The following is a 115,343-nucleotide window of genomic DNA, read 5'->3' as shown; positions in this document are numbered from 1 at the left end:
GCCGGTGAACGCTTCTTAATTTATAGGCCCAAGACCAAATTAAGATTAACTGAAGACCACGTAGTTCAACCTACATGTAATACTGGCGGACAAGTTGCCGTAACAGCAATAGGAGGCTGGGATGATGAAGCCTATTTTAACATACGGAACAAATTAAGACAGAACTGGCACCCTTACGAATATGCCCTTGTACCGGATAGCCAGACCCCTACCGATGCTGATTTTGGACCTGATAACTTCTGGTCAAATGTCGTGCCAACAGGTTATACTGGAGGTCAGAATGTATACAGAGCCTATGTTAGAGATGGCAGTGGATGTGTAGAACCCACTCCGGACGTAATCACATTTACAAAAGATGAAGAACCAGTTATAGACGCTATTGATGTAACGGATAGATGTACATCTACCACTGAGCTTTACAATGTAGTTGCAACATTATCCAATGCTGGAACCAACCCAAATAAACCGAGTCCAGATTATATTTGGGACGGAGAAGTGACATCTACCTCAACAAAAACCTTGGGACCTGGTTATCATACACTAGTAGTGCGTGATGAAAACGGATGTTCAGATACCAGAACTATTCATATTTATCCTCAAATGGTACCCCGTGTTAAAATCACCAAAACAGTTGATTGTGACTCAGGCAATCCAGATAACGGAGAAATAGAAGCTTCTGCATATGGCGGTTCCGGTACGTACAATTTTACGATTTCTCCAATTCCAGGGTCTTATGCCCCGGGTGATGAAACTAATGTCACAGGTATTTTTGACCGTCTTGCATCTGGTGTAGCCTATACGGTTACAGTAACGGATGTTGATCCTGCCGTACCGGTAGCGAATAGATGTGCGCCAAGATCAACTACTCCTATTCAACTAGATACTCCTGTTGCTCCAGATTTTATAATAGGTCTTAGAGAATCTGTAAGTTGTTTTGGATATAATGATGGTAAAGTCTCCATAATACAAAATCCAACAGCAGACAACCTAGATGTTACTTATGAATACAGTATTGACGGAAATCCATATCAAACCAGTAATTTGTTTGAAGATTTGACCCCCGGGTCGCACACAATCAATATTCGTTCATCAAAGAATTGTATACAGACCTTAACTACAACTATTAGTGAACCTACTGAACTACAGTTTGCTACTACGCCGGTTCCAACAGTTTTTACATGTACTTCGGACAATAACCTTGGTCTAGCCACAATAGTTGTGGATATGGGCGGCTCTGGAATACCTCCATATTCATATAGCTTTGATGGAAGTAGCTATACCAGTTCCGACACCTACGAAATACCGTTCTTAACAACGGCACGTACGATTACCATTAACGTTAAAGATAAAAACAACTGTCCGGCTACCGTTGATGTGACGATACCTGCAGCTTCTAAAATTTCGGCTACCATAACAACCACCACAGCAATGAATTGTACGGTTGATGGTATTTATGAAATAAACATACCTGCAAGTTTCACCAATTTTAGTATTGTTGAAAAACCAAGTGCATCTTCGATAGTTAGTATATCGGGAACTACGGTAACCATTCAAAGTGGAAACCCTAACTCTTATTCGTTTTTCATCACGGATAATGATACGGGATGTACTACTGAGGTAACACAGCTGATTGCTCCGTTTGACAACATTGGGGTTATTGCTGCGCACACAGACAATATTACTTGTTCCGGATCCAGTGATGGTGCCTTATCATTTACAGCATCCGGTTTTGGTGCAGGCGGGTTTAATTACGAAGTCTTTAAATCAGATGACACTATTGAGCAAGCTGCAGTAACTTCTTCTAGCAATGCATCAATTCCTATAACCGGTCTTCCCGTAGGTACATATTACATCAAAATTACCGATAGGGACACGAACTGTTCCGAGGATTCTGAACATATAACCATTCAATCTCCTTCAACTCCATTAGACGTAGATTTCAATATTACTCAAGTTTTGACGTGTATTGGCGCTGACGCACAAGTTACGCTGAAACCAACAGGGGGTTGGGGCGACTATGAATTTGAACTGGTAGAAACCATAAGCGGAAACGTTCACCAAGCTTTTGATTCGAACAATGTTATAGATAATTTGCTAGGAATCAGTTACCAAGTTAGAGTAAGGGATTCTGGCGGATGTATCACTTTGGCAAAAGAAATAATCATTCCGCCAATTGATCCAATTGTGATAGACGATGCTGCGGGTATTACCACAACTAATCCTAGCTGCCCAGGTAGTCAAGATGGGGAAATATCTGTAGTTGTATCACGAACAAATGGCCCTACGGACTATAAGTACATTTTAACCAACGCTGCTACGGGAGTAAGTACGTTACCGCAGAGCAACAATACTTTTAGCGGTCTTTTTGCGGGTACTTACGCTATAACCGTTCAAGATAATTTAAATTGTGAAGACACAACCGATGTTCCAATAGTTTTAAGTGATCCATTTGTTATACGGATTGATGCGGAGATTACACAAAAGCCAACGTGTACACCCAATTCTGGTGAGATTACAGTTTCGGCAACAGGTAATAGCGGCGATGTTTTTGAATATCAAATGATTCAGCCTACCACCCACCCAGATGCCGGCACTTGGCAAACTGGTAATATTTATAGCAATTTAGGGCCCGGAACTTATGAGTTCATTGCCAAAAATCAGAATACGTGTGAAACTCCTATTTCTGTAATACGAAGCATTAATGTGGTTGAACCTTTTACCTTAACCATAGATGACTCTAATACAACGATCAACTGTTTTGGAGAACAAGATGCTGTATTAGTAGCTCACGCTGCCGGTGGTCTTGGTGGATATCAGTACCAACTAGAAAAAGATGGGGTGCTCATTGGTAGTTTTCAAGACTCAGGAATCTTTGAAAACCTTGGAGCAGGAACTTACGATGTACGTGCTACAAGCGGTATTGACTGTATTGCTTTTAACGATAGGAAAATAGTGATTAATCAACCAACAGAACTAATTGTACCAGCAACGGTTAACGCAACCGCTGTTGCATGTTATGGAGAAGAGTCCGGTACTGTTACCATTCCTTTTTCTGGTGGTGAAGCCCCTTATTATTTCTATATATCCACAGAACCACAAAAAGCATATTCAGATCCCACTTTTGAAAATCTGGCTGCCGGAGATTACAGCGTAATTGTGCAAGATGGAAACGGTTGTGAAAAAGCGATAACATTTACAGTTAACAGTCCTACAGCTCCTTTAGAAACATCTGTGGTTCGTATAATAGACGAAGTTTGTTCTAGCGATGATAACGGTTTAATAGAAGTTGGTATTACTGGAGGTACCGCTCCATATTATTACTCCTTGGGAACTAATACAGAATCTTATGTTTTACTGACCGGAGGCACCGTATTATTAGATAATCTGGATGGTGGTTTCTATCAAATCAACATCAAAGATTCCAACGATTGTAAAGCAGATTTGATTTATGAGGAAGTAAAAGTTGGAGCTAACCTTACCGCATCCATAGAACTAGTTAATGAATGTAGAGATAGACAGCCTTACTATGAGGCTTCCGTAAAATTTGAAGATGAAACTTTGGACACTTCAGAAATTGTATATGACCTAGATGATGCCAACCCCAATAACCCGGACGTTAACAATGCACAATCAAACCCAACGTTTTCTGATATTTCCGCAGGTGACCATACCATAAGTATTGTGCATTTGGGAACAGGTTGTGTTGAGGTCATGAACTTTACTATTGATGGTCAGGACCCGTTAACCTTAATTCTTAAAGAAGGAGCAATTAACCAAATTTTGGTTGAAGCACAGGGTGGTGATCAAGATTACACCTATTACTTTGAATCCATGCCACAAACTTCTGGATCTTATTATATTGTTCGTGACGGTATGTACACGGTTAGTGTAGTAGACGGTAAAGGCTGTGAAACCGCAATTCAGGTACCGATGGAATTTATAGATATTGAAATCCCGAATTTCTTTACTCCTAATGGTGATGGTAAGAACGATGTATGGATAATTAAAAACAACGAGGCTTTTCCAGACATGTTTGTTTCTATCTACGATCGTTACGGGCGAATGATAAAAAGCTTCGTTGGCAGCGGAGAATGGGACGGTAATTATAATAAAAAAGGCTTACCAGCTGGTGACTACTGGTACATCATTAAACTAAACGGCGTAAATGACGACCGCGAATTCGTGGGTCACTTCTCAATTTACCGTTAGAAATAGTGAAAAATAGATAAAGAAAGCATCCCTTTTTGTTGGGATGCTTTTATTTTTTAAGAAGTTACTTCCACCAAAATTGGGCAATGGTCACTATGTTTTGCCTCGGATAGGATTACCGATCGTTTTAACCTATCCCTAAGAGGTTCTGCCACCATGGCGTAGTCCAAACGCCATCCTTTATTGTTGTTCCGAGCATTGGCGCGGTAACTCCACCATGTATAATTATCTGGCTCCTTATTGAAATGCCTAAAACTATCTATGAAACCGCTTTTCATGAAATCTCCAATCCACTCCCGTTCAACAGGGAGAAATCCAGATACATTTTTATTACGCACCGGATCATGAATATCTATAGCTTCGTGACAGATGTTATAATCACCCAACACAATCAAATTTGGATGTGTTTTTCTAAGTTCATCGGCATATTTTTGAAAATCTGCCATATACATAAGTTTATGGTCCAATCGGGCTAAATTTGTCCCCGAAGGCAGATACATACTCATTATTGAAATATCTCCAAAATCTGCACGAATGTTTCGGCCTTCAAAATCCATATGCTCTATTCCAGTTCCTTTTTGAATAGTATCAGGTTGCGTTTTTGATAAAATTGCTGTACCGCTATATCCTTTCTTTTGGGCGCTGAACCAATAATTATATTTGTATCCCGCTGCTTCAAAAAGAGCCAAATCCAATTGCTCTTCCATTGCTTTAATTTCTTGCAGGCAGACTACGTCAGGACCAACTGCCTGTAACCACTCAATAAAACCCTTGTTAATTGCGGCACGTATACCGTTAACGTTATATGATACTATTTTCACGTCTTTAACTTTTTTACGAAAATAAGCATTGTGAGCCAAGAAGCCCGTTTAGTTTGCTATTTTTACCTCCTTCAAATAAAAGCCCTAAATGAAGTCGATTTTCGTAGTCTTTATATTTATTCTTTTCGTTCAGTTTACAAAAGCGCAAAATCCTGTAACAAAGGATAGCATAACCCAATTAGAAGAAATAGTATTAACGGATACTATTTTAGTAAAACAGGCAACAGGTATCGTACCCTCCTCTATCATTGGAGTAAAAAGCTTTCAAAATTACAGCCCTTCGGATATGGTCTCTGCCTTAAATCAAATTCCCGGAGTATTTGTTCTTTCCGGCGCGTTGAACACTAATAGAATTACCATTAGAGGTATAGGCGCTCGTTCACAATTTGGCACGGATAAACTTCAGCTTTATTATAATGACATTCCTTTAACCAATGGAACAGGAGCTTCAACTATTGAAGCTTATGATCTAGAAAATTTAATTGGAATAGAAGTCATAAAAGGGCCAAAAGGAACAGCATATGGAACTGGTCTAGGAGGTGCAATTATCTTACATTCCGAGGCATTTGCTAAAGAAACAACCCAAATTGAAAATAATTTTACCTTAGGCTCTTACGGACTTTTAAAGAACAGTCTTAGATTCTCCCATTCCGATACTAAACTATCTTTAATGGTCAAATACGGGCATATGGAAACCAATGGTTACCGTGACAACAATAGTTTTGAACGAGACGGGGTCTTAATCAGCACATCATATAAATTAAATTCAAAAAATAAGATTTCATTTTTAATAAACCACATTGATTATTCTGCACAAATACCAAGTTCCTTAAGTGCTTCTGCATTTAACGAAAACCCACAACAAGCAGCTTTCACATGGAATGCCGCACAGGGTTTTGAAGATAACAACTATACTCTGGCAGGATTCTCATATGATCATGAATTTAGTTCCAAACTAAAGAATACCACCAGCATTTTCTACACTTACCTTGATCATTATGAACCAAGACCGTTCAACATTTTAGATGAAATTACCAATGGTTATGGTTTTAGATCGCGTTTTCTAGGAAATTTCAGTTTTCTTCAAAGAAAAGCTGAATATACTTTTGGGGCTGAACTTTATAAAGATGAATACAATTGGGGCACGTTTGAAAACTTATACCGAGACAATAATGGTAACGGTAGTTTAATAGGGCAAAAATTAAGTGACAATAAAGAATTTCGCAGAAAATTTAACGGTTTTGGCTCATTAATGCTACCCTTAACGGATAAACTAAAAGCACAAGTAGGACTCAACATTAACAAAACCCATTATGATTTCAGAGACAGGTACAATACCGGTTCTGAAAATAAAAATGCCAAACGTAATTTTAAGGCCATTATTCTTCCTAGTTTAGATTTGAGTTACAATATTAATGCAGACCAAGCTATTTATGCTAATGTTAGTCGTGGTTTCTCCAATCCAAGTTTAGAAAGGTCCTTAACACCGGAAGGGGTTATAAATCCGGACATTGCTCAGGAAACAGGCATTAATTACGAATTGGGAGGCCAATTCAAATTCTTTGAGAACAAACTGCATTTAGATATCGCAGTCTACCGCATGGATATTAAAAACCTTTTGGTGGATCAACGTATAGGTGAGGACCAATACATTGGGAAAAATGCAGGAAGTACAAAGCACCAAGGTATAGACTCGGAATTAAGTTATAAATTCTCCATATCACCTAAACTACAATTAAGGCCGTTCGTGAATTATACCTTAAGCGACTTTAGTTTTGTTGAATTTATTGACGGCGACAATGACTTTTCAGGAAACCCTTTAACAGGTGTGCCCAAACATAGATTAAATTCTGGTCTTCAAGTGCAGATGAGAAACGGATTTTATTGGAACACTACCCATCAATACGTTGACAAAATATCTTTAACGGATGCCAATACTTTATATAGTGATGCATTTAATCTGTTGAACACCAAAATCGGATATAGAAAACAATTATATACCCGTTTCTCAATAGGGATTGATTTTGGTATCAATAATATTTTTGACACAAAATATGCTCAATCCGTATTGATAAATGCTACGGGATTTGGAGGCAGTGAACCACGTTACTACTACCCGGGAAACGGACGTAATTGGTACGGAGGTATTAAAATAGGCTTGAAAATTTAAGCTTCTTCCATTTTCATTAACCATCCTTTCATATCTACGGCATCATGAATAATCGATTTTAAATTCGATATTTCAACACGTTCTTGCTCCATAGAATCACGATGACGTATAGTTACCGTGTTGTCCTCTACCGTTTGGTGATCCACAGTTATACAAAATGGTGTGCCATTGGCATCTTGTCTTCTGTAACGACGTCCAACCGCATCCTTCTCATCATATATTACATTAAAATCCCATCTAAGGTCTTCAATGATTTTATGAGCAATTTCCGGAAGACCGTCTTTTTTTACCAATGGGAATATGGCAGCTTTGGTAGGTGCCAAAACCGCAGGTAATTTTAATACCGTTCTAGTAGTGCCGTTCTCTAGCTCCTCCTCTTTCAGAGAATTGGAAAAAACAGCTAAGAACATACGATCTAAACCAATCGAAGTCTCTAATACATAAGGCACATAGCTTTCTCTGGTTTCAGGGTCAAAATACTGTAATTTTTTACCTGAAAACTTTTCATGACTTGATAAATCGAAATCAGTTCGTGAGTGTATGCCCTCAAGCTCTTTAAAACCAAAAGGAAAACGGAACTCAATGTCCGAAGCTGCATCTGCATAGTGAGCTAATTTCTCATGGTCATGGAAACGATAGCTATCTTGCCCCATACCCAAAGAAAGATGCCATTTCATACGCTTCTCTTTCCATTTTTCATACCACTCTTGTTGCGTACCGGGTTTGATGAAATATTGCATCTCCATCTGTTCAAACTCACGCATACGAAAGATAAATTGGCGCGCTACAATTTCATTACGGAATGCTTTTCCTGTTTGAGCAATACCAAAAGGAATTTTCATTCTACCCGTTTTCTGAACATTCAGGAAGTTAACGAAAATACCTTGCGCAGTTTCTGGACGTAGGTAAAGATCCATAGCCGTTTCTGTAGTAGCTCCAAGTTTAGTGCCGAACATAAGGTTAAACTGCTTAACCTCCGTCCAATTCTTAGAACCGGACATTGGACAAGCAATATCCAGTTCCTCAATCAGTTTCTTAACATCTGCCAGGTCTTCTTTTTCCAAAGATTTACCTAACCTTTTTAGAATGGTAGTTGCTTGTTCCTGATAATCTACAACCCTTGGATTTGTGGCCAAGAACTGCTCTTTATCAAATTTATCACCAAAGCGTTTGGCTGCCTTGGCTACTTCTTTCTCTATCTTATTTTCAATTTTGGCCACATGATCTTCCACGAGAACATCTGCACGATATCTTTTTTTAGAATCCTTATTGTCAATTAAAGGATCGCTAAAAGCATCAACGTGGCCAGAAGCTTTCCAGGTAGTAGGGTGCATGAAAATTGCGGCATCAATACCCACAATGTTTTCATTGAGTTGTACCATGGCTTTCCACCAGTACTCCCGTATATTTTTTTTGAGTTCAGAACCGTTCTGTGCGTAGTCATAAACTGCACTTAATCCGTCATAAATTTCACTGGACTGGAATACGTAACCATATTCCTTTGCATGGGAAATTACCCTCTTAAAATCATCTTCTTGTTTTGCCATGCGGCAAAAATAGAATATTAGGGCAATGTCAGAAAATTTATTTTAGTTCAAATTCACTTGAAGATAGAAGTTTTTGGTTTTCAAAAACGTTCAACCTGTATACACCCTCTTCTAAAGAGCCTTGGGGCAGGGTAATGAAGTCACAAACATTAGTTTCTTCACCACTAAAAGTAAACTCTACACGTTTACTATAAATATTACCATTTACGGCAATGGTATTCGCATTATCCTCAATAACCCTCATATTAGGGCCTAAGAATTGAAAGTACACTACTTTTTCCGCATTAAGCTCATGACCATCTGCAGCCACGGTAACACAACCACGAAGTTTTTCTATAAGTGATGCCTTGTTGGTTTTAATAGGCTTTCCAGAACGTAATCTGAAACCGCTACCCTCCGTGTTCTGTAATGCTAAATATTTTTTTGACTTGAGTTCTTTGTTCAACTCGCTTATCTTCTTTCTTTGGAGTGCTTCCGCCTCTGCAAGTGAACTACTTTTTCCTCTAAGGACCTCTATCTGTTTTTTGGTTTCCTCATACTTATCGGAAAGAAGCATGTTATTATACCTCAAGAAATTGTTCTTAAGTTTTAAACTATCGTTTTTAGCTTCTAACCTTCGTAGTTCCGTTTTATATTCTCTAAGCTTTTCTACCGTAAAATTTAATCTACCCACGGAATCCAACAGTTGTTGTACTCTGTATTTTGAACTTTCCAGTTCTATTTCATTTACCTCGTTAAGTGCCGAAAGTCTATCTACATCAGTCTTCATTATAGTAAGATCCTTAACAAGGAGATCCTTTTCCTGCTCTAGATATACAATTTGACTTCTAGACTGGGCATAGCTATAATAAAATGCTATTAAGATACCTATGAGTACCGCAACCAAGGCAGTAAGTATAATTTTGTAGTTAAATTTAGTATCTTGAACGTCCATTGGGGCGTGTGGGGCTTTTAAGTAGCTTGCACGAAGGCAAAGGTTTGGTGTTTAAAATGTTAACAAATATACTAAATGATATCAATTCGATCTTAGCACCAAGGGTGTGTTTTGGATGTAATGCTCATTTAAACAGAGGAGAGAAACTCATCTGTACCACTTGCCGAAACGATTTGCCGCTTACCGATTATACTTTTAACGATGAAAACCCCGTTGACCGTATATTTTATGGTAGAATTAACATAAAAAAGGCAAGTTCAATGCTGTATTTTTCGGAAAACGGTATTGTACGTGAGCTTATTCACCACCTGAAATATAAGAATCAAGAACAAATTGGTACATTTTTGGGTGATTGGTATGGACAAATACTTAAAGATAATGGCGAACTTAAAAACGCTATAGATGTCATTATTCCTGTACCTTTACATAAGAAAAAACTTAGAAAAAGAGGATATAACCAAGTTGCTTCTTTTGCCGAAAGATTGGCATTTCACCTTAACGCTGAGTATGTAGATAACATTCTTGTTAAAACTGCAAATACCAAGACCCAAACCAAGAAAGGAAGAATAGGAAGATGGCAGAACATCAAAGACCTGTATATTTTGTCTGATCATAATGCTTTGAGAAATAAAAATGTTCTTCTGGTAGATGATGTTATCACCACAGGTGCTACCATGGAAAATTGTGCCAAAGTATTGTCTCAAGCACCAAATACCAATGTTTATATTGCAAGTATGGCCGTGGTACCATAAGTATGGAATTAAAGAAAATTAGTTGTTACTTTGTGCTATAGTTTAGTCTTATGATTCGCAGGTTTGTAACCTTTTTGTTTTTATTCATGATAGTTGCTGTTTTATGGCAATGTGCACGTAGAGGAAGTCCTAGCGGAGGTCCAAAAGACCTAACCCCACCTACGCTTTTAAAAACAGAACCAGATAGCATGACTACTAATTTTAAGGCTAGTCGCATTCGGCTTTATTTTGATGAGTTCATAAAACTTAAGGACATACAGGAACAACTCATAGTTTCGCCTCCTCTAAAATATCAACCGGACATCAAGCCCCAAGGTGCTGCCAGCAAATATCTTGAACTAAAATTTAAGGATACCCTTAGGGAAAACACAACTTACACTCTAAACTTTGGGCAAAGCGTTCAAGATAATAACGAGGGTAATCCCAGTAGCTTTCTAACTTATGTTTTTAGTACGGGAGATTATATTGATTCCCTAGATTTGACCGGAGCCGTAAAAGACGCCTTCAAGAAAAAAGCCGATGATTTTATTAGTGTAATGTTATATGAAATTGACACGGCTTATACTGATTCCACCATTTTTAAAAGACCGCCCAACTACATAACAAATACCCTAGACAGCGCGGTTATTTTTAAACTTAAAAACTTAAAAGAAGGTCAGTACAAGCTTTTTGCTCTCAAGGATGAATCAAAGAACAATATGTTTGATCAGAATGTAGATAAAATAGCATTCCTTAACGACACTATAAGCCTTCCTACAGACTCTACATACGTTCTTACTCTATTTAAAGAAGTCCCAAATTATAGTATGTCCGTTCCCAGTATGGTTTCTAAAAACAAGATTATTTTTGGTTATTACGGTGATGCCGATGATGTGGAAATAAAACCACTGACCACCATTCCGGACACTGTTAAAACCAAGTTATTGAAAGAAAAAGGCAAGGATACCCTAAATTTTTGGTTTACCCCTTATGAAATGGATTCTATAGTCTTTACGGCAACCAATGAGCGGTTGAAAATCATTGATACTTTCACTGTAAAAAACAGAAAAGTAGAGACCGATTCTATGAGATTGAATCCCAATCAGAACGGCTCACTTAATTTTAGCGACCCATTTTACATTTCTTCCACCACCCCCATCACCACTATAGATTCCACACTGATCTTTATGACCAACCAAGATTCGTTAGCGGTTGATTTTAAGACCAAGTTAGATACTATTGAGAATAAAGTTGATTTTGATTTCAACATTGAACCCAATCAGAGTTATCAATTAGATATACTTCCTGGAGCCATTACAGATTTTTTTGAGCAGGCAAATGATACCATATCATACTATTTATCTACGGGTAGCTATGCAGATTATGGCAACTTAAGATTTAACATTACAGGCGGCGAATACCCTTTAATAGTACAACTAACAGATGAGCAAGGAGAGCTAAAAAGAGAGGTTATAGCCACTGAACCTAAAGTATTTGAATTTAACAATCTTGAACCTTCCAAATACTTAGTGAGAGTAATTTTTGATACAAACGGAAATCAAAAATGGGATACAGGTAACTTTCTAAAAAAGCAACAACCGGAAAAAATTAGTTACTATCCGGATATTATTGAAGTGCGTGCTAACTGGGAAATGGAACAAACTTTTGTTATTCCAAACTAAAAAGGTCCCTGTCGTCCAAAAATTTTAGCTTATCACGAACGTCATCAATATGCTTTTTGGATAATGAAGCAGTTACCACTTCTTCTTCTTTCGTATATATCAAATCTTTGCCCAAAGCATCAAAAACTACAGAATGCCCGGGATATTTATGACCCACTTGGTCCGTGCCAATTCTATTTACCCCAATACAATACGTCATATTTTCTATTGCCCTGGCTTTAAGCAACGTGTCCCAGGCCGTAATTCTTGGCTCTGGCCAATTTGCCACATACAGCAAAACATCATATTCTTCTGTATTTCTTGCCCATACGGGAAATCGTAAATCGTAACAGATCATAGGACAAATCTTAAAGCCCTTATAGTTAACGATAAGTCGTTCTTTACCTGCTTTATACACTTTATCCTCACCTGCAAGCGTAAAAGTATGCCGCTTGTCATAGATAGATGTTTTTCCATTAGGTTCAACAAAAAGTAAACGGTTGGTATGCGCCCCATTTTCATGAAAAACTAGACTTCCAACTATAGCCGCATCTTTCTCTTTGGCTTTTTGCTGCATCCAAACCAGGGTTTGCTCTCCTTCTTCTTTTTCTATATTCTGGGGAGACATGGTAAAACCTGTAGTAAACATCTCCGGAAGTATAATCAAATCAACATTAGGAAGAATCGCTTTTATTTTAACAGCTAATGATTCTCTATTGGCTTGTGGATTTTCCCATACCAAAGATGTTTGTATTAAGGCTACGTTCAAAACTTTATCCATAGTAAAAATCAGTCAAAATATACATCCTTTAAATTATTGACAGCCATGGTGTGCAATTGCTTAAGTTGAGATTCTAAAATACGATCTTTTGAAAGTTCTGGTAAATTATCAATATCAAAAAAAGCAGCATCCTGCATATCAAAACCATGATTGAGTTCCCCTCCTATTAATTTGCAAAGAAAACACAGTTTATAAATGTAAAAAGGCTGGGGCGGATGCGGGTGTGATTGCTTGTCATAGACAGCTAACAGCCGCAAAACCTTAGTATCTAGACCTGTTTCCTCCTCTATCTCCTTTGTAACACAACTAGATGGAGGGAAGCCTACTTCTGCCCATCCGCCAGGAATCGTCCATTTACCGTCAATACTTTCCTTGGCCATTAAAACCTGATTTTTTTCATTTAAAACTAGCCCACGCACATCTACTTTTGGGGTGGGGTAATCAATAACGGGCATATAGAAATCCTTCAAAACAGGCAAAGGCCTATCGGCAACGTCGGAAATCAGCTCTAAGGCAATCTCTTTCAGTTCTTCGTACCGTTCACGATTATACTCATCCTCAGCGTAAACAAGACCAGTTTCCGCCAGTGCTTTTATACGTTTTAATCGTTCTAGCTGCTTCATTCTAATTCATTAATTGACATTATCCAACAATTCTATCAGTTCTTGAACACCCTGATTTTTTGCATGGGCCAATGCGGTATTACCTCTACTATCCTTAACCATTGTATCCGCACCGTTTTCAAGTAATAATTTGGCGATTTCAGGCCGATTGAAAGTTGCTGCATAAATAAGGCACGTTGCGCCCATAGAATTACGTTTATTTACATTGGCTCCCTTCTCTATCAGCATTTTGGCGACCTCAAAAAAGCCTTTAAAACAAACACCCATCAATGCCGTATTTCCGGACTCATCTACAGCATCTATCTCAGCACCTTTATTCAATAACACTTCAGCAGTTCCCACATGTCCGTAGTAGGTTGCCAAAATTAATGGTGTTGACCCCCTTGCATCAATGGTATTGACCAATTTAGGATTATCTTCCAATATTGAAGCCACGGCTTCCGTATGGCCCAAACGTATTTCATCAAAAAACATATCGTTCATAATAGCGTAGTGTCTAAATTACTTAAAGAAGATAAGGTAAAGTAAATACCTCTTTCTTTTTCATTCTATAAATTTAAACAAAAGAGCTACGGTATCTGTAATAGCGCTCTTCTTTTGTACATTAGATTAATTTTAGCTTCCAATATTTAAATTCATCCCTTGTTTTTCCTTTCAAAACAAATAGTTGGCATGAGGTAAAGACTGCTTTTTTAAGGACCTGGTGATTTTTAAAATTAAACACCGCTTGTTTGATGGACTACACATCATTAGGTTTCCAAGTACAAAACTTTTATTTAGTAATAGCTAAGTTTATTCTTCTGACAGATTTTTCGTATATTATTTCCTGGTATTCCATTAAATCATCTCAAATCTTACAATTCATAGTTAAATCCTATTTTTACAAAAAACAACAACACATTGCAAACTCTCTCTATTACCTCATTAATCAAAGATTCCCCAAGTGCAGTTGCTATTTTAGATAAGCAACTATGTTTTTCTGGTTACTCCAAAGTATGGTTAGATGAGTTCTGTCCAGGCTACGAATCCATAAGAGGTAAAAATTACTTTGATGTCCTGCCCGAGACACCCAGCAAATTAAAAGCAATTTTAGAAGAATGCTTAAACAAAGGAAAAGAGAGTCTCTCCAATAGTGAGAAATTCATTTATCCCAATGGTAAAGTACAATGGTTAAAATGGAAAATTAATGCTTGGACCAATGCTGATGAGAAAATAGGAGGTTTAATTGTACTTCTTGAAGATGTGACCGAAAGGAGTAGGCGTGAAGAACTTTATGAAAAAGCAGAGAGAGTAGGCAAAATTGGCGGCTGGGAAGTTGATATGACAACAAACGATGTATTTTGGACGGATATAACGAAAGACATCCATCAAGTTGCCGATGATTATCAACCTAATTTAGAGACAAGTATCAACTTTTACAAAAAGGGTAAAAACAGAGAGAAAATTACTAATCTTGTAACCAATGCAATTACGGAAGGGACACCTTGGGACACTGAATTAATTATCATTTCTGCCAAAGGAAACGAAATCTGGGTACGAGCAAAAGGCGAGGTAGAATTTTTAAATGGCAAGTGTGTACGGTTATATGGAACTTTTCAAGATATAACCGAAAAAAAAATAACGGAACTTAGTTTTAGAAAAGTAAGTGAACGTTTGGCTTTGGCCACCAAAGGTGCTAATGTTGGTATTTGGGAGTATGATTTACTCTCCAAAAAATTGGTATGGGATGACATCATGTACAGCCTTTTTGGAATTGAAAAAAATGTAGATGAAGTAACCTATGAAGATTGGCTACAGAGTGTTCATCCCGAAGACAGAACACGCAGCCACAAAGAGGTTAAAATGGCAATTGCCGGTGTAAAAGATTTTGACACTCAATTTCGTATTGTTTTGCCTAATGGTAAAATAAGGCATATTAAAGCTATTGGGGTAAGGCACGAAAATGCAGATGGACAAACAGTGAAAATGGTAGGAACCAATTACGATATAACGGAGTTGAAAAACACCCAACAGATGCTCCAAAAAAGTGAAGAGTCTTTTCACGGTGCTTTTGAAAACTCGGATACTGGAATGGCTATAGTAAATATTGATGGCTCCGTGGAAAAAGTAAACCAAAGTCTCTGTGTAAGCCTTGGATATTCAGAAGAAGAATTACAATCCATGAATTTTAAGGATGTAACCCATCCGGACGATTATGAAGGGGACGTTCATTTACTTAACGAGGTAATAGGAGGGAAAAGGTCTAGCTATAAATTAGAAAAAAGATACTTTCATAAAGACGGTAGCATTGTGTACGGCATATTAACAGCAACAGCAGTAAAGGATGCAGGCGGCAAACTTCTCCATTTTATTTCTCAAATAACGGATATATCTCCGCAAATAAAGAATGAAAAGAAGCTAACGCGTTTAGTGGACATTACTACGGAACAAAATGATAGCCTTTTAAATTTTGCACATATCGTATCCCACAACTTACGTTCGCATTCTAGCAACCTATCTATGCTTACCAATTTTCTTATGAAGGAAAATAGCGATAAAGAACGAAAAAATCTTTTAGACATGCTCCGTGGCGCTTCCGAAAGTCTTAATGACACCATACTACATTTAAATGAGGTTGTACAAGTAAAAGTTGGTTCTAATGAAAAGATGAAGAACATCAACTTATACGATACTATAAAAAATGTTGAAAAAAACCTAAGTCTAATTATTCAGGAAAAAGATGCGGTTTGTGAGATAAACATCCCAAAAAACCTAATGATTAGAGTTATACCTGCTTATTTGGATAGTATTGTATTAAACCTATTTACAAATAGTCTAAAATATAGTTCTCCAAAAAGAAGACCATTAATTGAAATTACCGCTGAAAAAAGGGAGGATACCATATCAGTTTCATTTAAAGATAATGGCTTAGGCATTGACCTAACCAGAAATAGAGATAAGCTGTTTGGCATGTATAAAACTTTTCACCGCAATAAAGACGCTAAAGGTATTGGTCTTTTCATTACAAAGAATCAGATTGAAGCCATGAATGGAAAGATTGAAGTGGAAAGCACTGTAGATATAGGTAGTACTTTTAAAATATACTTTGGAAAACCATTAACATAATAAAGAATATGATTGTAACTAAAATTAAAAGTGTCTGCATTATAGATGACGATCCAATTTTCATTTATGGTACAAAGCGTATCATGAACGAAGTAGATTTTACAGAAGAAATTGTTGTGTATAATGATGGGCAACAAGCTATAGAAGGGTTAAAGGCAATGACCGCAAAGGGAGAAGAACTTCCTTCTATGATTTTTTTAGATATTAATATGCCCATAATGAACGGATGGGAATTTTTAGACGAATTTGTTCAAATGCCAAATAATAACAGTGAAGAAATTATCATATACATCATAAGTTCTTCTGTTGACCCGCGTGACATTGCCAAAATACAAGAATATGAGATTGTGAATAATTATATCCTGAAACCCATTTCAATAAACGATCTTCATAATATTCTTCAAAATATTAGCAGCTAAGGGTATTTTTTTGCTTTTAAAACCGTTTGGATATAACAAATAACATTTAGTCCTAACCATCCTACCTAAGTATACATGAAGAACTTTAGCAAAACTTGTATTGTAGATGATGATGCAATAGTTGTTTTTAGTATAAAACGTGCCATGCAAGCAATGGAGTTTCCTGTGGAACCTCTTGTTTATGAAAATGGCCTTGATGCAATTGAAAGTTTTCAGCAAATGATTGCCGAAAATATGGAATTACCATCTCTCATATTAATAGATATTAACATGCCTGTTATGGGCGGATGGGACTTTATTTCGGAAATGCGCGGTATTTGGCCTAAAGATATAAAAGAGCCAACCGTTTATATGATGACTTCTTCCATAAGCCCACAGGATATTGAAACCGCAAAAGCATTTAATTTGGAGAACAACTATCTCATTAAACCTATATACGCAGAAAAGCTACAAAGTATTTTAGCTTAAAGAATAGCCACTAGTTTCTATTTCTTGGAGAAAAGTCATCAGGAGCTATTTTTGGTTGCTTAATTGTTCCCGCCTCGCCACTGTCATTAGCGATAAGCCATTCCTCAATTACGTAAACTGCGCTCCCTTTTAGGATTTCTGATTTCCGTAAGGCTCTACCATCCTCAAACTCATGATTTGTAGCAGTTCCATCTTCGCCAACAACTCCAAAAACGTCTATTATAGCTCCAAAAGGGTCTACCAATTGTAAATTATCATCTCCATTTGAATCTGCCGGACTGTTCGTACCTACACCTAAATCCGGAGCAAACCCATAAACAATTTCAAACTCCTCTGCATTTGGCGAAATCACAACAAAATCATCTGCTTCAATAGTTAAGGTAGATAAATCTATTTCTGAGCTAACCACTGTATTTGCGTTGGTATAGCGTTTCAATTTCCATCCTTTTAGACTTAAGTCTTCCATAGATGAGTTATAAAGCTCCACAAATCTTGCCGAAGCATTATTATCAGGGTCTGCCAGTTCAGAAATAAATATATTATCAGAAGTAAACTCATCTACTAATTCAGCACAACGTTCTTTGCTGAAATTGATATCCGCAGTGCTGCGAACGCTGATCATGTAATTATTATTCTCTCTCAATAATACACCTGTTAAATTCCCTCTTCCTTCTGGAAGAAGCTCAGACTGAAAATCTGAATATCCGCTATTTAATAAGGCAATCTCGTTATCATCACAATCTATTAAGATACGTTCTGTCTCCTCCCCTACTTCAGCAAAACTTAGCCCCACCTCTTCCTCTTTAATCTCCACATCGGTAATTGTGACTAAGGTATTGGTCAATTCTTCCTTTATATCATTTATAGTGATTTTCGTAGGCTCAATAGGTGCTTGAGCATCGCAAAATTTGAAAATGTGCTCAGCTACTATAGCCGCGGGCAATCTGCCTACGGAAACATTCCCAAAAGAAGTGAAAGTAGCGCCCAGTTTAAATATGTCCTTACTTTTACCCAGATACAATCCTTTAAGTTTGATTTTTATTTTTGTTCCCACGGGATAAAACAAATGAGAATCGCGAACATCTATTTCTATTTGAAAACCTTCGGTTGGAGCTATAGCTTTATCCTGAAAATATAACACACTAAAAAAGTTTCCATCACTATCCGACGAAATAACGTAACCTTCAATTATCAAATCATCCTGAATTTGAAAAGTATTCCCTTTGTAAAGATTTTTAACCTCTGTATACGTTGTATTGGCTACCAATCCCGAAACACAATTATCCGGTGGCACATCATAACTACGGCTCTTTACACAACTATAGAAACATATGGTCATAAGGACTGTAAATCTCAAAAGCAATCTTCTATAATTAAAGTCTCCCATCATAATCAATGTCTTAAAAACTATAGGCTAAATTCAAAAAATAGGTGCGGCCATAGCCATACCAATACTTGGGTGCAAAAGATGGTGTTCCACTTAGATTATCTTGTTTAAACTGACCATAATTACCATTCCTACTTTGTTCATAGCCGCCAGTTCTATATACCGCATCGAACAGATTATTTACACTTGCAAAAACACTTATGTACTTACCCTTTTTCAACCAAGACTTACCCCCTACTAAATTTAGCAGATAGAAATTGTCCATTGGTTCTTGAGCTAGAGCTTTGTTAATATTTTCATCTGTGGCATCGGCAAAAGGAAGATTTGTCTCCGGATCCAAATAAAAACTTTTTGTTCTTGTGATGGTTGAGATATTTGCATAGTTGTTCGCCAAGTAATTTGTTGTTGCACTTACCCACCAATATTTAGGGTCGCGATACTCCACGCCAATCGCATAGGCTTGCTGTGGACCCTGAGCCAACTTGTAATCTTTGACCTTGGCAACTCCTAAATCAACTGTTCCTTCTAAATTAATAAGCTCTTCTTCCCTTCCTGCCGTATCAAAATTGATTGCCACGTTAGGGTTACTAGCATATACATACTTTCCTATAGCTGCTACAGCGGTTAATTTTACCGTAGATGACAATTGATAATCGAGACCTAATTCCGTGCCCATATGAAGCTTATCCAGACCCGTGAGCACTTCTTGAACAAAGTCCGATCCAATACCGGTATCAACAAAAAAGAAATTTACATCCGTTGTGTTTTGAAAGCGGGTATAGAAACCTGTAAGCCTCCCTGTCAATTTTGGAAGGCGCAAGTAATAATTAAGATCTAAAGGGGTAATTATTTCATTATTTATATCAGGAACGACCGTATTATTTTCCCTAGGGTTAATAAAAACATTTTGAAGAACCGGAGGCCTCTTCGCGAATGAACCGTGAGCGGACAGCCAATGCCTCTCCGTTAGTTTATAGGTGAAACCAGATTTACCGCCAAACGTGTTAAAACCAATAGTTTCACTTTCACCCAGAGAATCATCCGCATAACGCTCATTCTTAAAAAGTCCTTTTCGCTGGTAATTGGTCGTTGCATATTTTCCAGATATAAATGCGCTCCATTTATCTTGATTGTACCTAAATTGAAAAAATGATATAAACTGATGGGCATTCATCCGGTATCGATAATTGAAAATATCATCTTCGGTCTTTTCCACCTTACTATTAGTGTCGTTTAATGTATCTGAGAAAGGATCAATATCCAAATGATAATCCGCTCCTATTAAATCATTGATTCTTGCATAGTTTTCTGAACTCAGGTTTTTATACGTGATGCCAAAATCCATTAAAAGGTTATCCGTCAATATTAGATTCCCTACGGTATTTAAGCTCATTTGAGTATCATTTGCCACATCATCATACAAGATATAAGCTGCCCGCCCTTTTGAGTTGGCAATATAAATCTGACTCCAGTCCATCTGAGGGCTATTTAAAAAACCTTCTCTTGAGGTATTCGCGCTAATAAAGTTGGCTCCCACTGGACTGTTCGTATAAAAACTTGGTAAATATCTATAATATGTTGGGTCTGGATTTGGTGCATTGTAATATCCCAACCTACTTCTAGAATTATTACCAAACTGGTATGCTGCACCCGTGTTTAGATTAAACTTGTCCGAGTTAAAATAGTAATTGAACATCAAAATAGGTTCTGCTATTTTTCGCTCTCTTGAATTTCTAATACTACCTTCTTGATCCCCCCAATAAGGATTGTACTTCTTACCTACTAAATCAAAGACTTCCTCAGTAATCGCAGAGGAACGCCCCCTTCTATTGGATGCCCACAAGGCTGTAAGATTTAGGCTGTTTTTCTCGTTAAATTGATATTCTAAAGCACCGAAAAATGAAAATGCATCATATAACGTTCCATCTATATACCCTTGTTTGGCCCACCTTCTTGATCCCGAAACACTATAAGCCAAACCGTTTTCCTGAACCCCTGATGTATAGGTGGCCATTAACCTACCTGCATAGGTTCTATTGGAGTATGAAGTTGATAAACGCGTTCCCGGGCGTAACCCAGAAGGCCTTGTATCTACATTGGTATTGCCAAGAATACCACCAAAAGTATAGTCTGATGCCTCTAGGCCATTCGTGAATTGCTGATTTCTGGTTACGTCGTTCATTCCTCCCCAATTATTCCATTGCGGTCTACCGTCGTAGAACTTGTTCATTGGTATGCCATTCAAAAGAACCGTACCGTTTTGTGAATCATAACCACGAACACGAAAGAACGCTTGACCAAAATCAAAAGCGGCTCTATTGAGAAATAAATCTCTGGTGGCTCGTAACAAACCGGATGAATTTGAACTAACCTCATCATCCAGCAGCTCCGAATCGCTCAACATAATGATATTATCGGACTGTTCAACTTGAATATCCCGTTCCAAGAAGAGTGTTCCTAAATTAAGACTTGAATTCTCAACAGAAATAGGCAAACGTTTTATAATATAATCAGCAGCCTCTATAGATAAAATATACGCTCCTGAATTTGGTATGTTAATAGTAAACTTCCCATCGTTATCCGTTTGTTCAGAAATTAAAAGACCTTCTACGTTGATTTTAGCTTTTACAATAGGTGTTTTGGATCGAAGAGAAAAAATTTCACCTTCAACAGAATAGCTCGTTTGAGCCCATACGTTTGTTTGCCATAAGAGAAAAAAGATGGCGAAAAAAGAAAATCGCATTAACGGGGGTTTAATGGTCGGTGAACTCAGACAAGATATCGAAAACTTAAAATGACTTGCAAAAAACCCCTACAAAATCCATCGTTTTTTCGTTAATTGACATTTATATCTATCTGATTCTATGAAAATTAGACTTACTATACCTTTTCTATTACTCACATTTCTAGCAAATTCACAGGAAAACAAATCGTATAGAATACGCACAATTGCGTTCTACAATCTTGAGAATTTATTCGATACTGAGAATGATACCCTTATTTTTGATGATGACCGGACACCTGAAGGAAAAGATCATTGGACTAAAGAACGTTACCTTAAAAAGCTTGATAACCTTTCGCGCGTTCTCTCGGAAATTGGGAAAAGCGCAAGTAAGACATCACCAGATATTATTGGTATATGCGAAGTTGAAAACCGCAAGGTTATTGAAGATTTGATCAATCACCCTAACCTAATTACCAAAGATTATGGTATAGTTCATTATGACTCACCGGATGAACGCGGTATAGACGTTGCCCTGCTTTATAAGAAGTCCGTATTTCTACCCACCTCTTCCGCTAGCCGTAGATTGTTACTGATCAATGACGATGATGAAAGAAACTATACAAGAGACCAGCTCATAGTAGGAGGTCTATTAGATGACGAGCAACTATTCTTTATGGTCAACCATTGGCCCTCCCGAAGTGGTGGCGAAGCAAGAAGCAAACCTAATAGGATGGCAGCGGCAAAACTTAGCAGACGTATTATAGATTCTTTACAACAGTTAGATTATAATGCCAAAATTATAAGTATGGGTGATTTTAACGACGACCCCAATAATGACAGTTTCAAAAAAATACTAAAGACTGTTGGGAAACCGAAGGAACTGGAAAAACAAAGTCTTTTTAATCCAATGGAAAAACTCTATAAAATGGGAATAGGTTCTTTAGCGTATAGGGACAAGTGGAACCTATTTGATCAAATCTTCTTCACCGAAAACTTACTACATCCTAAAGAAGGGAATTACAAATTTTGGAAAGCCACAGTGTTCAACAAACCCTATTTAATAGCCAAAAAAGGCCAATATAAAGGATATCCACAAAGGACGTATGCGGGCGGAAGTTATACCGGCGGTTATTCAGACCACTTTCCTGTATATATGTATCTCATAAAACCTATGGCGGAAAAATGAAAAGGACCTATGAACATTGACATGCCAAAAGGTCCCTTTTATAGTTTAAGACCAAAGAACTATTCCAATTCTTTAATTTTAATATTTTTCCACTGTACTTTAATACCTCCACCATCATGAATCTGTAAAATTACAGAGCCCTCACCAACACCCACTATTTTATCGGTTAACGTTACCATTTCGGTACCGTTAAGCCATGAGGTAACATTATCTCCCTCTACACGTATTTTCATAGTGTTCCAGTCACCCATTTTCAGAGCTTTGTCTTTTTCAGGTGCAGGTTTCACCAACCAATGCCGGCCATAAGACTCATATATACCACCCGTATCAAAACCAGGAGGTGCAACTTCTACCTGCCAACCGCTAACCGTAGTTCCTTCTACTGTAGACCTAATGAAAACTCCACTATTGCCATTCGCCAATTGCTTAAAATCTAAGGTTAACTCAAAGTTTTTGAAATGTTTATCGGTCGCTAAATATCCATACTGCTTATCAGGTCCGCTTTCGCAAACCAAAAGACCATCTTCTACGTACCATTGTTCGGTTCCATAGACAGTCCATCCTTCTAGGTTTTCACCATTAAAAAGTGTCTTTTCTTGGGAAAATAGAAATGTCGTAAAACATATACAGGCTACTACTAACAGCTGTTTCATGATTCTTATTTGAGTTCATACATTGCTAAGTTCAGTCCTTAACCCAGCCATTTACTCCATGGTATACGGCTAAGAATCAAAATTAGACCAAGACCATAGAAAATAGCTATGCTCTTGAACTTTTTATTCCCTTCCATAAATTTCTTGTGCCGAGACCAACCAACGGTAATCAAAACGATGGCAATTATATTAATAAAAGGATGCTCTACGGCCAATAATCTTGATGCAGAGTTAAGGCCTCCCATTCCTAATGCCTGAATAGCCTGTAGACCACTTGGAGAAATAAAGTATAATATTAAGCCTACCAATAGCTGAATATGAGCTAGAATTAAGGTAAAGAGGCTTAAACGAAAATCTTTTTCCATCGTAAACATTTTATTACCCGCCAACCCCATAATAGCATTGGCAACCGCAAAAAATAAAAGGGCCAAAACAATATAGGCCAAATAAGAGTGGACAACCTGAATAACTTCATACATAATAGATATATTTTAAGGCTTAAATGTACTGATTTTTGATTACAAAAAAACCCTGCCATCTGGCAGGGTTTTTAAAATTATGAGCTTGTATTCTTATTTAAAGATATAACGAACACCTATCTGTGCTTGCCATCTTGAACTCTGAATACCAGAATCATCTATCTGCTCTATTCTATCAATAGTAGATGGGTTAAATGTAAACTGAGGCGTGGTACCATCAGCTTCCAACCCTTCAAAGTCAATTAAAGATACAGAATCAAAATTTCCTACTGTTTTTAAAACACCCCAATTCTTATTCAAAAGATTGGTGAAATTAAATATATCAAAAGAAAGTTGAAGTGTATGTTTTTTGTTTCCTCCAAAATTCATAGAGATATCCTGCAGTACCTTTAAATCTACGATATGACTCCATGGACCTCGATCTGCATTTCTATCTACATACTCACCTTTTCTAGAGGACAAATATTCATTGTTATTAATATATCCGTTTAAAGCAGACCATTGTTCAGCTACCGGAACGATAACATTATCATCACCATCAACGATATCTACTAAATTAATATCCGTACTATTAGCAGGAACATAAATCAAAGCATTATCACGAGAATCATCATTAAGCAAATAATCTCCATTTGGAGTTCCATAAATATATGAGAACGGACTACCATTAACACCTTCATAAAACACCCCTAATGTTGTTTTAAGATTGTCATTCCACTTAAATTCATAAGATGCATTAGCTGAAATTCTATGACCTTGAGCAAAGTCTGAAGTAGCAACACGCAACCTTGAGTTCTTACCATTCACAGTTTGAATACCTCTCCACTGAGAACTATTTTGTGAAGAAGTACCTTCAAAGATTACATCAGAATCTCCGTAGCTATATGATACTTGACCGGCAAAACCATTTTGGAAAGGCTTTCTTAAAGTGAAAGAGGCGTTATAAGAACTTCCATCACCTGTATTTGAAGCTAAAATAATTCTATCATAAGTACTGTCTATATCTCCACCTGAATAAATAGGTCTACTATCACCTGATCCCGTAAGATTTCCTATAGGGGAAGGAACATTTAAGTTTTCATAATAAATAGCATTAATATTGTCGTTCCAAAGGAAATCTGCAGAAGCTACCAAATTCCAAATCGGTAATTTTTGATCCACTGCTATATTCAATTTCAAAACTTGCGGTAATTTGAAATCCGGAGCAAATAAATCTATATTTCCACCAACTTCCCCAGTTCCCGGTTGTGCTCCTACTGGTTGAGTATTTACATCAGGATTGAAAAGAGGTGTTTCTGTAAACCAAGAACCCTGAAAAGTATATCCGCCGGTAACACCATTGTTATTATATGTTCCGCCAGGCCATACTAATGGTAATCTTGAAGTGAAAATTCCTATCCCACCACGAATCTGTGTACTTCTATCTCCTTTAACATCCCAGTTAAATCCAGCACGTGGAGATAAATAAGATGAAGTAGATACCTTTTTACCTACTTCTGCTCCTTGTAAATTTTTTCCAGCAGCCTCAAGTAACGGTATTGTTCTAGTATTAAAATCTTCATTAACCGAACCATCTTCCCAGAAAGGCGTGTCCAACCTCAAACCAAGTCTAAATTTGAAATTATCGGTAAACTGAATTTCATCTTGAACATAAAAACCCATTTGAAAAACAGAAAACTCGGAAGCACCTGAAGAAGTATCACCAACTCCATCACTAATTAAGGAATAACCTCTTTGGTAAATATTAGGTCGCTCACCTGTCAAAAAGTCATTGAGACTATTATATTCATAATTACCATAATTAGAAGCGAAGAACAAATTCTTGGCCTTAGAGTATTCGTTGTGTGTTCCAACAGTTATTGTGTGTCTACCTGAGTAAATTTCAAAATTATTGGTAAGGGTCAAAATATTTTGATCTAACAAATTAGCTGTTGAGAATCGCTCACCACCAACTGTTATATCACTACCGCTAGCACCATCATTTATATCAATGTAAGGAAAAGGGCTTCCATCTGGATCACGATCATCTTTAACCGATGTATATCCTAAAATAAAACTATTTGAAAACTTATTTCCAAAACGCGAGTTAAGCTCTAACGAAGTGGTATTTGTTGTTGTCTTGAAAAACTCAGAACCATTAATAAAACCTATATCATTATTATCAGATGTCCTAGCTTCAAGATTCTCTCCACCAACATAACTATGTTTTAATGATAGTTTATGGTCATCATTAATGTTCCAATCAATTTTAGCAGTCAATTTATTACTCTCAAGCGTACGTGTGTTATTATCATACGAGCCCGGATCATATCCGTAACTGTTTATAAGAAATTCTCTTAACGTATTTAAGTCGTTCGCAGAAGAATTACCACTGTAATTATTAATATTAAAAGGCTGTGGTGTTTCATCATTTTGTCTTTCGTAATTAACGAAATAGAAAAGCTTGTCCTTTACAATTGGCCCACCAATTCTAACCCCATAGGTCTGAGCTGTAAAGTCATTAAGCTTAGTTCTTTCACCGTCACCAGCAGATTCTACTGGAGTTTTCCCAGCTAAATCCTGACTTCTGTAGAAATAGTATGCCGAACCTTCAACTTCATTTGTACCTGATCTAGTAATCGCACTAATAGCACCACCTGAAAATCCTGAAATCTTCACATCAAATGGAGCAACACTTACTTGAAATGACTCAATTGCGTCTACTGAGAATGGATTTACACCTGTTTGACCTCCGTTAGTTCCAGATCCAGCTAACCCAAATACATCATTGTTCACCGCACCGTCAATATAGATTGCATTGTAACGGTTGTTTTGACCAGCAATTGAAATTGAAAAGCCATCGTCTCCTTCCGATATTTGTGCTTGTGGTGTTAACCTAACGAAATCCGCAATAGATCTTGAAGCTGATGGTACAGTAGCAATATCCCTTTGATTAATTCTAGTTGAAGCACCAGTCTTATCAGAATCAAAAACTCCCGTTGGACTGGCCGTTACAACCACCTCATCCAATTCAGTAGAAGACTCAGCCATTTCAGCACTAATCCTTACGGTTTCACCAAGGTTAAGAAAAACCCCTGTTCGTTCAAAGTTATTGAATCCTACGTACGAAATAGTAACTGTATAAGGACCACCAACTCTCATGTTCGATATTCGGTAGTAGCCATCAAAATCCGTCGTTGCACCATACTTAGTTCCCGAAGGCGTATGAATTGCGATGATATTGGCCCCAAAAAGTGGCTCATCTAGATTGTCTGTTACTTGACCCCCCAGTGAAGATGTTGTAACACCTTGTGAAAAAGCCATTGCCGTCATAAGAAATGCGACATAAGCGAAATAAATCTTTTTCATTTGTTCAGTTTTTACGTTTTCTCAATTTGCTGCAAAAGTGCGGCGTTTTAGGCTTGCGAATGTTAAGTAAAGGTTAAATAACATTTTCGCAAATGTACTATATGAGCGCGTAACTCCTCTTAAAAAACAAGAAATTCCGCCAGAATTATAAAAAACTGAGAAAACCCTATTTTAACCCTTAAAATATCTTAAAAGTTGTAAAGTAGAGCTATCATGATCGGCAATTTCTGAACCTTGTATATCTTTCAAAATGGTACCCGCTAATTGTTTGCCAAGCTCCACGCCCCATTGATCGTAACTAAAGATATTCCAAATTATTCCCTGTACGAAGATTTTGTGCTCGTAAAGTGCAATTAAACTACCTAAACTTTTGGGCGATAACTTATCCATAAGAATCGTATTTGTAGGTTTATTACCTTCAAATATCTTAAACGTCAATAGTTTTTCGATTTCACTTTCAGGCATGTTTTTACTTTCCAGCTCTTCGCGAACTTGTTCGGCAGTCTTACCGTTCATTAAGGCTTCGGTCTGTGCAAAAAAGTTTGCCATTAATTTATTGTGATGATCAACATCACCATGAAGGGAATTCTTAAACCCAATAAAATCTACTGGTATAAGTTTTGTTCCTTGGTGAATTAACTGAAAGAAGGCATGCTGTGAGTTGGTTCCTGGCTCTCCCCATATAATAGTACCGGTTTCATAACCTACACGTTTCCCGTTACGGTCTACGCTTTTGCCGTTACTCTCCATGATACCTTGTTGCAAATAGGCTGAAAATCTACTTAAATACTGTGTATAAGGAATAATAGCTTCAGTCTCTGCTCCATAAAAATTGTTGTACCAAACGCTTAGAAGTGCCAATACTACAGGAAGATTTGCTTTGAATTCCGTGTTTTTGAAATGCTCGTCCATTTCATTGGCACCCATCAATAACTTATCGAAATTTTCAAAACCTACGGCCAATGCTATTGATAAACCAACTGCACTCCATAAAGAAAAACGACCCCCTACCCAGTCCCACATAGGGAACACGTTTTCAGGAGCTATACCAAACTCGGCAATCGCTTCTGTATTAGTAGATACTGCCGCAAAGTGTTTAGCAATATCCTCTTGGGTACCATGTTTTAAAAACCACTTCTTGATAGTGGTGGCATTGCTTAATGTTTCTTGTGTAGTAAAAGTTTTTGAAACAACCACGAAGAGGGTTGTTTCCGGATCAAGTTCTTTTATAACTTCATTTACATGATCCCCATCTACATTACTTACAAAATGAAGCATTAGATGATTTTTATAAAACTTAAGTGCTTCAGTTACCATTGCGGGCCCTAGGTCGGAACCTCCAATACCAATGTTCACAATATCTGTAAAAGATTTACCCGTGTACCCGGTTGCACTTCCTGAAATAATTGTTTCCGTAAATGCTTTTATATGTTCTTTAACCTGATAGACTTCTTCAACTACATTTTCACCGTCTACAATAATAGTATCAGATTTTTTAGCCCGTAATGCGGTATGTAATACGGCACGGCCTTCCGTCTGATTGATATGATTTCCTGCAAATTGCTTTTGGATTGCATCGGACAGGTTTACCTCTTCCGCTAATTTAAGAAGCAACTGTAATGTTTTGTCCGTAATTCTGTTTTTTGAGAAATCTACTAAGAAATCATTCCACTTTAAAGTGAATTTTTCGGCCCTAGTTGCATCAGAAGCAAAAAGGTCTTTTAACTGGTCTTCTTTAGTATCTGCAAAGTGCTGGGCAAGTTCCTTCCAAGCCAAAGTTTCAGTAGGGTTTGTGCTCTGTAATGACATTCTAGGTATTTTATAGTGTTAGTAATTCTCTATGGCTAAAATAAGCCATATTCATACTAAACCAAAACCCTTAGTGTCGTTATTTTTCAGCGGATGCCAGATCTTCTGCTAGAATATCTTCTTCTACTGGACTTTCTGGATATTCCATACAGTCTAACTGATCCTTTATTGGACTGATGTAATTGAAGTAATCTGGTTGTAGCGTCTCATTTAAAGGCTCTGCCAAAGGAAGTTCTTCTTTTAACGGGTCTACCTGCCTTCCGTTTCTCCAAAAACGATAACAGACATGAGGACCACTAGTATTCCCGGTCATCCCTATCCAACCAATTACATCTCCCTGTTTTACATATGCTCCACGCTTTACGTTCTGCTTGCTCATATGCAAGTACTGCGTAGAATAGGTTGCGTTATGCCTAATTTTCACATATTTACCGTTGCCTCCCCTTCTTGTAGACTCCGTTACGGTACCATCTGCAGTTGCCAAAATAGGCGTACCTCTTGGTGCTGCATAATCAGTTCCCATATGAGGCCTTACTTTGTTTCCGTAATAACGTATTCTTCGTTTCAAATTATATCTAGAAGAAATTCTACTGAACTGAACCGGTGCCCTAAGAAACGTTCTTCTTAAATTGTTAGCTTCTTCATCAAAATAATCAACTATATTTTTTAAAGAGTCGTTTTCGTAAGCAAAAGCATAGATGGGTCTCCCGCTATGTTCAAAATAAGCCGCTTCAATAGGGCCAGCTCCTGCGTAGATAGTATCATTAATGTACTTTTCTTTATAAACCACTTTAAATTTATCTCCTTTTTGAAGGCGAAAGAAATCTATGGTCCAAGCATATACTTCAGATAAACTATTGGTAACGGTATAATCTATACCCTGGTCCAAGATTGCTTGAGACAAAGACGTTTCTATGACCCCAGAAGCTTCACGCTCTACATAGGTTACTTCTTTTTTATCTTTGTAAGCTTTGACCGTATCCCGTAAATCCACTACGGTATAGTTAATTGGGTCATTCTCATATATAAAAACTTGAGCTGCCTCTGTAGTATCTTTTGATTTTAAAATAATATAGGGTTTACCCACACGAATTCTGCGAACATCAAAAGTATCTTTGAATTCTTGGGTTATTTTGGCGATTTTTGGGTAATCTACTTTATTCTGAAGCATTAATTCTCCAAAACTGTCACCCCTTTTTACAGTATCTAGCTGTACAGTGAAGTCGTCTAAATTAAACCCGAATTGTTTCATAACGGGTTTATCAGGAACAATGGAAGCTACTTGCTTAACAACCGGTTCTTTCAAAACAGGCTTGTCATCCTTACAGGAGAAAGATATTAAAATAACGAAAAGAAGGCCCCAATATTTGTTCATGCTACTCTGTTTGTTTCTTATCGGGGTTAAAGATATGGTCTACCCATTGCTTACCCCAATCATTTAACTCTTGTTTTGAATAGATCTCAGGGAAAAATATAATTTTCTGAAAACTTGGCGGTAAATACTCCTTCCAATTTGTTCCTCCTGTAGCATCTATCTGTTCCTTGTCCTTTCCTAAATAGCGATGGGCAGAACCCATATGCATCAAAGGCCAATTAACATTAGCGTTCATATCCAAAGTCTTTAACGCTTCTATCAACTCTTTATTATCTTTCTTATCCGCTGGTAATTGCTGATATTTTTGATAAATGGTGTTTTGTTCTACTTGCTTGGCAATCCTGATCAAACGCGGGGTATATCTGTACTCGAATTGTTTTAGGGTCAATGTCTTTTCTCCTGTTGATAAATCCGTAGCACCTCTCTTCCAATATATTCCTTCGTAAAGCTCTTCTATGCTATTTTCTACCGAAAACGATTCTCTTTCTGTATGGTGTACCAAATTCTCCAAAGGAGTTGCATAAATCTCTATCATCCTATATTGCGCGGACTGAAAACCGCTGGCCGGAAGCAATGCCATCCTATACTGGAGAAACTGCTCTCTCTCCATACCTTTTATCATAATACTAAAAGAAGATATCAATGCTTTAAAATAGCTGTTGATGCGCCTTGCTTTTTCTATAAAGAAATCTACATTCTGAGATTTATCATCCACTAACTGTTTTTGCTCATGTAGAATAAGCTTAAAATACAGCTCGGTTATCTGATGGTACATGATAAAAATTTCCTCATCGGGAAAATACGTGCGGGGCACTTGAAGGCTCAAAAGGGTATCTAGATGAATATAATCCCAGTAGGTAAGATAACGTTGGTAAAGAAGCCCATCTAAATAAGAACTTAAATCCTGACCGGAATCTTTATACTTCTCTTCTAATTTTGAAATTTGTGAATCTATTCGCTCTTTATCTCTCATTGGGGTGTTAATCCATTATTATCTTGAACTGGTGCTTTAATCCGTTATACCCATCAAGGTCCGCCTTAATAGCTCCAACAGTTAAATCTGCTTGAATTCGAATAGGTATTCTGTTATCATCTGCTGAAACCCATAATGAAAGGCTTTCTTTTTCCTTGAAAACACGACCCGACTGAACCAAGGGCCTAAATTTAAAACATTCTACCTTACCGAACTTAGTTTTAAGTACTTCTGTACCTAAATATTTAAGTTTGAAGTTAAAAATACCATCATCATCGTATAACATTTTCAATTTTACCGCTTCTCCAACTACTAATTCACTAGGCTCATAGTTATTCCGAAGATAATAGAAAGCAGATATTAAATCTTGAATGCTATCCTGTAAATCAAAATTATACTTTTTATTGTGTTTTTTATCGTTGAGAACCGCTTTATCTTGCTTATGATCAAAGTTTATCTCAATGTCTTTTGTATAACCTCCTTCGTTTATCTTTCGAATAAATCTATAAGGTTTACCATCTTCCTGTCCAAAATAGCTTTCGTATGTATCGTCTACCTTAAAAAACACACTGGCAAAACCAGTGGTCTCACCACGACCAACTACATGATAAACGGGTACATCATCTACCACATCAGACTTTACATGCAGCGTAGCATAACTGGCATTTAGAAAACCATAGTGCATTCTAAACTTTAACCATTCACCGGGATCAAAAGCCGACTTACTATTTTGTGAGTAAGAAGAGAAAATGACAAAAAGAAAAAGTAATGTAAATGCTTTTTTCATAGCTGTAGTATTACGATAAAAATACAAAACACTGTTGTATTAAATTAAGGGCTTACAATTACTTAAACAAAATTTATTCCAAAGTATTGCATGCAGTACCAAACCATATCTTTCTGATATTTTATGACCCAATAACAATAGTGACGTTATTATGAACTTTTATTAAAAAAACGAGCTAAAAAAAAGCCCCAACATTAAATGTCAGGGCTTTTCCTAAATAACCAACCAAACTTTAAATTATGAAAAACCAATACTTAAAGTTGTAAGGGAACCACCCCTTACGAGTACAAATTTAAGGCATACTTTTAATCCTCAAATCGTTTTAACTTACTTTAACTATTACATTAACAGTTCTTTTTACTTACTACTCTAAAATTGGCAATTCATTAAGATATGACGACCTGTTAAGGTTTAGCAGCCATCTCTTTTTTGACAAAATTCAATCTGTTTTTCCGTCATAAACCAATCAAAAATCAAATTACAGGGTACCTCTAGATTCCTGTTCTCTTTCTATAGCTTCAAAAAGTGCCTTAAAATTTCCTTTCCCGAATGATTTTGCTCCCTTTCTTTGAATTATTTCAATAAACATGGTTGGTCTATCCAAAATAGGCTTAGTAAATATTTGAAGTAAATATCCTTCTTCATCCCTGTCAATCAAAATTCCCAACTCACTTAAAGGCGCCAAGTCTTCATCTATTTCACCAACACGATCTAGAACTTCTTCATAATAACTTGAAGGCACTGTTAAAAACTCAATGCCACGATCTCGTAGTGCCGTAACGGTTTCAATAATATTATCCGTTGCTAAAGCCATGTGCTGTACTCCTGCTCCGTTATAAAAATCTATATATTCTTCTATCTGAGATTTCTTTCTACCATCTGCGGGTTCGTTAATAGGAAATTTAATGCGCCCGTTACCATTGCTCATCACCTTACTCATTAGTGCTGTATATTCTGTAGAAATATCCTTATCATCAAAAGATACCAATTGGGCAAAGCCCATAACCTTGGCATAAAACTCGCACCACTTGTTCATTTCGTTCCACCCCACATTACCCACCATATGATCTACGAATTTAAGTCCTACGTCAGCAGGTTTGTAATGTGGATTCCAAGCTCTATAACCCGGCATAAAAACACCTTTGTAATTTTTCCGCTCCACGAAAACATGAACTGTTTCTCCGTAAGTATGGATTCCTGATAATACAACTTCGCCACTATCGTCCTTGACGGTTTTAGGCTCTAAATAGCTTTCCGCCCCTCTTTTTGTTGTTTCAGAATAACTTTTAGATGCATCATCTACCCATAAAGCGATTGCCTTGACACCATCTCCATGAGCATCAATATGTTTATTTATATCACCGCCAGAATTTAAAGGAGAAGTAAGCACCAATCTTATTTTATCTTGTTGAAGTACGTAAGAAACACGGTCTTTTAAACCTGTCTCAAGACCAGCATATGCCAAGGGTTGAAATCCCCAAGCGGACATGTAATAATGGGCGGCCTGCTTGGCATTTCCTACATAAAGTTCTATATAATCCGTTCCTAACAAAGGAAGGAAGTCTTCTGCGTCCGGGTTTTCTTTGGGTAGGTGCAATGAGGTATTGTCTAAAGTTGACATGTGTAAATGTTTTAGTGAAGTAATTAGTATAAAAGTTGAAAAACAATAGAATTTAGCCCACGCTTATACATGAACTATGGTAACATGGTTATTTACCACATAGCTCTAAGGTGAGCGGTAATATCAACTCTTAATCGTAGCATATATCACAAATATCGGAAAAAAACCTCAACCTGAGTTTAAGAAAATTAAAACCAGTAACCTAAACTAAAAAAGAAGTTATTACTCTTACCCTCAGGAGACCATGAATAATGGATCTGCATGGGCCCTAAGAAAGATTCCCATCCGTAGCCTAAGCCATATCCAGAATAATTTGGCAACGTAAACCATTCTCCCGTTCTAAAAAGATCATCATCTACATTTGCATAATTTGCGGTAAACATAATATGGTTTTTGGGCGCAAATTTATAATCTAATCTTCCGTAAGCCTTAACGAATGCATTGCCCGGTAAAGCTAAAAAGTCATACCCAAAGAAAGGTGTGAAATTGTTTATTAGATTGGTTCCATAACCTCCCAAAATAAAATCAAAAGAAGAAACATTTGAAGTACCAAGCTTAAAGCCTCCCTCTGCCTCTACAATTAAAGAAAAGTTTTTTAGGAAGGGAATAGCCGTACCCATTTTTGCCTTTGCAATTGAAAACTCCTTGAAATTGTCATTAAAGTCCGATGAGAAAACATAAAAGTGAAAATCCCCATCAAAATACAACCCTTTGGTAGGAAAATATTTATCGTCGTAGGTATCAAAAGTTAGTTGCCCAAAAGCACTATAAAAGCTACTTTTTTCAAGAAAAGTTCTTTCTCCCGTACTTCCCCCAACTTGATTTGCACCTGTATTTGGATTCTGACCTAAAGTCTTTGTACTATATTTTAAAAACTTATGCTCTATACCGGTTCTAAAAGCGAATTCCTCCCTTAAAACGGTTTGCACATAAACCTGATTGGTAAAATCCGATACATCTATATTAATAGTATTTAGATTAGCCCCTGCCTGAACACCAAAATTACTACGCACCAAATCAAAATTCACATCCTTTTCAAACTCATTAAAGCTTGAGTTAAAACCAAAACTCCAATAGAAGCCCTTATCCACATAATATCTTAGTTTGTATCTAATATTATCACCAATAATAAAATCAAAGGAAGAAACATCATCTCTAGTAATCAGACTTTTTCTTGTATAATTTAGAATGGCCGCGGTATTATAGAGATTATCGTAATGCGCGCCCAACCTTATAAATGATTTACTTTTATTTTCCTTTAAATCAAGAACCATTTCTTGTTCATCACTGTCTTCATTATCTTTTAATTTATAATGAATGGTATGGAAGTTACCAGTTGCCGCCAAGTTACTAATACCTTGCTGAACCCTAGAAAATGTTGTTGGCTTATCCGTATCAAACCTCAGTTTACCTTTTACATAACCTCTACTATAATTCTCACTTTCCAATATCACCAGATGACTTATACTCAATGTATCTGTAGATACAATTCTTTCTTTTACCCTATTCTTCTTGCCTTGCATTGCGGCCACTTCTTTTAAGGCGTCATACTTTTTTCGTGCAGCATCTTCTCCACTTTTGATAATAACATCATCAAGATTGAAATCTATAATGGAATAGTCATCCATATTCGGTTTGATATATATATCTGTCTTTTTAGACTTCTCTTCCATATCAAGCACGGTTCTGTAATTGTTTATTTGCAATAAAATCTCCGTAGCCGTCAATAGGGATTCCCTATCCCTCAATCCGTGTTGTACATCTACTCCGATTATAATATCCGCACCCATTTTCCGGACTTCTTCAATAGGATAATTGTTTACCACTCCACCATCTATTAAAACCTTTCCATTGATCCGCGCAGGTTCAAAAAGTGATGGCAAGGTGCCGCTAGCCATAACAGCTTCCGGTAAATACCCATCTTTTAAAACAACCTCTTCTCCTGTTTCTACATCCGTGGCAATACAAACAAATGGTATAGGAAGGTCATTAAAATCGTTTATGTTTCGTACTGGATACAAGAATTTCACTAACTCATTATATACATTTTGACCCCCTGAGTATGCTGGTGGAACAGATACCTTAAAATTATCAAAAGGAAGGGTGATCGCATATGTTTCGGAATTTTCCTTCTCGTAAAAAGTTTTAGCACTTCTAGGCAGGTTATCTTGTATAAGATTGGTAAAATCCGTCGCTCTAAAAATTGAATCTAGCTGATTCCCCGTATAACCTGCTGCATATAAAGAACCAACAATAGCCCCCATACTTGTACCTCCTATATAATCTACTTGAATACCGGCCTCTTCCAGAACTTTAATAGCTCCTATGTGCGCCATACCTTTTGCCCCTCCTCCACTGAGGACCAGTCCTACCTTAACATTTTCACCCAATGGTTCCTGCGCTGCGGAGAACAGCGTAAACAAAAGCAAACCAATACCGAAAATAGTTTTTTGCATACTATTGTATTCGTCGTGATTCTTAATGAAAAGCTTCATAAATTTTTTTTGCTCTAGACATACCAACTGTTTCTGTTAGGTTTTCCATAGAAGCTTCTTTTATTCGTTTTACCGACTTAAATTTCTTCAACAATTCTTCAGCCGTTTTTTCGCCGATGCCCTCAATACTTTCTAATGTGGAATTTATAGCAGCTTTGCTTCTCTTGTTCCTATGAAAAGTAATACCAAAGCGGTGTGCCTCGTTTCTTAGTTGCTGGACTATTTTTAGGCTTTCGGACTTTTTATCCAAATACAAAGGAATGGGGTCTTCCGGAAAATAAATTTCCTCCAAACGTTTTGCTATGCCTACAATGGCGATTTTTCCTCTTAAACCAAGAATATCCAAACTTTTTAGAGCAGAGGACAATTGCCCTTTTCCACCATCAATGACAATTAATTGCGGTAAGGGTTCTGCCTCTGCAAGCAAACGCTTATAACGCCTAAAAACCACTTCTTCCATAGATGCAAAATCATCGGGCCCTTCTACGGTCTTAATATTATAATGACGATATTCCTTTTTTGAGGGTTTACCATTTCTAAAGACAACGCAAGCTGCTACAGGGTTGCTTCCTTGAATATTACTATTATCAAAACATTCTACATGTCTAGGCTCTTCTGAAAGGCGTAAATCTTTTTTCATCTGTGCCATAATCCGGTTGGTGTGCCTATCCGGATCAATTATCATGATTTGTTTGAATCGTTCTTGTCTATAGAATTTAGCATTTCTCTCGGACAGTTCCAGAATTTTCTTTTTATCGCCCAGCTTAGGAATAGTTACTTTTAAGTGTGCTTCTACGGGCACTTCAAAGGGGAGGTAAAGCTCTCTAGAAAGAGAATTGAACCTTTGTCTAATTTCTATGATAGACAGAGCAAGAAGGTCCGCATCCGTTTCATCAAGCTTCTTTTTAATCTCTAATGTATGAGAACGTGTAATTGAACCATGGGACAATTGCAAAAAGTTAATATATGCATGCGTTTCATCTGAAATTACCGAAAACACATCTACATTATTAATCTTTGGATTTACAATTGTTGAACTTACCTGATAGTTTTCTAAAACCTCTATCTTCTCCTTTACTTGCTGGGCTTCCTCAAACTTCATTTCTGATGCCAAGGTTTTCATCTGAGACCTAAAATAACTTAATGAAGATTTAAAATCTCCTTTGATTATTTTTCTAATATCCTCTATCTGTTCACTATAATCCTCTGCACTCTGGAAATCCTCACAAGGTCCATTACAGTTGCCCAAATGATACTCCAAACAAACTTTGTATTTACCAGCCTCTATCTTTTCTTTTGATAAATCATAATTGCAGGTTCGCAAAGGATAGACACCCTTTATTAAATCTAGCAAAATCCGAACAGTTTTCATACTAGTATAAGGCCCAAAATACTCACTACCATCCTTTATGAGTTTTCTTGTAGGGAAAATTCTGGGAAAACGCTCATTTTTAATACATATCCAAGGGTATGATTTATCATCCTTTAATAACACATTGTACCTAGGTCTGTGCTTCTTGATCAAATTGTTTTCCAGAAGCAAAGCATCAGACTCCGTTGGTACTACAATATGTTTAATGCGTTTTATTTTTTTTACTAAAACACGGGTCTTTCCATACTCATGATTTTTGGTAAAATAAGACGAAACCCGTTTTTTTAAATTTTTAGCCTTCCCTACATAAAGTATTTTATCTTCTGTATCATAAAATTGATACACCCCAGGGCTATGGGGCAAAGTGCTAAGTTGTACTTCAATAGGTACTTGGGGCATTACAAAAACGGTTTATTAAATTAGGTGTAAGGTAAGTGAGCTACCATCATGTTAAATTACTACGTTTTATTAAAAGGGCTAAGCGTTTTGCTCTTTTTTAACGAATACGGGGCATAGGAAACTATTTGTAAGAATAAGCCGTAGGAATTATCTACATCGAATATTTAAGTGATTTTACACCTCAAAACCTTGAAATTTGTTAAAAAAACACTAAAAAATGCATTTCATCGGTAAAAAGATGCCGTTTACAGTGTAACAATCATTTTTTTTATTTAGCTTTAAGTATCAAAATCAATATACCACATGGATAAATACATAATAACCCTCGGATTATATCTCATCTTAATGATATCTTTTAAGATTTATTACACTGTTTCAGCAAAAGAATAGGCTTTTTTAGAGTTTCCCCAATTGTACTGAGGTCATAATCAATGCTTAAAAAAGATTTAAGATCACTATACAAAAATCGCAGACACGCTTTAGACGAGAAATCAATAACGGATTTTAGTCTGAGTATTGCAAACGGACTTTTAAAATTACCGGTATGGTCTTATGACTACTACCACATTTTTTTACCCATTTCAGAAAATAAAGAAGTAGATACTACTTTCATCCTTTCCATCCTTCAAGGAAAAGATAAAAATGTAGTCCTGCCCAAAGTAGCGGACTACAATACCTTACAACATTTTTTACTCACGGATTCTACAAGAATCAGAAAAAACAAATGGAATATTCCCGAACCAATTGATGGAATAGAAGTACCTATTGGCAAAATTGATGTTGTTTTTATGCCACTACTCGGTTTTGACAAAAAGGGAAACCGTGTGGGTTACGGTAAAGGATTCTATGACGCCTTCTTGGGAGAATGCCGCAATGATATAATCAAAATAGGATTATCCATGTTTACGGTAGAAGAAGAACTTATTACGGATACTCACAGCAATGACGTGCCATTGGACTACTGCGTAACACCAAATAAAACGTATTCTTTTTAGAATTTTAAATTGTTTCCTCTGTTATAACTTCCTCATCCTCTATTTTACCAAAGGCTTTCTTATTAAAAACTAGAAGAATCCCAACACCGGTACTTATGGCCATATCCGCTATATTGAATACCGGTTCAAAAAAGCGAAAAGAAGACCCTCCAAAATAAGGCACCCATTCCGGCCAAGTGGTATCTACCATGGGAAAATAAAGCATATCTACTACTTTCCCATAAAACAGACTTCCATAGGGTTCATTAGAAAATGCCGTTGCCAACTGCTGATAGCTATCACTAAACACAACCCCATATAGTACAGAATCTATAATGTTGCCCAAGGCTCCAGCAAAAATTAAACAAACTGCCAGAATAAGCGTTTTAGAGGATTTTTTCCGTATAGTATCATATAACCAATATCCAATACCCGCAACTGCAAACAATCTAAAAACAGTTAAAACCAGCTTTCCCGTAGGTTCGGAAATAGGCAAGAAATCACTCAATTTAGCCCCCCAAGCCGCTCCTGAATTCTCAATAAAGAGAATTTTGAACCAACTAAAAACCTCAACGGAATCACCCAAAATAAAATGGGTTTTTATATAAATTTTACTCAGCTGATCAACTAACAGTACTGCTATGATAATGAGTAATGATTTCTTTAGATTCATAGTACGTATACAACTTGAATGCGCAAAAATAAGTATATTATTCGGTTTTCCTTATCCGTATATTACCCGTTACAGAAGTAAGGGTATACACCGCACTGCCCTTAGGAATCTGTTCTTCGTTAATTTCGCCGTATTTACTAACGGCATTAATATCGGCTTTTAGCGTGTGCACCAAAATCCCACCGCTCTGCGTGTGCACCTTTACATTTTCTTGAACATTAAAAAGTTCGCAATGACCATCGCTTAAAGAAACACTGAGTTCCCTAAAATCACCATCTGCAATCACATTACAACTTGTGCCAAAAACTGTAACATATTTGTGCTTTGGCAAAATAACCCTCAAGGCAATTGAAATTACCTTATGTGCACTTAGTTTATCATTAGGGTTTTTAAAGTTTGGTTGAAAACCACTGCTTATCATAATTGAACTACCTTCTTCTTTTACGGACAGTAAAAGGTCTTTCCTGTACTCTCCATCAATTACCGCTTCAACGGACATTTCTTGGCTTTCAGAAGTTTCCAAAATTAGTTGATAACAGGTATTTACATCTATAATAATAGCTGTAACCGCATCATTAACTAAAGTTTTCTTCACCACCTTCTGTGCTGTCACAAGATTGAAGAAGAGAAAGAATGCAAGAAAGCTTTTCATGTTTTATTTATAAAAAAAACCTACAAGAACTAATTTCTTGTAGGCTCCTATTATTCTAATCGAGTAGAAATTACTTTTGCATGTTTTTTGCCTCAATACTTAAAGTAGCATGTGGAACAAGCTTAAGACGCTCTTTAGCAATTAATTTTCCTGTAACACGGCAAATGCCATAGGTTTTGTTCTCAATACGTAAAAGAGCATTTTTTAAATCTCTGATGAACTTCTCTTGACGTATAGCCAACTGCGTATTTGCCTCTTTGCTCATAGTCTCAGAACCTTCCTCAAATGCTTTGAATGTTGGCGAGGTATCATCCGTACCATTATTCCCATCATTCATATAAGAACTCTTCAACAAGTCTAAATGACTTTTTGCTTTTTCGATTTTATCTTCTATAAGTACCTTAAATTCGGCAAGATCCTTATCCGAATATCTAACTTTTAAATCTTCTGCCATCGTATTAATGTTTTTCAATAAATAATTTAGTGTTCACCTCGTCAAAAGAAATTTCGGCTCCTTTCTCCAATTTTTCCTCTAAAACTAATTCTGCTGTTAAGGTTTCGGTTTTTATATAATCTAAATTATTCGATACCGCTTTTTCAACAAAACCATCTTTTAGAATCTTAACGTCAATTCTATCTGTCACTTCAAATCCAGAATCTTTTCTTATGTTCTGAATTCTATTTACAAGTTCCCTAGCTATACCCTCTTCTCTTAAATCTTCGTTTATGGTTACATCCAAGGCTACTGTAATAGCTCCCGAACTCGCAACCAACCAACCTTCAATATCTTGAGAGGCTATCTCTACGTCTTGCAATTGTAATGTAATAATTTTATCGTCAATATCAAGAGAAATTTCGCCCTCCTGTTCAATTTTTTGGATATCCTCTTGCCCTAGCTGACCAACAGCTTGAGCAATTTTTTTCATATCCTTCCCAAATTTAGGGCCCAAAACCTTGAAATTAGGTTTAATCTGCTTCACTAGAATACCGGAAGCATCATCTAACAATTCTATTTCTTTGACATTAACCTCTGACATGATTAAATCTGCAACTGCTTCTATCTCATGCTTCTGTTTTTCATCTAAAACAGGTATCATCACTTTCTGTAGTGGCTGTCGTACCTTTATTTTTTCTTTCTGACGGATAGAAAGTACCAAAGACGAAATAGTCTGGGCTTTTTCCATCTTACTTTCCAAATCTTTATCTACAATTGCCTCATTATAAACGGGAAATTTCGCCAAATGTACAGATTCAAAAGCCTCTGTATGAGTCGTATTTGTTAAATCTTTATAAAGTCTATCCATAAAGAATGGAGCCACGGGAGCCGATAATTTAGCCACAGCCTCTAGACAAGTATAAAGTGTTTGGTAGGCGGATATTTTATCTTTCTCATAACTTCCTTTCCAGAAACGTCTTCTACACAAGCGCACATACCAGTTACTTAAATTCTCTTGAACATAGTCTGAAATAGCTCGTGTTGCTTTGGTAGGTTCATAATCTGCATACGCTTCGTCTACCGTTTTGATCAAGGAATGAAGCTCGGATAAAATCCACCTGTCAATTTCCGGTCTTTCGTTCAATGGAATCTCTTTTTCCGAATAATCAAATTCATCGATATTGGCGTATAAGCCGAAAAAAGAATACGTATTGTAAAGTGTACCGAAGAACTTTCGTTTTACTTCCACAATACCTTCCGTATCAAACTTTAAGTTATCCCAAGGGTTGGCATTACTGATCATATACCACCTTGTAGCATCTGCTCCATGCTCGTTCATCGTTTCAAAAGGATCAACGGCATTGCCTAAACGTTTAGACATTTTCTTACCGTCCTTATCTAAAACGAGTCCATTGGAAACTACATTTTTATATGCAACAGAATCAAAGACCATAGTTGCAATTGCATGCAAGGTATAGAACCAACCACGTGTTTGATCAACGCCTTCCGCTATGAAATCCGCAGGAAATGTTTTTCCCTCATCTATCAATTCTTTATTTTCAAACGGGTAATGCCATTGAGCGTAAGGCATAGAACCACTATCGAACCAAACATCGATAAGATCACTCTCACGTTTCATTGGTTTTCCCGACGCGGAAACTAAAGTAATTTGATCAACAATATTTTTATGTAGATCTATTTTATCATAGTTCTCATCAGACATATCATCCACAATGAAGTCCGCATAAATATCTTTTTCCAACACTCCAACTTCAACTGCCTTAGCCATTTCTGACTTTAGCTCTGCAACAGAACCAATGATTATTTCTTCTTTACCGTCTTCCGTTCTCCAAATTGGTAATGGAATACCCCAATAACGCGATCTAGAAAGGTTCCAATCATTAGCGTTTGCCAACCAATTACCAAATCTACCTTCACCAGTTGCTTTTGGTTTCCAGTTTATGGTTTGGTTCAATTCAAACATTTTATCCTTTACATCCGTCACTTTAATAAACCAAGAATCTAATGGATAATATAATATCGGTTTATCCGTACGCCAACAGTTAGGGTAACTGTGCACATACTTCTCTACCTTAAAAGCTTTATTCTCTTCTTTTAATTTAATGGCAATTTCAACATCTATAGAACGCTCTGGAGCTTCACCATCATCATAGTATTCATTCTTAACATACTTTCCTCCCAGTTCTTTCAACTCAGGTCTGAACTTTCCTTGCAAATCAACCAAAGGAACTAAATTTGCATTTTCATCCAACACTAACATTGGCGGAATTTCTGGAACTGCCTGCTTGGCAACAAAAGCATCATCTGCACCAAAAGTTGGCGCGGTATGAACAATACCTGTACCATCTTCTGTAGTTACAAAATCACCTGCAATTATTCTAAAAGCGTTTTCTGCATTTTCATAGGGCAGTACATAATCCATTAACTGCTCATACCTAATACCTAATAAATCTTTTCCTTTAAATTCTTTTACAACATAGAAAGGAATTTTTTTATCGCCAGACTTATATTCTAACAACTCTGACTTTCCTGAAACCTCTGTGAACTTACCTGAGAATTGTTTCCCTACCAAATTCTTGGCAAGAACTACATTCATTGGCTCAAAAGTATACTGATTATAAGATTCGACTAAAACATAATCTATTTTAGGACCAACAGTCAACGCCGTATTAGAAGGTAAAGTCCACGGAGTGGTCGTCCAAGCCAAAAAGTAAACGGTGCCTTCATTCTGCAAAAAATCAGGTAATGTTTCTTCTACCGCTTTAAACTGAGCGGTTACCGTAGTATCGGTAACATCTTGATAAGTCCCTGGTTGATTTAGCTCATGAGAACTTAATCCGGTACCAGCTTTTGGGGAATATGGTTGTATGGTATATCCCTTATAAATTAAATCTTTAGAATAAATCTGTTTTAGCAACCACCATACCGTCTCCATGTATTTGGATTTGTATGTGATATATGGATCTTCCATATCTACCCAATACCCAACTTGTTCGGTCATAGAATTCCAAACATCGGTATACCTCATTACCGCTTTTTTACAAGCAGCATTATATTCTTCAACCGAAATTTTAACTCCGATATCCTCTTTGGTTATGCCCAATTTTTTCTCAACACCCAGTTCAATGGGTAAGCCGTGGGTATCCCATCCAGCCTTCCGTTTTACCTGAAAACCTTTCATTGTCTTATACCTAGGAAAAATATCCTTAATGGTACGTGCCATAACGTGATGTATACCTGGCATACCGTTTGCTGACGGAGGACCCTCGTAAAACACATAGCTAGGTTTACCCTCTCTAGAGGTAACACTTTTCTCAAATATTTGGTTTTGTTTCCAGTAATCAAGTATATCCTCGGCTACTTTGGGCAAATCCAATCCTTTATATTCCGCAAACTTCATAATAAGTGGCTCTACTGCATTAATTTAAGGCTGCAAAATTAGGGATTTTTACCCAAATTAAATCGATTTGACAGAATTGAAATACGGGAAGAAAAACAAGATTGTAAGAAAATGTTAAAATATAGCGTCCAAAACAATGTTTCTTACGTATATTTAAAAAAATTAAACAAAACTATTAAACACAAAATCATGAAAAAAGTAATTTTAAGTGCCGTTTTGATGCTTGCTTTAAGTATCTCTTTCGTTTCTTGTAGAGAAGCTGCCGACAAAGCAAAGAGTGCTACCGATGAAGCTGGTGCTGCCATGGAGCAGGCTGGTGAAGATGCTAAGGAAATGGGGTCTGACGCCATGGACAAAGCACAAGAAGCGGGTAACGAAGCTATGGACAAAGCTGCTGAAGCAGGTGAAGACATCAAGGCCGGTGCGGAAGAAGCTGCTGGCGATTTAAAGGCTAAGGCCGAAGCTGCAGGCGACGATATCAAAGCTAAAGCTAATGAAGCTGCTAGTGACATTAAAGAAGGTGCCAATGATGCTGCCAATAAAGCAAAAGACGCTGCTAACAAAGCAGGTGACGATGCCAAAGGTGCTGCAAATGGTGCTCTTGATAAAGCAAAATCTGCTGTTAACTAATTTTAAGTTACATATAGTATAACGAAAAACCCCGGCCTATGGCCAGGGTTTTTTTATTTAAAATTCCTAAGTCACATTAAAACCTATACCCTACACCTAGAACAACATTAATACCCGGAGCAGAAATTCCCGAAGAATAGGAACGATAGCGTTGATCGGTAATATTTTCTAGATTCAAAGAAACCTTGAATGCATTTGTAAGTTCATAATGAGAACGCACATTTAGCGTATACCAAGAAGGTGAATAAGGGTTTCCTTCACTATCTAACGCATAAATATATTCCTTGCTTCGTTCTGAAGTAGCTAAATCATAAAAAGGAATCTCTCCGTTATAGTTCACGAACACATCTGTTTTCATCCTTTGGTTTTTATAAATTACATGTAAATCGCCAAAAGTGGGAGAAACATGCCGTCCTGGAGATTCCGTACCATCTTCTTCCTCTTCTATACCTTCTGTAATAGTCAAATTAGAAACTATAGATAGATTATCCGTAAGAAAAGCTTCGGCCCCAAATTCAAAACCATAAACAAAAGCCTTTGCCGCATTCTGTATGGCCTGTACGTTACTTAATTCGCCATTATAAACAATCTCACTTTCCGCATCAAACAAATAATCCCTTCGCACTAAAGCATCAACCAGATACGTATAAAACGCGGCACTTTTAAAAACCAACTTATCATTAAAGTTCTTGGAGACGCCTAGTTCAATATTATAAGCATATTCAGGTTCCAAATCAGGGTTTGGAACCACTACCGCGCCAGGTTCCGAATCGAATATTTTACCCACATCATCTATATTGGGAGCCCTAAAACCTGTTGAACTATTTAAGGTAATCTGTAAATCAGCTTTTGGAAACCAACTAAAACCCAAACTTCCCGTTAAGGCACCGTTATTAAGATTGGCATCATCAAAAGGAAATGGATAATAGGTTTTATCAAAATCGGCATCTATCCAAACATGACTATATCTAAGTCCTGAAAGTATCGTAAAATTGGGTTTGGCCTTGTACTCTCCGTTTACATAACCCGCTAAGGTTTGCCAAGTAGCCCCGTCTGGGTATCTAGAAGCCGTACCTGATACCAGATTAGTCTCAATATTTTCTTGACTACCCAAAGAACCTACTTTGTTAAAAATATACTCACCTCCGTAATACAAGCGCAGATTGCCTATCTTCTTATTTTCAAAGTCAATATTCGTAGAAATCGCATCTACTTTCTCTTTTGTTGTATACCGAAGTATATCTTGAAAAGACCTGTCATTTCGGCTTTCTTCAAAATGTTGATAAGCAGTTGTTATTTTCAATCCCTCGTAAAAAATACCTTTACCCCTTTTGTTTAACTGCAGATTACTCATAAACCATTTTTGTGGGCCATAGAACCACTCCGCAGAACGAAGTCCGTCTCCTGCTTTGTTTGGCCGTATCAAACGGTCATATCTAGCATAATCGGAAGTTTCAGAATAATGAAGACCCAAATCGTAGTGCCAAGAATTATTTGGTTTGAATGCTATTTTTTGCATCAAATTAAACTGGTTATACCCTGTAGGAGTCTGTTTTTTTGGATTCTCATTCTCTACCAGGAAATCGGTTCCGTTAACCGTTGATACATATTGGTTTCTTAAATAGGAACCAGGTCCATGAGAACCCATGCTCAGGTCATCAAAGCTGTTGTACGAAGCACTGGTCAGAAAGGCCCATTTCTTTTTACCTAAATTAAAATCTAAGTGAAATGTATTTTCTGTATTGACCGTAGCAAAACGATAACTTGCATTTCCGGAAAACAATAAGTTGTTCGTATTTGAAAACTCAGCTTTTTTCGTATAAAAATTCATCACTCCCCCAATAGCATCACTTCCATAAATAACAGAACCGGGGCCAAATATTATCTCCGTACTTTTTATGGAGTACGGATCAATAGATATTACATTCTGTAGATTTCCACCTCTAAATATAGCATTGTTCATACGTACTCCATCTACCGATAACAACAAACGGTTGGTAGCAAAGCCTCTGATCATAGGGCTGCCGCCACCTAGTTGACTTTTTTGAACAAATACCTTACCACTATTCTGCAACAGGTCTGCTGATGTTTGCGGACTTGAAAATTCTATATCCTTAGCACCTATAACTGTTATTTTATTGGGAATATCCTTTTTTTGCTGCTCCCATTTAGAAACAGACATAACCACTTCATCCAACTCTTCTGCTTTCATAACCAAATAAAACCGGCTATCATGCCTAAGAATTGAACCTTTGGTACTTTTCCTTGATTGGTAACTGAGATGACGGAAAGTAATGCGTTCTTCCTTTCCAAAAATCTTTAAATCAACCTTTCCATCAAAATCCGTTAAGGCAGTTTTTGTATGGTCAGAATTATAAATAGCGACATTACCAACGGGTTCACGCGTATCTACATCCAAAACCGTGATTTGTTGGGCAAATCCGACGTGAAAGCACAGAAAAACAAGTAAAAACAGAACTTTGTTCATACTAACTAAATACTTCGTTTAAGATGGCAAGGGATTTTGGCTTTCTAAATCCTTGTAAATGCAACTCGTAGAACAGTACTAATGATTTTAAAAGTTCTTGACGGTTGCTTTTATTCATTTTGATATGATGTATCTCATCAAAATTTATGCCCAAGAAGGTTTTGAAGTAGTCAAGATTTTCTCCACTTAAAATAGGATTCAATGAAAGTGTATGGGTAAACTCACCTTCCAGCAAGTCAAAATAGCCTGCCTGAATCTCATTCGTATCCGGATAAAAACCTAAATACCGGGTTAGGCGCACCAAAAAATAGATATGAAAATTAGAGATATCACTTTGCGCATCAAGCCATTGCAATGAAGCTTCTATGAACTCAAAAAGTGTTTTGTTGGATTCTTCTTCATGAATACTATTTGCTAACATTTCAGCAAGAAACAAGGTCATTGCATTCTTAGAAATATCCGAGTGCAATGTTTGATAAGGATAATTTATTTTTGCCTCTTTTATACTTTCTAAAGCTCCTTTATTCTTGTGATTAGCAACAATTTCAAGCTGAGTTAAAGGCTGGAAATAAGCCGTTTTCAATTTTCCTTTTTTGGAAGCCAAAACACCACGCAGTAAATAAGATTTTGCACCTTCAGATTCCGTAAAGGCCTTTACAATTAAACTTGTATCGCCGTATTTAAGAGATGTAAGAACTATGGCCTTTGTAGTTACCTGCATGTACAAGATTAGGTTTGTAACAAAGATAACTTTAAATAGGAAGTGATTAAAGATTAGCCATTAGAGAATAAAAAAAAGACCTGCAACCTTAGAAGCTACAGGTCTTACCATTATGTAGGTTGATGTTTTTATATTACACCTTGTGCTAACATGGCATCGGCAACTTTAACGAATCCCGCAATATTTGCGCCTTTTACGTAATTGCAATAGCCATCTTCCTCTTTTCCGTACTCAATACAAGAGTCATGAATATCTTCCATAATATCGCGAAGCCTCTCATCTACCTCTTCTCTTGTCCAACTAATACGTAATGAGTTTTGCGACATTTCAAGACCGGAGGTGGCAACACCACCAGCATTGGAAGCCTTACCCGGAGCAAATAAGATCTTTCCTTCATGGAATGCATGAACTGCATCTGTATCACAGGGCATATTTGCGCCCTCTACCACGCACATGCAACCATTGGCCATTAACATTTTTGCGTCGTTGACCAATAATTCGTTTTGGGTAGCACATGGTAATGCAATATCACATTTTACTTCCCAAGGAGTTTTACCCTTATGGTATTCCGAGTTTTTATACTTTTCAGTATATTCAGAAATTCTACCACGCTTATTGTTTTTCAAATCCATAACGAAAGCCAGCTTTTCCGCATCAATACCCTCTGAATCATAAATGTATCCTCCAGAATCAGATAAAGTTACTACCTTACCTCCTAGTTGTAAAACTTTCTCAGCCGCATATTGAGCCACGTTACCCGAACCTGAAATAACAACAGTTTTTCCCTTAAAAGTATCGTTCTTTGTTTTCAGCATACTTTGTGCAAAATATACCGTTCCGTATCCCGTTGCTTCCGGCCGAATTTTAGAACCACCCCAAGAAAGGCCCTTACCAGTTAAAACACCGGTAAATTCATTTCTGATTTTTTTATACATCCCAAATAGAAATCCAATTTCACGAGCACCTACTCCTATGTCTCCCGCAGGTACATCTGTATTAGGGCCAATATGGCGACAAAGCTCTAGCATAAATGCATGACAAAAACGCATGACTTCATCATGCGATTTTCCTTTTGGGTCAAAATCCGACCCTCCTTTTCCTCCACCCATAGGCAGAGTGGTAAGGCTGTTTTTAAAAACCTGTTCAAAGGCCAAGAACTTTAAAATACTGGCATTGACAGATGGATGGAACCGCAAACCACCCTTATATGGACCAATAGCTGAATTCATCTGAATACGGTAGCCTCTATTTACATGAATCTCTCCTTCATCATCTACCCAGGCAACCCTAAAAGAAATAAGCCTTTCCGGCTCAACCATTCGTAGTAAGATATTCTTACCATTATATATTTCATTCTTTGCGATATATGGAATTACCGTCTCAGCAACTTCTTGTACCGCTTGAATGAACTCGGGCTCATGCCCGTTTCTCATTTTGACTTCATCCATGAAGTCCTTAATCTTAATATCCATAACGAGATTTTTGTTGAATTTTGATTATAACGACAAAATTATGTTATTTATATAACTAAAACATCCTTTTTTTAAAAATCCACTAAAATTTTAGTCGATTGCCTGTTTTAAGTCGTTTATAAGATCCTCTACATCTTCAATACCAACACTTAAGCGTATTAGTGCATCTACAACTCCGATTTTCTCCCTTTCTTCCTTTGGAATACTCGCGTGGGTCATACTGGCAGGATGTCCCGCAAGACTTTCTACACCTCCCAAAGATTCGGCCAAGGTAAATATCTGTAACTTCTCTACAAATTTAATGGCATCTTCATAACTGGCACCTTTGGTTACAAAAGAAATCATACCTCCATAACCGCTCATTTGACTTTTGGCGATTTCATGGTTGGGGTGACTTTCAAAACCGGGCCAATACACTTTCTCTATTTTGGTATGACTTGCCAAATAGTTAGCAATAGCGGCTCCATTCTCACAATGACGTTCCATACGTACATGAAGCGTTTTTATACCTCGCAATACCAAAAAACTATCCATAGGACCACAAATAGCCCCACTTGCATTTTGAATAAAGTATAGCTCTTCCGCCAACCCTTTGTCTTTCACAATTAATGCTCCGGCAACCACATCACTATGTCCCCCTAAATATTTTGTTGCAGAATGCATTACAATATCCGCACCTAAATCTAACGGCGTCTGTAAATAGGGCGTAGCAAACGTATTATCTACGGCCATTAGCACCTCATGCTTTTTAGCCAATTGAGCAATTGCCTTTATATCAATAATGTTCATCATTGGGTTCGTAGGAGTCTCTACCCAAATCAATTTTGTTCTGCTGTTGATTGCCGGTTCAATAGCTTGGGCATCCTGCATATCCACGAAAACAAATTTTATCCCGAATTTTTCGAACACTTTTTTAAATAACCTATACGTTCCGCCGTACAAATCGTTTGTAGAAACCACTTCATCACCCGGGTTCAACAATTTAATTACAGCATCCATAGCAGCAATTCCGCTTGCAAAGGCCATACCATGAGTTCCGTTTTCAATACTTGCCAAAGAATCTTCTAGAGCCGTTCTGGTAGGATTGGCACTTCTAGAGTATGCGTAGCCTTTATGACCGCCCGGTGTGGTCTGTGCATAAGTAGATGTTTGATAAATAGGAGGCATTACTGCACCATAAGCAGCATCTGGCTTTTGACCTCCGTGAATGGTCTTACTATTAAATTTTAACGTTTTTTCGCTCATTTTTTATAATTATTCGTATAAATCTATCGTTATCTTTGATATTGGATAATCCAGTATGGTCTGCCTCACCCCAATGAACTACCTATATGAGAACCCAAGTTACCTATATCATTTTGCTTTTAGCCCTTGTAGGATGTCAAAAAGAAAACAAGCTAACATTTGAGACCGTTAGTCTTGACGAGACTCGTTGTTCCGAATGTCCGAACGTGGGGATAAACGTTCCTAAGGCTCTTGAAAATTCTAAGATAGCTACTACTATTAATACTGCTATTGATGAAGAAATCATAGAAACCTTGAACTATGACGATGAATTAGAGGCTACATCCATCAAGGATGCTGTTGAATCCTTTAGCAATGGATATTGGGAGCTCAAAAAGTTGTACCCAGAGGAAGCGATAGGCTGGGAAGCGAATATAGAGGGTAAAGTTACCTATGAAGATGATAATTTTATCACCCTTGAGCTTAACTCCTATATTTTTACGGGAGGTGCGCATGGGTATAGCTCACGACATTTCTTGAACTTTGACAAGAAAAAAGGCAAGGAACTGGAGAATTGGGAAATTTTTAAAGACCGTAAAGATTTTGAAAAGTTTGCTGAACAGAAATTCAGAAACCAAGAAAAAATCCCCTTAGACGGTCCAATCAACAGCACTGGTTTTATGTTTGAGCGCGATTTATTTTACCTTCCCGAAAACATTGGGTTTACCGAGGAAGGCATAAAGTTGCTCTACAACCCTTATGAGGTTGCTTCATATGCAGACGGCCCCATAGTTTTGACACTGCCTTTCACAGATATCAAACCTTATTTGGTAAAGAGTAAATCCTAGTTTATTTCGCCACAATTTTAAGTAAGGCAATAATTGCCCCCATGTGTAAACCTTCGTGATAAGCGGTAAAGGCTACGGCTTCCTCAACCGAGGTTAATGTAACACCGGCACTGGTAGTATATTCCGTATACTCCTGAAAAAGTCCGGCCTCATAGTCCTCTACGAGCCATTCCAAAGTAGAAATAAGAAAATCTGCAATAATCATCATTTCCTCTTTAGTTGCTGTACCGTCCGGTTTGGTTCCTTTACTGAACTTTACAACGAATTCATCCGGAACCCTCATTTGTAAATTGCTGAACTTATACGCCAAAACTTGCGGAGTAACCAACGTATGCGCAATATTCCACCAGATATTATTATTAAAACCCTTGGGAATCTCAAGTAGCTGCTCCTTGGGAGTTTCTTCTAAGATTTTATACAATCGTTTTCTATTCTGTAAAATAACATCAAAAAGTTTTTCCAAAGCGTATTTATTTTAAAGTGGCGCTCAAAAATAGTACAATTGAACTGAATTGGGTTTCTTTGCAAAGTGAATTAATGTTAAGAAATATGAAAAAGATTTACCACCTCAGTACCTGTGATACCTGCAAAAGGATACTTAAAGAACTGCAACCTTTGGATGGGGTAACTCTTCAAGATATTAAAACAGAGGCCATAACGGTTGAACAGCTTGAGCAAATGGAAAAACTTGCTGGCAGCTATGAATCCCTTTTTAGCAAAAGAGCTAGGCTTTATAGAGAAATGGGGCTACATGAAAAACAATCTTCAGAAGCTGAGTTGAAAGATTTGATTCTAAATCATTATACTTTTTTGAAAAGACCGGTTATCATTATAAATGACCAAATATTCGTAGGTAACAGTAAAAAAGTGGTGGAGGCCGCAAAACAGGCTCTACACCATTGAGTAGACGAACACTAGCCATATTAGCAGCAATAGGGGCAACCATAATTTACGCACTTAACCACACTATTGCAAAAGGGGTGATGCCCAACCATGTGCAACCTTTTGGTTTTATTATGCTTCGGGTTATTGGCGCTTCCATACTATTTTGGAGTATTTCTTTTTTTGGACCAAAAGAAAAAATAGAAAGAAAAGACTATCTCAGAATGTTTGTTTGCGCCCTCTTGGGTATGGGTTTTAATATGTTGGTTTTCTTTAAAGGACTATCGCTATCTACTCCTATTAATAGTGCCGTTTTAATAACTACAACGCCAATTATCGTAGTTCTACTTTCCGCAGTCCTGATAAAGGAAAAAATCATACCTAAAAAGATAGTGGGCATTTTAATCGGACTTTTAGGTGCTCTAGGCCTTATATTCTTTGGAAGTGAGACAAGACAAGACGCTCCCAACATTCCACTGGGTAATTTTCTCATTTTTATGAATTCCGTATTTTATGGATCTTACCTTATTGGCGCTAAAACTTTGATTGCAAAGTACCATCCTTTTACCTTTATGAAATGGTTGTTTACCATGGGTATACTTATTTGCTTGCCATTTGGGTATCATGAATTTCTAGCCATAGACTGGTCCAATCTTCCTTTTGAAGCTTTGTGGAAAATTGCATTCGTAGTTTTAGGAACTACATTTTGCACCTACCTGTTCAATATATTTGCCCTCACACAGCTAAAGGCATCCACATTAAGTGCGTTCGTGTACATTCAGCCATTGTTAGGTATTCTTTTTGCAGTAGCCACAGGACAGGATAACCTTACTACGCTTAAAATCATAGCGGGTTGCCTGGTATTTCTAGGAGTTTATTTGGCCAGTAAAAAACCTAAACCAAATCCTTTGGAGCCTTAGCGAACTTTCTAGTATCTGCTTTACTCAACACGCTATAACCTTCAGGTTTTTCAACATCATTAAACTTAGCTAAAAGGTCATCGGTCAAACCAGTTAGTTTCCTGGTTTTTAAATTCATCCAAGCACCCATCATTTCGCAATGCGCAAAATTTCGTCCTTTGTAATCGTAAAAATTATGGTGAAACTTAAAAAACTTTCCATCTTCACTCATACCCATCACTTGCATAGAAACTTTTACAGGTCTGCCGGGAAAAATTTCCTTGAAATAATACATATGCTCGTAAAAAACAACCGGACCCATCTCCTTTTCCATAAGAATGTCGTGGCCAAAACCTATTTCTGCTAAATAGGTTATTCGGGTGTGGCTCATAAAATTAACATAGGCAGAGTTGGCCAAATGACGGTTCGCGTCAACATCGCTCCAACGTATTTCAAAGCTCTTTAGATACATATTTCACGAATTAATTTATTATGCATGCATAATAATATGCAAAAATACCATAGTTTTGATAAACAGAGGAATTCCACATTAAAATTTAAAAGCTATTTTTAATTGTTTCTAAAAACAGATGATATGAGCACTAAGCCTTCCTTTATAAATGAATTGGCATTACCCGCTATTGCAGCCCCAATGTTCTTAATATCAGGCCCCAAATTGGTTACTGAATGTTGTAAAAACGGTATTGTGGGAACTTTTCCGGCACTGAACCAACGCACTAGTGAAGGTTTTGAAGAATGGCTAATTGAAATAAAAACAGAACTGGATAAATTTGAAAAGGAAACAGGCAAGAAACCTGCACCTTTTGGCGTAAATCTTATCGTACACCCAACTAATCCAAGACTTGAAGCAGATATAAAGCTCTGTGTAAAACATAAAGTGCCTATTATAATTACTTCTTTAGGTGCGGTTTCCATGGTAGTAGATGCTATTCATAGTTATGGCGGACTAGTATTTCACGACATTATCAAAAAACGCCATGCAGAAAAAGCTCAGGAAGCTGGTGTGGATGGATTAATCTTAGTTGCTGCAGGCGCAGGTGGCCATGCAGGTACTATTAACCCTATGACTTTAGTTGCCGAAGTAAAGAAGTTTTTCCATAAAACAATTATTCTTTCAGGCTGTATTAGTACGGGTCGTGACATTGCTTCGGCATTACAAATGGGAGCGGATTTAGCGTATATGGGCACGCGCTTCATTAACACAGACGAAAGTAAAGCATCTGACGAATACAAAAAAATGATTATTGATGCAGGGGCAAATGATGTGGTGTATACCGCTTCTATTTCCGGTGTTCATGCCAATTTCTTGGGTGCTAGCTTAAAAGCAGCTGGAATAACCGAGGAAGATCTTAAAAAGGACACAAAGATTGACTTTGGTAAGGAGCTCGATACCGAAGCAAAAGCTTGGAAAACTATCTGGTCTGCCGGACAAGGTTCCGCCATGATCGATAATTCTGTTCCTGTAGCCGAACTTATTTCCGATTTAAAAGCCGAGTTTAAATCGGCTATTGAAAATCAGATAATGGTTCTAGAAAAATATCCGAAGTAAAAACATTCTGTAAAAATGTCGTCACCAGTATTATTTTTCATAAGGTTAATAATGACGACATTTTTTAATTTTTATGCTTGCATACTTGCTTCTGAAGCTCTTAATTCGCCCAAGAACTGATGTACTTGACTAACGGCCATTGAACCTTCTCCTACAGCGGAAGCTACCCTTTTTACAGAACCCTTACGAACATCGCCTACAGCAAAGAATCCCGGTATACTGGTTTCCAAAGACTGCGGTTTTCGTTTCGTGTAAATATTGCACATATGAAGGTCTTCTTTATTAATGCCCGGACCTGTACAAACAAATCCTTTTTCATCTGTTGCCACGACACCTTCTAGCCATTCCGTACATGGTTTTGCACCAATAAAGGTAAACAGATTTGTAATGTTCATTTTGGTTTTCTTACCCTCACTGGTCTCCAAAAGAAGAGATTCCAAATGGTGCTCTCCATACAATTCCGTTACTTGAGAATGTAACTGCACATGTATATTTGGTGCCGCCACAATACGCTGGACCAAGTAATCGCTCATTTTTGAGCCCAAATCTCCTCCCCTAAGCACAACATGCACCTCTTTGGCATAATCGGCAAGAAATAATGCTGCTTGCCCAGCGGAGTTCCCTCCACCAACAACACCAACCAATTCGCTTTTACAAGCCGAAGCATTCATACCCGTAGCCGAATAATAAACTCCACTACCCTCGTATTTCTCAATCGTATCAATAGGTAATTGACGATAATTTGCTCCCGTAGCAGCCATGAGAGACTTTGCCTTAATTACTTTTCCGTTAGTGGCAGAAAGGATAAAATGAGTTCCTGTGTGTTCAATCTTTTCCGCCCTGTGCGGAATAGAGATATTACACCCAAATTTTTGAGCCTGAACATAAGCGCGGTTGGCCAAATCATGTCCGGAAATTCCCGTGGGGAAACCCAAATAATTCTCAATTTTTGAGCTTTTACCTGCCTGCCCGCCTGGCGCACTACTATCTATGGTTACAACGCTTAAGCCTTCGGAAGCCGCATAAACACTAGCCGCCAAACCAGAAGGACCTGCACCTATAACCAATAGATCAAATATCTTATCTTCAAAATCCATTAAAACGCCAGAGAAGCGTGCCACCTCGTCCAATGTTGGTTTCATATGCAACTGACCGCCGTTACATATCATAAGGGGCAAGTCGTTATCAGAGAGGTCAAAGTTGTTAAGCAAATCCTTGGCTTCATTTGTTTGGTCTACATCCAAAAAGTTATACCAGATGTAATTCTTGTCCATGAAATCCCGAATAGCATACGCTTCTTTTGAATTACCGGATCCCACTAGTTTAATACCGCCTACGTATTCATTCAAAATAGTATCTTGACGCTGTAAAAAAGCGTTAAGCAACAAATCGCTTAAATTGCTATACTTGGCAATGGCTTCTTTTAACTTGGTAGGCGTAATTCTTAAAAGCTTAGAACCTGCCTTAGCAACTGCCCTGAATTGAGCTCCACGATCGGAAAGCATTCCACTATCTCCCGAAAATTCACTTTTACCATGAACCACTATTATTTTCTTATCGTTATTTGGGTCCAAGACCGCTATTTCGCCTTCTAGAACAACAAAAAAATCATATTTCAATTCTGCCAACTCAAATATTACGGTATCTTCTGTATACGATTCCACCTTACCATATTCTTTTAATATATTGATATGGCTTTGCGGTAACTCCGGAAATCTAGGATCGTTCATAATTTAGTATCTAGCTATTAGTTCATCAGGATAGCACCAAAGCCATCTCTCTTCTGGTTCTGCACTGCTAATTACGGGGTGGCCGCTAGATTGTGCGTGTTTACTAGCATGTTGATTGGGAGAACTATCACAACATAGGGTTGTTCCACAAGTTTGGCAAGTACGCAAATGAACCCAGCTATCGCCAATTTTTATACATTCCTCACATTCGTAAACCTGATTTTGCTTTACTTCAGTGATGGCGTCTAAATGCCTACATTTTCGTGCTATTTTTGACATGGCTAAATTTACAATAAAGATTAACATGGGTAATCATTCAAATAGCATCATTTTTTGAGAGTGGTTATAGCCTATAATTCAACCTGTTTCGTTCATAAATACTAGTTTCAAATGCCTATACTTCCTTCTGATTACAATCCTAATTTTATATTCAAAAACGGACATCTATCTACCGTATATTCCGGTCTATTTAGACGAATAGAAGGGCTGGAACAACAAAGAGAACGGCTAGAACTTGAGGATGGTGATTTCATGGATTTGGATTGGAGCTATGCAAAAACCAAATCAGAAAAGGTAATTATTTTACTGCATGGCCTTGAGGGAAACGCGCAACGCCCCTACATAACGGGAAGCGCAAAAGCCTTTAACTTGGATGGAGTTGACGCCTGTGCCGTTAATTTTAGAGGATGCAGCGGAGAAACCAATCGCCTTTTTCGCTCCTACCATTCCGGTGCAACTGAAGATTTGGATGCAGTGGTGCAACATATTCTAGAAAAGCAAGAATATTCTGAAATCTATATAAAAGGAGTAAGCTTGGGCGGGAATATGGCTTTAAAATATACTGGTGAAGATCGTATACTACCTCCTGAACTAAAAGCAGTAATAGGCATTTCCGTTCCTTGCAACCTTCATAGTTCACTTAAAGAACTAATGTCCGCCAAAAACTACCTCTATGCAAAGCGATTTAAAAATCACTTGGTAGCAAAACTCTATCCAAAACAAAAAATGTTTCCAGATAACCTATCAACAAATGATATAGACCAGATCAAAACCTTAAAGGATTTTGATGATATCTATACAAGCAGGGCCCACGGCTTCAAAAATGCAATTGATTACTATGAACAGTGTAGCTGCCGTCAATTCTTACCCAAGATTAAAGTACCAACACTTATAGTAAATGCAAAGAACGATTCATTTCTGGGCGAAGAATGTTATCCTTATACCGAAGCCAAGGAAAATTCAAATCTGTATTTTAAAGTTCCCGATTTTGGTGGTCACGTGGGCTTTGTAGCGCCTTCTAACCTATATTACTCAGAAAAAACAGCAATTAAATTTGTGCAAGACATGGTTTAAATTTAGTGAATCGTTATATTAGCGACGCAAATAAAAGCCGCACTAAAGGCTTGAACATTGAAAAAGGCATAAGATGAAAAAATTATTGAGCGTATTAGCACTTGGTGCTTTACTTGCCAGCTGTGGCGAAGAGAAAAAAGAAGAAAAAAAGGGTGGTTTTGAAATGAACAGAACTAAAACCGAAACCAAAGCGGTAGAAGCCAAATCCGAAGGTGTACCCGTAGACATGGATAACCAAGGTGTTGGACCCTACAAAGATATTTCTTTTGACGCGGATATCGATACTGAAATGGCAGCTGCGGGCGAAGCAAAATTCAAGGCCGTTTGTACTGCTTGTCATATGGTAGACAAACGTTTAATTGGCCCAGCCTTAAAAGGTGTTTATGAAAGAAGAAGTCCATCATGGGTTATGAACATGATTGCCAACCCTGACAAAATGCTTAAAGAAGATCCAATTGCAAAAGCGTTACTTAAGGAATATAATAATGCTATTATGCTAAATCAGAATCTTTCTGAGGAAGACACTAGAGCTGTTGCAGAGTACCTGCGCACACTTTAGTAGCATCAATTTTATATCAATATGTCGTTATCCTATTAAAAAATAAGGTGACGGCATATTTTTTTTGAATATATTAGTAGTTCTCATTTCACTTAAACTCTATTATTTTGAAATCAATTTTACGTTTTTCTCTTGTCATCCTTGTTTTTTCGTGTACGAACACGTCTTTTTCTCAAAAGATAAAACCAAAAAAAGTTAAAGAAAATATGCAACGCGTTGCCGATTGGCAAATTAAAAATTTCAAAGAGCTTTATAGCAATCGTAAACAGCCGCATCACCCGTTAGATTGGACAAATGCAGCGCTTTATGTAGGTATGGTAAAATGGGCCGCTATGGCAGACGATGATGCGTATTATGAATGGTTGAAAAACATAGGCGAAGAAAATGAATGGCAACTGTACAAACGAAAATATCATGCAGATGATCATGCCGTAGGGCAGATGTATGTTGAACTTTTCCGAAAATATGGAGATGAAAGAATGATTGCCCCTACCAAGGAACAATTTAATTTTATCATGTATCATCCTTCGTTGAGCTCTTTGGAATGGGAAACACCATATCACCAAGATCGCTGGAACTGGTGTGATGCCCTTTTCATGTCACCTCCTGTATGGGCTAAGTTGTACAAAGAAACAGGGGAGAAAAAGTATCTAGACTTTATGGTCGGTGAATTTAAGGCTTCAACGGATTTTCTTTTTGATAAAGACGAAAATCTTTACTACAGGGATGAACGCTATTTTAGTCAGCTGGACAATGGCACAAAAATCTTTTGGTCTAGAGGAAATGGCTGGGTTTTTGCCGGTCTCACCAATATTATGAACGAACTAGACCCGCAAAGCGAAGGCTACAAATACTTCTTGGATATCTATACCAAAATGGCCGAAAAAATACTCAAAATACAAACTCCAGAAGGACATTGGGCCATGAGCCTTTTAGGACTGGACTTTTACCCAACAACAGAAACGAGCGGTTCATCATTTTATGTTTACGGATTGGCATGGGGTATAAACCATGGTATTTTAGACAAGGCCACTTATGAGCCTGCGGTAAAAAAAGGCTGGAATGCAATGGTAGGACACGTTACCAAAGACGGCATGTTAGGCTATGTACAACCAATTGGTGCCGCACCAGGTAAAGCTTGGCCGGACAAAACCGAAGTATACGGCACAGGGGCTTTTCTAAGCGCTGGTTCTGAGGTTTACAAACTTTACGGTGGAGAATAACAGCATTACAAATGAGTAAAGGCCTTACTCACATCTTTAGCCTAAGCATTCGCTTTATCAACTGCTACTTTGTAAGTAGGGTCTTCTAAGACATTTACATCAATAATATCAACAGCATTTTCTAAAAGGCGAATGCAATCTTTACTTAAGTGACGTAAATGTACTTTTTTACCGGCTTTTGCGTAGCGTTCCGTAATTTTATTCAGTGCTTCTATACCGGACATATCCGCTACACGGCTTTCTTTAAAGTCGATTATAACTTCTTTTGGGTCGTTCTGAATATCAAATTTCTCAGCAAACAAGGTAGTTGAGCCAAAAAATAACGGTCCGTATATTTCATAATGTTTCACGCCATTGTCATCTGTGAATTTTCTTGCTCTAATACGTTTTGCATTTTCCCAAGAGTATGCCAATGCAGAAATCACAACACCTAATAGAACAGCAATAGCAAGGTTGTGCGTAATAGCTGTAATCAACGTTACTAAGACCATAACCACAACATCCGACTTCGGCATTTTTCCAAAAGTCTTGAAGCTAGCCCATTCAAAAGTACCGATGGCAACCATAAACATCAAGCCTACCAAAGCCGCCATAGGCAATTGCTCGATTAGGCTAGAACCGAACATTATGAATACTAAAAGCATTACGGCTGCAGTAATACCGGACAAACGCGCTCTTGCACCCGAAGATGTATTAATTAAACTCTGTCCGATCATAGCACAACCACCCATACCAGATAAGAATCCGGATAGGATATTCGCTGTACCCTGAGCTACACATTCTTTGTTACCACTACCGCGGGTATCCGTAATTTCATCAATAATATTCAATGTCAACAAGCTCTCGATCAGACCAACACCAGCAACAATTGCGGCGTAAGGAAATATAATACTCAATGTTTTAAGCGTCATTGGCAACTGAGGTATGGACAATGGAGGAAAACCACCTTTAATGGTTTCACCTGGCCCCATAGTATCCGCAACTGTTAACGTATCTACACCAAAACCAATAACGATTCCTGAAACAACGATAATAGCGAGCAAAGAAGAAGGTATAGCTTTAGTCAACTTAGGAAAACCCCATATAATCAACATTGTTAAAAGCGTGAGCCCCAACATAATGTACATAGGTGACCCTGTTAATAAATCTTCTGTTCCCTTTTGATAGAAATTAGGAAATTGCGCCATAAAAATAATGATGGCCAACCCATTTACAAATCCGAACATTACGGGATGCGGTACCAAACGAATAAATTTACCTAGCCTAAGCACACCGGCCAATATCTGTAGTACACCCGCAATAATCACGGTCGCAAAGACATAATTCAATATCGTTTCTGGTTCAATACCAGGAAAAGTGCGCTTTAATTCTAAGATAAGTCCAACAAAAATAACTGCAACGGCACCCGTAGCTCCGGATATCATACCAGGGCGACCCCCTAAAATAGAGGTTACCAAACAAAGTATAAACGCAGCGTACAAACCTGTTAAGGGAGAAAAACCCGGAATGAGGGCAAACGCAATAGCTTCAGGAACCAAAGCCAAGGCTACAGTTAGGCCGGAAAGAATCTCGGTCTTATAATCCACCTTTTGCTTAAAATCGAACAAATTAAGATACTTCTTCACGACATTGGGATTTTAAGCGGGCAAAAATAAGTCAAAATACCCTATAAGCCATAGACTTAGAGATTAAATGCATTTCAAAATATACTTAAACAGTTATCTGTAAACCAGAAAGTTACCTATAATCCATTATTTTGAAAATTATAACGCGCAATTAAGAGATAAAAAAAACCGCCCCAAGCATTGCTGCCCAGGGCGATTTCTAACTAAATAACCAACCAAAAAACGTTTATATATCTCTACTTCTTTTCACATTCATAATGGGATTAGAAGTCTTTTTTCTCTTTTTTTCTACTGTGCCCTTTCCGGCTTTTAAGTACTCTTGATATCCTTTTCCCCGAAACTCATATACTGTTTTACTACTTGGGTGATAAAGCTCAATTGTGCTCTCATTAATAACGTACAATTCAAAGTAATCATTGCTCGATGAACGGTACGCCAGTGTTAAAGTTTTAAGCGTTTCATCGGCTGCTGTGTCATACACCGAGTAATCTCCTTCAAAATCCCACTTAAGGTTTACCAGAGGTGTTCCTACTGGGTCAATAGACGACCTAAAGAAGGTAGGTTGAAACTGTAAAAAGTTCTCATTATCAAACTCATTTAACGCTCCCTCAAGACTTGTATAGGTTTTTTCCCAAGCATCATATTCCTGTAAAAAGTAATTTATGTTCTCATAGAACAACATGTCATAATCAAAATTCCCTATATCATATCCTTTTAAATAATATGAAGTATCCGAACGGGCATCATATAATTCTATAGTATTCCCATTTACGGCAAAAACATCTAAAAACCATTGTCCATCTATATCATGATCAATGTCTACAGCACCACGAACCGTATCATAATACCCTATATCTATACCAAAACCGTTTCCGGTCTTACCTATACCTACAATGTTATTGTTAGCATATAATGTGCCTCTATTAAAAGAGATGGTAAATGCCCTTTGGATAAAAGGAACTTCACCGTGTCCCCTAGTTGCGTTTATATCTACATACCAAAGGTCATAGGAGTGCAATACTTGGCTCGTATTATATACTGGCTCATCTATAAATTCATCTTCTACAATAACCTCAGTATAGCACGAGGTCATTAAAGTGGCTATCAAAATGGAAGTTAAAAGTAGTTTTGTCTTCATAATACTGGTGTTGTGATTCTTACAACATAAAACAAGCACCATGCCATTATTCTTAACGTGCTATTAATCAGACCTTAAGGTTTAAATTTATAAATTAACTAATTTTGTACCGAGCGAAACTCCAATACCGATAATCAACCACTTAATAGTAAGTAAGCCATTTATTTTAGCGCTATGAACCAAAAATTTACAGTATTAGGCGGCGGAAGCTGGGCCACGGCCATTGTTAAAATGCTCTGTGTAAACCAAGAAAAAGTAGGTTGGTACATGCGGAACTCAGATGCCGTGGGTTTTATCAACATTCAAAAACACAATCCAAATTATTTAACCTCGGTTACTTTTGATACGAATCAATTAGAGTTAACGGATGATATTAACAAGGCCGTTAGCAATTCCGATATATTAATATTTGCAATTCCATCTGCATTTGTTGGTGGAGAATTGAAGAAAATAAAAACATCGTTAAAGGATAAAATTGTTTTTTCCGCAATAAAAGGTATTGTTCCTGAAACCGGATTGATTGTTGGCGAGCATTTTCATGAGACTTATGGTATTCCTTTTGAGAATATTGGGGTAATTACAGGTCCATGCCATGCAGAAGAAGTTGCACTAGAGCGTTTGTCATACCTTACTATTGCTTGTGCAGATACGGAAAAAGCTGAATATGTTGCAAAAAATTTAAGTAGCGATTATATAAAAACTAAAGTCACTAATGATATTATAGGAACAGAATATGCAGCAATGCTTAAAAACATTTATGCAATTGCTGCAGGTATTGCCCATGGATTGGGTTATGGAGATAATTTCCAAAGCGTGCTGATGAGCAACGCCATCCGTGAGATGAAACGTTACACCAAACGTATTCATAAAATAGATCGCAATATTAATGAATCTGCCTATCTAGGTGATTTATTGGTTACTGGGTATTCTACTTTTAGTCGCAACCGTATGTTTGGTAATATGATAGGGAAAGGGTATACCGTAAAAAGCGCTCAAATGGAAATGCGTATGGTAGCCGAAGGTTATTATGCCGCCAAAAGTGCCTATGAAATAAAATCAAAGTTTAAAAAGAAGGTGAAAGTCCCAATTATTGATGCCGTATATGCTGTACTTTATGAAGATAAAAGTGCTAAAAAAGTATTTAAGGCCCTAACGGATAAGCTGGACTAACCTATGAGTATAGAAAAAATAAAATCGGCCCGTTTCTTTGGATAACGGACCGATTTCTCACTCAACATAATTACTTTAAATATCTTCCCTAACTTACCTATATTCTGTCTAGCGTAAAGTTGGAGTGTTCGTCTAATTCTTTCATTAAAATTTCTCTCCATTGAGAAACCTGTTCATCATCAACGGAAAAAATAGATTTAAATTCTTCTAGGATAGGTTCCATTAACAAACGAACGCTATCAATATCAAAATATAATCTACCTGTTCTTCTAATAAAGAAGTCCATTGGATTTTGAACCATTTCATAATCAATACCAAAATGAAGTTCGGCTTTTGCCATACGAACGTACTTGTCAGTATCCTTTAAAACCGCATAATCATCAAGAATCATTTCGGTTTGCTTACCGTAGTTGGTAACTAAGAACCATGCATCATGTTTGGAGAAACCTTCGGGCTTAATGCGACTATAAACTTCGGAAATATACTTTTCTACATGCTTAAATTTCTTGAAGTCCACATTACCACATAAGAATATCTTTTCCGTAAAACAATCTTTTAGCTCAGTACCATCTTCCTCTTCCATTTTCTTGGCTATACGGTCCACAACCCTTTCTGCCATTTTACGATAACCCGTAAGCTTACCTCCCGCAATACTAATAAGACCCGTATCTGAAGTGAAAATTTCATCTTTTCTAGATAGCTCAGAAGCAGATTTACCTTCTTCATGAATTAATGGACGTAAACCTGCCCAAGAAGAAACAATATCCTCCATTTCTAAATTAATACTAGGAAACATATTGTTTACCGCAGAAATAAGATAGATAGCATCCGCCAAATCTGTACGAACATTATCCTTGTCCTTATTAAAATTGGTATCTGTTGTACCTACATAGGTTATTTTTCCACGCGGAATGGCAAACATCATTCTACCATCTGGAACATCAAAATATACCGATTGTTTTATTGGCAATTTTTCTTTTGGAAATACCAAATGAACCCCTTTGGTTAAATGCAACTGTTTTCCCTTTTTGGAATTGTTAGTGCTTCTTAGCTCATCTACCCATGGGCCAGCTGCACTTATAACATATTTGGACTTAATACTGAATGTAGCACCACTAACACCGTCTTTCACCTTAACCCCAGCCACTTTATCATCTACATAAATAAAATCTTCCACAGAAGCGTAATTCAATGCCTGGGCACCAAACAATAAACTGGATTTGATATTCTCGATTGTTAAACGCGCATCATCTGTACGGTACTCTGCATAGTATCCAGCACCTTTTACTATTTTTTTAGGAAGTAAAGGTTCTAACTTCATAGCCTCTTTCTTCTCTAACATCTTACGTTTGTCCTCTCCGGTAACCTGTGCCAAAATATCATACACCTTTAACCCAATGGATGTTAACCATTTTCCGTACGAACCGTTTTCGATAAGGGGCAACAACATTTTTTCCGGAAGTACTAAGTGCGGCGCCAACTTGTGAACGATTGCCCGCTCTGACCCTACTTCTTTCACCAACCAAAAATCAAATTGCTTTAAGTAACGCAACCCACCATGAATTAGTTTGGTGGATTTACTACTGGTACCAGATGCAAAGTCGCCTTTTTCAACTAAGGCCACTTTCAATCCGCGTGAAGCTGCATCCAAAGCAATTCCACCGCCAGTAATACCACCACCAATCACAACCAAATCGTATGTGTCATTGGTTAAATCCTGTATTGTTTTTGCTCTATCTAAATTTGAGAACCTTATATTTTTCATAGGTCTATATCTTTCTATGTACAGTTTTCACTATTCCTTATTTATCATCCCATCCTTTGGTGCGCTCAACGGCCTGTTTCCATTTTTTATACAGACGTTTGCGTTTTACACGATCAAAGGTAGGCTTAAAGATTCTGTTCATTGGTCTGTTTTGATCAACATCTTCCTGTTTCCAAAGCCCTACTTGAATACCTGCTAAAAATGCAGCTCCCATTGCCGTAGATTCTATTACTTCCGGGCGATGCACCTCTGAATCTAAAATATCTGCCTGAAATTGCATTAGGTGGTTATTGGCACAAGCCCCACCATCTACTCTAAGGTTTGCCAACTGAATCTCAGAATCATCTTCCATGGCTTTTAAAATGTCTTTTGTCTGATATGCCAAAGACTCTAAAGTAGCTTTTGCCAAGTGTGCCTTACCTGTATCTCTCGTGAGTCCGAATACCGCCCCTCTAGCATACATATCCCAATAAGGGGCTCCTAGACCAGCAAAAGCAGGAACCACGTAGACAGGGTTTTCACCCTCTACAGAATCCGCCAAGGCTTCAGTTTCTTTAGCATCTGTAATGAGTTCCAACCCGTCGCGAAGCCATTGTATAGCAGCTCCCGCAATAAAAATACTGCCCTCTAGGGCATAGTTTACTTTTCCGTCTAATCCGTAAGCAATAGTGGTAAGCAATCCGTTTTTCGAAAACTGAGGTGTTTCCCCAGTGTTCATCAACATAAAACAGCCCGTTCCATAAGTATTCTTTGCGGTTCCCTTTTTAAAACAACCTTGACCGAAAAGTGCTGCTTGTTGATCTCCGGCAATTCCTGCAATGGGTATTTTCTTTCCATTAATTTCGCAATCACCAAAATGATGTGCAGATGGTTTTACTTCTGGCAACATCAGTTTAGGTATCCCAAGTGCCTTAAGCATCTTATCATCCCATTTTAAGTTTACGATATCATAAATCATAGTACGAGATGCATTCGTATAATCCGTTACATGATTTGCGCCATTGGTCATATTCCATACCAACCAAGTATCTACAGTTCCCATAAGCAAATCGCCATTTTCAGCTTTTGCACGGGCTCCTTCAACATTATCTAAAATCCATTTTACCTTAGTTCCAGAAAAATAGGAATCAATTACAAGCCCAGTAGTTTGACGAACATGTTCCGTTAATCCGGTCTTCTTTAAATGCTCACAAATATCTGCCGTACGTTTATCCTGCCAAACAATGGCATTGTAAACCGGTTCACCGGTAGTTTTATCCCAAACCATTGTAGTTTCACGTTGGTTGGTAATACCTATTGCTTGAATATCATTAATATCAACTTTTTCTTTTTTCAACAATTCTTCCAAAACGCCCAATTGTGTCTCCAAAATCTCCTTGGGGTCATGTTCTACCCAACCTGATTTTGGAAAAATCTGTTTGAACTCTTTTTGGACCATACCTTGTATCTGGCCATCTTCATTAACGAGCAAAGCCCGAGAACTAGTTGTACCTTGATCTAACGATATTATGTATTTCATAAAATTAGGGTTTAAGGCTTAAACCACACAAAGTAGCATAGTGTAGCACAGCAAATATAAATAAATATACGCAATAATCCACAGAGAAAAGAGTCAATTTTTATTCTATTGATATCATCGCAAATATCTCATTGCCATAGGCATCCAAAACCATGATCTTATGCTTGCCAACCTTGGGAAGAACAGCCATTTCATGAAAATTCTTAGTTTGACCAACAAATTCTTCATCAACATACCAATATACTTCAGTTTCTGGCTTAGAATGTGCTAATTTTAAAATGAGCTCGTTCGTTTTTCCATCAAAACCTTTGGTTAAGGTAATACGCCTTCCGTTTGTAGGGTAAATAAATTCCATTTGCGATTCCATATCGTTACTACAACCTTTAAGAAAAGGAGGGACCACTTTATATGTTGGATGGCTAGAGCGATAATAAAACTCCATTAAAGGAGGCAAGATAAACCAAGGTTCCGAAACGGCCGAAGCCAATTGCGAGCAGGAAGAATTGACCCTAAATTGCCTTGCTTGATCTAAATAAATGGTTTGATGAAATTTACATTCTGAAACGTAGTTCTGTTTATTGGGAATAGAAATAGTCTTTGATGGGCAAATAGCCGTAGCAAGATATCCACTTTGGGCGCACACCTTTATGTCTATAAACTCATCCAATGGTTTTTGAAACCATTTGCTTTGCGGAAGTACATTGAAGATGTCGAATAATAAGGGCGCCGCAGAAGACACTCCTGAAACATTTGGTCTTCCCTCTCCATCTGCATTCCCAACCCATATACCGACCACATGGTCTGCTGTTACTCCAATAGCCCAAGCATCTTTGTTTCCAAAACTGGTTCCTGTTTTCCAGGCAATCTTTTTACTACTATCGAAGAACTGCCAAGATTCATCGCCTTCTGGTCTATTTACCTCCTTCATAGCCTCAAAAGTCAGATAAATGCTTCCCGCATCAAACATGGTTTTCTCTATTGATTTTTCACCAAAATCGACTACACGGTCGGTTTTTAAAATTAAATTCGTGAATTCATTATTAAAATATTCGCTTGAACTTTCATTATAATGATTTAAAGTAGACGCCAAATTAGCATAGGTTTTACAAAGGTCCCACAAGTTGCTTTCCGCGCCTCCCAGAATTAACGTTAACCCATAATGATCTGCAGATTTATTGATTCCCCCCAGCTTAAAAAAATCTAATTGACCTCTGAATTTTTCTAATCCATATTGTTGTAACAAACGAACCGCGGGAATATTCAAAGAACGGGCCAAAGCCTTTTTTGCCTCTACGGCTCCACTGTATTTTTCGTTAAAATTTTCAGGTGTATACCCTGCTATTTGGGTTGGAACATCGGCAACTAACATGTCCGGAAGCAATTCACCGGCATCCAACATAGCGGAATAAAGTAACGGTTTTATAACACTTCCTGTACTTCTGTTTGCTTGTACCATATCCACATCTTTTTGATGCTCTTTTGATGTAGGTGTGTTGCCTACGTATGACAAAACCTTTCTTGTATGAACATCTAGAACCAAAACAGCAGCATTGTGTACTTGATTTTGTTTGAGATTTTGATGATGCTTTTGAACTATAGCATTTACATTTCGCTGTAAATTCTCATCTACAGTAGTTTTGATACGTTTTCCCTTATTCTCTTTTGCCAAATACTGTACTAAATGTGGTGCTGTTCTAGGTAACTGATAAGGTTTCTGCGGAAGATTTTCTAAAAGAGAAAGGTCATACGTTGTTCTGTTTATAAACCCATTTTCAAAAAGCTTTTCTAATAGGCGATTTCGTTTGTTTAGAAGTTTGGTTTGATTTTTTCCTGGATAAATAAGACTTGGCGCATTGGGTAAAACCGCCAACGTAGCGGACTCTGCCCATGAAAGCTGATACGGACGCAATCCAAAATACCGCCATGCGGCAACATCAATACCAACAACGTTACCTCCAAAAGGAGCATGGCTGGCGTATAACCTAAGAATGTCATCTTTGGAGCGGTTGAATTCAAGGCGAGTAGCCAAGATAAGTTCTATGCATTTTTCAAGATAAGATCGTTCTTTTCCCTTTCTAGAGAGCCTAATTACTTGTTGCGTTAGGGTACTACCACCACGCACAGTTCTACCTGCCTCTAAATTAGCTCCTATAGCCTTTGTTATTGCAAAAGGATTAAAACCAGGGTGATTGTAGAAATAAGCATCCTCAAATTGTAGAATACAGGTTTTAAACTTAGCGGGCACACTATCTACTTCTGAAAACCGCCACTGACCATCTTCTGCAATCATAGCACCTAACAAACCGCCCTGTTTACTTTCTACCACAGTAGCCGTAGGAGATTTGAATAGGTTCTTGGGGAGACAGAAGTAATATGCAGCAAGTACAATGATTAGTAAAATCAGCTTTTTTAGATGCTTCTTACCTACAGAACAAATTTTCTTCATATTACAAAATTAGAAGCCAATTCTTCACGTACATTATTTGAAAACATGGTAACTAGACAAGCTATTATTCACTTCTCAAAGCCTGAATATGAGGAAACCCTTCTATATATATTCCTTCTCAAGAAAATAGCCAACAATCGCCTCCTTCATTAAAACAGATTGCTCCCCTGCTTTTAATGCCGGCAACTCTTCTTTGGTTTTATAATGAGGCCAGCCATCTTCATCAAAAAACTCAAACTCATAATAACCATATGGCTCCAATAAACGACAAATAGCAATATGCATTAAGTCTAACTTATCGTTTTTTTTATATTTTCTGTGGTATTGTCCAAGTTCCTGAACCCCTACCAGGTATATTATTGCGTCAAGTTCTAAAGTATCCCCGCTAGCAAATTGCTCGGATAACTTACCCACTAAGACATTCCATCTCTCTTTTAACTCTTCGTCTCTTGCCATTAATATTTTTGCGTTTTTCCGCGGATTGGATATAAGTTGCAAAGGTACAAATCAAAATACTACTTTTGTGGAAAGACATTAACCATGAGTTTCTTAGATATTTTATTAGGATTACTACTATTATACGGACTATGGAAAGGCCTAAAAAACGGACTTTTTGTTGAATTAGCTTCCATTGTTGCCTTAATTGCAGGTATTTATGGAGCTATACATTTCTCCTATTATGCCGGGGACTACCTTTCCGACAATATGGAATGGAACGAACGGTATATTAATATTGCGGCCTTTGTAATCACATTTATAGTTATTGTTCTTGCTGTTCAATTAGCGGGGAGGTTCCTTACCAAAATAGCCAACTTTGCTATGCTAGGACTTTTGAACAAAGTTGCCGGCGGAATTTTTGGTGTGGTGAAAGTAGCGGTCATTCTTGGGGCTCTGCTCATCTTTTTTGAGCGCGTAAATAATTCTGCAGGTGTTGTCAAGGATGAAACCATGCAAAAGTCCGTTCTTTACGGACCTATAAAAGAAATTGGTGCATTTATATTTGACAATGTTCTTAAAGAGGAAATAACTCCTAAAGGTGAAGTAGAAAAAGAAACGCTTCAGGCAAGTATATAATTTCTAAATTATACGATAATAAAAAGTCTCAATCAGTATCTAGAGTTGCTTCTTATTATGAATAGGGAATGGACCTTGCCTTAAAATATAAAAACATACATGCCTAAGCTTGTCATTTATACTATTGCCCTGGGGCCTAAATTCGGTTTCGTTCCGCAGAAAAATATTAGAGACGTAGACTTCTTTGCTTTTACGGACAATCCTAAAAAAGTCTGTAAGCCATGGACACCTATTTTGTTGAAAGAGGATTTTAAGGATAATGAACGTTTAAGGTCTCGTCACCCAAAGTTATTGCCCCATCTTTATTTTAGCGAGTACGATATCAGTATTTATATTGATAGTAATTTTTTGATTATCGGAAATATCAAGGAACTCATAAAAAATTTGAATGGTTTTAAAATGGCTCTCTTTGATCATAATCAAAGTGATGACACAAGAAATTGCGTTTATCAAGAATACAAGGCAATCCTGGAACTAGGCGAACAAAGAGGGGTGTATAAAGATAACCCCAAGGTTATGGAAAAACAGATTCTGTTTTTTAAGGACCAAAATTATCCTCCAAACAATGGTCTCATCTGTGGAGGTGTTCTCATTAGAAGACATAATGACACACAGGTTATAAAGGTTATGGAAGACTGGTGGGAGTTTGTTTCGACCCAAAGTCTCCGTGATCAACTAAGTTTTAATTACGTTGCTTGGAAGAATAAATTTAACTACACGATTATGCCTGGAGATATACGAACCGGGAATCCTAATTTTTATTTTCTAGCATCAAATAGAAAAAACTATTTTTGGAGACTAATTAAGTATCGAATAAAGCGTTTATTAAAATATCAACTTCATCCGTAAAAGTAGCATTTCCTCTAAAACATGCCATTTTATGTAATTTCTAAAATGCATGGACGTTTTAATATTTCACCAAATCAGGTAAAAATGAAAAAACCACTACTTATATTACTTCTTGCCATAGGCTGTACTTTCACTTCTTGTAAACAAGATGACTCAGGAGATAATGGTGATTTACTAGGCACATGGTCCTTAACAGCATATATTGATGATGATGGCGAAGTACTTGCTAACGAATGTCAGAGTATGGACATTTTACGCTTTAAAGACGGGAATGTTTTAGACTATGAATACCATAGTACGGATAGTGCTAGCGGTGATTGTATAGAAGGAACGCATGATTCCGGATCATGGTCTTATTTGTTCAACAGTAAAGTTCAGCTGGACCATGGTACGGAAGAAAAATCAAACATAATGGTAGCAAAATATAAAGTTTCCGGTGATGTTCTTACACTTACCTTTGATGAAGGTAATGGCGAATACCACAAGAAATACAAGAAAGAATAAAAAATAATTCAATTAATTAAGAATAAAAAAGACCCTTGTGAAGGGTCTTTTTTATTGCTTGCATTCTTCCAATTTTACTGAACTACCTCTACCCAATGACCTTTGGTACGTACCATATATTCATTATCGTACATAGCCTCTGCTTGAACACCTGGCAAGTAGTATCGGCCTAAATAAGAGGCATTCAACAGCACCCTGAACGTTTTTGTTTCGTTTTTATCCATGTCAAAATAAAAGTTGCTACGGTCATCACGAATATCTGTATATGTTACTTGGTTGTCCGCAAACTCACCAAAATCAGTAAAACGCGTGTTTACAATTTCCCACCCACTTGGAAAAATCTCTGTTAGCGCTACATTCTTTATTGCTTTAGCAGTAGTATTCGTCAAAGTAACCTCAGCCACAAAGTCCGTACCTTGCGTTATTTGGGCGATATTTAATACCGAGCCGTTTCGACCTTTAAAAACTGTTTTAGCCGCTAAGTTCCGCTGAATTGATTTCTCCTTACCTACAGGTAAAATTCCTTGGTTTACTATTGAGGCAAACAATGTACCGGCTTCAGTATTTTTAAGTTCGATTATATTAGTTCCTCTTTTTATTGAAAGTTCACGAGTTGCTAATGTCTTTGCCGTGCCCACCTCTTCCAAACTTCCATTGACTACCACCGAAGCTTTTATACCCTTACCACCTACTAAATTGGCAAACTTGGCCATTGCAATTAAACTGTATGCCGTGCTCTGTGTGCTCAACCATCTAGACTCAGAAATACGTTCAGCAATTGTTTTTGCCATATCTTGCGCTTTTGCTTTATCTTTTAGCAGCACATATGTCTCCAAGGCCATAGCCCTATTTCTGTCCGAAGAACCATAGGTATAATAATCAAACCCGTTATTTTCAAAATCAAGTTTTGCCGTGCTCAAAATTTCCTTGGCTACATTGGTTTGTCCAATTAATCCGTAACTAGCAGCTAAACGGAATTTAGCCTCGCTGGACAAATTCCCAGTTTCTCGTAACCGGTTCATACTAGATACATCTGCATTTCCCGATAGCGCCAAAGTATACAGACGATACGCTTGTGCCAAATCCGAACTATTTGTACCAGAACGCCATTGTGTTGAATTGTTCTGCTGATACTTCAACCAACTAGATTTAAAACCAATTGGCAGGACATAGCCTTTCTTTTCCGCCTCTAACAAGAAATGGCCGGCATACGAAGTTCCCCAATCATTAGAATAGTTCTGCCCAGGCCAATATGAAAATCCTCCCGTAGCATTTTGATAACCGCCCAGAAGTTTAATAGCTCTCACTACATTTTGCTGAATACTTTTCTTCTTATTGCCATCCAAATCAAAAATATCCGAAAGATACAACTGTGGAAACGCTGCAGATGTGGACTGTTCCAAACATCCGTGAGGATATCTAATAAGATTTTGCATACGCCCATTAAAATTCATTGGAGGCAAAGTAGAAAGTTCTATTTCCGCCAAATTACTTCCTGAAACACCAAAAGTTTCTAGGCTTATGGTTTGTGCAGAATTAGGTTCCAATATAATATTTTGTATCTCCGAGGTAAGCGGATTTGGGTTTACCACATCTATAGGGATTTCAAAAGAAGCCTTTTCCCCATTACCGGAAGCCTCAACAATTACCTTACCTATCCCTTTAAAATCAGCCACCTTCAACTGAAAGTATGCCATTTTCTCATCGGGCTGTGTAAAAGTTAGTGACTGGGTAGCATCACCTGAAATAGTGAAAGATGGATCCGACTTCAATTTTAAAGTTACATTTTTCACCTTCTTTTCCATGGCAAATACCGTTACAGGTAGGGTTACGGTTTCACCAGGTGTAATTTTTCTAGGCAACGAAGCCAGCACCATTAAAGGCTTACGCACGGGAGTTGTTTTTTCGCCCATTCCATAAGCTTCGGTTTGTGAATTACCCGCTATAACCATGGTCCGAACAGACCCAACATACTTAGGAATCTTAATATCATGCGATTTAGTTTCTCCTTCTTTCAAACTGAAAGGACCTAAATGAACTACCATTGGTTCAAACCGATTCGCTTTTTTATTTTTTGCACCTGCTAGTTCGCCATCACCCCCAATAGCAAATACTTGGTTAACCTTACCACCAAAAGCACCGATAACATCATCAAAGACATCCCAGGTTTTTACCCCAAGTGCTTCATGAGCATAGAAAGTGCCCCATGGGTCCGGGGTTTTAAAACGGGTTAAATCTAACAAGCCTTCATCTACAATAGCAATACTATACGTCATTGCCTTTTTGTTCTTCTCACTTACCTTAACCGTAATAGTTTCTTCCGGTTGCAATACTTCGGGCATTGCAATAACAGGTTTCATTTTTGTAGTTGGATTTTCCACAGAAACCGGAATAACACCATACAACCGAATAGGGTTATCATTTAAGGTACTCGCATGTGGCTGCAATAAGGAAACATGAACAAAAACGTTGGGCGCGTATTCCGCATTCATTTCTAGTTGAAACTTGGTCTCGTCCTTGGCCGTATCTACCCAAAGGCTTTTTAAAACCTCCGTACCATTCTCTACCGTAACCAGAGCACGACTTCCTTCTGAACTAGGGAAGGTAACCGTAGCGGTTTCACCAACATTATAGGTTTCTTTGTCTGTAGAAAATACCAACATGGTAGCTGCAGAAGGGTCTGTTTTACGAGATTTCCCAGCCCATCCCGGCCAATCTATGTATATTGTCTTTGCTGTGGCATGACCTCCATTTGGATCTTCTACACGTACCAAATACCTACCCCATTCCGGATACTTTAATTCAAAATTAAAGTTGGCCTTACCACTGGCATTAGTACTAAGTGTTTTTTCAAAAACTTTCTCATGATATTGACCACTACTGTAATTAGATAAATTATCCGCAGAGGTATCCCACCACCATCTCCAACTTATTTTGTGAATGGTTACATTAATGTTTTTAGTGGCCTTAGGATTGCCCTTTTCGTCAACTGTAACTACATCAAATGTATGAGGTGTATCCGTTAAAAGCATCCCTCTATTTTTATCGCCTTTAGGAATAGTCAAACCCACATAAGTGCCATAAGGCGAATATGTTTTAGAGAACACATCTGTACTAAAATCCCCCCCATTTTCATATACTTTGGTTATAAACGCCGCTTTTAGCATACCGGGAGCCATGCTGGTAAACTGAGGATTCATACTGAATTGTGTTTTACCCTCTGCATCTACCTTACCATCAAAAACTACTTGATCTTCTACCGAAAAGCTTCGGGTGGGGTCATCAAAAACATAACCTGGAAATGCACTGAATGCAGTATTCTTTGCATTGAATTTAGCTGTAATATCCGCTTTTAGGTTTTTAGCTATTGCACCGTGCAACCACTTCACTTCCATCTTACCGGTAATGGGTTTTGACGCATTTAGAATATCATCATCAAACTCCGTTTTTATCTTTAATCGATTTGGCTTGATAGTCTCTATTTTAAGTGACTTTGTAAACGTAGCACCCCCAACCGAAACCTTAGCCAACCAATTACCGGTAGGTGCATTTTCATCTGTTTTAAGATTAAACTGATAAAAATTATTGAGCCCGTTAGTTCTTACTTCACGATGAACAACTTTATTATAGGGGTCATACAGCTCTAACTTCACAGGGTGATTTTCCGGTAACCCATGCGCCTTATCATTCAGCATAAAAGAAAGGAAAATGTCATCTCCCGGTCTCCAAACACCTCTTTCGCCAAAAACGAAACCTGTAAGACCTTTTTGAAGCTCTACTCCCGAAACTTTGAACTTACTTACGGAAAGCGCATTACCGTCATTTAGTTTTACATAGGTTTTTTGACCTTTGCTTTCCACTACTGCAAAATACGCCAGCTTTCCATCATCAAACATGGCTAGCCCTTCTACATCTGTCACTACTTCTCCTATAGGCTGTTGTTGGTAGTTATAAAAGGTAACCTTAGCTCTTGCTACAGGTTTGGCATCCAAAATATCGGTTACGGCAACAAAATAGCTTTTATTGACTCCCTTTTTGACCGTCACGCCTATATCTGACGCCAAAATGTTCATTCCTATTTTTTTGTTGTAGTAATACGATTTATCGCAGGGGTTTTCCCTCTCGTTCCAGTTATAGTCGTAGTAGTAATCGTTATAATAATAGTTCTCTACATTGTCCCAAGCACTGTTCTCCTTTTCTTCATCAAAATTATCCTTTTCTTCCAATACAGGATCAAAATTTGAATCCTCACAACCATATGCACTGTCTTCTGGTCCAAAATCCAGTTCAACTCTATAGATAGCACCTACTTCCGGCGTAATTAGCGTTTTGAGATCAAGCGCGTGAGCAACCCATTTTCCACTATTACTAGATAAATTGGCCAAAGTAATTTTCTTGCGGGCAATAGGTCTAGCCACTGCACGTAAATCACCTTGTCCATTAAGGTTGCTATTCTGAAGAAACTGCAGAACGTTATTCTCATAAATTTTGAAAACCGATACTTTCAGGGATGCCAGACTTACCGCTTCAAAATTGATTTTAAGGTTACTGGAAGACGGCAAAATAGTTCCATTAGAAAGCAGTCTTACTTCCGGCTTTAGCCTTTCAAAAGCAATTCTTTCCGTAAACTTTGTTTTTAATTTGTTGCCGTCGGCACTTTGTATACCCTCATAAACCTCTAGCATTACCGTTCCTTCAATATCTTTGGATGGATAAACTTTTAGCGTATTACCGTTAACGGCATATTTAACCGCGTCATCCTGCTCTAAGACAACCAAGCCTTTAAAATTCTGACCTTTTTTAATTGGATCGGAAAAATTTATGGACACTACTGCATTTTTGGCTACATCCACAGTGGCATCTAAAACAGTAAAATTGTTCTTTCCCGGTATTGTTATTGACTCATTGCCCTTACTATCAATACTAAATTGAGCCCCACTCCATGAAACTTCTAGTTTAGAGTCTTCAATAGTTCTTTGAATGCTGTCTATTTTAAAAGAAAACTGAGTTCCTTTTTCTGTTCCTACATCGAACTTAACAGAAACCGACTTTCCGTTATGGGTCGCAGAGACCAATTGCTTTGCCTTTTCTAAAGGAAAAACATCTGCCATGCGTAACTGGCCGGTTATATATTGATATTCTTTTGAATACGACTGTAATGCGTCTGTATAAATATTGAATTGTTGTTCTAAGGTTTTAACATTGAAAGTCAATACTTCCAGACCATCTGGCATATCATTAATTATATCACCCAAATTCAGCTCAAATGTATATTCCGTATTCTGCTGAAAACCATTTAAAGAAACAAATGCAATCGTACGGTCATCCAGGGCTACTACTTTACCATCTATTCTTGGCGATATTTTAAAAAGACCTTTATCCAATTCATCTCCTGCATTCCAAGATTCAATTGGAGTGTTAAAAACCACTTTTACAACACTCTGAGCAGAAATAATTCCATGAGAAACTTGACTTACATACTCATGAAAACGATTTAAATTATCAGCCTGACCGGCAGCCTCTTTCTTTTTAGACGTGCACGCTGACAAAAAAACAAATAATAATAAAAATCGAAAAAGAGAAAAGACCTTCATGGAAAGATTGTTTTAAACAAAAATAGCGGTTAAAAAACAGAACTGGTAACGGTTTTCATTGAATTATGAAAGCTTATAAAACCCCATTTACCGTAGGGATGTAATAGATTGATTTTTGTTTAAAACAGCGAAAAAAGCAGAAATACCAGAGCCAGCGTACGTTTTGACTTACGTAAGATTATTAGAATGGTGTATTTCATCGAAAAGTGAAACTTATAACCTAGAGTAAACAATATATTTTAGATATTCGCCTCACGAGAATATCCCCAATCAATTCTTAGAATACGAGAACACCCCACTCTTCTCTCCTACTTTTTCAAGAATACGCCTACTTACAAATAGAACTTTGTATGAAAATGAGAACACACTATGTTGCACTCGTTTTATTTGTATGCACTTTGGCCTCTTGTAGTAAAGAGTCCGTTGAGGCAGCAGATATTGTCGAAAAGGAAAATGCAGAAACTGTAGAAAAAGAACTTCTTGAAGCCGTTAATGGACACCGGTTATCAATAGGAAGCAATTCTTTAGAATTCAGTTCCGTGGCATATTTACACGCCAATAAGCACACAGACTATATGATTGCAAAAGGGGCATTGAACCATGATAATTTTAGTTCACGCGCATTTAAGATATCTAATGAGGAAGCCGCTGAATTTGTTGCGGAAAACGTTGCAAAAGATTATGCTTCCGCTTCCGAAGCACTTGCTGGATGGCTAAATAGTAGTAGTCATAAAAAAACTATGGAAGGTGAATTCACCCATACTGCAGTTAGTGTAAAAAGAGACAGCAATGGAAAACTGTATTTTACGCAAATATTTTTCCGCTAGTCTAAGATAAAAAACCACTATAAAGACTACATACTAGTTATACAGCATACTTTTTCATAGCTTTGAGATAAAATGACCTCCTTTTGTATATGTATAGAGCATGACAAAAGAGTTTGGTTATAAATGTCAAAATATGTCCATTAAAGCCCCTTTTAATCTTAATCGTTGGATAGAAGAAAACAGACACACCCTTAAACCTCCTGTTGGCAACAAGAATCTTTATAAAGATGCAGGAGATTACATTGTTATGGTAGTTGCGGGTCCAAATGCTCGAAAAGACTATCATTACAACGAAACGGAGGAACTTTTCTATCAGCTAGAAGGGAATATTGAAGTTCATATACAAGAAGACGGGCAAAAGAAAACAATGAAACTTGGCCCGGGAGATATGTACTTGCATCCTGCAAAAATTCCACATTCACCAGTTCGTCACGAAGGTAGTATAGGCTTAGTAATTGAGCGAAAAAGAGCCGACATGAATGTTGACGATGGACTGCTGTGGTTTTGCGACAATTGCAATCACAAACTTTATGAAGCTTACTTTACCCTTAATGATATTGAAATAGATTTTTTAAAACATTTCAAACATTTTTATGGTTCTGAAGATCTTAGAACCTGTGACAATTGCGGCACAGTTATGCCCGTAGACCCCAGATTCGTTAGTGACCAATAAGTATATTTAACTTAAAAATCAAAATCTACCGTTCTTTTGAAATAGTACCAACCTAGCCGGTTATCAAAGATGTCCCCACATTAACCACTTATGACCAAACAGCAAATTCTAAAATATTTAGCTATTCTACTTGTTGGAAGTAGTATCTCTTTATTCATTTTCTTTTCCATCAATACTAGGTACCTTCTAAGAAACAAGGCTGCTATAGACAATGCAGTAAATAAATCTGTCATAAAATTAGAAGATGAGCTCAACAAAATCAATCTTGTTGTGGAATCCATGGCGTTCTTCTACGAGAATAAAAAAATAATTCCTCAACATCTTTTTGAGCGTTTCACGGACCCGTTTTTAAAAGAACTTAATGGCATAAAGGCGCTTGCCTGGGCGCCTAAAATTAAGGATTTTGAAAAAAACAAGTTTGAAAAACATATCAAAATCAAAGAAACGAATACGGAAAACAATCTAATTCCCACTAAAACAAAAGATGTTTATTACCCTGTACAAGTTCTAAATCCTTTAGGTCCTTTAAAAGATGTACTAGGTTACAACCTCTATTCGGATAGTACAAAAAGAGATGTAGTTCTTAGATCTATAAAAACGAATAAACCTGCAATTTCCGGACCTATATCGCTAATAGCCGAAAATAGTACCATTAAAGGAATAGTGGCATTAAAGTCCGTAAGCAGCCAAAATTCTATTGAAAGTAGAGGCGTGGTTGTTGGCGTCTACCGTATGGAAAAGCTTGTTTCAGAAACACTAAAATCCGAAGCGAAAGTTGTGGACATTTGCATTCATGATGAAGTGGGAGACACCCTATTGTTTTCTAATGTTGATGAGAGTAAAATCACTGATAAAAAATTTGAAAAGACTTCTATTCAGAAAACTATTCATGCGGTAGATCGGAAATGGTTAATTCATTTTGTACCAAAGGATGAATACCTATCTTTTCCCCATATTTTTGAATCCTATGTGGTGCTTATTTTAGGATTTGCCACAACCCTGTTATTGGTTTTATTGGCTCGTAGAAGAGATAATCATAATGACCGCCTTGAAGCTCGCGTTCTTTTACGTACTGCTGAATTAGAAGAATCCAACAAACAAAAAGAGAACTTACTACGTGAAATTCATCATCGTGTAAAGAATAATTTGCAGATTACTTCTAGTCTAATAAATATGCAAAAACGAAAATTGGTCAGTAAAGAGGCCATAACCGCACTACAGGATAGCCAAGCTAGAATATCCGCGATTGCACTTACCCATCAGAAAATCTATCAAGATAAAGATTCTAAAGCCGTTAACCTTCACGAGTATTTAAAGGATTTAATGGAGTATCAGAATAAAATATCCCCAACCTTCAGCTATAAAATAAACTGTCCGGAAATTTCTATAGATTTGGATAGGGCCGTACCACTTGCTTTAATAATTTCCGAATTGGTGACCAATGCAGTAAAGCATGCCTACCCAGACACCACCAAGTATAACGAGCTGGTTATAGATGTTGATGTCTTGGACGACGGTATGGCCGCATTCTCCATCAAAGACAATGGTAAAGGACTGCCTAGTGATTTTGCCATAGAAAATGCAGAAGGAATAGGCTTTGACATTATTAAAGCATTATGTAGGCAGATTTCAGCTGAATTAACTTATAACTCTACGGATAACGGAACACATTTTACCGTAACTTTCGATAACAAAATATAGTAAGAGCCCAAATTGCCAAAAGGCAATGAACTTTAAGCTAGACGTCTATGTTACAAAAAATACTGATTGGCCTTATCGCCTTTTTACATCTATATTTCCTTTATTTTGAAATGTTCGCATGGACGACTAAGGGAAGAAAAGTTTTTAAAAAATTCCCAAAAGAGCTCTTTGAGCCTACCAAACCAATGGCAGCTAATCAAGGGCTTTATAATGGTTTTCTTGCTGCAGGGCTTATTTGGTCATTATTTATTACAAATATTAAGTGGCAAGCCAATGTTGCTCTTTTCTTCCTAGGATGTGTTGCGATTGCAGGTATTTATGGTGCACTCTCCGTTGAGAAAAAAATATTGTACGTACAGGCGTTACCAGCTTTAATTACCATTGGGCTAATTTTATTTAGCTGACTATATCTCCATATTTCATAATAGAATCCCTACTCAATTTAATACGCCTGATTAAAGCTATTTTATCTGACCAAGAAAAAGTATCTTTATAAAAAATATAACAATTCATAATTAAAAAGTTATAAAATGTCAAAAGTAGCATCGCAATTTGGTATTGACAAAGCCCTAAAAGATTTAGGTATTCAAGATATTAATAACGGAACCTCTACTGGATCTTTAAATTTTGGTTCTGGTGAGATCATATCATCATACTCCCCTGTAGATGGAGCTTTGATCGCCAAAATAAAGACTACAACCGTAGCTGATTACGAAGAGGTAATGGGTGCGGCTACTAAAGCTTTTACGGCCTGGCGCTCCAAACCAGCCCCTTTACGTGGTGAAATCGTTCGCCAATTTGGAGAAAAACTCAGGGAGAAAAAAGAAGCCTTGGGCAAACTGGTTTCATATGAAATGGGTAAAAGTTACCAAGAAGGTTTAGGAGAGGTCCAAGAAATGATAGACATCTGCGATTTTGCGGTTGGCCTTTCAAGACAACTACACGGCCTTACCATGCATTCCGAAAGACCAGGTCACCGCATGTACGAGCAGTATCATTCCTTAGGAGTGGTTGGTATTATTTCCGCTTTTAATTTTCCAGTGGCCGTATGGGCGTGGAACACCGCTCTAGCGTGGATTTGTGGTGATGTTTGTGTTTGGAAACCATCTGAAAAAACACCTTTATGCGGTGTTGCTTGTCAAAACATTGCTGCAGAAGTATTTAAGGAAAATGATTTACCTGAAGGTATTAGTTGTTTAATAAATGGCGATTATAAAATTGGTGAAATGTTGACCAAAGACAGTAGAATACCTTTAGTATCCGCAACAGGTTCTACCCGAATGGGTAAAAATGTTGCACAGACGGTAGCCGCTAGATTAGGAAAATCTTTACTTGAACTTGGAGGTAACAATGCTATAATAGTCACTCCGGATGCCGATATTAAAATGACCGTTATCGGGGCCGTATTTGGCGCCGTAGGAACTGCCGGACAACGCTGTACTTCTACCCGAAGATTAATTATTCATGAAAGTATCTATGACCAGGTGAAATCAGCCATCGTGGAAGCGTACAAACAACTTAGAATTGGCAATCCTTTGGATGAGAACAACCATGTGGGCCCCTTAATTGATATTGATGCTGTAGCATCTTATAATAATGCATTGACGAAGGTTGTTGATGAGGGTGGAAAAGTCATTGTACAAGGTGGAGTTTTAGAGGGGGAAGGTTACGAAAGCGGTTGTTATGTAAAACCTGCAATAGCAGAAGCCATGGCCCATTTTGAAATTGTACAGCACGAAACTTTTGCACCTGTGCTTTACCTTCTTAAATACTCAGGAACTGTTGAAAATGCTATCGAAGCTCAGAATGGCGTGGCCCAAGGCCTATCTTCCGCGATAATGACCAACAACCTAAGAGAGGCTGAACATTTCTTATCCGTTGCGGGAAGTGATTGCGGTATTGCCAATGTTAATATTGGAACTTCAGGCGCAGAAATAGGTGGCGCTTTTGGCGGTGAAAAAGAAACTGGCGGCGGGCGTGAATCCGGATCAGATGCTTGGAAAGTATATATGCGCAGACAAACGAATACTATAAATTACACAACTGAGCTTCCTTTGGCCCAGGGTATCAAATTTGACCTTTAAAAATTACGTGTTTATTAAATGTGAAAACCCGCCTTTGATCATTTGTCCTTCCCCCGAATAGACAAACAAAAAATTAGCGGGTTTTTAAAACACTAACTCAAATAACTATTAAAGAACGTATTACATTTTTCTGAAATTTTGCTTATCCATTATTGGTATTTCTTCTGATTTGATCTGTCTTTTGAACCTTCCAACTTCCTTGAAGTAATGTTTGCATCCCCAAGACGATAAACATGCAAAAAAAGGTAACCACCTTAATTATTTCCGTTTTCATAACTCGTGTCTTTTTGTACTATCTGTTTTGTTTTATAAATGTATCAATCTTGCGTTAACTCAAAAAACGATATTGTATAATGCCGTGCATTTTGTATATAACTAGTCCGTTTTAATGTATAATCGGCATTACAACTAAATATTCTTTTTAGGCTTACTAGCTAAAGATCAACACAATAGCCACAACTAGTTATCTTCAAAAGATAAAAACTAATCCATTCATTACTAGCACTATACCATTTTTTATACGTAATGACAGAAAAATTCATGTAACAGACTAATTTACTTTAAATCACGTTAGTTATATAAATGTTAAAATTTTTAGTAGTACTTTACTTATTAATTTAGTAGATTTAAGGTTAGTTCTATTTTTTTTAATACATTGTAGTCTAAACACTTAACCCATTAACAATGAAAAACACAACCCTTTACCTACTTGGTATTATCATTACCATCATAGTAGGCACTTACTTTTATTTTTCTTGTTGTAGTTATTGCGGAGCCGTAGCAACACAAAAAGAAGAATCAAAAGAACAAGTTGCTCCGGCGCCGGTAGCACCAAAAATCACCTCTTATCCTTTTGCCTTGGATGATGGCGATTTTGCTTATTCAACAGAAGACAATTTTAATTTCAACACGTCTTCATATGATTATCTGGAACCTGTTTCAGAAAAGGTAAAAGCCGGAATTTCCCCTGGTTTAAAAAATCATTTGTTAAGCAACAAAAACAAGGTTTTTAACATTACCGGGTACTACACTAGTGATGAAAAAAACAATTCAGCCTTTCCTAACCTGGGTCTAGCCCGAGCAAATTCGGTAAAGAACTATTTTGTTTCACAGGAAATTCCATCTTCGCAAATTAATACTAGCGGAAAATTGGTAGAAGACATGGTTTCTGACAACAATATATACCGCGGACCTGTGGGTTATGCTATTGAAGAAGCTTCTGCCGATGCTGAAGACCAATTAAAGGCTCTTTATGATAAAATTACAGCAAACCCTTTAATCCTTTATTTCGACACTGCTGAGGCATCCATAAACCCTTCTGCATCCCAACGTCAGAAAATAGCGGATATTACGCATTATCTTGATAAAGCGGAAAACGCAAAATGTCAAGTAGTAGGTTATACCGATAGTCAAGGTAGCCTTACGACCAATATGCGCCTAGGACAAGAAAGAGCGGATTTTGCAAAAGCATATTTAATGCAAAATGGTATTCCCGCTAATAGAATTGCAACAGACTCTAAGGGTCCCAAAGACCCAATTGCCAGTAATAGTACTGATGAAGGTAGGGCCAAGAACAGAAGAACGGTAATTACAATAAAATAATCAACAAACTAAAATTGAATTAAAATGGAATCAGGAAATATAAATATTTGGTGCTGGCTAATACCCCTTCTTGTGGGTGTAATTTGTGGCATACTAGGTTATCTAATTGGAAAAGGAAATACCAAGGTTATAGACAACTCGGAAGATTTAAAACGTTGCCATGACAAAAACGCAAAACTAAAAGCCGATCTTGAAGCTTGTAATCAAAAATTATTGACCACACCTGAAACACCAAGTGTTTCATCTTCACTAGGAGCAACAGCAGCTGCCGTAGCCGCTCCTATAGCAATGGCTCCAGAGCCTGTTGCAATACCTTTTGATGCTGCAGCGGCCAAAGCCGCGATTGGCAAAACGGTCAAGGAAAACGACTTAAAAGTGGTTGAAGGTATTGGTCCTAAAATAGAAGGTCTCTTTCAGGCCGATGGTATAAAAACATGGAAAGCGCTATCCGAAACACCAGTGGCTAGATGTCAAGAAGTCCTAAAAGGTGGTGGCGACCGCTATAAAATTCATGATCCCGCATCATGGCCAATGCAAGCAAAAATGTGCTACGAAGGCAAATGGGCAGAACTTGCAAAATGGCAAGACGAACATGACCACGGAAAGTTATAATTTCAACTTTTACTATTCTTGTAAACCCTCCCTCAACGGAGGGTTTTTTTATACCGGTACGCCATTCATCGACAAAATTGAACCTCTTGTATTTTTCACAACACGCCTGAACAGATTTACAACAATAATTTAGCAAGTTGGTACAACCACCTTAGTTTTACAGTGTAATTAAGTGATAGTATTGACCCCAAATCGAATCTTGAACTTAACCGAAACAAGTAACGAACCCCAATCCGATACTTGACAATTACAAAAGAATTTACCTACTTAACAAAAAAATCCGGTTCTTTTAGAACCGGATTTTTTTACTTTATATACAACCTGAAAAAGGGTGTTTTAAAATTAATTATATCATGCCATTAGCATCTACCCATTTGAACTTATATTGATCTTCCGGAAATTTCATTCTTTCTGAGATGCGCTCCAATCTAGCAGGAAGTTTAATAAGATAATCACGAGCCTTCTCCGCTTCATCGGAAAGACTTCTTACATTATCCAACTCCCAATATGCGTTAAGTTTTTTAAGGATTTCTACATAATCCTGAGCTGTATAAACCCCTAATCGCTGAGCACAATTGGAAAAGTTCTCAAAAGCAGTTCCTATAGTTCCACCAGACTCTCTTAAAAAATGTGCCGGCATCACAATTTTCTTCTTCATCATATCTGCAAAAGCCAACATCATACCGGATGGATCCTCTCCAAAAATGGTCTTAACGAATTCTCTATATGCTAAATGGTGGCGCATTTCGTCACCAGCAATAATGGTACACATTTTACCCAGTAAGGCATTTCCTTTCTTCTTTGCCATCTGGCCTACCCTTTTATGAGAAATATTGGTAGCCAATTCCTGAAAAGAAGTATATACAAAGTTCTTATAAGGATCCCTGTCAGTTCCAATATCAAAACCATCTGATATTAAATGTTGGGTTGTAATTTCTATTTCACGCATATTTACCCGTCCGGATAAGTATAGATACTTGTTAAGGACATCTCCATGACGATTTTCTTCCGCCGTCCATGCTCTAACCCATTTAGCCCAACCATTGGTCTTGTTTGGTCCATGCTGATCAACTCCCTCAACATCCATAAGCCAAGATTCGTAGGTTGGCAAGGCTTCCTCTGTAATAGTATCTGCCACCATAGTAACCCAAAAGTCATAACCCAATTCCTTAGCCTCTCCCCTAAGTTCTTTTACTGCCTCTAAAAAACCATCATTTTCAGAATCCGGCAAAAAATCAGTAGGCTGCCAAATGTCCTCTGGCTTAATTAGAAAAGACTCCATAAATCCATCCACCTGCGGCTCAATAGCCTGCATTACTTCTAATCTAATGTTCTTTTGGGACATACTCCTGTTTTTTGTAAAGATCGTTAATTATCTAGTGAAAATATAAAAATAAGTGGGTTTTTTCAATTTCTACCCGGTTCATTCGGGTATAATATATGAACTGGATCACTCTGCCAAACTTTCTTTGTTTCAACGTTTAACATAGATAGAGGTCCTTTGAAAGCAGCTCCGGTATCTACGTTCCAAACGTTAGCTGCTAGTTTAGGTTCTGCAATACCCGTTTTTGAAATAGGGGTGTGTCCTATAAAAATCTCTTTATATTGTGTTAATCGCTTAGGATAATAGGCATCGCCCTTTTTAAGATCTGGATTTAATGATCTTGCCAATTCCCAAAGTGTACGGTCCCAATAAAAGGTTTGTTTAAAATATTCGTGATCAACGCCTTTTAAGTTCGTAAATCCGGCGTGAAGAAATAATCTGTCCTCGGCATCTAAATAATAATTCTCTAGACTTTCATAAAAGCTAATATGCTTTTCCTTAGTTTCTTGGCTCGCCTTCTTATACGATGCCAATGTAGCTCCCCCTCCATGTTGTAGCCAAAGAGGATTGTCCTTCCCATCTCGCAACCACTCTAAGCAAAGCTCATCGTGATTACCCCTAATAAATTTACAGTTATGCGTGCCTTGCAATTCAATGAGAAAATTAACCGTTTCTACAGCTTCGCTCCAACCATCTACGTAATCGCCTAAAAAAATCAACCTGTCATCCGGGGTAACATTTCCTCTTTCAAGTACTTGTTTCAACCCATTTAAACCAGAGTGAATATCACCTATTACTAATGTTCTCATTGTGCAAAAATCGCAATTATTGAAATTATAGCAATGATAAAAAGCACCAAAAAGAATATTTTCCAAAAAGAATATGGTCTTGTCCCGCTCAATTCTCCTGTTTGACCATTAATATAGAAATTATATTCCTTGTTATTATAACGATACGAGCTGATGTATACCGGGAGTAGGATATGTTTAAAAGTTTCATCTGCAAGTTTAATATCTGCCTGAGAAATACGTTGGGTATCACCGCCTATATCTTTTCTGATCCAATTATTGGCAATCAGTTTAGCCTTTTGAAAAGACAAATGGTGACCTTCTTTTAATGAAATGGTATATTTTTCGGTTACAAAACCAGATAAATATTTAGAATTATAAGGAACCAACTCTTTCACGTTCCAATAAGCAATTTTAGCCGGAATGTCTCTTCGCTTCTTTTCGGATGCATTGATCAGAATATCATCTACAAAACCGTTTACCGTTCCCGAAGCGGATGACCATCTGGTTTTTCTAACTTGTCTTGTCTGCGTTCCGTTTTTTGTACGCACGCGCTCCGTTTCATAGTAATAGTCACCTCTTTGCCCATGGTAACGAGCATTTAGATTAGCATCAAAAGTCCAATAAGGAAGGTACAGCCCATGCAGACCCTCCGGATCAAGGGCCGCACGTTTTAATTTGTTGGGTGCGAACCAGATCCCAATTACCCACGTTTTAAAAGTAGATTTTGCTTTTTTTTCATCTATCTTAAAAGGAACAAGGGCTCCAGGTAAAATCCATCCCTCCCTTTCCACATCTTCCAGAATTAAGGGTTCACTACAATATATGCAATTCAAGGACTTGTAATTTTCCTCTACATGTTGATTTGCACCACAATTCTTACAACGCAAAACATCAATAGTTTCCGTGTACGCATTCTCTCCCACCACTTTTAAGTAATGTTCAAGTTCTAGCTCCTCAAAACTACTCTTGGTCTGTTCTATAAATTCTTCGTAACCACAATATTCACATTTCAATTGATGTGAACCCGGCTTGAATTTTAACTCGGCACCACAATTGGCACATGCCTTTTTATGTTCCGATTGCTTTGTTTCTTCTTCCATTAATTAGCGTATCTCAATTTCTACACAAAGTGTATTCATCACGAGACAAAAAATTAGACATTAGATTGGTAGTGGAGGTGGAGTGTTCCCCCCTAAAAAGGATTTTAACTCTTCTATCTCTTTTAAGGCAATCCAGTTTTGCATGCCCTGTTTCCATACCAAGGAATCTCTATTTATAGTTCTACTAGCAAAAAGCTCTTTTAGTTTGTCAAAAGAAACCGGTCCGTTTTGCTGACCGTTAGCCGCATAATAATACTGAACCTGAACCGGCATTGGTGGTGGTACCGGTGTAGTGCCTACCTGACTCCCAAAAGGCTGTTGTGTAGCTTGAGGATTCATCATATTCCCCATTTGTTGCGCCAATACAAAGCCCATACCCATGCCCATACCGGCGCCGGCTGTACCCCCTTCGTTCTTTGCAGCAGCTTCCATTGCTTTGGCTGCTTTAAATTGCGAAAGCTTTACCATATCCAACTTATCCAACCTGCTGTATTCAAAAATTTCTTTTTTAAGTTCTTCAGGCATGGATACGTTTTCTATATAAAAACGCTCCAGCTCTATACCTACTCTACCAAATTCGGGTTGCATAACCTCTTGGCAGGTTTCAGAAAGTTCACTTGTATTTGCGGCGTATAGTTCAATAGGCAAATTTGCTTCACCGACCGTGTCCGTGAAACGGGTGACGATTAAGCTTTTAAGATGTTCATTTACCTCGTAATTAGTAAAATTACCATCTGTACCTACAACATCAACCACAAATTTACCAGGATCATTCACTCTGAAGCTATAGGTGCCAAAAGCCCGTATTTCCACCAAACCAAAGCGCTCATCACTCAACATTATTGGATTTTTGGTTCCCCATTTTTCATCTGTAAATAGATGGGTGTTCACAAAATAAACCTCAGCCTTAAAAGGGCTGTCAAAACCATATTTCCAACCTTTCAAGGTAGTAAGAATAGGTAGGTTTTGGGTATTGAGCGTATATGTGCCAGGTTTAAAAACGTCCGCCAATTGACCCTCATTAATAAAAACCGCGGTCTGCCCTTCTCGCACAATCAATTTGGCATTATTTTTTATTTCATTTTGATACCGTTCAAAACGATGAACAATGGTTTCATTGGTATTGTCCAGCCATTCTATAATATCTATAAACTCATGACTGAGCTTCTTTTTTATTTCGTTGAATAAGTCCATGTAGTAGAAATTTTAATTTTTTAATAAGGTAGTGGATTTCTAGAAAACGGGCAAAGGTGGTTGAAAGCAATTTGGATTTTATGGAATAAATAGTATAATTTTGATTTTATATCCATATTCCTTAGAAGCACTCAATTTTGCTTACTTTAGAGCTGATTAATCCATCCAAAAATAATGAAGAGCATATACTGCATAGGAGAATTACTGATAGATTTTGTAGCCATTAAGCAGGGCAACGATCTTTCAAAAGCCAAAGAATTCACTAAAAAAGCAGGTGGAGCACCAGCAAACGTTGCTTGTGCTATTTCTAAATTAGGGGGAAAAGGGCAATTTATTGGCGCTGTTGGAAATGACCCTTTTGGAACCTTTTTATTGGATGTTCTTAAAGAAAATAGAGTAGATATTTCTCTTGCACAAAGGTCAAAAACCTTTACCACAATGGCTTTTGTATCATTAGCTGAAGATGGTGAGCGTGATTTTGTTTTTAGCCGAGGTGCAGACAAAAAACTGAAATACGATTCATCACTAAAAAAACAACTAAAAGGCAACATTGTTCATTTTGGTGCAGCAACGGCATTTTTAGGCGGCGGATTGGAAGAAGCTTACGACCGTTATTTATTTGATACGCTAACCCAACAAGCTTTTATAAGTTTTGACCCAAATTATAGGGAAGACCTCTGGAGAGGAGAAGAAGATTGTTTTATTAAAAAGAGCTTACGATTTGTTGGAAAATCACATTTATGTAAATTCAGTGAAGAAGAGATTCAACTGATTACTGATGAATCGGACATTGAAAAAGCTTGTAATATTATTCATGAAGTAGGCTGTCCTGTAATCTGTGTAACACTAGGCGGAAAAGGGACTTTAGTAAGTACAATAGACCAAAAAACTATTGTAGAAAGCATTAAAGTAACCCCTATTGACACTACTGGTGCCGGAGACGCTTTTATTGGCTGTTTATTGTATCAAATTGCCAACATTGGTGATCCACACTTAATTCTGTCAAATTATGACCAATTAATAGAAATGGTTACTATCGCCAATCGGGCAGGCGCAATGACTACTACAGGTTATGGAGCAATTCCCTCATTACCAGATTATGATACTGTTTTCAATAAGTAAAGAAACCTATTAATTGTACCTTACTTTTCTAATAATGCGTAGGGACTCCTTTATGCCTAAATATATTTCTGGATACTTGTTTTTCAATAAACCTCGGGCCATTTCCATCTGCTCCTTGGCTTCATCAAATCCGTTTAGATAACAAATAAGGTAACTGTCCGGCAGGTATTCCATATCTACCATTTCAGACGGTTTTAGCTCTATTCCTTTCTGTATTTTTTCTAAAAGGGAATTATTGGCGTTCCAGATATGAAAAAGATTTTTTTTACTGTATCTAGGGGGCTCAAAAATTAAATCGCTTTCAATCTTATAGGTGCCATTATCAAAAAAATTGATGACTACTTTTTCCAGTTGAAAATATCGTTGCTTGGAACCTAGCCCCAACTGTACATATTCTATCATCGTAAAAGACTGCTCATCGTAAACAATGCTAATTTCATCCAATGCTGAATAAAAAAGTTTTACCTGCTCATTGATCAACTCAATATCTACTCGAGAGAAAAAGATATTATCCCTAACCTTTTTTTTATTTCCGGCCCAACAGACCACAAATTGTTCCTTAAAAACCTTGTAGTCACTTTTTAAGTTCTTATGTCTGTTATTGATAAAGTCAATTACGCCGTCTAGTGTCAATTCTATATTATTCCGCGCATGTTGTTCAATGGTCGCTACGGCATCTGAATTTATATCTTGGAGCTCCACACCGTAGGCTTTAGGCATGCTAATACTCCCTTCTCTAAAAAAGACCATTCCTCCATAATACTTCCAGATATTCTTGCGGAGAGCACATACTTTTTCATTTGATCGGATAGTGACCAAACCTATTACCTTGCCCTCTCGTAGATTAGGAAAAGGAATATTCTCGTATGAAATTAAAGGAGGGTTATCTAAATAAGCATTGACTAGATTTTGAATTTTACTATCATCAAAAAAATCTACACCAACAATTTTATTGTCCTCGTCCTCTACTCCAATAACTATAAAAGAATTGTTTTTAGGGTTGCTATTGGCCAAAGCACAAACATGCTTTAAAAACTTAGCTTTACCTTCTTTCTCTCCAATGGAGATAAAACGCTTCTTATCATAAAAACTATTTTCGTCATTATGTGCCAGTAAATTTTTAACAAGAAGGCGTTTGTTAATCATAACGACCTATTCAATATGGTGGCAGAAGCTTGTGCGGTGGGCATTACTATTAAATCGGCAATATTTACGTGATATGGCCTAGAGATTATAAAGTGAATGACCTCGGCTATGTCCTGGGCCTTTAAGGGCTCAAAACCATCATACACAGAATCTGCTTTATCATCATCGCCTTTAAAACGCACATTACTAAACTCTGTCTCTACTGCTCCAGGATTGATGCCGCCAACTTTAATTCCGTATGGATTTAAGTCCATTCGCATTCCTTTGGTTAGTGCATCAACTGCATGTTTGCTTGCACAGTATACGTTTCCTTTTGGATAAACTTCTTTACCTGCAGTTGAACCAATATTAATGATATGACCTGACTTTCTTTCTACCATATTGGGAATTATTGCCTTGGAAACATAAAGCAGTCCTTTTACATTAATGTCTAGCATAGCATCCCAATCATCCGTACTGCCTTTATCAATAGGGTCAAGACCGTGGGCATTACCTGCATTGTTAACTAAAACATCTATCTGGTTGAAATTTTTAGGTAATGAACCTATAGCCTTAAAAACAGCATCCTTATCTCTTATATCAAAATTAAGTGTATGAACTTCACATTGTTTGCTCAATTCCGATTGAAGCATGTCTAAGCGATCTTGCCTTCTTCCGCAGAGCACCAACTTAAATCCTTGAACAGCAAGCAATATAGCCGTTGCACGGCCAATACCACTAGTTGCCCCCGTAATCAATATTGTTTTATTCATAGTATCTCTATTTAAGCGACTTCGTGACCTTTAGCCGCTTCCAACAAAATAAACCAATCGGTTTTTTGTATATTAATTTTTGTAGCTTCTATTGCTGCAGACAAACGGGATTTTGTAGCTGTACCTACAACCGGAAAAATTTTAGAAGGATGCTTCATTACCCATGCCAACAACAATTGGTCTTCAGTAGCCTCATATTTTTCTTGCATAGGCTTTACAACTTTCCTTATCCGTTGTGAAATTTCATCATCCGTCCTAAAATAAGACCCAAGCGGGCTATAGGACATTGCCATTCTTTTATTTACAAAACAATCATCTAAAGTAGCATCGTACATTACATCATTATGGGTAAGCGAAAATTCTATTTGATTAGCCTCTACCGGCATTACCGTTTCTACAAGAGCAATTTGGGAAGGTGAAAAGTTCGAAACTCCAAAACTCCTTATTTTTCCCTGTTTTTTTAATTTGGTAATCGCCTCAGCTATATCATCCGGATTCATTAATGGACTTGGCCTATGTAACAAAAGCAGGTCTAAATAGTCTGTTTTTAATTTTTTAAGTGACTGTTCTGCGGACCAAATGATATAATCTGCATTGTAATTATAATGTTTTACATGATTTTTTCGGGCATCGGCATCCATCTGAATACCACATTTAGAAATAAATTGAACGGTTTCACGAGATATTCCACTGTCTAAGTACGCATTTCCAAAATCTTCCTCTGTAGTATAACCCCCATAGATATCAGCGTGGTCAAAGGTGGTCACCCCGATTTCCAAACAATGGTTCATTAATTGTATCATACTAGATTTGGAAAAACCTTTCCCCCAACTTCCCCATGTCATAGTTCCTGCTATAACTTTGGAATAAAAAGTGTTCTTTTGCATAGAGCGGTTAAATTAAAAAGAAATCCCTTAAAAACTTCATAAAAATAGGGCTTCTATGTTTTTTTTAACCAATCGTTAACAGCGAAGCAGCTAATAAATTTTCAATTTGCATGCCTGTTAAATAACAACCGGCCCAAACCAAAATTTGTAACGTTATATGGAAGAAAATACTACGGTAGATATTAATGCGGTGAATGAGAAAATTGCGCATGAAAGTGCATTTATAGACCTATTGATATTGGAAATGAACAAAGTAATCGTTGGCCAAAAACATATGGTTGAAAGATTACTGATCGGTTTACTGGGCAAAGGGCACATTTTATTAGAAGGTGTTCCTGGTCTAGCAAAAACTTTGGCTATTAATACCTTGTCTAAAGCAGTGAAGGGTAGTTTTAGTAGAATTCAGTTTACGCCAGACCTTTTACCGGCAGATGTTACGGGTACATTGATCTATAACATGAAAGAGAACGACTTTTCTATCAAGAAGGGTCCGATTTTTGCCAATTTCGTGCTTGCAGATGAAATTAACCGTGCTCCGGCCAAAGTGCAATCCGCTCTTTTGGAAGCCATGCAGGAAAAACAGGTTACCATTGGCGATGAAACATTTACATTGGACAAACCATTTTTAGTAATGGCTACGCAAAACCCGGTAGAGCAAGAAGGAACTTATCCTTTACCAGAAGCTCAGGTGGATCGTTTTATGCTAAAAACCGTTATTGACTATCCTAAATTAAATGAGGAGCAAATGATTATGCGCCAAAATTTATTGGGGGCTTATGAAACGGTAAACCCGGTAGTAAGTATAGACCAAATACTTAGCGCGCAAAAAGCGGTTCGTGAAGTATATATGGACGAAAAAATAGAGAAATACATTCTTGATATTGTTTTTGCCACTCGTTACCCGGAAAAATATAATCTTGAGGATTTAAAGCCGTTAATTAGTTTTGGTGCTTCTCCAAGGGGTAGTATAAACCTAGGTATCGCGGCAAAATGTTATGCTTTCATTAAAAGAAGAGGCTATGTTGTTCCTGAAGATGTAAGAGCTATAGTTCATGATGTTTTACGTCATAGAATAGGTATTACTTACGAGGCAGAGGCAGAGAATATTACTTCCGAAGAAATCATCAACAAGATTGTTAACGAGATCGAAGTACCTTAAAAGGTAGGCGGTTGGCAGATGCTGTAGGTAGTAATTGACGCTTTGTCACTACCACTCTAACTGCTTGCTGAAAACTGTTTGCTGAGAAATGGATACTAAAGAGCTACTTAAAAAAGTACGAAAGATCGAGATTAAGACACGCCGTCTATCCGATCATATATTTGGCGGGGAATACCACTCTACCTTTAAAGGTCGTGGTATGACCTTTAGTGAAGTACGTCAATACCAATTTGGCGATGATGTCCGTACAATTGATTGGAATGTTACCGCCCGTTACAACGAACCTTACATCAAAGTTTTTGAAGAAGAGCGCGAACTTACCATGATGCTCATGGTAGACGTTAGTGGTTCGGAACTTTTTGGTACTACCAATCAGTTTAAAAAAGATGTAATAACAGAAATATCGGCCACTTTGGCTTTTTCTGCTTTACAGAACAATGATAAAGCCGGTCTTATTCTTTTTTCCGATGAGATTGAGCTCTTTATCCCTCCCAAAAAAGGAAAAAGTCATGTGCTACGTATTATAAGGGAACTGTTGGAATTCAAGCCAAAAAGCAATAAAACAGATGTGGCCGCTGCTCTGAGGTTTCTAAGTAGCGTCATGAAGAAAAAAGCAATTGTTTTTGTTCTTTCGGATTTTATTGATGATAACTACGAGAAGACCATAAAAATTTCCGGAAACAAGCATGACGTTACCGGCATTAGAATTTATGATGAGCGCGAAGAGAACATTCCAAATCTAGGAATGGTACAAATGCAAGATGCGGAAACAGGAAGGGTAAGTCTGGTAAACACCCAGTCTAAAAGTGTACGGAGGTCTTACGGTGCTTACTACCGCGAACGCGTAGATTATTTTAAGGATACTTTTTCTAAATCTGGCTGCGGTGTAATAGATTGCAGGGTAGATGAGAGTTATGTAAAAAAATTATTAGGCTATTTTAAGCGCAGAGGTTAATGCTAAACAAATACTTTATAAACTATTCCAACATTACCGGTGCATTGCTTTTAAAGCAATGTGTTTTACTTTGCGTTTTGTTTGTAGGGTTTTCCGCTTTTTCACAAACCACCGCCAAAGTAACTTCTAAGATTGATACTACTTCCATTAAAATTGGAGAACAGATTCAATTTACGGTAATTGTTGAGGCAGATACTACGGCACAGGTTATTTTTCCTGAAGGACAAACATTTTCTCCTTTGGAAACCGTGGAGGCATATGAAACGGATACTACTCGTCATGACGATCGTATGACTCTTCAAAAAATCTATGCGCTTACACAATTTGATTCTGGATTATATAAAATTCCAGCGCAAAGAATAGATATAAACGGACAAGGGTTTTTAACCGATTCTACCAAAGTAATTAATGTTGCTAACATTGCGGTAGATACCCTAGCACAAAAAATGTACGACATTAAGCCATTAATGGAAGTTGAAAAAAGTCATTCCGGACTTTGGAAAACCCTTTTAATAGCACTTCTTGTTCTTTTGCTTATAGGAGCCCTTGTTTATTGGTTTTTCCTTAGAAAAAAACCACTTACGGAAGAAGAAAAAGTAGCACTTTTACCACCATATGACCGCGCTATATTAGAACTTAAAAATCTTGAAAAGTCTAAATATCTCATTCAAGACGAGTATAAACAATATTATTCCGAACTGACGGATATAGTTCGTTCCTACCTTGAAGAAGACGTAAATGTTTCGGCATTGGAGAGCACCACAGATGAGTTAATAACGAAGTTAGAGTTGTTAAGAGATGCCGGGGAATTGAAAATAGAGGATGATACCCTTCAACAATTTAAGCGTATCCTGCAAACTGCGGATTTAGTGAAATTCGCAAAATCAAAACCAGACACCTCAGTAGCTGAAAATGACCGTCAATCCATTGAACAAATCGTTCACAAGACACATGATGCTCTTCCTAAACCAACTGTTGAGGAACTAATGGAGCAAGAAGAATACAAGGAAGAGCTCGAAAAAAAGAAACAAAAGAAAAAGCTCATCTATGCGGGCATAGCTATTCTTGGGGCTATAGTAATAGCATTTGCTTCGGCCACTGCTTATTATGGTTTTACATACGTAAAGGATACTATTTTAGGTCATCCTTCAAAAGAGCTGTTAGAAGGAGATTGGGTGTCAAGTTCATATGGTCACCCCCCTATAAGTATTGAGACTCCCCAAGTTCTTAAAAGACAAGAGATTAAATTAACCCCGGAGATGAAGTCCAATATAAAGGACCTTCAGATGTTTATGTACCGAAGCGACGAAGGTTTTTTCATGGTCGGCACTACCTCTACGACTTTAGCACAAGAAGTAGAGCCTGAATTCAATAAATCCATTGAAGCTTTTATTGAAAACTTGGAAAAACAAGGGGCAAAGAATATAATCACCAAAAGAGAGGAATTTACCACGGTTACCGGTACAAAGGGCATTAAGGTATTTGGAAGCGGAAAATTCCCTGTGCCAGGGTCTAAAGAACTAGTAAACGGAAAATACAGTATTGTTTTATTTGGAGCTAAAGGTATTCAACAACAGATTATCGTTAATTGGTTGGATGACGATACCTACGCTCAAGAAATAGCAGATAGGATACTGGGCTCAATAGAAGTAAAAACAGAATTATAGATGTTGGACAATATATCATTCGCAAATCCGGAATTTTTTTGGTTGCTATTACTGCTTCCACTGGCCGTGCTTTGGTATTTCTATAAGCGTAAAGAGCAAGTAGCTTCTTTGAAAATCCCAACTATCAAAGGTTTTGCCCATACCAGTATTCTCCCAAAGTTAAAACCTCTATTGTTTTTACTAAGGTTATTGGCTCTTACAGCCATAATTGTAGCGATGGCACGCCCCCAAACCGAAGACATTTCTACAAAAACAAAAACTACAAAGGGTATAGATATTGTAATGGCTATAGATGTTTCGTCCAGTATGTTGGCGCGAGATTTAAAACCTAATCGTTTGGCCGCTTTAAAGGAGGTAGCCGCAGAATTTATTAAAGAGCGACCTAACGACCGCATTGGATTGGTAGCCTATGCAGGAGAAGGGTACACCAAAACACCTATTACCAGTGATAAAGCCATTGTGCTCCGTGCATTGCGCGAAATCACTTATGGACAACTAAACGATGGTACCGCTATTGGTATGGGTCTTGCAACTTCTGTAAATAGATTAAAGGAAAGCAAGGCATCTAGTAAAATTATCATTTTATTGACAGACGGTGTTAATAATTCCGGTTTTATTGAGCCGCAGACCGCGGCAGACCTCGCCATAGAATTTGGTATAAAAACCTACACCATTGGTTTGGGTACGAACGGGAACGCTCTTTCCCCAGTAGCTTATAATAGCGATGGTTCTTTTAGATACGGCATGCGCCAAGTTGAAATTGATGAAGACCTTCTAAAAGATATTGCAAAAGTTACGGGAGGAAAGTATTTTAGAGCCACGAACAATGAAAAGTTAGAGGCCATCTATGATGAAATAAACAAACTTGAAAAAACAGAGATAGAAGAATTTAAGTACTATAAGTATGAGGAAAAGTTTAGACCGTGGGTACTTTTGGCCGGCGGTTTACTTTTATTGGAATGGATTCTGAGAAATACGGTTTTCAGAAGTTTTATTTAAGAATTTTTTAGTGCAGTATTTAATAAACTTGTATTAGCTTCAACCTACGAACAAAGCAGAATGATTCAATTTGACGAAAAAATATATTTTTACTTGCTGGCCGTTATACCGGTCATCATCGTCCTGTTCGCCCTTTCACAAATTTGGAAAAAGCGAACTCAGAAGAAATTTGCCGATTCTCAGTTGCTAAAACGTTTGTCTCCGGACAAGTCCAATTTTAAGTCCGCTTTAAAACTATTGTTCTTTTTATTAGGCCTAACCTTTCTTACATTGGGACTGGTAAATCCCAAAATCGGAACTAAATTAGAAACCGTAAAACGCGAGGGTGTAGATGTAGTTTTTGCAGTAGATGTTTCAAAAAGTATGCTTGCAGAAGATATTGCTCCCAACCGATTGGAAAAAGCCAAGCGTTTGGTATCTGAAATCATAAATCAGCTGGCAAGTGACCGTATCGGTATTATTGCCTATGCAGGACAAGCATTTCCACAACTCCCAATAACAACAGATTACGGTGCCGCAAAAATGTTCTTACAGAGCATGAATACAGATATGCTTACCTCACAAGGTACGGCTATTAATGAAGCGATTAACCTGGCCACTACTTATTACAATGATGAGGAACAGACCAATCGCGTACTATTCATAATATCGGACGGTGAAGACCATTCGGAAGGCAACACTAAAGACGCGGTAGAAAAAGCATTGGACGAAGGAATCCAGATTTTCACCATTGGCGTTGGTAAAACCAAAGGTGCGCCAATTCCTATTAAAAGAAATGGCGTTGTAGAAAGTCTCAAGAAAGATTCTCAGGGAGAAGTGGTCATTACCAAATTGAACGAAGATGTTCTTGTAGAGATTGCGGATGATGGTAATGGCGAGTATATTGATGGCTCCAATACAGAAGCTGCCGTAGAACATATAAAAGAGAAGCTTCTTCAGATGGACAAGAAGGAGTTTGAAGCAAAGCAGTTTGCTGAATTCAAGGACCAGTTTCAATGGTTTCTAGGAATTGGCCTATTATTTTTGTTATTGGATATCTTTGTTCTTGACAAGCGAACAAAATGGTTTAAAAAATTGAACTTATTCAACGAAAAAGAAATAGAATAAATGAGAAATATTGTTTTCATATTGTTTTTTATCGGTTTCGTTTCTTTCGCACAAGAAGAAGAAAAAGAGCGAGAGAAGGCGCTTGATGCATCCAAAAATCTAACTTGGGAAGGCAATAAAGCACTTTCAGAAGATAATTTTATAGATGCCGAAGTAGATTACAGGAAAGCTATTGCGAAAAGTGACGAAAATTCCGCCGCGCCCTATAATTTAGCGAATGCCTATTACAAAAAAGAAACCTACAGCGAAGCTTTTGGAAGGTATAAACAAGCTGGTGAATTGGCTACTGACAAGGCAGATAAACATCTTGCCTATCACAATATGGGCAATGTGTTCATGAAAAGCAAAGAATACCAAAAAGCGGTTGAAGCTTATAAAGAAGCTCTTAGGAATGACCCAACCGATGAGGAAACCCGTTACAATTTAGCCTTGGCGAAAAAAATGCTCGAAAAAGAACAAGAGCAAAACGACCAAAACCAAGATAACAAAGACCAAGAAGACAAGAACGACCAGAAAGACGAAAACGAGGATAAGAAAGACGGAGATAATAAGGAAGAGAACGAGGACCAAAACGAAGACAAGAAAGACGAAGGGGATAAAGGAGACGAGGGCGATAAGAATGAAGAACAGAAAGACGAGAACAAAGAAGGTGAAGGAGATGAAAAGGAAGAGCAAAAAAAACAACCTGATCAAGGAGACCAAGATAAACCTCAGGAACAACCACAACAGCCTCGTCCTAATCAGTTGAGTAAACAGCAAGTACAAAATCTTCTAGAAGCTATGCAGAACGAAGAGAAAAAAGTACAAGAAAAAATAGATGCCCAGAAAGTAAAAGGTGTTAAGGTTAAAAACGAAAAAGATTGGTAAAGACCGTTGTACATAAAAATCTCATTGCATTATTTTCTGTAGTGTTCCTTGTTTTTTCGGTGAATGCGCAAGATGATGCAGGTATAACCTTTGAAATGAAACTCAGCAAAGAGAAACTGGGTATAAATGAAAGGTTACGGGTAGATTTTACAATGAATAAAGATGGTGATAATTTCAATCCACCGGATTTTCAGGGTTTCAGAGTTTTAATGGGACCATCGCAATCCATTAGTTCTTCATGGATCAACGGAGTGCGTAGTTATTCTAAGACATATTCTTACACCTTAGCGCCTACCACAAGAGGCAACATGACCATTAAACAGGCCACTATTGATATTGATGGAAAGACTTACAAGTCCCTTGCCAAGAAAGTAGAGGTTACTGCGGCAGTAGACAAACCAAGCGATCAAATGACAGCAGATGATGTTGCTGACGAAAGTTTACATCTAGTAGCTGAAGTTTCCAAAACAGACCCTTATCTGAATGAAGGTATCAGTGTGGTCTACAAACTTTACGTGAGCCCCTCAATTAGTGTATCCAATTACCAACCATTGGACAATCCTAAATACAACAACTTTTGGAGCCAAGATATTCCCGTATCCCGTCCTGTTGCGGAAAACGGAACCTATAAAGGAAAACCCTATAGGTACGTAATATTAAAACGTGTAGTACTCTATCCCCAAAAATCAGGGAAATTAGAAATAGAACCCCTTTCATTAGATGTGACGGTAGATGTACCGTCCAATAAAAGAGATTTCTTTGGTGGCCGTATTTATTCCCAGACTAATAAAACGGTTTCTGCAGGAAAACGTACCATTAATGTAAAAGCACTTCCGGAGAAAGGAAAACCTGTTAATTTTAGTGGAGCCGTTGGCAAGTTCGATTTTTCGGTCACTACCAGTAAGACAGCCCTGAACGCTTCTGAATCCCTACAAGCTAAGGTTGAAGTAAACGGTAAAGGAAACTTAAAACTTTTTCAATTACCAGAACCTAATTTACCAGCATCCTTGGAGGTGTATGAGCCAGAATTTAATGAAAAGGTACGTACTACCCTATCGGGTTCGCGAGGCTCGGTAAGCAATAGTTATACGATTGTTCCTTCCTATAAGGGTAAATACCCTATACCCAGTATTTCGTTTACTTATTTTGACCCTAGCTCAATAGAGTATAAAACCGTTACATCAGACGAAATAGTAATCAACGTTAAGGAAGGCCCGACAAACAATAGTATTGGCACCGCTGTAGACAACGGAACCGGAAACAAACAAACTGTAGCCGTGGGTAATCAGTTTAATTTCTTAAAACTCGATGCCAATTTAACGCCTATCGGATCTAACTATTTCTTTGGAACCAAGAGTTACTATCTCTGGTTACTATTGCCTTTGGCACTCATTCCAATTGCTATTCTGTTGGGTAAAAAACGAGAAGCTATAGCTAGTGATGTGGTAGGAAACAAAGTGAGGAAAGCCAATAAACTTGCCAGAAGATACCTTTCCAAGGCGAAAAAAGAATTGGGTAACAAAGAAGCTTTTTACATTGCGTTAGAAAAAGCACTTCACAATTACCTGAAAGCAAAACTAAAAATTGAAACATCGGAATTCAGCAAGGATAAAATTGAATCTCTTTTAAGCAAGAAACAGGTAGATAGCACTACCACCCAAGGTTTCATTTCTCTGCTTCAAAACTGTGAAATGGCTAGATACAGTCCATTCTCCGATGTGCAGATGCAACAGGATTACGATAAAGCGAGCGAAGTAATTTCGTATTTGGACAAGCAGCTTTAAAGAAGTATTATATTTATTCAATTTCAAAATCAAAAAGTGAAAAACATACTGTTCATACTAATTTCCTTTCTAACCTTAACGGTTTCTGCCCAGAACAATGCATTGTTTGACAAGGCTACGGAAGCCTACAATGTTGGTGAATACCAAAAGGCGGTAGACAGTTATTTAGAGATAATAGAAAACGGGCAACATTCTGCAGAACTCTATTACAACCTTGGTAACGCTTACTATAAGTTAAACGAAATTGCGCCAAGTATTTATTATTACGAAAAAGCTCTTTTGATAAAACCTAATGACAAAGAGATCAAGAATAATCTTGGGTACGCCCAAAACATGACTCTTGATGCTATTGACAGCATGCCCACCACAGGGCTTTCTAAAATTTACAATAGTATTATTGGCAGCTTATCTTTTGACCAATGGGCCTATGTATCCATTATATTTATGCTGCTTTTCATTTTTCTTTACATTGCATTCTATTATTTTGATTATACCTCTAGAAAGCGCCTTGCGTTCATTTTTAGCATCATCTCGCTTCTGATCATGATAACCTCTGTAGTCTTTGCTTTTTTACAATACAACAAGTTTAAAGCAGACCAACCCGCCATTGTATTTGCCAAAGAAGCTAGTGTAAAGGCAGAACCCAACAAAAGAGGACTAGAAGCTTTTGCCCTTCATGAAGGTACTAAAGTTAACGTTCTGGAAGAGCTGAACGATTGGAAAAAAATTCGTATTTCTGATGGAACTACGGGCTGGATTCCGTCTGAGGATATAAAAACATTAAAAGATTTTTAGTATTTCCTTAACGCGTATTAAAAACGTTGGTGTTATATTTGTTTTTGATACCAACCACTATGAAGGTTTTCGCTCGTTTTTTATTACTGTCGTTTTGGCTTTTTGCCATAGCAGCTCCGAGCGTAATAACTTTAATGGATGTTGACAATCCCGTTATCCTAACAAACCTTAATGAAGAGGAACAGCAAGAAGCTGGTAAAAAATCTCCTATTGAGGAAAAATTCGTAAACTACACGTATTTAGATTTTTCTTTGATACCGTTATCAGAACAGTCCGCTATAGGTCATTATTACCTTATGGGCCATATAGATTTCACACTTGAAATTCTCCTTCCGCCACCCGAAAGTATAAGTTAACCCTTTCAGCATATTTATTTCATTTTATTAAAAACTTGTCCTCGATTATAATTGAGGAACAAATCTATATCTTACATGTTCAAATATATCAAAAACGATATTCCCGCGAGTATTGTTGTATTTTTCGTTGCACTACCATTATGTTTAGGTATTGCTTTAGCCAGTGGTGCCCCTTTATTTTCAGGAGTTATTGCGGGTATTATTGGTGGTGTTCTAGTTGGTGGTCTCAGTGGTTCAAAAATTGGTGTTAGTGGCCCTGCTGCAGGTTTAGCGGCAATAGTACTTACCGCAATTGGAACTTTAGGCGGTTATGAGAACTTTTTAGTAGCCGTTGTATTGGGTGGTATAATCCAGATTATATTTGGAATATTAAAAGCCGGAGTAATTGGTTACTACTTTCCTTCTTCTGTAATTAAAGGAATGCTTACCGGTATTGGTATCATCATTATCTTGAAACAGATTCCTCACTTTTTCGGTTACGATCCTGATCCGGAGGGAGACTGGGCATTTTTTCAAGTAGACGGAGAAAATACGTTCTCAGAAATTTTAAACACTATTAATAATATTAGCCCTGGAGCTACCCTAATTGCTATCATAGGACTATCGATACTTTTACTTTGGGACAAAGTACTTTCTAAGAAAGGTAAAGTATTTCAAATCATTCAAGGCCCTTTGGTTGCTGTTGCTATTGGTATTATATTTTACGTTCTAACCCAAGATAGCGAAGTATTGACAATATCTAAAGATCACTTGGTTAAGGTACCTGTACCAGATGATTTTTCATCATTTATCGGTCAGTTTAGCTTTCCGAACTTTAGTGCTATAAGTAATCCACAAGTTTGGATAACAGCATTTACAATTGCACTAGTTGCCAGTTTAGAAACTTTACTTTGTGTTGAGGCAACGGACAAGTTGGATCCACATAAGAATGTAACACCAACAAACAGAGAACTGCTTGCGCAAGGTGCGGGTAACATAGTCTCTGGTTTAATAGGTGGTCTACCGATTACTCAGGTAATTGTACGTAGTTCTGCAAACATTCAATCTGGAGGTAGAACAAAACTATCTGCAATGATTCACGGTTTCCTTTTGCTGATTTCTGTAATCTTGATCCCTACATTGCTGAACATGATTCCTTTATCAGTCTTGGCTGCTATTCTATTTATTGTAGGATTTAAACTAGCAAAACCAGCACTATTCATAAAAATGTATAAACTAGGATGGAAACAATCTATACCATTCTTTGTAACTGTCTTAGGTATTGTTTTTACAGATTTACTAGTAGGTATTAGTTTAGGTCTTGCGGTAGGTATTGTTGTTATTTTATTAAAAAGCTACCAAAATTCTCACTTCCTTCATATTGAGGACAATAGTGATGGTAAACATAAAATTAAAATGACTTTGGCCGAAGAAGTTACTTTTTTCAACAAAGGTGCTATCTTAAAAGAGCTGGACAGTCTCCCGCATAACACCTACTTAGAAATTGATGTATTAAAGACAAGATTCTTAGATTATGATATTATAGAGATATTAGAAGATTTCAGCTTAAAGGCCAGAGAAAGAAATATTGATATTAAGCTTATTTCTAAGCGTGGCGTGGTAGAAAATCCGCCAAGTTATATTGAATTCTTTGAGCAACGACCAAAATCGAATTTAAGCTTAAGCTAATTGGTTGAAGTTGTTCTCACAACTAAATAAAATAACATGGATAAAAAATATAAAATAGCTGTACTCTCTGACTTGAAAAATTCTTTAGGGAATACGATTAAAAGTACGCTTAGCCTAGCTAAGATGCTTGATGGGGATATTACCATTTTTCATGTTAAAAAAGCTTCAGAAGTAGTTACTGAAGACAGTAATCTTTCAGCGATAAGGTCACTAAATAGTGAGTTTATTACCATGAAGAACGATATAAATAGGATAGTTACGACCTATTCAAAAGATTTTGGAGTAACCTTGTCCTGTTCATGCGCTATTGGCAATCTAAAAAATGAAATAGCCTCTTATATCGAAAAAGAGAAACCAGATTTTATCGTATTAGATAAAAGAAAGTCGGGGTTTTTCAATATTCTTGGTGATAACTTAATACCTTTTGTATTAAAGAAACATAAAGGACCTATATTTTTAACTGATGATTTGAATGTTTTGGATTACGATAATGACCTGTCTTTAGGAGTACTAAGTGATGCCGAGGAAATCTCAATAGCCGATTTAACCAGAGATTTATTACTTCATTCTCAGGGACCTCTAAAGTCGTTTAAAATCTTAAAAAACAATAAAGCCACAGTTAAAACCGAAACAACGAAAGAAAGAAAAGAGGTTGCCTTTGAATTTGAGAGCAATTCAGATTCCATTAAGAATATTTCAAATTACATAACTAAAAATAAAGTAAACCTTTTGTGCATCAATAGGTTTGAAAATAATAATAACAAAGAGAGAACATCTCTTTCTATGCCTGCAAATATTAGTGACATTATAAATAACATCAATGTTCCACTATTACTAATGGGACAAAATAACTATACATCATAATAAATATTAAAATATATGAAAGCGCATACTAAAGAAACTCAAGCAACGATGACCCCTAAGAAATCATTGGATTTTTTAAAGGAAGGAAATCAGAGATTTCAGAGTAATCTAAAAGCAAATCGTAACCTTTTGGAACAAGTTAACGATACTAGCGATGGTCAATTTCCTTTCGCTACCATACTAAGTTGTATAGATTCTAGAGTTTCTGCTGAATTGGTTTTCGACCAAGGACTAGGGGATATTTTTAGCGTTAGAATAGCTGGTAATTTTGTAAACGAAGATATATTAGGTAGCATGGAATTTGGTTGTAAACTTGCCGGCACCAAATTAATAGTAGTTTTAGGCCATACGAGTTGTGGTGCCATTAAAGGTGCTTGTGACCATGCTAGACTGGGCAATTTAACTGCTTTGATCAACAAAATAGAGCCAGCAGTTGAGGCTGTTAAGAAACCGGCAGAGGAGAGTTTAAGAAATTCTAAAAACTTAGATTTTGTAGACAAAGTTTCTGCGAAGAATGTAGAAATGACCATAGACAACATTAGAACTCAAAGTCCGGTTTTAGCTGAAATGGAGAATAATGGTGAAGTTATGATCGTAGGTGCCATGTATGATATTGCTACGGGTGCGGTTGAATTTTACGACTAGAGACCAAAATAAAAATAGTAATCATAAAACCGATGTTTTGCATCGGTTTTATTGTACCTTAAAATCAATCAATTATTCGTAGCCAACGAATATTTTTACTTAAAAACGACATAAATCGGTTAACAAAGGAGGCCATCCTATCTCATTAAAATTGATTAGTTTAATTGTATGAAGAATCTATTTTCAAATTTTAAGGGTGATTTATTTGGCGGAATTACCGCAGGTATTGTTGCCTTGCCATTAGCATTGGCTTTTGGCGTTAGCTCAGGAATGGGTCCCAGTGCCGGATTGTATGGCGCAATTTTCATAAGTTTCTTCGCTGCACTTTTTGGTGGCACCAGTACACAAATTTCTGGCCCTACTGCACCTATGACCGCAGTAAGTATGGTGGTAATCGCTGGAATTATAGCTATGAACGATGGCAGCTTAGATAAAGCATTACCAGCTATTCTAGTAGTTTTCCTTTTAGCGGGCTTAATACAAATAGGTTTAGGTCTTTTAGGAATAGGTAAATACATTAGATACATTCCTTACCCTGTAGTTTCTGGATTTATGACTGCAATAGGTGTTATTATTCTTGTGACACAAATTTTACCTGCGATTGGCTATTACCCAAAGGAAGACGCCGAGTTTGTAAATATCTACAAACCTATGGCAGAACAGATTATTTTAGAAAACATTTTAAAAGAGGAGGCTGGCGAAGGTATTTTAGTTCTTAATGATTTTAAGGAAACAATTGCCAGAGCAGAAGATATTACCGAAGCAGATAAATTAAAAGAGGCCCAAACTTTGGCAAACTCCGAAGCATCAGGTGTAATTGGTGCTATTAAGGTGTTACCAAGAGCAATAAATAATATTAATTGGCTAGAGCTTATTCTTGCCCTTTCTACCATAATTATTATTTATGGTTTCAAGAAAATTACCACGGCAATACCAAGCGCATTGGTAGCCCTTATTGTAGTGTCTGGTGTGGCTTACGGTTTTGGGTTGAAGTATAGACCTATTGAAGAAATACCTAGTGATTTTCCTATGCCCAACTTAGGTATATTCACAGATTTTCAATTGGCTTCGATAACACCATATATTTTTACAGCTCTAACTTTAGCTTTATTAGGCGCAATAGATTCACTCCTAACTTCCGTAGTTGCGGATAATATGACGAAGACCAAGCATAAACCTAATAAAGAATTAGTAGGGCAAGGTATAGGTAACAGTATTGCAGCAATATTTGGCGGTATACCGGGTGCCGGTGCTACCATACGTACGGTTGTAAATATTAATGCCGGCGGTAAAACCAAACTATCCGGTATGGTGGCTGGCGTTTTACTATTAGTTGTTCTTCTAGCGCTAGGCCCTGTAGCCTCTCAGATACCTGCAGCTGTCCTGGCTGGTATTTTAGTAACGGTAGGTATTGGCGTAATGGATTATAAAGGTCTAAAAGCCATACCAAGTCTCCCAAAAGATTTGAGCATTGGTCCTCTGAAGTTTAGCTCAGAAGTAGTGATAATGCTTGTAGTACTTGTTCTTTCTTCTATTTGGAACTTGGTCTATGCAGTAGGTGTTGGACTGGTGATCGCCTCTCTGATGTTCATGAAGAAAATGGGAGATTTAACCGCAGAAAGATCCGATGTAAAATCTTTAGAAAAAGAAGAAGGGTGGGCAGATGAAGCCAGTTTTCCTCAAAAACTAAAAGAAAAGGTCTTTATAAAACATCTTAAAGGACCTTTGTTCTTTGGTTCTACAAGTGAATTCCAAGTACTGGCAGATCAAATACCAAGATCAGCATCTACGGCTATAATTCGTATGGACCGTATGCAGTACTTGGATCAATCAGGTCTTTACACCTTAGAAGATGTCCTTATAGATTTACACAATTCAGATATTGAAGTTTTGTTCGTAGATGTACTGGACCAACCGCGTTATATGATGGAACGTGTTGATCTAATACCCGATTTAATTCCTACCGAACATATCTTTGCCACTTTTGATGAATGCCTAAAATACTTGCTAAAAAAGACAAACGATCAATCAATTGAAGTATCGGCATAATTGTAGGTCAATTTATGATGAAATATGTATTCGGTAATGCCGCAAATGTCCTAAATTTGCCCTTTTAGCCGAACACAATGATCGATACCATAAAAAAACACATTGCGGAAGTAGAAAAGTTTAAAGCTACTACAAAAGAGGAAGTGGAAAGCTTTCGTATCAAATACTTAGGTAAAAAAGGACTTTTGAACGATTTCTTCGCTGAATTTAAAAATGTACCTAATGAGCAGAAAAAAGAATTTGGTCAAACTATAAATCAGCTAAAGCAAGCCGCTAACGATAAACTGAACACCCTAAGAGATTCTCTTGAGAGCAAAACCGAAGAAAAAGGTGTTTATGGTGATTTAACTCGCCCTGGCGAACCTTTGGAACTTGGGACAAGACACCCAATTTCGATTGTTAAAAATCAAATTATAGAGATTTTCTCAAGAATTGGCTTTAATGTATCTGAAGGCCCAGAGATTGAAGATGATTGGCATAACTTTACAGCTTTGAACCTGCCTGAGTACCATCCCGCGCGAGATATGCAGGATACATTTTTTGTTCAGACCGATCCAGATATCTTATTGCGTACACATACCTCATCGGTACAAGTGCGTTACATGGAAAACAATCAACCTCCTATACGTACTATCTCTCCGGGACGAGTATACCGCAACGAAGCTATTTCCGCACGTTCGCATTGTTTCTTTCATCAAGTGGAAGGGTTATATATTGACAAAGATGTGTCGTTCGCGGATTTAAAGCAGACCCTTCAATTTTTTACTACCGAGCTTTTTGGAAAATCAAAAATTCGCTTGCGTCCTTCTTATTTTCCATTTACCGAGCCTAGCGCAGAGGTAGATGTGTATTGGGGTCTTGAAACGGAGACGGATTATAAAATGACAAAAGGTACCGGTTGGTTGGAAATTATGGGCTGTGGCATGGTAGATCCAAATGTATTGGACAACTGTGGTATTGATTCCAAAGAATATTCTGGTTTCGCCTTTGGAATGGGAATTGACAGAATTGCATTATTGCTACATCAAATTTCCGACATTCGTCTATTGAGCGAGAATGATGTGCGCTTCTTAGAGCAATTTAAAAGTGCTTTATAAGATAAGATTGTGAAAAAGGATATTGAAATACCTATTGCCAAGGATGTTCATGTTGTCATTATTAGGGAATGGAACGAAGATTTTCTTTCCAAAGATTGGAATGCCTATATTATAAATAGTAGGGCAGACGAAATTGAAATGACAATTGTGGTATCAAAGGGTTTTGATGATGAGCGTCAAACCTCCACCATGAGACACGGCATTGGCACTATAGCTTCAAAGGAATTTAAAAAAGTAGAAATGCTACCAGAAGAAATTCTTGTTTTGGACAATGAGTTCTTTGTAACCTTCTTCGCAGAGGGCAAACTTTTTGAAAAGCGTTTCTTATTCCCCCAAAACACTATTACCGAAAATAACCTTTCCAACATTCCGCTAATTGATAAAGATGGCATATTTGCCCAGTAACCAGATTAGGTTCGGCCATAAAATCAGTTTAGACCTCCATTTATCTTCAGCTTTTAACTCCATGTGAAATTATATTTTTTTAATTTTCATATTGGTTAAAAATTATTTTTATCGAACTAATTTTCAGTTAGTTAATTCTTAATTTTGTGCTTTCTAACATAACTTTAACTATCAATAATAAAATTTAAGTTCTTTTAGTTTGTTTATTACCGAACTAACTATACCTTTGCCGTTCATTTTTCAAATTATGGATAAAGAAGAAAATAAACAGAGGTTAATAGAGGAGCTTGGAGTTCATTTTGAAGCCGAATATAATTTGCCTCCGTTGGCAGCTAGGATTTTTGGAAATCTTGTAGTAACTGATGAAGTTGGGCTAACGTTCGATGATTGTCAAAATAAAAGGGGAGCCAGTAAAAGCTCCATATCGACATCTCTGAATTTGTTGCTTCAACTTGGAATGATTACGTATTTCACTAAATCTGGTGATAGAAGAAGATATTTTAAAATTTCAGATAAGAGTACATTTTTTATAAAAAAGCTGGAGCAAGCTTTAAAAAAAGCAGCAAATGAGTCTAAGATGATTCAAAAAGTTACCAAATATGATCAAGAATTCAACAAAGAAAAATATAACTCCAATAAAGAAAAGATTGAAGCTTATATGAACTGTTTAGCCCAAAATGAAGTAACGTACAAAGAGACTATCGAAACTTTAAAAAAACTTATTTAAAAAAAAATTTATTCACTAAGTTCGTTTGAAACCGAACAACCTGAATTAACAAAACCTTAACAAGTGTTTACCATTGCATTAATACAAACAAACAATCATCTCATAATGAAAAAATTATCAATCATAGGATTATTAAGTGCAGGACTTCTTTTGAGTTCATGTTTCGGAACAACGCCAACAGCACCGGCCGGAGCGACAGCGCCTCCTCCACCAAGTTTACAAGTTGGTGAACTGAAAAAACAAGATTTAACTGTTTATAATGAATTTTCTACAACCTTAGAAGGTAAGCAGAATGTAGAAATATGGCCAAAAGTTTCTGGTTTCATTCAAAAAGTATATGTAGAAGAAGGTCAGAAAATTAAAAAAGGACAACCTCTTTTTAAGTTAGAGACCCAAACTTTAAATCAAGATGCAAATGCCGCAAAGGCATCTGTAAACGTTGCTAAAGTTGAAGTAAATAAACTTAAACCATTAGTAGAAAAGGGTATTATCAGCGAGGTACAATTAGAAACTGCAAAAGCACAGTTAGCTCAGGCTCAAGCCAATTACCAAAGTGTTGCGTCAAACATTGGTTACTCCCGTATTACAAGTCCAGTTGATGGTTACATTGGTGAAATTCCTTTTAAAACCGGGGCTTTGGTAAGTTCAAATATGGGCAAACCACTTACTACGGTTTCAGATGTTAGTCAAGTACGTGCTTATTTTTCATTGAACGAAAAAGAGCTCTTAAAACTAAAAGAGTCCATGCCTAAGAACGATAAGAATATTATGGACCTAGAAAAAGCTCCAAAGGTTACACTCGTTATGATCAATGGAAAGGAATATCCTGAAGCTGGTAAAATTGCGATGATCAATACTATCATTAACAGCACAACTGGAAGTGTTACTGCAAGGGCTGATTTTGATAATAAAAATAACCTATTGAGTAGCGGAAGTACGGGGAAAATCAAAATTCCTACGGTATATGAGAGTGCTTATGAAATTCCACAAACAGCTACCATAGATTTGCAAGGTAAAAAGTTAATCTATGTTGTTAAGGATGATAACACGGTAACCACTATGCCAATAGACATTATTGCTAATACTCCACAAGGATTTATCGTAGAAAAAGGAATTGACGAAGGAACTACTATTGTTCTTGAAGGTGTAACCAAAATCAAGGACGGAATGGCCATTAATCCTGCCAAGTAAGAATCCGTTATTTACTATAATATATAAATAGAGAACAATGTTTCAAAGATTTATAGATCGTCCCGTATTGTCTACGGTGATTTCGATCATTATCGTTATACTAGGTGTTTTAGGTTTAACGACCTTACCTATAGAAGAGTACCCTGAAATAGCACCACCAACGGTGCAGGTAACAAGTACCTATACCGGGGCAAATGCAGAGACCGTACTTAAGAGTGTTGTTATTCCGTTAGAGGAACAGATTAATGGTGTGGAAGACATGTTGTACATGACCTCTAACGCGAGTAACGACGGTAATGCAACTATTAACGTATTTTTTAAGTTGGGAACAAACCCCGATATTGCGGCGGTTAACGTTCAAAACAGGGTTGCTAGAGCAAATAGTGTTTTACCTCAAGCGGTAGTACAGACCGGTGTTATTACACAAAAATCCCAAACCAGTGCCTTACTTTTCTTTTCATTATTTTCTGATAATGATGAATATGATGCAACATTTGTAGAAAACTATGCTAGAATTAATATTGTACCTAAATTACAACGTATTGAAGGCGTAGGTAACGTTACGGTCTTTGGTTCTAAGGATTACTCTATGCGTATCTGGTTAAATCCAGAAAAAATGGCTGCTTATAAACTCATGCCATCTGACATACAAGCTGCCCTTAGAGAACAAAATCTTGAAGCGGCGACCGGTAAAATTGGTGAAAACGCAGATGGTGTTTATGAGTATGTATTAAAATATAAAGGTCGTCTTTCCGAGCAATCAGAATACGAGGATATTATTATTAGAGCGCAAGAAAACGGACAGTTTCTACGTCTTAAGGATGTTGCCGAGGTTGAATTAGGTGCTTTTAATTATGGCACCAAAAACGAAGGTATGGGTAAACCCGGTACCGCTGTTGGCATTTTTCAAACTTCGGGATCTAATGCAAATGCCATTATTGATGAAATTCAGGTTATTCTTGATGAAAGTAAAGCCGATTTCCCAAAAGGATTAGATTATGTAATTCCTTACAACACTAAGGATTTTTTGAGTGCATCTATTGAGCACGTTATACAGACATTAATAGAAGCTTTCCTATTGGTTTTCTTAGTGGTTTTCATCTTTTTACAAGATTTTAGATCAACGTTAATTCCCGCTATTGCAGTTCCGGTTGCAATTGTTGGTACGTTCTTTTTCCTTTCCTTATTTGGTTATTCCATTAACATGTTAACCTTGTTCGCAATGATTCTAGCCATTGGTATTGTGGTGGATGATGCCATTGTGGTGGTCGAGGCCGTTCATGCAAAAATGGAGGAAGGTGCCACTAACGCAAAAAAAGCCACAAAATCTGCGATGTCGGAAATATCAGGTGCTATTATCTCTATTACTTTGGTAATGTCTGCCGTATTTATCCCTGTGTCATTCATTAGTGGGTCCTCAGGTGTATTTTACCAACAGTTTGGTATTACGTTGGCCATTGCGATTCTTATTTCCGCGGTGAACGCCTTAACGTTGAGTCCGGCTTTGGCGGCACTTTTATTGAGGCCGCATGATACATCCGAAGGAAAGAAAAAAGGAATTACAAAACGTTTCTTTTCTGCTTTCAACACTGGTTTTGATGCTGTAACCGATAAGTATGTTGGTTCGGTAAAATTCATCGCCAAAAGAAAATGGGTAACATGGATTTCTCTTGCCGTGTTTGGCGTGATAGCATACATGTTGTTTCAAACCACACCTACCGGATTTATTCCAAATGAGGATAAAGCAATTGTATTTGCCGATGTAACAATGCCTCCAGGTACCACTTTAGAGCAGACACAAAAGACCGTGAAAAAATTAGATTCTATTTATCAATCTATGGATATTATAGAAGCTAGGATGAATATTACCGGTTTCAGTATTTTAAATAGTGTAAACGGTGGTTCTTATGGTTTCTCTGTTCTTCGTCTTAAAGATTGGGGCGAACGAAAAGGAGAAGGAGAATCCGTTCAGGAAGTTGTAGGTAGCTTATTCGCAAAAACAGCAGGATTAAAAGATGCCAAAATATTCTTCTTTACTCCCCCTAGTGTACGTGGTTTTGGTAACTCTACCGGTTTTGAAATGAACTTGCAGAGTAAAGATGCAGATGACTGGCAGACAGTAAACAAGGTAACCAATGAATTCTTAGCCGCTATAAATGCCAGACCGGAAGTAAAGTATGCCATTACAAACTTCAACGCTAACTTTCCTCAATATGAATTAGAGGTAGATGCTGAGAAAACAAAACTTGCAGGTTTAGCAGTGACTGATATATTCAGTGCCATGCAAGGGTATTACGGTGGTTTATATACTACGGATTTTAACAAATTCGGTAAACAATACCGGGTTATGATTCAAGCAAAACCGGAAGATAGAGCCGATGAAAATTCATTGAACCATATTTTCGTAACAAATGCCAATGGTGAATCGGTTGCCGTATCTCAATTTGTATCATTAAACAAAATTTATGGTCCTGAGGTGGTAAGTAGATTTAACCTATTGAGTTCCGTTAAAGTTAACGGAGCCATGAACCCTGGTTATTCCACTGGTGACGCGATTACAGCAATTGAAGAGGTGGCTGCCGAGGTACTACCCAACAACTACACTTATGAATATTCTGGTTTAACGAAAGAAGAAAATAGTGCGGGTAGCCAAACGATAATCATATTTATATTGAGTTTGGTATTTGTGTACTTCTTATTAAGTGCCCAATACGAATCATATATTTTACCGTTATCGATTTTACTTTCGTTACCGGTGGGTATTGCAGGTGCTATTGGCTTTGTAAGTTTAGCTGGTCTTGAAAATAACATCTATTTCCAGATTGCATTGATTATGCTTATTGGTTTACTATCTAAAAACGCCATTCTAATTGTAGAGTTTGCATTGCAACGTAGAAAGCATGGTATGTCTATCATTGACTCTGCCATTGACGGTGCTAAAGCAAGACTTAGACCTATATTAATGACCTCTTTCGCTTTTATTCTTGGGTTAATGCCTTTGGCATTATCCACGGGTATTGGAGCCGTAGGTAACCGGTCTATTGGTATGAGCGCCGTTGGCGGTATGTTAATAGGTACCATTTTCGGAGTATTCGTTATACCGGCACTATATGTTATTTTCCAAACCATTCAAGAGCGCATAACCGGTGCTCCGGAAGAAACTATTGAAGAATCAAAGAATTAGAGAAATCATGAAAACAATTATAACAAATAAATTCATATTGGTAGCTTTGCTTCCGCTCCTCCTACAATCTTGTTTTGTAGCCAAGAACTACGAGCGGCCAGAAGTAGAGACCAAAAACTTGTATCGCACGGATAACCTACCTCAAGATAGCGTTTCTCTGGCATCTGTCTCTTACAAAGACCTTTTTACTGATTCTCATTTGAAGACCTATATTCAAAGAGGGTTAGACAACAACTTGGACATACGCATCGCGCTACAGAGCATTGCCGCTGCAGAGGCGTATGTTAAACAAGGTAAAGCAGGTTATTTACCAACTATTAATGGAGCTGCTAGTGCAACTAGGACAGCAAGAACCAGTGAAAACGGGCAGTTTGGAAGCTTTTTTACGCAACCTTTCAACCAGTACGAGACTTCAGGAACCGCTTCTTGGGAAGCGGATATTTGGGGAAAGATTCGAAGTAGTAAACGGGCCAGTGATGCAAGTTATTTACA

The 115,343-nt window shown here is 37.4% G+C and carries 93 protein-coding genes (2 of these 93 running past the window's edge); 48 read left to right on the top strand and 45 right to left on the bottom strand.

What is annotated here, in order from left to right:
• Positions 1-4,209 carry the 3' portion of a T9SS type B sorting domain-containing protein gene (locus KO521_RS17630; RefSeq protein WP_215941222.1) on the top strand. 4,185 nt of this gene lie to the left of the window's left edge, so only the last 4,209 of its 8,394 coding nucleotides appear in the window; its start codon lies off the left edge, out of view; it ends in the stop codon at positions 4,207-4,209.
• A 56-nt stretch (positions 4,210-4,265) separates the two neighbouring features.
• Here the strand turns inward: KO521_RS17630 and KO521_RS17625 are convergent, their stop codons facing one another.
• On the bottom strand, positions 4,266-5,030 hold the full coding sequence (locus KO521_RS17625; RefSeq protein WP_215941221.1) for an exodeoxyribonuclease III: 765 nt from the start codon (positions 5,028-5,030) through the stop codon (positions 4,266-4,268).
• A gap of 88 nt (positions 5,031-5,118) precedes the next feature.
• Between KO521_RS17625 and KO521_RS17620 the strand changes: the two genes are divergently transcribed.
• On the top strand, positions 5,119-7,200 hold the full coding sequence (locus tag KO521_RS17620) for a TonB-dependent receptor family protein (RefSeq protein WP_215941220.1): 2,082 nt from the start codon (positions 5,119-5,121) through the stop codon (positions 7,198-7,200).
• Here KO521_RS17620 and KO521_RS17615 read toward each other — a convergent pair.
• Together KO521_RS17615 and KO521_RS17610 are read right to left on the bottom strand one after the other, a co-directional pair.
• Entirely contained in the window at positions 7,197-8,747 is a 1,551-nt protein-coding gene (locus KO521_RS17615) for a glycine--tRNA ligase (protein ID WP_215941219.1), read from the bottom strand. The genes KO521_RS17620 and KO521_RS17615 overlap by 4 nt on opposite strands.
• 37 nt (positions 8,748-8,784) lie before the next feature.
• Positions 8,785-9,681 (bottom strand): hypothetical protein, encoded by an 897-nt coding sequence (locus KO521_RS17610; RefSeq protein WP_215941218.1) that lies wholly within the window; start codon positions 9,679-9,681, stop codon positions 8,785-8,787.
• A 56-nt stretch (positions 9,682-9,737) separates the two neighbouring features.
• Between KO521_RS17610 and KO521_RS17605 the strand changes: the two genes are divergently transcribed.
• A complete protein-coding gene (locus tag KO521_RS17605) occupies positions 9,738-10,433 on the top strand; it encodes a ComF family protein (RefSeq protein ID WP_215941217.1) in 696 nt (231 codons plus the stop codon).
• Positions 10,434-10,519: 86 nt separating this feature from the next.
• The gene (locus tag KO521_RS17600; protein ID WP_252730099.1) at positions 10,520-12,094 is read left to right on the top strand and encodes an Ig-like domain-containing protein; all 1,575 of its coding nucleotides are present in this window, start codon (positions 10,520-10,522) and stop codon (positions 12,092-12,094) included.
• On the opposite strand, the gene KO521_RS17595 is transcribed toward KO521_RS17600, so the two are convergent.
• From KO521_RS17595 to KO521_RS17585, 3 genes are read right to left on the bottom strand one after another with little or no spacing between them, the layout of a single operon-like run.
• Positions 12,081-12,854, bottom strand: coding sequence for an amidohydrolase (locus KO521_RS17595; protein WP_215941215.1), 774 nt, complete (start codon positions 12,852-12,854; stop codon positions 12,081-12,083). The genes KO521_RS17600 and KO521_RS17595 overlap by 14 nt on opposite strands.
• Positions 12,855-12,862: 8 nt before the next feature.
• Entirely contained in the window at positions 12,863-13,477 is a 615-nt protein-coding gene (locus tag KO521_RS17590; protein WP_215941214.1) for an NUDIX hydrolase, read from the bottom strand.
• A gap of 9 nt (positions 13,478-13,486) precedes the next feature.
• Positions 13,487-13,960: an ankyrin repeat domain-containing protein gene (locus KO521_RS17585; protein ID WP_215941213.1), complete on the bottom strand. Its 474-nt coding sequence runs from the start codon at positions 13,958-13,960 to the stop codon at positions 13,487-13,489.
• A gap of 417 nt (positions 13,961-14,377) precedes the next feature.
• On the opposite strand from KO521_RS17585, the gene KO521_RS17580 reads away from it, so the two are divergent.
• The 3 genes from KO521_RS17580 (at position 14,378) to KO521_RS17570 (ending at position 17,469) form a co-directional block, all read left to right on the top strand.
• Positions 14,378-16,582 (top strand): PAS domain-containing sensor histidine kinase, encoded by a 2,205-nt coding sequence (locus tag KO521_RS17580; protein WP_215941212.1) that lies wholly within the window; start codon positions 14,378-14,380, stop codon positions 16,580-16,582.
• 8 nt (positions 16,583-16,590) lie between these two features.
• Positions 16,591-17,001 (top strand): response regulator, encoded by a 411-nt coding sequence (locus tag KO521_RS17575; protein WP_215941211.1) that lies wholly within the window; start codon positions 16,591-16,593, stop codon positions 16,999-17,001.
• A gap of 75 nt (positions 17,002-17,076) precedes the next feature.
• Positions 17,077-17,469 (top strand): response regulator, encoded by a 393-nt coding sequence (locus tag KO521_RS17570; RefSeq protein WP_215941210.1) that lies wholly within the window; start codon positions 17,077-17,079, stop codon positions 17,467-17,469.
• Between the two features lie 10 nt (positions 17,470-17,479).
• Here the strand turns inward: KO521_RS17570 and KO521_RS17565 are convergent, their stop codons facing one another.
• Together KO521_RS17565 and KO521_RS17560 are read right to left on the bottom strand one after the other, a co-directional pair.
• Positions 17,480-18,859 carry a DUF5689 domain-containing protein gene (locus tag KO521_RS17565; protein WP_252730098.1) on the bottom strand — a complete coding sequence of 460 codons (1,380 nt, stop codon included), beginning with the start codon at positions 18,857-18,859 and terminating at the stop codon, positions 17,480-17,482.
• A gap of 10 nt (positions 18,860-18,869) precedes the next feature.
• Positions 18,870-21,599: a TonB-dependent receptor gene (locus KO521_RS17560; protein ID WP_215941209.1), complete on the bottom strand. Its 2,730-nt coding sequence runs from the start codon at positions 21,597-21,599 to the stop codon at positions 18,870-18,872.
• Positions 21,600-21,720: 121 nt separating this feature from the next.
• Here KO521_RS17560 and KO521_RS17555 point away from each other — a divergent pair, with 121 nt between their 5' ends.
• A complete protein-coding gene (locus tag KO521_RS17555) occupies positions 21,721-22,767 on the top strand; it encodes an endonuclease/exonuclease/phosphatase family protein (protein WP_215941208.1) in 1,047 nt (348 codons plus the stop codon).
• Between the two features lie 59 nt (positions 22,768-22,826).
• Here the strand turns inward: KO521_RS17555 and KO521_RS17550 are convergent, their stop codons facing one another.
• The 10 genes from KO521_RS17550 to uvrC form a co-directional block, all read right to left on the bottom strand.
• On the bottom strand, positions 22,827-23,420 hold the full coding sequence (locus KO521_RS17550; RefSeq protein ID WP_215941207.1) for a 3-keto-disaccharide hydrolase: 594 nt from the start codon (positions 23,418-23,420) through the stop codon (positions 22,827-22,829).
• 38 nt (positions 23,421-23,458) lie between these two features.
• On the bottom strand, positions 23,459-23,899 hold the full coding sequence (locus KO521_RS17545; RefSeq protein ID WP_215941206.1) for a hypothetical protein: 441 nt from the start codon (positions 23,897-23,899) through the stop codon (positions 23,459-23,461).
• A gap of 93 nt (positions 23,900-23,992) precedes the next feature.
• Positions 23,993-27,247: a TonB-dependent receptor gene (locus KO521_RS17540; protein WP_215941205.1), complete on the bottom strand. Its 3,255-nt coding sequence runs from the start codon at positions 27,245-27,247 to the stop codon at positions 23,993-23,995.
• A 171-nt stretch (positions 27,248-27,418) separates the two neighbouring features.
• Positions 27,419-29,056, bottom strand: a complete 1,638-nt coding sequence (gene pgi / locus KO521_RS17535; RefSeq protein ID WP_215941204.1) for a glucose-6-phosphate isomerase — start codon at positions 29,054-29,056, stop codon at positions 27,419-27,421.
• A gap of 79 nt (positions 29,057-29,135) precedes the next feature.
• Positions 29,136-30,431, bottom strand: a complete 1,296-nt coding sequence (locus KO521_RS17530) for a M23 family metallopeptidase (protein ID WP_215941203.1) — start codon at positions 30,429-30,431, stop codon at positions 29,136-29,138.
• 1 nt (position 30,432) lies between these two features.
• Positions 30,433-31,404, bottom strand: a complete 972-nt coding sequence (locus KO521_RS17525; RefSeq protein ID WP_215941202.1) for a tryptophan 2,3-dioxygenase family protein — start codon at positions 31,402-31,404, stop codon at positions 30,433-30,435.
• 7 nt (positions 31,405-31,411) lie between these two features.
• The gene (locus KO521_RS17520; protein WP_215941201.1) at positions 31,412-32,191 is read right to left on the bottom strand and encodes a DUF3108 domain-containing protein; all 780 of its coding nucleotides are present in this window, start codon (positions 32,189-32,191) and stop codon (positions 31,412-31,414) included.
• 478 nt (positions 32,192-32,669) lie between these two features.
• Entirely contained in the window at positions 32,670-33,812 is a 1,143-nt protein-coding gene (gene hppD / locus KO521_RS17515; RefSeq protein ID WP_215941200.1) for a 4-hydroxyphenylpyruvate dioxygenase, read from the bottom strand.
• Between the two features lie 188 nt (positions 33,813-34,000).
• Positions 34,001-36,268, bottom strand: coding sequence for a patatin-like phospholipase family protein (locus KO521_RS17510; protein ID WP_215941571.1), 2,268 nt, complete (start codon positions 36,266-36,268; stop codon positions 34,001-34,003).
• Positions 36,269-36,290: 22 nt separating this feature from the next.
• Positions 36,291-38,078 carry an excinuclease ABC subunit UvrC gene (gene uvrC / locus KO521_RS17505; protein WP_215941199.1) on the bottom strand — a complete coding sequence of 596 codons (1,788 nt, stop codon included), beginning with the start codon at positions 38,076-38,078 and terminating at the stop codon, positions 36,291-36,293.
• Between the two features lie 431 nt (positions 38,079-38,509).
• On the opposite strand from uvrC, the gene KO521_RS17500 reads away from it, so the two are divergent.
• A complete protein-coding gene (locus KO521_RS17500; RefSeq protein WP_215941198.1) occupies positions 38,510-39,073 on the top strand; it encodes a 5-formyltetrahydrofolate cyclo-ligase in 564 nt (187 codons plus the stop codon).
• Between the two features lie 4 nt (positions 39,074-39,077).
• Here the strand turns inward: KO521_RS17500 and KO521_RS17495 are convergent, their stop codons facing one another.
• The 4 genes from KO521_RS17495 to ileS all read right to left on the bottom strand — a co-directional run bounded on the left by KO521_RS17495 (position 39,078) and on the right by ileS (position 44,234).
• Positions 39,078-39,725: a lipoprotein signal peptidase gene (locus KO521_RS17495; protein WP_215941197.1), complete on the bottom strand. Its 648-nt coding sequence runs from the start codon at positions 39,723-39,725 to the stop codon at positions 39,078-39,080.
• A 37-nt stretch (positions 39,726-39,762) separates the two neighbouring features.
• Positions 39,763-40,377 (bottom strand): hypothetical protein, encoded by a 615-nt coding sequence (locus tag KO521_RS17490; protein ID WP_215941196.1) that lies wholly within the window; start codon positions 40,375-40,377, stop codon positions 39,763-39,765.
• Positions 40,378-40,447: 70 nt separating this feature from the next.
• Positions 40,448-40,831, bottom strand: a complete 384-nt coding sequence (locus KO521_RS17485) for a TraR/DksA family transcriptional regulator (RefSeq protein ID WP_194533369.1) — start codon at positions 40,829-40,831, stop codon at positions 40,448-40,450.
• A 4-nt stretch (positions 40,832-40,835) separates the two neighbouring features.
• Complete coding sequence (gene ileS / locus KO521_RS17480) at positions 40,836-44,234, bottom strand: isoleucine--tRNA ligase (protein WP_215941195.1); 3,399 nt, start codon at positions 44,232-44,234, stop codon at positions 40,836-40,838.
• Between the two features lie 189 nt (positions 44,235-44,423).
• Between ileS and KO521_RS17475 the strand changes: the two genes are divergently transcribed.
• Complete coding sequence (locus KO521_RS17475) at positions 44,424-44,864, top strand: hypothetical protein (RefSeq protein WP_215941194.1); 441 nt, start codon at positions 44,424-44,426, stop codon at positions 44,862-44,864.
• Between the two features lie 76 nt (positions 44,865-44,940).
• Here KO521_RS17475 and KO521_RS17470 read toward each other — a convergent pair whose 3' ends face one another.
• The 4 genes from KO521_RS17470 to KO521_RS17455 all read right to left on the bottom strand — a co-directional run bounded on the left by KO521_RS17470 (position 44,941) and on the right by KO521_RS17455 (position 50,790).
• Positions 44,941-47,352, bottom strand: coding sequence for a TonB-dependent receptor (locus tag KO521_RS17470; protein ID WP_215941193.1), 2,412 nt, complete (start codon positions 47,350-47,352; stop codon positions 44,941-44,943).
• Between the two features lies 1 nt (position 47,353).
• Positions 47,354-48,073: a DNA repair protein RecO gene (recO, locus tag KO521_RS17465; RefSeq protein WP_215941192.1), complete on the bottom strand. Its 720-nt coding sequence runs from the start codon at positions 48,071-48,073 to the stop codon at positions 47,354-47,356.
• A gap of 128 nt (positions 48,074-48,201) precedes the next feature.
• Positions 48,202-49,545 (bottom strand): NADP-specific glutamate dehydrogenase, encoded by a 1,344-nt coding sequence (gene gdhA, locus KO521_RS17460; protein ID WP_215941191.1) that lies wholly within the window; start codon positions 49,543-49,545, stop codon positions 48,202-48,204.
• A 90-nt stretch (positions 49,546-49,635) separates the two neighbouring features.
• On the bottom strand, positions 49,636-50,790 hold the full coding sequence (locus KO521_RS17455) for a cystathionine gamma-synthase (RefSeq protein ID WP_215941190.1): 1,155 nt from the start codon (positions 50,788-50,790) through the stop codon (positions 49,636-49,638).
• 86 nt (positions 50,791-50,876) lie between these two features.
• Between KO521_RS17455 and KO521_RS17450 the strand changes: the two genes are divergently transcribed.
• Positions 50,877-51,617: a DUF3298 and DUF4163 domain-containing protein gene (locus KO521_RS17450; protein ID WP_215941189.1), complete on the top strand. Its 741-nt coding sequence runs from the start codon at positions 50,877-50,879 to the stop codon at positions 51,615-51,617.
• A 1-nt stretch (position 51,618) separates the two neighbouring features.
• Here KO521_RS17450 and KO521_RS17445 read toward each other — a convergent pair whose 3' ends face one another.
• The gene (locus tag KO521_RS17445) at positions 51,619-52,080 is read right to left on the bottom strand and encodes a DinB family protein (RefSeq protein WP_215941188.1); all 462 of its coding nucleotides are present in this window, start codon (positions 52,078-52,080) and stop codon (positions 51,619-51,621) included.
• Positions 52,081-52,166: 86 nt separating this feature from the next.
• Here KO521_RS17445 and KO521_RS17440 point away from each other — a divergent pair, with 86 nt between their 5' ends.
• Together KO521_RS17440 and KO521_RS17435 are read left to right on the top strand one after the other, a co-directional pair.
• Positions 52,167-52,520, top strand: coding sequence for an arsenate reductase family protein (locus KO521_RS17440; RefSeq protein ID WP_215941187.1), 354 nt, complete (start codon positions 52,167-52,169; stop codon positions 52,518-52,520).
• Complete coding sequence (locus KO521_RS17435) at positions 52,517-53,419, top strand: DMT family transporter (protein WP_215941186.1); 903 nt, start codon at positions 52,517-52,519, stop codon at positions 53,417-53,419. The genes KO521_RS17440 and KO521_RS17435 overlap by 4 nt, the downstream gene beginning before the upstream one ends.
• Here the strand turns inward: KO521_RS17435 and KO521_RS17430 are convergent.
• Positions 53,394-53,870 (bottom strand): acyl-CoA thioesterase, encoded by a 477-nt coding sequence (locus KO521_RS17430; protein ID WP_215941185.1) that lies wholly within the window; start codon positions 53,868-53,870, stop codon positions 53,394-53,396. The genes KO521_RS17435 and KO521_RS17430 overlap by 26 nt on opposite strands.
• A 123-nt stretch (positions 53,871-53,993) precedes the next feature.
• Between KO521_RS17430 and KO521_RS17425 the strand changes: the two genes are divergently transcribed.
• A complete protein-coding gene (locus tag KO521_RS17425) occupies positions 53,994-54,968 on the top strand; it encodes an NAD(P)H-dependent flavin oxidoreductase (protein WP_215941184.1) in 975 nt (324 codons plus the stop codon).
• Positions 54,969-55,039: 71 nt separating this feature from the next.
• Here KO521_RS17425 and KO521_RS17420 read toward each other — a convergent pair whose 3' ends face one another.
• Positions 55,040-56,698: an FAD-dependent oxidoreductase gene (locus KO521_RS17420; RefSeq protein WP_215941183.1), complete on the bottom strand. Its 1,659-nt coding sequence runs from the start codon at positions 56,696-56,698 to the stop codon at positions 55,040-55,042.
• A 3-nt stretch (positions 56,699-56,701) separates the two neighbouring features.
• Entirely contained in the window at positions 56,702-56,977 is a 276-nt protein-coding gene (locus KO521_RS17415; RefSeq protein WP_215941182.1) for a UBP-type zinc finger domain-containing protein, read from the bottom strand.
• 111 nt (positions 56,978-57,088) lie between these two features.
• On the opposite strand from KO521_RS17415, the gene KO521_RS17410 reads away from it, so the two are divergent.
• From KO521_RS17410 to KO521_RS17400, 3 genes are all read left to right on the top strand, one after another.
• Complete coding sequence (locus KO521_RS17410; protein WP_215941181.1) at positions 57,089-58,051, top strand: YheT family hydrolase; 963 nt, start codon at positions 57,089-57,091, stop codon at positions 58,049-58,051.
• A gap of 73 nt (positions 58,052-58,124) precedes the next feature.
• Positions 58,125-58,610: a c-type cytochrome gene (locus tag KO521_RS17405; protein ID WP_215941180.1), complete on the top strand. Its 486-nt coding sequence runs from the start codon at positions 58,125-58,127 to the stop codon at positions 58,608-58,610.
• Between the two features lie 107 nt (positions 58,611-58,717).
• Positions 58,718-59,833 (top strand): glycoside hydrolase family 88/105 protein, encoded by a 1,116-nt coding sequence (locus KO521_RS17400; protein ID WP_215941179.1) that lies wholly within the window; start codon positions 58,718-58,720, stop codon positions 59,831-59,833.
• A gap of 41 nt (positions 59,834-59,874) precedes the next feature.
• Here the strand turns inward: KO521_RS17400 and KO521_RS17395 are convergent, their stop codons facing one another.
• Together KO521_RS17395 and KO521_RS17390 are read right to left on the bottom strand one after the other, a co-directional pair.
• Positions 59,875-61,458 (bottom strand): SulP family inorganic anion transporter, encoded by a 1,584-nt coding sequence (locus KO521_RS17395; protein WP_215941178.1) that lies wholly within the window; start codon positions 61,456-61,458, stop codon positions 59,875-59,877.
• A 226-nt stretch (positions 61,459-61,684) separates the two neighbouring features.
• Entirely contained in the window at positions 61,685-62,596 is a 912-nt protein-coding gene (locus KO521_RS17390) for a nicotinic acid mononucleotide adenyltransferase (RefSeq protein WP_215941177.1), read from the bottom strand.
• Between the two features lie 174 nt (positions 62,597-62,770).
• On the opposite strand from KO521_RS17390, the gene KO521_RS17385 reads away from it, so the two are divergent.
• On the top strand, positions 62,771-63,766 hold the full coding sequence (locus KO521_RS17385; protein WP_215941176.1) for an NAD(P)H-dependent glycerol-3-phosphate dehydrogenase: 996 nt from the start codon (positions 62,771-62,773) through the stop codon (positions 63,764-63,766).
• A gap of 97 nt (positions 63,767-63,863) precedes the next feature.
• On the opposite strand, the gene KO521_RS17380 is transcribed toward KO521_RS17385, so the two are convergent.
• The 4 genes from KO521_RS17380 to KO521_RS17365 all read right to left on the bottom strand — a co-directional run bounded on the left by KO521_RS17380 (position 63,864) and on the right by KO521_RS17365 (position 69,952).
• Positions 63,864-65,531: a glycerol-3-phosphate dehydrogenase/oxidase gene (locus KO521_RS17380; protein ID WP_215941175.1), complete on the bottom strand. Its 1,668-nt coding sequence runs from the start codon at positions 65,529-65,531 to the stop codon at positions 63,864-63,866.
• A gap of 37 nt (positions 65,532-65,568) precedes the next feature.
• Complete coding sequence (gene glpK / locus KO521_RS17375; RefSeq protein ID WP_215941174.1) at positions 65,569-67,050, bottom strand: glycerol kinase GlpK; 1,482 nt, start codon at positions 67,048-67,050, stop codon at positions 65,569-65,571.
• A gap of 100 nt (positions 67,051-67,150) precedes the next feature.
• On the bottom strand, positions 67,151-69,496 hold the full coding sequence (gene pbpC, locus KO521_RS17370) for a penicillin-binding protein 1C (protein ID WP_215941173.1): 2,346 nt from the start codon (positions 69,494-69,496) through the stop codon (positions 67,151-67,153).
• A 102-nt stretch (positions 69,497-69,598) separates the two neighbouring features.
• Entirely contained in the window at positions 69,599-69,952 is a 354-nt protein-coding gene (locus KO521_RS17365; protein ID WP_215941172.1) for a hypothetical protein, read from the bottom strand.
• A gap of 84 nt (positions 69,953-70,036) precedes the next feature.
• Between KO521_RS17365 and KO521_RS17360 the strand changes: the two genes are divergently transcribed.
• From KO521_RS17360 to KO521_RS17350, 3 genes are all read left to right on the top strand, one after another.
• Entirely contained in the window at positions 70,037-70,570 is a 534-nt protein-coding gene (locus KO521_RS17360) for a CvpA family protein (RefSeq protein ID WP_215941171.1), read from the top strand.
• 99 nt (positions 70,571-70,669) lie between these two features.
• Complete coding sequence (locus KO521_RS17355) at positions 70,670-71,419, top strand: glycosyltransferase domain-containing protein (protein ID WP_215941170.1); 750 nt, start codon at positions 70,670-70,672, stop codon at positions 71,417-71,419.
• A gap of 84 nt (positions 71,420-71,503) precedes the next feature.
• Complete coding sequence (locus KO521_RS17350; RefSeq protein ID WP_215941169.1) at positions 71,504-71,923, top strand: lipocalin family protein; 420 nt, start codon at positions 71,504-71,506, stop codon at positions 71,921-71,923.
• Between the two features lie 74 nt (positions 71,924-71,997).
• Here KO521_RS17350 and KO521_RS17345 read toward each other — a convergent pair whose 3' ends face one another.
• Entirely contained in the window at positions 71,998-77,472 is a 5,475-nt protein-coding gene (locus KO521_RS17345) for an MG2 domain-containing protein (protein ID WP_252730096.1), read from the bottom strand.
• A 395-nt stretch (positions 77,473-77,867) separates the two neighbouring features.
• Here KO521_RS17345 and KO521_RS17340 point away from each other — a divergent pair, with 395 nt between their 5' ends.
• The 5 genes from KO521_RS17340 (at position 77,868) to amaB (ending at position 82,802) form a co-directional block, all read left to right on the top strand.
• Positions 77,868-78,344, top strand: coding sequence for a CAP domain-containing protein (locus KO521_RS17340; protein WP_215941167.1), 477 nt, complete (start codon positions 77,868-77,870; stop codon positions 78,342-78,344).
• 133 nt (positions 78,345-78,477) lie between these two features.
• Positions 78,478-79,017: a 3-hydroxyanthranilate 3,4-dioxygenase gene (locus KO521_RS17335; protein WP_215941166.1), complete on the top strand. Its 540-nt coding sequence runs from the start codon at positions 78,478-78,480 to the stop codon at positions 79,015-79,017.
• A 90-nt stretch (positions 79,018-79,107) separates the two neighbouring features.
• A complete protein-coding gene (locus KO521_RS17330) occupies positions 79,108-80,718 on the top strand; it encodes a CHASE domain-containing protein (RefSeq protein WP_215941165.1) in 1,611 nt (536 codons plus the stop codon).
• Positions 80,719-80,765: 47 nt separating this feature from the next.
• Positions 80,766-81,122 carry a DUF1304 domain-containing protein gene (locus KO521_RS17325; RefSeq protein WP_215941164.1) on the top strand — a complete coding sequence of 119 codons (357 nt, stop codon included), beginning with the start codon at positions 80,766-80,768 and terminating at the stop codon, positions 81,120-81,122.
• Positions 81,123-81,248: 126 nt separating this feature from the next.
• The gene (gene amaB / locus KO521_RS17320) at positions 81,249-82,802 is read left to right on the top strand and encodes an L-piperidine-6-carboxylate dehydrogenase (RefSeq protein ID WP_215941163.1); all 1,554 of its coding nucleotides are present in this window, start codon (positions 81,249-81,251) and stop codon (positions 82,800-82,802) included.
• 142 nt (positions 82,803-82,944) lie between these two features.
• Here amaB and KO521_RS20570 read toward each other — a convergent pair whose 3' ends face one another.
• Complete coding sequence (locus tag KO521_RS20570; RefSeq protein WP_289846496.1) at positions 82,945-83,076, bottom strand: hypothetical protein; 132 nt, start codon at positions 83,074-83,076, stop codon at positions 82,945-82,947.
• A 410-nt stretch (positions 83,077-83,486) separates the two neighbouring features.
• On the opposite strand from KO521_RS20570, the gene KO521_RS17315 reads away from it, so the two are divergent.
• Positions 83,487-84,404, top strand: coding sequence for an OmpA family protein (locus tag KO521_RS17315; protein ID WP_215941162.1), 918 nt, complete (start codon positions 83,487-83,489; stop codon positions 84,402-84,404).
• A 24-nt stretch (positions 84,405-84,428) separates the two neighbouring features.
• Entirely contained in the window at positions 84,429-85,016 is a 588-nt protein-coding gene (locus KO521_RS17310; protein WP_215941161.1) for a hypothetical protein, read from the top strand.
• Between the two features lie 346 nt (positions 85,017-85,362).
• Here KO521_RS17310 and KO521_RS17305 read toward each other — a convergent pair whose 3' ends face one another.
• The 4 genes from KO521_RS17305 to KO521_RS17290 form a co-directional block, all read right to left on the bottom strand.
• On the bottom strand, positions 85,363-86,361 hold the full coding sequence (locus KO521_RS17305; protein ID WP_215941160.1) for an acyl-ACP desaturase: 999 nt from the start codon (positions 86,359-86,361) through the stop codon (positions 85,363-85,365).
• Between the two features lie 62 nt (positions 86,362-86,423).
• Positions 86,424-87,149 carry a metallophosphoesterase gene (locus KO521_RS17300; protein ID WP_215941159.1) on the bottom strand — a complete coding sequence of 242 codons (726 nt, stop codon included), beginning with the start codon at positions 87,147-87,149 and terminating at the stop codon, positions 86,424-86,426.
• On the bottom strand, positions 87,146-88,231 hold the full coding sequence (locus KO521_RS17295; RefSeq protein ID WP_215941158.1) for a DNA helicase PriA: 1,086 nt from the start codon (positions 88,229-88,231) through the stop codon (positions 87,146-87,148). Before KO521_RS17295 ends, KO521_RS17300 begins: the two co-directional genes overlap by 4 nt.
• A 60-nt stretch (positions 88,232-88,291) precedes the next feature.
• Positions 88,292-89,425, bottom strand: coding sequence for an SPFH domain-containing protein (locus KO521_RS17290; RefSeq protein WP_215941157.1), 1,134 nt, complete (start codon positions 89,423-89,425; stop codon positions 88,292-88,294).
• A 174-nt stretch (positions 89,426-89,599) separates the two neighbouring features.
• On the opposite strand from KO521_RS17290, the gene KO521_RS17285 reads away from it, so the two are divergent.
• The gene (locus KO521_RS17285; protein WP_215941156.1) at positions 89,600-90,547 is read left to right on the top strand and encodes a carbohydrate kinase family protein; all 948 of its coding nucleotides are present in this window, start codon (positions 89,600-89,602) and stop codon (positions 90,545-90,547) included.
• Between the two features lie 9 nt (positions 90,548-90,556).
• Here the strand turns inward: KO521_RS17285 and KO521_RS17280 are convergent, their stop codons facing one another.
• The 3 genes from KO521_RS17280 to KO521_RS17270 are packed head-to-tail and all read right to left on the bottom strand — an operon-like array spanning position 90,557 to position 93,332.
• Positions 90,557-91,693: an ATP-binding protein gene (locus KO521_RS17280; RefSeq protein ID WP_215941155.1), complete on the bottom strand. Its 1,137-nt coding sequence runs from the start codon at positions 91,691-91,693 to the stop codon at positions 90,557-90,559.
• A complete protein-coding gene (locus tag KO521_RS17275) occupies positions 91,690-92,445 on the bottom strand; it encodes an SDR family NAD(P)-dependent oxidoreductase (protein WP_215941154.1) in 756 nt (251 codons plus the stop codon). The genes KO521_RS17280 and KO521_RS17275 overlap by 4 nt, the downstream gene beginning before the upstream one ends.
• Positions 92,446-92,456: 11 nt before the next feature.
• Complete coding sequence (locus KO521_RS17270; RefSeq protein ID WP_215941153.1) at positions 92,457-93,332, bottom strand: aldo/keto reductase; 876 nt, start codon at positions 93,330-93,332, stop codon at positions 92,457-92,459.
• A gap of 157 nt (positions 93,333-93,489) precedes the next feature.
• Here KO521_RS17270 and KO521_RS17265 point away from each other — a divergent pair, with 157 nt between their 5' ends.
• The 19 genes from KO521_RS17265 to KO521_RS17175 form a co-directional block, all read left to right on the top strand.
• Positions 93,490-94,491: an AAA family ATPase gene (locus KO521_RS17265; RefSeq protein ID WP_215941152.1), complete on the top strand. Its 1,002-nt coding sequence runs from the start codon at positions 93,490-93,492 to the stop codon at positions 94,489-94,491.
• A gap of 88 nt (positions 94,492-94,579) precedes the next feature.
• Positions 94,580-95,446, top strand: coding sequence for a DUF58 domain-containing protein (locus KO521_RS17260; protein WP_215941151.1), 867 nt, complete (start codon positions 94,580-94,582; stop codon positions 95,444-95,446).
• Complete coding sequence (locus KO521_RS17255; protein WP_215941150.1) at positions 95,446-97,113, top strand: hypothetical protein; 1,668 nt, start codon at positions 95,446-95,448, stop codon at positions 97,111-97,113. Before KO521_RS17260 ends, KO521_RS17255 begins: the two co-directional genes overlap by 1 nt.
• A complete protein-coding gene (locus KO521_RS17250; RefSeq protein ID WP_215941149.1) occupies positions 97,114-98,112 on the top strand; it encodes a vWA domain-containing protein in 999 nt (332 codons plus the stop codon).
• Between the two features lie 60 nt (positions 98,113-98,172).
• A complete protein-coding gene (locus tag KO521_RS17245; protein WP_215941148.1) occupies positions 98,173-99,219 on the top strand; it encodes a VWA domain-containing protein in 1,047 nt (348 codons plus the stop codon).
• Positions 99,220-100,086: a tetratricopeptide repeat protein gene (locus tag KO521_RS17240; RefSeq protein ID WP_215941147.1), complete on the top strand. Its 867-nt coding sequence runs from the start codon at positions 99,220-99,222 to the stop codon at positions 100,084-100,086. It begins immediately after the preceding gene.
• Positions 100,080-101,870 carry a BatD family protein gene (locus KO521_RS17235; RefSeq protein WP_215941146.1) on the top strand — a complete coding sequence of 597 codons (1,791 nt, stop codon included), beginning with the start codon at positions 100,080-100,082 and terminating at the stop codon, positions 101,868-101,870. The genes KO521_RS17240 and KO521_RS17235 overlap by 7 nt, the downstream gene beginning before the upstream one ends.
• A gap of 36 nt (positions 101,871-101,906) precedes the next feature.
• Positions 101,907-102,665 carry a tetratricopeptide repeat protein gene (locus KO521_RS17230; protein WP_215941145.1) on the top strand — a complete coding sequence of 253 codons (759 nt, stop codon included), beginning with the start codon at positions 101,907-101,909 and terminating at the stop codon, positions 102,663-102,665.
• Between the two features lie 59 nt (positions 102,666-102,724).
• A complete protein-coding gene (locus tag KO521_RS17225) occupies positions 102,725-103,021 on the top strand; it encodes a hypothetical protein (protein WP_215941144.1) in 297 nt (98 codons plus the stop codon).
• A 75-nt stretch (positions 103,022-103,096) separates the two neighbouring features.
• Entirely contained in the window at positions 103,097-104,689 is a 1,593-nt protein-coding gene (locus tag KO521_RS17220) for a SulP family inorganic anion transporter (RefSeq protein WP_215941143.1), read from the top strand.
• Between the two features lie 36 nt (positions 104,690-104,725).
• The gene (locus KO521_RS17215) at positions 104,726-105,553 is read left to right on the top strand and encodes a universal stress protein (protein WP_215941142.1); all 828 of its coding nucleotides are present in this window, start codon (positions 104,726-104,728) and stop codon (positions 105,551-105,553) included.
• Positions 105,554-105,568: 15 nt separating this feature from the next.
• The gene (locus tag KO521_RS17210; RefSeq protein WP_215941141.1) at positions 105,569-106,198 is read left to right on the top strand and encodes a carbonic anhydrase family protein; all 630 of its coding nucleotides are present in this window, start codon (positions 105,569-105,571) and stop codon (positions 106,196-106,198) included.
• Between the two features lie 168 nt (positions 106,199-106,366).
• Complete coding sequence (locus KO521_RS17205; RefSeq protein WP_215941140.1) at positions 106,367-108,247, top strand: SulP family inorganic anion transporter; 1,881 nt, start codon at positions 106,367-106,369, stop codon at positions 108,245-108,247.
• A 77-nt stretch (positions 108,248-108,324) separates the two neighbouring features.
• Positions 108,325-109,344: a phenylalanine--tRNA ligase subunit alpha gene (pheS, locus tag KO521_RS17200; RefSeq protein WP_215941139.1), complete on the top strand. Its 1,020-nt coding sequence runs from the start codon at positions 108,325-108,327 to the stop codon at positions 109,342-109,344.
• Between the two features lie 9 nt (positions 109,345-109,353).
• Positions 109,354-109,749: a hypothetical protein gene (locus KO521_RS17195; protein WP_215941138.1), complete on the top strand. Its 396-nt coding sequence runs from the start codon at positions 109,354-109,356 to the stop codon at positions 109,747-109,749.
• 247 nt (positions 109,750-109,996) lie between these two features.
• Positions 109,997-110,476, top strand: a complete 480-nt coding sequence (locus tag KO521_RS17190; protein WP_215941137.1) for a GbsR/MarR family transcriptional regulator — start codon at positions 109,997-109,999, stop codon at positions 110,474-110,476.
• A 105-nt stretch (positions 110,477-110,581) separates the two neighbouring features.
• Positions 110,582-111,667, top strand: coding sequence for an efflux RND transporter periplasmic adaptor subunit (locus KO521_RS17185; protein ID WP_215941136.1), 1,086 nt, complete (start codon positions 110,582-110,584; stop codon positions 111,665-111,667).
• 37 nt (positions 111,668-111,704) lie between these two features.
• Positions 111,705-114,851 (top strand): efflux RND transporter permease subunit, encoded by a 3,147-nt coding sequence (locus KO521_RS17180; protein ID WP_215941135.1) that lies wholly within the window; start codon positions 111,705-111,707, stop codon positions 114,849-114,851.
• Between the two features lie 7 nt (positions 114,852-114,858).
• Positions 114,859-115,343: the start of a TolC family protein gene (locus KO521_RS17175; protein WP_215941134.1), read on the top strand. 919 nt of this gene lie beyond the right edge of the window; only the first 485 of its 1,404 coding nucleotides appear in the window; the start codon lies at positions 114,859-114,861; the stop codon falls past the right edge of the window.

The organism is Zobellia uliginosa (genome assembly GCF_018860745.1).
In the GTDB taxonomy this organism is placed as follows: domain Bacteria; phylum Bacteroidota; class Bacteroidia; order Flavobacteriales; family Flavobacteriaceae; genus Zobellia; species Zobellia uliginosa_B.
The sequence above is the reverse complement of the archived record's forward strand: the minus strand, read 5'-3'. Positions and strand labels throughout refer to the sequence as shown.

What these genes read in the sequence shown, in the direction of transcription:
- KO521_RS17620 (WP_215941220.1), top strand. Translation starts at nt 5,119, where the DNA reads ATGAAGTCGATTTTCGTAGTCTTTATATTTATTCTTTTCGTTCAGTTT.
- KO521_RS17615 (WP_215941219.1), bottom strand. Translation starts at nt 8,747, where the DNA reads ATGGCAAAACAAGAAGATGATTTTAAGAGGGTAATTTCCCATGCAAAG.
- KO521_RS17610 (WP_215941218.1), bottom strand. Translation starts at nt 9,681, where the DNA reads ATGGACGTTCAAGATACTAAATTTAACTACAAAATTATACTTACTGCC.
- KO521_RS17605 (WP_215941217.1), top strand. Translation starts at nt 9,738, where the DNA reads ATGTTAACAAATATACTAAATGATATCAATTCGATCTTAGCACCAAGG.
- KO521_RS17600 (WP_252730099.1), top strand. Translation starts at nt 10,520, where the DNA reads ATGATAGTTGCTGTTTTATGGCAATGTGCACGTAGAGGAAGTCCTAGC.
- KO521_RS17595 (WP_215941215.1), bottom strand. Translation starts at nt 12,854, where the DNA reads ATGGATAAAGTTTTGAACGTAGCCTTAATACAAACATCTTTGGTATGG.
- KO521_RS17590 (WP_215941214.1), bottom strand. Translation starts at nt 13,477, where the DNA reads ATGAAGCAGCTAGAACGATTAAAACGTATAAAAGCACTGGCGGAAACT.
- KO521_RS17585 (WP_215941213.1), bottom strand. Translation starts at nt 13,960, where the DNA reads ATGAACGATATGTTTTTTGATGAAATACGTTTGGGCCATACGGAAGCC.
- KO521_RS17575 (WP_215941211.1), top strand. Translation starts at nt 16,591, where the DNA reads ATGATTGTAACTAAAATTAAAAGTGTCTGCATTATAGATGACGATCCA.
- KO521_RS17570 (WP_215941210.1), top strand. Translation starts at nt 17,077, where the DNA reads ATGAAGAACTTTAGCAAAACTTGTATTGTAGATGATGATGCAATAGTT.
- KO521_RS17565 (WP_252730098.1), bottom strand. Translation starts at nt 18,859, where the DNA reads ATGATGGGAGACTTTAATTATAGAAGATTGCTTTTGAGATTTACAGTC.
- KO521_RS17560 (WP_215941209.1), bottom strand. Translation starts at nt 21,599, where the DNA reads ATGCGATTTTCTTTTTTCGCCATCTTTTTTCTCTTATGGCAAACAAAC.
- KO521_RS17555 (WP_215941208.1), top strand. Translation starts at nt 21,721, where the DNA reads ATGAAAATTAGACTTACTATACCTTTTCTATTACTCACATTTCTAGCA.
- KO521_RS17550 (WP_215941207.1), bottom strand. Translation starts at nt 23,420, where the DNA reads ATGAAACAGCTGTTAGTAGTAGCCTGTATATGTTTTACGACATTTCTA.
- KO521_RS17545 (WP_215941206.1), bottom strand. Translation starts at nt 23,899, where the DNA reads ATGTATGAAGTTATTCAGGTTGTCCACTCTTATTTGGCCTATATTGTT.
- KO521_RS17540 (WP_215941205.1), bottom strand. Translation starts at nt 27,247, where the DNA reads ATGAAAAAGATTTATTTCGCTTATGTCGCATTTCTTATGACGGCAATG.
- pgi (WP_215941204.1), bottom strand. Translation starts at nt 29,056, where the DNA reads ATGTCATTACAGAGCACAAACCCTACTGAAACTTTGGCTTGGAAGGAA.
- KO521_RS17530 (WP_215941203.1), bottom strand. Translation starts at nt 30,431, where the DNA reads ATGAACAAATATTGGGGCCTTCTTTTCGTTATTTTAATATCTTTCTCC.
- KO521_RS17525 (WP_215941202.1), bottom strand. Translation starts at nt 31,404, where the DNA reads ATGAGAGATAAAGAGCGAATAGATTCACAAATTTCAAAATTAGAAGAG.
- KO521_RS17520 (WP_215941201.1), bottom strand. Translation starts at nt 32,191, where the DNA reads ATGAAAAAAGCATTTACATTACTTTTTCTTTTTGTCATTTTCTCTTCT.
- hppD (WP_215941200.1), bottom strand. Translation starts at nt 33,812, where the DNA reads ATGTCAACTTTAGACAATACCTCATTGCACCTACCCAAAGAAAACCCG.
- KO521_RS17510 (WP_215941571.1), bottom strand. Translation starts at nt 36,268, where the DNA reads ATGCAAAAAACTATTTTCGGTATTGGTTTGCTTTTGTTTACGCTGTTC.
- uvrC (WP_215941199.1), bottom strand. Translation starts at nt 38,078, where the DNA reads ATGCCCCAAGTACCTATTGAAGTACAACTTAGCACTTTGCCCCATAGC.
- KO521_RS17500 (WP_215941198.1), top strand. Translation starts at nt 38,510, where the DNA reads ATGCTTAAAAAAGATTTAAGATCACTATACAAAAATCGCAGACACGCT.
- KO521_RS17495 (WP_215941197.1), bottom strand. Translation starts at nt 39,725, where the DNA reads ATGAATCTAAAGAAATCATTACTCATTATCATAGCAGTACTGTTAGTT.
- KO521_RS17490 (WP_215941196.1), bottom strand. Translation starts at nt 40,377, where the DNA reads ATGAAAAGCTTTCTTGCATTCTTTCTCTTCTTCAATCTTGTGACAGCA.
- KO521_RS17485 (WP_194533369.1), bottom strand. Translation starts at nt 40,831, where the DNA reads ATGGCAGAAGATTTAAAAGTTAGATATTCGGATAAGGATCTTGCCGAA.
- ileS (WP_215941195.1), bottom strand. Translation starts at nt 44,234, where the DNA reads ATGAAGTTTGCGGAATATAAAGGATTGGATTTGCCCAAAGTAGCCGAG.
- KO521_RS17475 (WP_215941194.1), top strand. Translation starts at nt 44,424, where the DNA reads ATGAAAAAAGTAATTTTAAGTGCCGTTTTGATGCTTGCTTTAAGTATC.
- KO521_RS17470 (WP_215941193.1), bottom strand. Translation starts at nt 47,352, where the DNA reads ATGAACAAAGTTCTGTTTTTACTTGTTTTTCTGTGCTTTCACGTCGGA.
- recO (WP_215941192.1), bottom strand. Translation starts at nt 48,073, where the DNA reads ATGCAGGTAACTACAAAGGCCATAGTTCTTACATCTCTTAAATACGGC.
- gdhA (WP_215941191.1), bottom strand. Translation starts at nt 49,545, where the DNA reads ATGGATATTAAGATTAAGGACTTCATGGATGAAGTCAAAATGAGAAAC.
- KO521_RS17455 (WP_215941190.1), bottom strand. Translation starts at nt 50,790, where the DNA reads ATGAGCGAAAAAACGTTAAAATTTAATAGTAAGACCATTCACGGAGGT.
- KO521_RS17450 (WP_215941189.1), top strand. Translation starts at nt 50,877, where the DNA reads ATGAGAACCCAAGTTACCTATATCATTTTGCTTTTAGCCCTTGTAGGA.
- KO521_RS17440 (WP_215941187.1), top strand. Translation starts at nt 52,167, where the DNA reads ATGAAAAAGATTTACCACCTCAGTACCTGTGATACCTGCAAAAGGATA.
- KO521_RS17430 (WP_215941185.1), bottom strand. Translation starts at nt 53,870, where the DNA reads ATGTATCTAAAGAGCTTTGAAATACGTTGGAGCGATGTTGACGCGAAC.
- KO521_RS17425 (WP_215941184.1), top strand. Translation starts at nt 53,994, where the DNA reads ATGAGCACTAAGCCTTCCTTTATAAATGAATTGGCATTACCCGCTATT.
- KO521_RS17420 (WP_215941183.1), bottom strand. Translation starts at nt 56,698, where the DNA reads ATGAACGATCCTAGATTTCCGGAGTTACCGCAAAGCCATATCAATATA.
- KO521_RS17415 (WP_215941182.1), bottom strand. Translation starts at nt 56,977, where the DNA reads ATGTCAAAAATAGCACGAAAATGTAGGCATTTAGACGCCATCACTGAA.
- KO521_RS17410 (WP_215941181.1), top strand. Translation starts at nt 57,089, where the DNA reads ATGCCTATACTTCCTTCTGATTACAATCCTAATTTTATATTCAAAAAC.
- KO521_RS17405 (WP_215941180.1), top strand. Translation starts at nt 58,125, where the DNA reads ATGAAAAAATTATTGAGCGTATTAGCACTTGGTGCTTTACTTGCCAGC.
- KO521_RS17390 (WP_215941177.1), bottom strand. Translation starts at nt 62,596, where the DNA reads ATGAAGACAAAACTACTTTTAACTTCCATTTTGATAGCCACTTTAATG.
- KO521_RS17385 (WP_215941176.1), top strand. Translation starts at nt 62,771, where the DNA reads ATGAACCAAAAATTTACAGTATTAGGCGGCGGAAGCTGGGCCACGGCC.
- KO521_RS17380 (WP_215941175.1), bottom strand. Translation starts at nt 65,531, where the DNA reads ATGAAAAATATAAGGTTCTCAAATTTAGATAGAGCAAAAACAATACAG.
- glpK (WP_215941174.1), bottom strand. Translation starts at nt 67,050, where the DNA reads ATGAAATACATAATATCGTTAGATCAAGGTACAACTAGTTCTCGGGCT.
- pbpC (WP_215941173.1), bottom strand. Translation starts at nt 69,496, where the DNA reads ATGAAGAAAATTTGTTCTGTAGGTAAGAAGCATCTAAAAAAGCTGATT.
- KO521_RS17365 (WP_215941172.1), bottom strand. Translation starts at nt 69,952, where the DNA reads ATGGCAAGAGACGAAGAGTTAAAAGAGAGATGGAATGTCTTAGTGGGT.
- KO521_RS17360 (WP_215941171.1), top strand. Translation starts at nt 70,037, where the DNA reads ATGAGTTTCTTAGATATTTTATTAGGATTACTACTATTATACGGACTA.
- KO521_RS17355 (WP_215941170.1), top strand. Translation starts at nt 70,670, where the DNA reads ATGCCTAAGCTTGTCATTTATACTATTGCCCTGGGGCCTAAATTCGGT.
- KO521_RS17350 (WP_215941169.1), top strand. Translation starts at nt 71,504, where the DNA reads ATGAAAAAACCACTACTTATATTACTTCTTGCCATAGGCTGTACTTTC.
- KO521_RS17340 (WP_215941167.1), top strand. Translation starts at nt 77,868, where the DNA reads ATGAAAATGAGAACACACTATGTTGCACTCGTTTTATTTGTATGCACT.
- KO521_RS17335 (WP_215941166.1), top strand. Translation starts at nt 78,478, where the DNA reads ATGTCCATTAAAGCCCCTTTTAATCTTAATCGTTGGATAGAAGAAAAC.
- KO521_RS17330 (WP_215941165.1), top strand. Translation starts at nt 79,108, where the DNA reads ATGACCAAACAGCAAATTCTAAAATATTTAGCTATTCTACTTGTTGGA.
- KO521_RS17325 (WP_215941164.1), top strand. Translation starts at nt 80,766, where the DNA reads ATGTTACAAAAAATACTGATTGGCCTTATCGCCTTTTTACATCTATAT.
- amaB (WP_215941163.1), top strand. Translation starts at nt 81,249, where the DNA reads ATGTCAAAAGTAGCATCGCAATTTGGTATTGACAAAGCCCTAAAAGAT.
- KO521_RS20570 (WP_289846496.1), bottom strand. Translation starts at nt 83,076, where the DNA reads ATGAAAACGGAAATAATTAAGGTGGTTACCTTTTTTTGCATGTTTATC.
- KO521_RS17315 (WP_215941162.1), top strand. Translation starts at nt 83,487, where the DNA reads ATGAAAAACACAACCCTTTACCTACTTGGTATTATCATTACCATCATA.
- KO521_RS17310 (WP_215941161.1), top strand. Translation starts at nt 84,429, where the DNA reads ATGGAATCAGGAAATATAAATATTTGGTGCTGGCTAATACCCCTTCTT.
- KO521_RS17305 (WP_215941160.1), bottom strand. Translation starts at nt 86,361, where the DNA reads ATGTCCCAAAAGAACATTAGATTAGAAGTAATGCAGGCTATTGAGCCG.
- KO521_RS17300 (WP_215941159.1), bottom strand. Translation starts at nt 87,149, where the DNA reads ATGAGAACATTAGTAATAGGTGATATTCACTCTGGTTTAAATGGGTTG.
- KO521_RS17295 (WP_215941158.1), bottom strand. Translation starts at nt 88,231, where the DNA reads ATGGAAGAAGAAACAAAGCAATCGGAACATAAAAAGGCATGTGCCAAT.
- KO521_RS17290 (WP_215941157.1), bottom strand. Translation starts at nt 89,425, where the DNA reads ATGGACTTATTCAACGAAATAAAAAAGAAGCTCAGTCATGAGTTTATA.
- KO521_RS17285 (WP_215941156.1), top strand. Translation starts at nt 89,600, where the DNA reads ATGAAGAGCATATACTGCATAGGAGAATTACTGATAGATTTTGTAGCC.
- KO521_RS17280 (WP_215941155.1), bottom strand. Translation starts at nt 91,693, where the DNA reads ATGATTAACAAACGCCTTCTTGTTAAAAATTTACTGGCACATAATGAC.
- KO521_RS17275 (WP_215941154.1), bottom strand. Translation starts at nt 92,445, where the DNA reads ATGAATAAAACAATATTGATTACGGGGGCAACTAGTGGTATTGGCCGT.
- KO521_RS17270 (WP_215941153.1), bottom strand. Translation starts at nt 93,332, where the DNA reads ATGCAAAAGAACACTTTTTATTCCAAAGTTATAGCAGGAACTATGACA.
- KO521_RS17265 (WP_215941152.1), top strand. Translation starts at nt 93,490, where the DNA reads ATGGAAGAAAATACTACGGTAGATATTAATGCGGTGAATGAGAAAATT.
- KO521_RS17260 (WP_215941151.1), top strand. Translation starts at nt 94,580, where the DNA reads ATGGATACTAAAGAGCTACTTAAAAAAGTACGAAAGATCGAGATTAAG.
- KO521_RS17255 (WP_215941150.1), top strand. Translation starts at nt 95,446, where the DNA reads ATGCTAAACAAATACTTTATAAACTATTCCAACATTACCGGTGCATTG.
- KO521_RS17250 (WP_215941149.1), top strand. Translation starts at nt 97,114, where the DNA reads ATGTTGGACAATATATCATTCGCAAATCCGGAATTTTTTTGGTTGCTA.
- KO521_RS17245 (WP_215941148.1), top strand. Translation starts at nt 98,173, where the DNA reads ATGATTCAATTTGACGAAAAAATATATTTTTACTTGCTGGCCGTTATA.
- KO521_RS17240 (WP_215941147.1), top strand. Translation starts at nt 99,220, where the DNA reads ATGAGAAATATTGTTTTCATATTGTTTTTTATCGGTTTCGTTTCTTTC.
- KO521_RS17225 (WP_215941144.1), top strand. Translation starts at nt 102,725, where the DNA reads ATGAAGGTTTTCGCTCGTTTTTTATTACTGTCGTTTTGGCTTTTTGCC.
- KO521_RS17220 (WP_215941143.1), top strand. Translation starts at nt 103,097, where the DNA reads ATGTTCAAATATATCAAAAACGATATTCCCGCGAGTATTGTTGTATTT.
- KO521_RS17215 (WP_215941142.1), top strand. Translation starts at nt 104,726, where the DNA reads ATGGATAAAAAATATAAAATAGCTGTACTCTCTGACTTGAAAAATTCT.
- KO521_RS17210 (WP_215941141.1), top strand. Translation starts at nt 105,569, where the DNA reads ATGAAAGCGCATACTAAAGAAACTCAAGCAACGATGACCCCTAAGAAA.
- KO521_RS17205 (WP_215941140.1), top strand. Translation starts at nt 106,367, where the DNA reads ATGAAGAATCTATTTTCAAATTTTAAGGGTGATTTATTTGGCGGAATT.
- pheS (WP_215941139.1), top strand. Translation starts at nt 108,325, where the DNA reads ATGATCGATACCATAAAAAAACACATTGCGGAAGTAGAAAAGTTTAAA.
- KO521_RS17190 (WP_215941137.1), top strand. Translation starts at nt 109,997, where the DNA reads ATGGATAAAGAAGAAAATAAACAGAGGTTAATAGAGGAGCTTGGAGTT.
- KO521_RS17185 (WP_215941136.1), top strand. Translation starts at nt 110,582, where the DNA reads ATGAAAAAATTATCAATCATAGGATTATTAAGTGCAGGACTTCTTTTG.
- KO521_RS17180 (WP_215941135.1), top strand. Translation starts at nt 111,705, where the DNA reads ATGTTTCAAAGATTTATAGATCGTCCCGTATTGTCTACGGTGATTTCG.